This window comes from Streptomyces diacarni (assembly GCF_003323715.1).
GTDB lineage: Bacteria > Actinomycetota > Actinomycetes > Streptomycetales > Streptomycetaceae > Streptomyces > Streptomyces diacarni.
In genome coordinates, this window is sequence record NZ_QOIN01000048.1 from 171,207 (window position 1) to 284,748 (window position 113,542).

Sequence of the window (113,542 nt, forward strand, 5' to 3'; positions counted from 1 at the left end):
GCGGCGGCACGCCCGGATGACGCCCGCGTCCGGGCGGGCCCCGCGGCGGAGACGTACGGGAGTCGGCGGGAAGGATCCGCGGAGACGTACGGGAGCCGGCGGGAAGAGGCTCCGGGCCCCGGGAATGATCGGCGGGGCGGTGTGGTTGCACGCAGTGTCCACGAAGGAAGCCGATGTGCGGCGCTCGCCGCACAAGGGCCTCACCACGAGGCGAAAGGAAGCCGCCCAGATGGGTTCTGTCGCTTGCCCCCAACGTCCGCGGGCCGCCGACCTGGACTGGGCCACGCTGGCGCTGGCCTCAGGGACGGGTATTCGAGCGGCGGACGGTGCGGATCGTCGTCTATTCTCCGAATCGAGCGGGTCCTCGTTCGGGCTCGCCCCGACAGCGGAGGAGGTGGGTCCGGTCACCGGGACCGAAGACGGCTCGAACGCACAGCCCAGGGATCAGGAGTCGGAGACGGCACAGGAGCGCAGCGCGCGCTTCGAGCGCGACGCGCTCGCCTTCCTCGACCAGATGTACTCGGCCGCGCTGCGCATGACGCGCAATCCCGCCGACGCCGAGGACCTGGTGCAGGAGACCTACGCCAAGGCGTACGCGTCCTTCCACCAGTTCCGCGAGGGCACCAACCTCAAGGCGTGGCTGTACCGCATCCTGACCAACACGTTCATCAACTCCTACCGCAAGAAGCAGCGCGAGCCGCAGCGCAGCGCGGCGGAGGAGATCGAGGACTGGCAGCTCGCGCGGGCCGAGTCCCACATGTCCACCGGGCTGCGTTCGGCCGAGGCCCAGGCGCTCGACCACCTGCCGGACTCGGACGTCAAGGCGGCGCTCCAGGCGATTCCGGAGGAGTTCCGCATCGCCGTCTACCTCGCGGACGTCGAAGGCTTTGCCTACAAGGAGATCGCCGACATCATGGGGACACCCATCGGCACGGTGATGTCCCGTCTGCACCGCGGTCGGCGCCAGCTTCGGGACATGCTGGAGGGCTACGCGCAAGAGCGCGGACTGGTCCCGGCCGGTGCCGCGGCGGACGGGTCGCAAGACCGGAAAGGTTCGGGCTCATGAGTTGCGGAGAGCCGCACGAGACGGACTGCGCTGAGGTTCTCGACCACCTCTACGAGTACCTCGATCGCGAGATGCCGGACGGGGACTGCGAGAAGTTCAAGGAACACTTCGACGAGTGCTCCCCTTGCTTCGAGAAGTACGGCATCGAGCGCGAGGTCAAGAAGCTCGTCAAGCGCTGCTGCGGGCACGACGACGTTCCGTCGGACCTGCGGGCCAAGGTGATGGGCCGGATCGAGGTGATCCGGCAGGGGCAGCAGAGCTCCCCCGAGGCGGAGGCCGAGACCGAGACGGCCGGGCCGGCCACGGACACCGTCGAGGCGCAGCACCCGACGCGGGCGCAGGCCCCCACAGGGGCCGAGGGCACCAGCCCCGCCTGACGTTCCGGTCCGTACCGCGCCTGTGACGTTCCGCGTTCACACCGGGCGCGCTCACGTCGGCGCTTCCGCCCACTGTCCCCCCATCGGGTGAGCCCCTTCCATCTCGTACGGGGGAACCGCCCGCAGGGGCGGCAACGGGCCCACGCGGCGCTCCTATTCTCCCCGCCAGGACACGAGGCGGTCGGGAGGCCCGTGATGCGCGTGGGAGTGGGTACGCGGTGGCGTGCCGGAGCGGGTGGGGGAGCGGATCGGCGGCGGGACGGAACGTTCGCGCTGGCGTGCGTGCTCGCCGCGCCCGCGGCGCTCCTGCTGTGGCGCGGCCCCTACGGCCCCTTCGCCGCGCTGCTCGTTCTCGGACCCCTGCACCTGGCCTGGCGGGAGCTGCGCCGGTGCCGCCCGGAGAGCGCCGCCCGTCGCGCTGCGGTCCAGGCCCTCGCCCAGGCGGTGCACCTCAAGGATTGCTACACGCGCGGGCACGGTGAACGGGTCGGTCACGCGGCGGCCCTCATCGCCCGCGAACTCGGTCTGGACGAGGAGCGCACCGAGACCCTGCGCTGCGCCGGCGTCCTGCACGACGTCGGCAAACTCGGCGTGCCCGTGCGTCTGTTGCGCAAGGAGGGTCCGCTCACCCCCGCCGAGCGCCGCGTCGTGGAGCGGCACCCCGAACAGGGCGCGGAGATCGTGCGGGGCCTGGACTTCCTGGGTGAGGCGAGGGCCGCCGTACTGCACCACCACGAACGCGTGGACGGTCTGGGCTATCCGCACGGCCTGGCGGGCGACCGGATCCCCGAGGCGGCGCGCATCGTGTCCGTCGCCGACGCGTTCGACGCGATGACCTCCACGCGCAGCTACCGCAGGGGAAGGCCCGTCGCCGTGGCCGTGGCGGAGCTCGAACGCTGCGCGGGCACCCAGTTCGACCCCCGGGTGGTCGCCGCGCTCGCCCATGCGCTGCGCCGCCACGGCTGGCCGTACACCGAGCCCGCGACTGCGCGTGACGACGCGGCCGCTTCCCCCGCCCGTGACCCTTCGGCGGAAGGGGCGGCCCCTGCCGTGCCGGCGTGCGGCGTCGCGGCGCGCGCCGTGCCGGAGGCCACCGTGGAGGAGACCGGTCTGCGGCGCGGGCCTCTCGCGCCGGACGGGCGTGGTGTGGCGGTATGACGAGGCCTTCCGTTCCGCCGGCCGCTGGTGTGCGGGCCGCCGCGGACCGGCGCCTGGCCGCCGGGATCGTCGCCTGGGTGTACGCGGCGGCCGCGGCGCTGGCCGTCGCGGCGCTGTGCGTCACCCTGTGGCGCGGCGCGGCGCGGCCGGGGACCGCCGTGGCCTTCGGACTGGTTGTCGCCGTGGGGGAGTTGGCCCGGGTCCGGCTGCCGCAGGCGGAGGCCTGCGGGGGCGCGGGACGGAGCACCGGGCTGGTCTGCGGTGCGGGCGCCCTCGGTTACGCGCTGCTGGGCGCGGTGGAGGAGGCGCCGTTGTGGCAGTGGGCGGCGCAGGCGGTCACCGTGGCCCTGGTGGGCTCCCTCGTCGGATCGGTGCCGCACGTGGCGCTGGGGCAGGCCCCCTCGCCCTGGGCGGCCGGCCGCCTCACGCTCGGTGTGGCCTTCGCCGCGACCTGCGGCCAATCCCTCTCGCCCGGTGGCGTGTTCGCGCCCGCCGTCGGCCGTGGGGTGCTGTTCACGCTGTCCCTGCTGCTCCTCGCCCTGCTCGCCGGATGCGTCGACGCCTTCCTCGCCGCCGCAACGGCCGCCACCGCCGCGCCGCCGCCGACGGCCACCCCTGCCACCGGTCCGACGACCGCCCCCGGCACCGCCTCACCGACGGGCCCCTTGGCCGTCGCCCCCGCCACGCTGCCGCCCGCCGCTGCCGATCCCGCCACGGCCACGCGGACGGCCGTCCCGCCCGCCCAGGGCGGCGCCGTCGCGGAGGGCGCCACCCGGCCGTACGGGCCGCTGCTGCGCGCCCAGTTGCGCGCCCGGCTGGTGACCGTTCCCGCCGTCGCCGCGACGGCGGTGCTCCTCGCCCTGGCCTTCGCGTCGGCGGGGCTGTGGGCGCTGCCGGTCTGCTGTACGCCGCTGCTGCTCACCCAGGTCGTCCTGCGCCGCCGGGCCCCCGTACGGGCGACCCGGCGGCGCACACTCGCCTCCCTGGCGAAGACGCCGGAGGTCGCCGGGTGCACTCCGCGCGGCCGCGCGCGCCGGGTCGCCGATCTGAGCCGTGCCGTGGGACGCGAGCTGGGCCTGTCGGGAGGGGAACTCACCGCTGTGGAGTACGCGGCCCTCGTCCACGACGTGGGGCAGCTTTCCCTGACCGGTCCGGCACACCGCGGCGCCACGGCAGGGCAGGCTCTCGGCAGCCGGCGGGGCGTCGCCCTGTCCGGGGGCGCCGTGGTCCGCCAGACCGGGGTCGGCGGGCGGGTGGCCACCGCGGTGGAGGCCCAGGCGGACCCGTACCGCGAACAGTCCCTGACGGCACGCGTCGTACGGACCGTCAACGCCTACGAGGACCTCCTGACGGCGTACGGCGGCCACGGCCACGTCGCCGCCCCGGACGGAGGCGGGGCGGCGGAAGGACCGGCAGCGGCCGCGGGGCCGCGCGAACGGGCGCTGCGGGCGCTGCGCGGCGCCACCGCGCGTGACCACGAACCACGCGTCGTGGAGGCCCTGTCACGCGTCGTGTCCCGCTGCCCGGTCGTCTGACGCACGGGTAATGAGCGGGCACCCGAGCGGGCATGGTTGGATGCGAAGGGGGAACCGCGACAGGCGTGGAAGCGAGCGCCGGGCGTCCGGTGCCGAGGCCTTTGATGACAGGTGGCGGCAGGTGAGCGGCCGGGCGTCTGCCGGGCCGCGGGACAGGTGGGACGAGAACGGCGGGCAGCGGAAACGGCGGGAACGGCGGGAAACGGCGGGAAACGGCGGGAACACTGTGAGGATCTTCGGCAAGGTGCGGCACCGTCCCTCCGCCTCGTGGCGGCAGGCGACGGACCGCGCGTTCACGCTCATCGGCGACGGCCGGTACGAGGACGCGGGTGCCCTGCTCACCCGCGCCGCCGACCTGGAGCCGTGGCTCTCGGAGTCCTGGTTCAACCTGGCGCTGCTGCACAAGTTCCGGCACGACTGGGAGCAGGCCAGGACAGCGGGGCTGCGCGCCGTCGCGCTGCTCGACCGGGAGGCCGGTGCGCCCGACTGGTGGAACGTCGGCATCGCGGCCACCGCCCTGCAGGACTGGCCGCTGGCCCGCCGCGCCTGGCAGGCGTACGGGCTGGACGTGCCGGGCCAGGGGCCGACCGGTGCGGGCGCGATCGACGAGCCCTCCGGTATGCGGCTGGGCAGCGCGGCCGTGCGGCTCTCTCCCGAGGGCGAGGCCGAGGTCGTGTGGGGCCGCCGCATCGACCCGGCGAGGCTGGAGGTGCAGAGCATCCCGCTGCCGTCGTCCGGGCGCCGCTGGGGCGAGGTCGTCCTGCACGACGGAGTGCCGCACGGTGAGCGCTCCACCGCGGCAGGACCCTCCTACCCCGTCTTCGACGAGATCGAACTGTGGGCGCCCTCGCCGGTGCCCACCTGGGTGGTGCTGCTGGAGGCCGCCACGGAGAGCGACCGTGACGCGCTGGAGCGGCTGGCGGCCGACGCGGGGTTCGCCGCCGAGGACTGGTCGTCCTCGGTGCGGCTGCTGTGCCGCGCCTGCTCGGAGAGCGCGATGCCCGCCGACGAGGGTGACGGCACAGCGCACCTCGACCCGCACGACCACAGCTCCCCCGGGCATCCGGGGCCGTTGGGCCACATGACGCAGGGTGGCCCCGGCGAGCTGTGGGTGCCCGAGCGGGAGTGCGGGCTGGCCGCCCCCGCGGCCCTGGTGCGCGGCCTGCTGGACGGCTGGGTGGCGGACAGCCCCGACACCCGCGAATGGCGGGATCTGGAGGAGGTCTGCTGAGCACCTGCCGACCGCCCCGTACTCTGGGGGCGAGCAATTCGCGGTGCTCACCGGATCTCAGTCCCCGCAGGGTCGCAGGAAGGCGTACGACGGCATGGCGCAGCAGCAGGAAACCAGGGCCGGATCGGCCGATGTGGCCGAGGGCGGGTTCGTCGACGACGTGACGGACGCGGCCGCCCGTGAGGAGGCCCACACCGCGCGCGGCACCGCCCGTCCCCTGACGGTGGTGGGCAACCCCGTGCTGCACCGGGAGTGCGCGGAGGTGACCGAGTTCGGCGACGACCTCGCCGCGCTCGTCGACGACATGTTCGCCAGCCAGCGCGCTGCCGAGGGCGTGGGCATCGCCGCCAACCAGATCGGCGTCGACGCGAAGGTCTTCGTCTACGACTGCTACGACGACGAGGGTGTACGCCACGTCGGGGTGGTGTGCAATCCGGTGCTCGACGAGTTGCCGGCCGAGCGGCGCGTCCTGGACGACGGCAACGAGGGCTGCCTCTCCGTTCCCGGCGCCTACCACCCGCTCGCCCGCCCCGACTACGCCGTGGTGCGCGGTCAGGACGCACAGGGCGCACCGATCGCCGTGGAGGGTAGGGGATACTTCGCGCGCTGCCTCCAGCACGAGACCGATCACCTGCACGGGTACCTGTACATCGACCGGCTCTCCAAGCGTGAGCGCAAGGACGTGCTGCGGCAGATGGCCGAGAGCACCCCGCGCTACGAGACCGTTCCCCACGACGCGTAGCCGGGTACCGGGTGGGGCCTGGGCCACCTGGCCCCACCCGGCGACTGTGGGCGCGCTCCCGGCTTTTCCGGAAGCGGGCCGCTCAGAAGTCGTCGTCGAGGGAGACGGACCCCTCCACGGCGACCTGGTAGGCGGAGGCCCGCCGCTCGAAGAAGTTGGTGAGTTCCTGGACGTTCTGGAGCTCCATGAACGAGAACGGGTTGGTGGCTCCGTAGCGTTCGGCGAAGCCGAGGCGGCGCAGCCGCTGGTCGGCGACGGCCTGGAGGTAGGCGCGCATGGAGGCGGTGTTCATGCCGGGCAGCCCCTCCCCGCACAGGTCCCGCGCGAACTGGAGCTCCGCCTCGACGGCCTCGTCCAGCATGGCCGCCACCTGCTTCTCCAGCGCGTCGTCGAAGAGTTCGGGCTCCTCCTGTCGCACGGTGTCCACGACGTCGAAGGCGAAGGACATGTGCATCGACTCGTCGCGGAAGACCCAGTTGGTGCCGGTGGCCAGGCCGTGCAGCAGGCCGCGGGAGCGGAACCAGTACACGTAGGCGAACGCGCCGTAGAAGAAGAGCCCCTCGATGCAGGCGGCGAAGCAGATCAGGTTGAGCAGGAAGCGGCGCCGGTCGTCCTGCGAGGACAGCTGGTCGATGTTCTCGACGCTGTCCATCCACCGGAAGCAGAACTCGGCCTTCTCGCGGATGGAGGGGATGTTCTCCACGGCGGCGAACGCCTGGACGCGTTCGTCGTGGTCGGGCAGGTAGGTGTCGAGCAGCGTCAGGTAGAACTGGACGTGGACGGCCTCCTCGAACAGCTGCCGGGAGAGGTAGAGCCGCGCCTCGGGCGAGTTGATGTGCTTGTAGAGGGTGAGCACGAGGTTGTTGGCGACGATGGAGTCGCCGGTCGCGAAGAACGCCACCAGGCGGCTGATCATGTGCTGTTCGCCGGGCGAGAGCTTCGCCAGGTCGGCGACGTCGGAGTGCAGGTCGACCTCTTCGACGGTCCAGGTGTTCTTGATGGCGTCGCGGTACCGCTCGTAGAAGTGCGGGTAGCGCATGGGGCGCAGCGTCAGCTCGAAGCCCGGGTCGAGCAGGCGGGGCGTGGTGTCGGCGGCTGGTGTGGTCATTACTGGCAGGCCTCGCAGGACTCGGGGTTTTCCAGGGAGCAGGCGACGGCCTCGTCGGCCGCCGCGGGGGTGGGCGCGGGCACGGGGACGGCGCTGGTCCCGGCGGCCTGCGCGATGCGGGTCGCGGGGCGCGAGCGCAGGTAGTACGTGGTCTTGATGCCGCTCTTCCACGCGTACGCGTACATCGAGCTGAGTTTTCCGATGGTGGGGGAGGACAGGAACAGGTTCAGCGACTGGCTCTGGTCCAGGTAGGGCGTGCGGGCGGCGGCCATGTCGATGAGGGCGCGCTGCGGGATCTCCCACGCGGTGCGGTAGAGCGCGCGCACGGGCTCCGGCACCCAGTCCAGGTCCTGGACGGAGCCGTTCGCCTGGCGCAGTGCCTCGCGGGCGCGCGCGTCCCACAGCCCGTGCCGCTTGAGCTCCGCCACCAGGTAGGCGTTCACCTGGAGGAACTCTCCGCTGAGCGTCTCGCGTTTGAAGAGGTTGGAGACCTGCGGCTCGATGCACTCGTAGACGCCGGCGATGGAGGCGATGGTCGCGGTCGGTGCGATGGCCAGCAGCAGGGAGTTGCGCATGCCGGTGCGTGCGAGGCGTGCGCGCAGGGCGCTCCACCGCTCGGGCCAGGCGTGGCTCTGGCGCGCTTCGGGGTAGTGGTCGGGGTGGAGGGTGCCGCGCGCGGTGCGGGTCAGCTTCCAGTCGGGCAGCGGCCCGTGGCGCTCGGCCAGTTCGGCGGACGTCTCGTAGGCGGCGAGCATGATGCGTTCGGCGATCCTGGTGGACAGCTCGCGGGCCTCCCGCGAGTCGAACGGCAGCCCGAGCCGGAAGAAGACGTCCTGGAGCCCCATCACGCCCAGGCCCACGGGCCGCCAGCGGGAGTTGGACCCCGACGCCTGCTCGGTCGGGTAGTAGTTGATGTCCACCACGCGGTCGAGGAAGGTGACCGCAGTACGCACGGTGGCGTCCAGCCGCTCCCAGTCCATCAGCCCGTCCTCGCCCAGGTGCGCGGCGAGGTTGACGGAGCCCAGGTTGCACACGGCGGTCTGGTCGTCGTCGGTGACCTCCAGGATCTCCGTGCACAGGTTCGAGGAGTGCACGACGCGGCCCGGGGTGCCGGTCTGGTTGGCGGTGCGGTTGGAGGTGTCCTTGAAGGTCATCCAGCCGTTGCCGGTCTGCGCGAGGGTGCGCATCATCGCGCCGTACAACTGCCGTGCGGGCACCTGCTTCAGGGCGCGCCCGTCGGCCTCCGCCGCGCGGTAGGCGGCGTCGAACTCCTCGCCCCACAGGTCGGTCAGTTCGGGCACGTCGGAGGGGGAGAAGAGCGACCAGTCCTCGTCCGCCTCGACGCGGCGCATGAACGCGTCGGGGATCCAGTGCGCCAGGTTGAGGTTGTGGGTGCGGCGGGCGTCCTCACCGGTGTTGTCGCGCAACTCGAGGAACTCCTCGATGTCCGCGTGCCAGGTCTCCAGGTAGACGCAGGCGGCTCCCTTGCGCCGGCCGCCCTGGTTGACCGCGGCGACCGAGGCGTCGAGGGTCCGCAGGAACGGCACGATGCCGTTCGAGTGCCCGTTGGTGCCGCGGATCAGCGCGCCCCGCGAGCGGATGCGGGAGAAGGGCAGGCCGATGCCGCCGGCGTGCTTGGAGAGCCTGGCCACCTGGTGGTAGCGCTCGTAGAGCGAGTCCAGTTCGTCCTTGGGGGAGTCCAGCAGGTAGCAGGAGGACATCTGGGGGTGGCGGGTGCCGGAGTTGAAGAGCGTGGGGGAGGAGGGCAGGTAGTCCAGGGAGCACAGCAGCCGGTAGAAGGTGCCGACCTCGGCGAGCGCCGCGGCCGTCTCGTCCGCCGCGAGCCCGCAGGCCACGCGCAGGAAGAAGTGCTGCGGGGTCTCGATCGCGCGCCGGGTGGTGGGGTGGCGCAGCAGGTAGCGGGAGTGGACGGTGCGCAGCCCGAAGTAGCCGAACCTGTCGTCGGCGCCGTCCGCGACCGCCTCGTCGACCAGCGCGTCGAGGTGTGCGGCGTGCGCCGCGACAAAGGCGTGCGTCCGGTCCGCGATCAGGCCCTGGGCGTGGCCGAGCGCGACCGAGGCGGAGAAGGAGGTGGCGCCCTCGGCCGCGGTCTCGTCGCGGATGGCGCGTGTGAGCAGCCGGGCGGCCAGCCGCGAGTACGAGGGATCCTCGCCGATGGACCCCGCGGCGGCCTCGATGGCCAGGTCCCGCAGGTCGGCCGCGGTCGCGGAGGGGGCGCGTCCGCGCAGCGCCGCAGCGAGCACCGGGGCGGGGTCGGCGTCGGCCAGGTCCGCGGTCAGGGCGGTGAGGGTGTCGCCCAGTTCCGCGGCATGGCCGTCGTGCGCGCCGGGTACGGGAGCGGTTCCGTCCTGTCGGGTGGGCCCGCCGGTGGGCCGCTCCTGGCCGGGCGGCTGCTTCTGGCTGGGTGACGGGGCGGTGGGGGCGATGGTCACGCGGTGCTCTCCCTCGCTGCTCGTGCTCGTGGCAGGGCGGGGCGCAGGGAGCGCGCAGGCATTCGGGCATGCCGCACTCCGTCCGCCGGCCCAGTCCACGAGACCCGGACGTTCCTCGATGCCGCCGCCTGCAGGTGATCGGACTCGCGGGGCAGCGCTGAGCTGCTCCGCACACCGTTGCGGGACAGTCCCGGACTCGCACCGGGTTCCCCTGCGTCAGTGGCGACGGCCGTGAGGGAGCATACATGTTGTGGCCGCTGTGAAGTGAACCCCCATATCTTGTGTCGTGCTTACCGCGGGTGGGTCACAGCGCCAGGCCGTACGTCCACAGGCTCATTCCCTCGATCGGGTACCAGTCCCGCTCGGGTGTCCGGGCGAAGCCGAGCCGCTCGTAGAGCCGGTGCGCCGCGGCCATGCGCGGATGGGTGGACAGCACCAGCCCGCGCAGGCCCAGTGCGCGGGCCCGCTCCACGCACGCGGTCACCAGCGCCTCGCCCACCCCGCGGCCCCGCGCGCGCTCTGCCACGGCGAGCATCCGGAACTCGCCCTCACCCTCGCCCGCCCGCTCCGCGTAGGGGCCCAAAGCTCCGACGAAGGTGACCGAACCCACCAGCGTGCCCGCGCCGTCCTCGGCCACCAACAGGTCCGCGTGGGCGGCGCGGCCCGCGGCGTCGCGCAGGGTCGTCAGATACGGGTCGTCCTCGCCGAAGTCCAGCAGCCCACCGTCGAGGTAGGCGCGCGCGACCAACTCCCCGGCCGCCGCGTACTCCGCGGGCCGCGCCGCCCTGACCGTGATGCCCAACCGTCCCCTCGCGGTGCCGGTCGGGCCACTCGCCCCGGTCGTCCCGGGCGCGGCGCCGGCTGTGCTCGTCGTGAAGTCCATGGCCGCCATCATGCGCCGACGCGCCGACACCCGTCCCGGAAATTACCCGGGACGGGTGTCGGTCGATGTGTGCCGGTCGACGACGACGGGGCGGGTCGTCTGTGCGGGCCGGCGGTGTCGCTCGGCGGCGGCGTACGCCGGTGCGGTGGACCTCAGTTGGCCGCGCCGGCCTCCACCCTGGGGTCCTCGCCCTTCCCGTCGTCGGTGCGCCCCTGATCGGTGCGGCCCGCGCCGGAGTCGTGCGCCGCGCCGCCGGCGGCCTGCGCGGCGCGGTCACCGGCCTCGGGGGCGTCGGCCGTGTAGTCCTCGGGACGGGTCTCGTCGACGCCGTCCGGGGCCCGCAGCGCGCGCAGTACGACCGTTCCGACGACGGTCACGGCCACGTTCAGCACGAACGCCGTCACACCGATGTAGCCGGTCTCCCCGATGCCGGGGATGACGTCGTTGCTGCCGCCGAAGTGCCGCTGCGTCGGACTGGCCACGCCGTACGCCGCCAGCGTGCCGTACGCCATGCCGACGGCCCAGCCCGCCAGCAGCGCCCAGCGGTGGAACCAGCGGGTGAACAGGCCGCCGACCAGCGCGGGGAAGGTCTGCAGGATCCAGATGCCGCCCAGCAGCTGGAAGTTGATGGCCACGGTCTTGTCCATGCCGAGGACGAAGACGAGGGCACCGACCTTCACCAGCAGGGAGACCAGCTTGGAGACCTTGGTCTCCTGCTCGGCGGTCGCGTCCGGCTTGAGGAAGTCCTTGTAGATGTTGCGGGTGAACAGGTTGGCCGCCGCGATGGACATGATGGCGGCGGGCACCAGCGCCCCGATACCGATGGCGGCGAAGGCGACACCGGTGAACCAGTCGGGGAACATGTCCTCGAAAAGCTGCGGAATGGCCAGCTGCCCGTTGTCCACCTTGGTGCCCGCGGCGATCGCCATGAAGCCCAGCAGCGCGAGGAAGCCGAGCATCAGCGAGTACAGCGGCAGAATCGTGGTGTTGCGCCGGATCACGTTGCGGTTCTTGCCGGAAAGCGTCGCGGTGATCGAGTGCGGATACATGAACAGCGCGAGCGCGGAGCCGACGGCGAGCGTGGCGTACGCCCACTGGGCGTTCTCGCCGCTGGCCAGTTCCCCGCGCGGTTTTCCGGTCGCCGGATTCTCCTGTGCCAGCGCGTCGCCGGCCTTGGCGAAGATGGCGTCGAAGCCGCCGAGTTTGATGGGGATGTAGATGATGGCGACGGCGATGACGATATAGATGAGCGCGTCTTTGACGAACGCGATGAGCGCGGGGGCGCGCAGCCCCGAGGAGTAGGTGTAGGCGGCCAGTACGCCGAAGGCGATCAGCAGCGGCAGGTCCTTGATGAACCAGTTGGTCGATTCCGAACCGCCGACGCCCATCACGTCCAGTACCGCCTGGATGCCCACCAGTTGCAGCGCGATGTAGGGCATCGTCGCCAGGATGCCGGTCAGTGCGACGGCGAGCGAAAGCCCCTTGGACCCGAACCTGCCGCGTACGAAGTCGGAGGTCGTGACGTATCCGTGCCGGTGCGAGACGGACCACAGGCGGGGCAGGAAGGTGAAGATCAGCGGGTAGACGAGAATGGTGTACGGCACCGCGAAGAATCCGGAGGCGCCGGCCGCGTAGATCGCCGCGGGAACGGCGACGAACGTGTAGGCGGTGTAGAGGTCACCGCCCAGCAGGAACCAGGTGATCCAGGTGCCGAAACTGCGTCCGCCCAGGCCCCATTCGTCGAGGCTGTTCTCGTTCGCGGCCTTGCGCCAGCGGGCGGCGCGGAATCCCATCACCGTGACGAGCACGAAGAAGAAGATGAAGACGGCGAGTGCGACGCCGTTGACGTCCTTCATCGGGCCTCACCGCTTTCCGCGGCGGCCTCGGCGACGGTCTCGGAGGCGGCGGCCCGACGCGCACCGGTCTGTTCCCGCCGCACGATGCGGTAGGCGACCATCGTGAGCACGGCAGATATCAGCACCCACAGCATCTGGTACCAGTAGAAGAACGGAACACCGATGAGGGTCGGCTCGATACGGGCGTAGGAGTCGACCCACAGAATGCCGACGAAGGGCGCGAAAAGGCACAGGCCCGCCACGACGCGTGCGGGGGTGATGGCCGGGCGTCTCTTTCCGGCGTCCTGTGGTGGTGCGGACATGCGGCGGGCTCCGTCCTCGCTCAGAGATCATGCAATGTGCACGAAACCTAGGCGAGCCTTCGGCCCACGTCACGGCCCGTCCGTATAGCGGACATGACACCGTGCGCGTGACGCACCGGTCTCCGCGGCGGCGCAACCCCTCGGGCCTCAGCGCCAGCGGACCCCTTCGCGTCTCAGCAGCAGCGGAACCCCTCACGCGGGTCGCCCTCGCGCGCGTCCGTGCGCCGCCGCTCGAACTCCCTGCGGCTGGGCACGGGCGCCGCCGGGCCCTGGTGGTGCCGCACGTGCGCGACGTACCGCTCGTAGGCGCTCTCGTCGGTCAACTCCCGCACGTACCAGCGCACCCACGAGACGGCCCGCACCACGGTCCTCATCGCGCCTCCCCGCCGCTGCCGCCGCCCCGCGCACCCTCGGCGGGTCCTGCGGCGGCCAGTGCGGCCCGCTCGGCCTTCTCCTCCTTGGTGGGGAACAGCCCGGCGGGCTCGACCAGCCGCGACTTCTCGTACGGCGCCTCGTGCATCGTGGCGCTGCGCGGGTCGCGGACCGCCTTCACGCAGGTGCGGGCCGCGTCCACGAGCACGACGACGACGAGGAGCGCGAACAGCGCCGAGAGCACCCCGTCCACGGTGGAGTTGGTGACGACGGTGTGCATGTCGTCCATGTTCTTGGCGGGCGCGATGACCTTGCCCGCCTCGATCGCGTCCTGGTAGTCGGAGCGCTGCTGGAAGAAACCGACCTTCGGGTCGCTGGAGAAGACCTTCTGCCAGCTCGCCGTCAGCGTCACCACCGCGTCCCACACCAGCGGCACGGCCGTGACCCACGCCCACTTCAGCCGCCCCGACTTGACCAGCAGCGTCGTGCAGACCGCCAGCGCGACGGCGGCCAGCAGCTGGTTGGCGATACCGAAGAGCGGGAAGAGCTGGTTGATCCCGCCCAGCGGCTCGTGGACGCCGACCCACAGGAAGTAGCCCCACAGGCCGACGACGACCGCGCTGGAGATCAGCAGCCCGGGCCACCAGCTGATCCGGCGGAACGGCTTGTAGACGTTGCCGAGCATGTCCTGGAGCATGAACCGGCCCACGCGGGTGCCGGCGTCCAGCGCGGTGAGGATGAACAGCGCCTCGAACATGATCGCGAAGTGATACCAGAAGGCGCGCATTCCGGATCCGCCGACGACCTCGGAGAAGATGTTCGAGACGCCGATGGCCAGCGTGGGGGCCCCGCCCGTACGCGAGAGCAGTGAACTCTCCTCCACCGCCTTGGCGGCGGCGGCCAGTTGTTCGGGGCTGATGCTGTACCCGAACGAGCGAACCGCCTCCGAGGCGGACTGCACCGAGTCACCGATCACCCCGGCGGGCGCGTTCATCGCGAAGTAGAGACCCGGGTCGATGATGCAGGCGGCGACCATCGCCATGACCGCCACGAACGACTCCATCAGCATGGAGCCGTACCCGATCATCCTGACCTGGGTCTCCTTCTGGATCATCTTCGGCGTGGTGCCCGAGGAGATCAGCGCGTGGAATCCGGACAGCGCGCCGCAGGCGATCGTGATGAACGCGAAGGGGAACAGCGACCCGGCGAAGACGGGCCCGTCGCCCACACCGGCAAAGTCGGTGATGCCCTCCATCTTCAGCGTCGGCAGCGTCACCACGACACCGACGGCCAGCAGCCCGATGGTGCCGATCTTCATGAACGTCGACAGGTAGTCGCGTGGCGCCAGCAGCATCCACACCGGCAGGATGGAGGCGACGAAGCTGTAGACCAGGATCCAGACCACCAGCGTCGGCTTGTCCAGCGTGAAGGTGCCGGCCCACGACGACTCGGCGACCCACCGCCCCGACACCAGCGCGAACAGCAGCAGCGCGATGCCGATCAGCGAGACCTCGGTGATCCGGCCCGGCCGCAGCACCCGCAGGTAGAAGCCCATGAACAGCGCGATGGGGATCGTCATCCCGATCGAGAAGGTGCCCCAGGGCGACTCGGCCAGCGCGTTGACGACGACCAGCGCCAGCACCGCCAGCAGGATGATCATGATGGCGAGGACGGCGAGCAGCGCGGCCGCACCCCCGACGGGGCCGATCTCCTCCCGCGCCATCTGCCCCAGCGACTTGCCGTCCCGCCGCATCGAGAAGAACAGCGTCACCATGTCCTGTACGGCGCCCGCCAGGATGACGCCCGCGACGATCCAGATGGTGCCGGGCAGGTACCCCATCTGCGCCGCGAGCACGGGCCCGACCAGCGGCCCGGCCCCGGCGATCGCCGCGAAGTGGTGCCCCAGCAGCACCCGCCGGTCCGTGGGGTGGAAGTCGATGCCGTTGTTGAGGCGTTCGGCGGGCGTGGCCCGGCTCTTGTCGACGCGCAGCACCCGGGTGGCGATGAAGCGCGCGTAGAACCGGTAGCCGATGGCGTACGAGCCGAGCGCGGCGGCCACCATCCAGGCGGCGGACACCTCCTCGCCGCGCGCCAGCGCGAGCACCGCCCATCCCGCCGCGCCGACCAGCGCGACCACGGTCCAGATGACGACGGACCGCGGGTTGATCCGCCTCGCTTGCTGAGCAGTGCTGCGCACGCGCGTTCCTCCTCGACCCCACCCGCCGGCCCCCGGAGGCGGCGGGCACACCACGACGGCAGGGCGACCGTAGAACAGCGACGTGATCCGCGCCATACCCCCGTACGGGGGTTACCCGATCTCAACTGTTCGCGCGCGTCGCCGGGTGGGGGCGGGCGGCCCCTGCGGTGGGGCCGAAAGGCACGCGTGCTGCTCAGTCGGTGGGCCGCTGGAGGTTGGCGACGAACTTGTAGCGGTCGCCGCGGTAGACCGAGCGCACCCACTCCACGGGTTCGCCGTCGGTGTCGCGTGAGTGGCGCGAGAGCATCAGCATCGGCAGGCCGACGTCGGTGCCCAGCAGCCCGGCCTCGCGCGGGGTGGCCAGCGAGGTCTCGATCGTCTCCTCGGCCTGCGCGAGGTGGACGCCGTAGACCTCGGCCAACGCGGTGTAGAGGGAGGAGTACTTCACCAGGCTGCGCCGCAGCGCGGGGAAGCGCTTCTGCGACAGGTGTGTGGTCTCGATGGCCATCGGCTCGCCGCTGGCCAGCCGCAGCCGTTCGATGCGCAGTACGCGGCCGCTGGCGGTGATGTCGAGCAGGACGGCGAGCCGGTCGTCGGCCGTGACGTAGCCGATGTCCAGCAGCTGGGAGGTGGGTTCGAGGCCCTGGGCGCGCATGTCCTCGGTGTAGGAGGTCAGTTGCAGCGCCTGGGAGACCTTGGGCTTGGCGACGAAGGTGCCTTTGCCCTGGATGCGCTCCAGCCGCCCCTCGACGACCAGTTCCTGGAGGGCCTGGCGCACGGTGGTGCGTGAGGTGTCGAACTCGCTGGCCAGGGTGCGCTCGGGCGGCACGGGTGTGCCGGGCGGCAGCGTCTCGGTCATCTCCAGCAAGTGCCGCTTGAGCCGGTAGTACTTGGGCACGCGCGCGGTGCGGGCCGCCGATCCGTTGCCGCCTGCGGTCCCGGTCTCCGCGGCGGCCGGCGCGATGGCGCCGCCCCCGTCCGTGCTCATGGCCCGCCTTCCCGACTCGCCTCGTGCTGCCGTCACCGGCTTCCTCCGTGTGCTTGGCGGTTCACATCGTGGCATGGCGCGGCGTTGGGCGGGCGCCCCAGCTCAGATGTCGTTCCGATAACGGAACCGACTGGGAGCTTTATACACCGTTGACACCCCTAAAGGTCTAGGCCAAGCTCTGCGCATTGGTCTAAACCAACTGTCCGGATGGGCCCGGATGCGCTGTCCGGAGGGACGGACCGTCCGAATGCGCCGTGCGGAGCGTTCCAGTGTGCAGGGGAGAATGCTGTGAAACGTCATCAAAGGGGCCTTGTGGCCGCGGCCGGTGTCGCCGTACTGATGGTGAACGTCGCGGCCTGTGGGTCCGACGGCGACGAGAAGTCCGGGCCGGAGAGCTTCAAGGGCAAGACGCTCACCCTTTGGGCGATGGACGGGTCCACCCCCGAGAAGTGGACCAAGGACGTCAAGGCCGCCTTCGAGAAGAAGACCGGGGCCAAGCTCAAGCTCGAGGTCCAGCAGTGGAACGGGATCCAGCAGAAGATCACCACCGCGCTGTCCGAGAACGACCCGCCGGACGTCATCGAGATCGGCAACACCCAGACCCCCGCCTACGCCCGCACCGGCGGCCTCGCCGACCTCAGCGACCTGAAGACGGGGCTCGGCAAGGACTGGACCTCCTCCCTCAACAAGTCGGCGGTCTATGACGGAAAGCAGTACGCCGCCCCCTGGTTCGCCGTCAACCGCACGGTCATCTACAACAAGAAGATCTGGGCCGACGCCGGCGTCAAGGGCACGCCCAAGACCCGCGACGAGTTCTTCGACGCGCTCGAGAAGATCGAGCAGAAGACCGACGCCGAGCCGCTCTACATGCCGGGCCAGAACTGGTACTTCTTCGACGGCCTCCTCATCGGCAACAACGCCGACCTGGTCAAGAAGAAGGGCGGCAAGTGGGTCTCCAACCTGGCCGACCCCAAGGTCGGCGAGGCCATGAAGGTCTACAAGAAGTACGCCTCCTACTCCAAGGCGCCCAAGAACAAGGACGAGGCCACCCCGCAGCAGGCCGAGATCTTCGCCAAGGGCAAGACCGGCGCCTTCATCGGCCTGAGCTGGGAGGCGGCCACCGCGATCAAGGCCAACCCGAAGATCGAGAAGGACATCGGCTACTTCACCATTCCGGGTGAGACCGCCGCTGAGCCCGAGGGCGTCTTCCTCGGCGGGTCCAACCTGGCCATCGCCGCGGGCAGCGAGAAGCAGGAACTCGCCAAGGAGTTCCTCAAGATCGCCCTGTCCGACAAGCACGAGGGCGCGCTCGCCAAGGAGAGCGGCGTCATCCCGAACAAGAAGTCCCTGCAGACCAACCTGAAGGGCAACCCGGCGGCGGAGGCCGCGGCGCCGGCGGTCGAGGGCGGCGGCCTGACCCCGCTGATCCCGGAGTGGGGCGCGGTGGAGAACCCGCCGAACCCGATCAAGACGTACATGACCTCCGTGCTCAAGGGGAAGTCCCACGCGGCCGCGGCAAAGGGCGTGGAGGGCGAGATGAACAAGCGGCTCTCCCAGAAGCAGTAACCGCAGTAACCCACCTGAACGGGCGGGTTGCGGGGGGCGGCAGCCGCCCCCCGCAACCCCCTGCGTTGGAGTCCCGATGTCTGTGCAGACCCATGAGGCGCCGCCTCTCGACAAGGTGCCCGTGCGGCCCACGGGGGAGGGCGGACCGCCGGCCCGTGGCGGGAGGAAGGCGAAGGGCACGCTGCCCTACCTGCTCCTGCTGCCCGCGCTCGGACTGACCGCCGTCCTGCTCGGCTGGCCGCTGCTCACCAACGGCATGCTGTCGTTCCAGAACCTCAACATGACGCAGCTGATCCAGCACGTCACCGAGTGGAACGGCTTCACCAACTACACCGACACGCTCACCAGTGAGACCTTCTGGCGGGTCACACTGCGGTCGGTGATCTTCACGGTGGTCAACGTCGTGCTGATCATCGTCTCCGGCACCCTCATCGGGCTGCTCCTGGCGCGGCTCGGGTCGAAGATGCGGCTGCTGCTGTCGGTCGGGCTGGTCCTCGCCTGGGCGATGCCGATCATCGCGGCCACCACCGTCTACCAGTGGCTGTTCGCGCAGCGGTTCGGCGTCGTCAACTGGGTACTCGCCGAGGTCGGTTTCGACTCGATGGCGGACTACAACTGGACGGGCAGCCAGCTGTCCACGTTCTTCGTCATCTCGCTGCTGATCGTGTGGACGTCGGTTCCGTTCGTCGCGATCAACCTCTACGCGGCGACGACGACGATCGCCAAGGAGCTGTACGAGGCCGCGGCGCTGGACGGGGCCGGGCCGTGGCAGAGCTTCAAGTCCGTCACCTTCCCCTTCCTCAAGCCGTTCTTGATGGTCGCGACGTTCCTGGAGGTCATCTGGATCTTCAAGGCGTTCCCGCACGTCTTCGCCATCAACGAGGGCGGCCCCGACCGGCTGACCGAGACGCTGCCCGTCTACGCCTTCGTCGAGGGCGTCGGCAACCAGCACTACGGCGCCGGCGCGGCGATCTCCGTCCTGACCATCCTCATCCTGCTGGCGCTCATGTCGTACTACCTGCGGCTGGTGCTCAGGCAGGAAGGCGCCGACGAGACCGAGACCGGCGAGACCGGCGAGAACAAGGGGAAGAAGGCCTGATGCGACGGTCGCTCCTGAGCCGGATATGGCCGAACGCCACCGCGCTGCTGCTGTTCGTGGGGTTCGTCTTCCCTGTGTACTGGATGTTCAACACGGCGTTCAAGCCCAACGGGCAGATCATCAGCGAGAACCCCGTCTGGTTCCCCACCTCGCCCACCCTCGAACACTTCTCCACGGCGGTGCACGCGGAGAACTTCTGGACGCTGGTGCGCAACTCCGTCACGGTCACCGTGCTGGCCGTCGGCATCTCGCTGCTGGTGGCGCTCTTCGCCTCGTTCGCGCTGGCCCGCATGCGGTTCAAGGGGCGCAAGGGCATCATCCTCACGTTCATGATCGCGCAGATGGCCCCCTGGGAGGTCATGGTCATCGCGATCTACATGATCGTGCGGGACGCGGAGATGCTGAACAGCCTCATACCGCTCACCCTCTTCTACACGGTGATGGTGCTGCCGCTGACCATCATCACCCTGCGCGGCTACGTCGCGGCCGTCCCCAAGGACCTGGAGGAGTCGGCCATGGTGGACGGGTGCACCCGCCTCCAGGCGTTCCGCCGGGTCATCTTCCCGCTGCTGGCCCCCGGACTGATGGCCACCTCGCTCTTCGGGTTCATCACCGCGTGGAACGAGTTCCCCATGGTCCTGATTCTCAACAAGGACGCCGAAGCGCAGACGCTGCCGCTGTGGCTGTCGAAGTTCCAGACCGCGTTCGGTGACGACTGGGGTGCCACGATGGCGGCGGCCTCGCTCTTCGCCGTCCCGATCCTGCTCCTCTTCCTCTACCTCCAGCGCAAGGCAGTGGCCGGCCTCACCTCCGGCGCGGTGAAGGGGTAGTGGAGTGACGGGCCATCCAGTGAAGTGAAGGGACACCGCGCCGCATGACCACCTCTCTCCGAGCGTCCGACACCCTCACCCGCGACGCCCTCGCCGTCCTCCAGCCGGGCTTCGCCGGCACCTCGGCGCCGTCCTGGCTGCTGCGGCAGCTCGACGAAGGGCTCACGTCGGTCGGCCTCTTCGGCCGCAACATCGACTCACCCGAGCAGCTGGCCCTCCTGACCGAACAGCTGCGCGAGGTGCGCCCCGAGCTGCTGGTGGCCATCGATGAGGAAGGCGGCGACGTGACCCGGCTGGAGGCCCGCACGGGCTCCTCCTACCCGGGCAACCTCGCCCTCGGGCACGTCGACGACCCCGTCCTGACCAGGGCCGTCGCCCACGAACTCGGCGGCCGGCTCGCCGCGGCGGGCGTCAACCTCAACTGGGCGCCCTCCGCCGACGTCAACTCCAACCCCGACAACCCGGTCATCGGGGTGCGCTCCTTCGGCGGCGATCCCGAACTGGTGGCCCGGCACACCGTCGCCTACGTCGAGGGACTCCAGGCCGCGGGCGTCGCCGCCTGCGTCAAGCACTTCCCCGGACACGGCGACACCGCCGTCGACTCCCACCACGCCGTGCCCCGCATCGACGCCGACCTCGCCACGCTCAGGGGCCGCGAACTCGTGCCCTTCGCCGCCGCGGTCGACGCGGGCAGCAAGTGCGTGATGAGCGCCCACATCCTGCTGCCCGCACTGGACGCGGCCCACCCGGGAACGCTGAGCTCCGCCGCGCTGACGGGACTGCTGCGGGCACCCCGGAGCGAAGGCGGCCTGGGGCACGAGGGGCTGATCGTCACCGACGGCATGGAGATGCAGGCCATCTCCGCCACCTATGGGCTCGAACGCGGCAGTGTGCTGGCCCTCGCGGCCGGCGCGGACGCCATCTGCGTCGGCGGCGGACTGTCCGGCGAGGACACCGTGCTGCGGCTGCGCGACGCGCTCGTCGGCGCCGTACGGGACGGCGAGCTGACCGAGGAGCGGCTCGCCGACGCGGCCGCCCGGGTGCGGAGTCTGGCCGCGTGGGCGAAGGGCGCGCGCGGCCGGTCGGGCGCGGGGGGCCCGGCCGGCCACGCGCCCGCCCACGCGCAGGACGGCATCGGGCTGGAAGCCGCACGGCGCGCGCTCGTGGTCACCGGGCTCGACGGGTACCGGCGGCTGTCCGGGCCCGGTTACGTCGCCGCGCTGACGCCGCTGGCCAACATCGCCGTCGGCGACGAGACCCCCTGGGGGCCCGCGGCGGAACTGGAACGGATGATCCCCGGCACCCGCACCGGCACCTACGGCAGCACCGACGGCGACGTCGCCGCCACGGTGCTCGCCGACGCCGGGGACCGGCCCGTCGTCGCGGTCGTCCGCGACCTGCACCGGCACCCGTGGATGGCCCAGGCGGTCGAACAGCTGGTCGCCGCCAGGCCCTCGACGGTGGTGGTCGAGATGGGGGTACCCCAGGCCTCTCCCCAGGGCGCGCTCCACGTGGCGACGCGCGGGGCGGCCCGGGTGTGCGGGCGGGCTGCCGCCGAGGTCATCGCCCGAGGCTGACCGGCCCGGAGACCTGCCTCGGCACGCCCCGCGGCCTCGACGCGGCCCCTGGCCTCCGCTCCGGCCTCCGCCTCGGCGCGACAGCCTCTGGCCCCCGACGCCGGCCCCGACGCCGGCCCCGACGCCGGCCCCGGCCCGGACCCGACCCCGGTCGGGCCGGGGCCCGCCGTGACGGTGTGCGGCCCGAGGGGGGTGCGGCCCGGCGCGGGCCCTCGCGGCGGGCTCTCCCAGGCGCCGTCCGCGCAGCGGACGCCGCGGGCGCGGCAGGGGGAAAACCCGCGTGCGCTCCCACAACGTAGGATCGAAGCAACCCGCACCCTTGTACGGAACCCCACCGGGAGGCGACCCCCATGTCCTCGAACGTCCCGTCTGAGCCGGGCACCATCATGTCCGGCGAGATGGCCGAGCAGCCGTCCGTGCTGCGCCGCATCCTGGACGAGGGCGGGCCGGCCATCCGCGAGGTCGCCGAGCGCATCGCCGCGAAGAACCCGCGTTTCGTGCTGCTGACGGCGCGCGGCACCTCGGACAACGCCGCGCTGTACGCGAAGTACCTGCTGGAGATCCAGCTGGGCAAGCCGTGCGGGCTGACGTCGATGTCCACGACGACGGCGTACGGCGCACAGCAGGACCTCACCGACTGCCTGGTGATCACTATCAGCCAGTCGGGCGGCAGCCCCGACCTGGTGGCCTCCACGGAGGCGGCGCGCGAGGCGGGCGCGATCACGCTCGCCGTCACCAACAACGCGGACTCCCCGCTCGCGCAGGTGAGCGAGTTCCACATCGACGTCCTCGCGGGCCCGGAGAAGGCGCTGCCGGCCACCAAGACCTACACCGCCGAGCTGCTGGCGCTGTACCTGTTCGTGGACGGCCTGCGCGCGGGGCAGGGCGCCGAGGCGGCCAAGGCGCTGCCCGAGGTGGCCGACGCGATCCTGGCGCGCAAGGGCGAGGTCAAGGCGCTCGCCTCCCGGTACAGGTTCGCGGAGCGGATGGTGCTCACCTCGCGGGGCTACGGCTACCCGACGGCGAAGGAAGCCGCGCTCAAGCTGATGGAGACCAGCTACATCCCCGCGCTGTCCTACTCGGGCGCCGACCTGCTGCACGGCCCGCTGGCCATGGTGGACAACATCTCGCCGGTGATCGCGGTCGTCGCGGACGGCAAGGGCGGCGAGGCGCTCCAGCCGGTGCTGGAGCGACTGCGGGACCGGGGTGCGGACCTGGTGGTCATCGGCGGCCAGGAGGAGGTGGACCGCGCCTCGGCCGGGTTCGCGCTGCCGACCGACGGGCTGCCCGAGGAGCTCCAGCCGATCGTGCAGATCCTGCCCCTGCAGATGCTGGCCTACGAGGTCACCATGGCGCGCGGCCAGGACCCGGACGCGCCGCGCTCCCTCGCCAAGGTCACCGAGACCCGCTGAGGGGGCGCCGTATGGAGGGCCGCTCGCAGGGCCCCAAACCGCGGATGCGGCAGGCGCAGACCATCGACGGGCTGGTCGAACAGCTCATCGACGTCGGCGCCGACATCGTGCGCCGGGGCTACGCGCTGGCCAGCGGCGGCAATCTCTCGGCCCGGCTGCCGGGCGCGGCGGAGTTCGTCGTGACCGGCAAGGGCACCTGGCTGGACCGGCTGGAGCCCGCCGACTTCACAGTGATGAACCTGGCAGGCGAGGTCGTCGGCGGCAACGCGGTGCCCTCCAGCGAGTGGAAGCTGCACCAGCGCAGCTACCGGGTGCGCGAGGACGCGAACGCGCTCGTCCACATGCACCCCCAGCACGCCGTCCTGGTCGACGCGCTCGGCCACGAGATCCGGCTCCTGACGCTGGACCACGCGGTGTACGTACGGTCGCTCGGCCGGATCCCGTTCCATCCGAACGGGTCCGACGAGCTGGCCGACGCCGCCGCCGAGCAGGCCGAGCAGCACAACTGCGTGCTGCTGGCCCACCACGGCTGCTCGGCGCTGGGCGAGGACGTCGGCATGGCGCTCCGGCGCGCCATGAACATCGAGGAGGCCGCGACGGCCACCTACCGCGCCCTGCTGCTGGGGGATCGCACCACCCGCTTCCCGACAACCGCGGACGAGGCCATCCAGCACGCCTGATCCGTGCAAAGGGCCCGGCAAAAGGGTGCGGCAAGGATGCCGGAAACACTTCGGGCCGCGGCACCGGAGCGGGACCCTCAACCCGCCCGGCACCGCAGCCCGGAGCCACAAGACCCGGCCGCTGTCAGGGCAGAGAGCGTCACGGGCCTCGATCTGCCCTCCTGTGCGGGGAGAGCAGAAGTTCTTCACCCAGGATTGTGGACTAGACCACGGCCCGCTGTCTATGGATCGGACCGGCCAGGACAGCGGGACCGCACCGCCGCCCGGGCGGCGGCGGACCTGTCGTACCCTCGGCCCCGTGCCCTCCATGAACGACCTCGTACGCCAGCACACCGCGCTCTCGGACGCCGAGCTCGAGTGGCTGCACCTGCTGATCTCCGAATGGCAGCTGCTCGCCGACCTCTCCTTCGCCGACCTCGTGCTGTGGGTACCCACCCTGGACGGCACCCGCTACGTCTCGGTGGCCCAGATGCGGCCGAACACCGGGCCGACCTCCCACCAGGACGACATGGTCGGACACCTGGTGCCCCGCGGCAGGCGCCCCCTGTTGGACGCCGCGCTGGACGAGGGCAGGATCGTGCGCGAGGGAGACCCGGAGTGGCGCGAGGAGGTGCCCGTCCGCGTCGAATCGATCCCCGTACGGCGCGAGGGCCGGGTGCTCGGCGTCATCGCCCGCAACACCAACCTGCTGACCGTGCGCACCCCCAGCAGGCTGGAGCTGACCTATCTGCAGAGCGCCAGCGACCTCGCGCAGATGATCGCGGCCGGCAGCTTCCCCTTCCCCGGGCACGAGGTCGACATGGACCACGTGCCGCGCGTCGGCGACGGCCTCATCCGGCTGGACGCCGACGGGTACGTGCAGTACGCCAGCCCCAACGCGCTCTCCGCCTACCACCGGCTCGGCCTGGCCGCCGACCTGGTCGGCCTGCACCTGGGGGAGGCCACCGCCGAACTGGCGCCCTCCCGCGGCCCGGTGGACGAGGCGATGGTCAAGCTCGCCAGCGGCTGGGCCCCGCGCGGTGCCGAGGTCGAGGCCAACGACTGCATCGTTCAGCTGCGCGCCATCCCTCTCAAGCCCAAGGGCACCCGCATCGGCTCGCTCATCCTGCTGCGCGACATCACGGAAGTGCGCCGCCGCGAGCGCGAGTTGATCACCAAGGACGCCACCATCCGGGAGATCCACCACCGGGTAAAGAACAACCTTCAGACGGTGGCCGCGCTGCTGCGCCTCCAGGCCCGCAGAATGGATTCTCCGCAGGGCAGGGACGCGCTGAGCGAGGCGGTGCGCCGGGTCGGTTCCATCGCCATCGTGCACGAGACGCTCTCCCAGAACCTGGACGAGCGGGTGGACTTCGACGAGATCGCCGACCGGGTCCTCTCGATGGTCGCCGAGATCTCCCCGGGCCGGGTCACCGGCCGCCGCACGGGCCGCTTCGGCATCCTGGGAGCCGAGGTCGCCACACCGCTGTCCATGGTGCTGACCGAGGTCCTGCAGAACGCCATCGAGCACGGCTTCGGCTCCGGCGAGCAGGGCACCGTGGAGGTGCGCGCGGTCCGGGGCGCGGCCTCGGTCCGTGACGAGGCGCGGCTGCTGGTCACCGTGGAGGACGACGGGCGCGGCCTGCCCGACGGCTTCGACCCCCGCAGCGCGGGCAACCTGGGTCTGCAGATCGTACGGACCCTCGTGGAGGGCGAGTTGGGCGGCACCTTCGACATGCAGCCCGCGCCCGGCGGTGGCACCCGAGTGCTGTTCGACCTGCCGGTGGCGGCGGAGAAGCGCTAGGACTTTCCTGCGGCTCTTGCTCCGGGAAGGGGTGCCACTGGCCGCCGTGTGCGGTCCTCGGGTGGGGTGTGGTTGGTGGGGGCACCTCCCGGCCGGAGGCTGGGGGAGCCGTTCCCCGCGCCCCTCCGGGGTGCGGGTTGGGGGCACCACCCCTTCCCGCCGCGGCGGCGATCAGCCACGGCGCCGAGGGTCCGGCGGCCCTTCGGCGGCGGCAAGCAGACGTTCGGCCTCCCCGCCGGAGGCGAAATGCGCTGAGCCCCCGGTCCGTTGGTACGGACTCGGGGGCTCAGCGCTGTACGCTCTGCGTTTGTGCGGGCGCTCTGTCTGCCAGGCGCTCCGAGGGCACTGCGCGCTGCGTCTCGGGGGTGCAGCTGGTGCCGGGCTGGGCGTCAGGCGGTCGCGGCGTTGTTCCGCGCCCGGTTGCGGGCGGCGCGGCGCTTCATCGCGCGACGCTCATCCTCGCTGAGGCCACCCCAGACACCGGAGTCCTGACCGGACTCCAGAGCCCACTGCAGGCACTGCTCCATGACGGGGCAGCGGCGGCAGACGGCCTTGGCTTCCTCGATCTGCAGCAGCGCGGGACCAGTGTTGCCGATGGGGAAGAACAGCTCGGGGTCTTCCTCGCGGCAAACGGCGTGGTGACGCCAGTCCATGGCTGCTACCTCTCCTCGTGTGTGGCTTTGCTTGTGAATGTGAACGCTTTCACGAATCCCTCCGCGTGGGAAGTGGGGCCTCATCAACTGTGATGCGGGTCCCACTGGAGTTAGGGGAGGGGATTCCGGCTCTCAAGGGGGCCCTGTTGACGGGCCGTCCCGATCGCCATGAAGAGACTCGCAAACCTCGGCGACGGATACAACCCCTTCCGGAAACTTTTTTTTGAATCCTTGGTGTCGGCTAGCTCACAGCCGTCATTCCAGGGGGTGGATCCTGGTCTAAACGTTCGAGTGGAAGGACTTTAGGGCCTTCCACTTACACAATCACACGCAGTGCACGCCGTACGCCTGTGAAGCTCACGCTCGTACGCAGTCCCAGGTGGTCACCGTCCATCTGAAACGGCAATGGAGCCTGCGAATGCAAGGTGAAGGAGGTGAGGTCGTGGAGTGTCACCGCGTGCTTGCCGCGCGGCCCCCGCTCGGGGCTGGAAGTGAGCAACTGGGTCCCGTAACGGCTCACCGCCAGCGGCGTCAGCCGCTTGAGACCGAGCACGTCCAAGCCCGTGTCGAAGGACGCCTCCGGCGCCGCGTACAGCGGTTTGTTCCCCAGGTACGACCACGGAGCGGTGTTGCAGACCATCGACAGCGCCAGGTCGCCGACCGGCTCGGCGTCCTCGCGGCGCAGCGTGATCGTGCCGTGCCGGCGGTGTGGCTCGTGCAGGAACTGCCGTACGACCTGGCGTACATACAGCGGATGCGTCGAACGCTTGCCCCGCTCGCGCTGCTGCTCCACTCTGCCGACCACCCCGGCGTCGAACCCGAACCCCGCGGCGAAGGTGAACCAGCGCGCGGGCACCTCCGCGTCGTCACTGCCCGGCACGCCCTCGGCGCGCCCCAGTCCGACGGTTCTCTCCGTACGCGACGCCAGCGCGTCCAGCAGATGCCCTGTGGCTTCCACCACATCGTTGGGCATGCCCAGGGCGCGGGCGAAGACGTTGGTGGACCCGCCCGGCACCACGGCCAGCCGCGGCAGCCGCTCCGGAGCCGGACCCTCGTGCAGCAGACCGTTGACGACCTCGTTGATCGTGCCGTCTCCGCCGAGCGCGATGACCAGCTCCGTCGTGCCGCCCTGCGCCGCCTGGCGTGCCAGGTCGCGGGCGTGCCCGCGGTACTCGGTGGTGGCGATCTCCAGCTTGAGATCACTGGCCAGCGCGTGGGCCAGCACGTCGCGGGTGCGTGCGCTGGTGGTGGTTGCTGCCGGGTTGACCACGAGGAGTGCGCGCATGGGGTGAGCGTACCTACCCCGCGGTACGGGGGCCCAGCCCCGCCGGATCCGGAGGGCTACGCTTCGGGTGTGAGCGAGAGCGTGACCGAGACGGATACGGAAGAGCCCATGGACAGCGACGGCACGGGCGAGGCGGCCGAGGCGGAAACGAAGGCGCCGGGGCCGCGCAGGATCGTGGCGGCCGCCGTGGTGACCGGCGTCGAAGGCGTGATCGTCGCCGCGTTCGGCCTCTTCTCGCTCGTGCTGCTGGCCACCGGCAGCCCCGACGACATGGTCCAGGCCGCCACTCTCGCCGTGACGGTCCTGGCGCTGTCCGTGCTGCCCCTGGCCGCGGCGCGCGGACTGTGGCGCAGGCGCCGCTGGAGCCGCGGGCCCTCGATGATCGTCCAGCTGCTCGCCCTGCCCGTCGCCTGGCAGATGGCGCAGAACGGGGGCGGGCTGAGCGCCGCGGCCGCCGCGCTGGCGCTCGCCGCCGTCGCCGTGCTGGCGTGCCTCGTCAACCCGAAGGCGACGGAAGCGCTGGGCATCGGCCCGAGGTGAGTGGACCGCCGGGGAAAAGCACCTGGTCCTCAACCTCCGTCCGGGCTGATGTCAGCCTGTACGGCAGTTGAGGACCAGGTGTCCGGGGGCGGAGCCTCCGGTTCGGGGAGGGGAAGGGACGGGGGAAGGGGTCACTCCTCCACCAGCAGGCGGTCACGGAGCTGGGCCAGGGTCCGCGCGAGGAGTCTGGAGACGTGCATCTGCGAGATGCCGACCTCCTGTGCGATCTGCGACTGGGTCATGTTCCCGAAGAACCGCAGCAGCAGGATCTTCTTCTCCCGCGGCGGCAGCTCCTCCAGCAGGGGTTTGAGCGATTCGCGGTACTCGACGCCCTCCAGTGCGTCGTCCTCCGCGCCGAGGGTGTCGGCGACGGCCGGCGACTCGTCGTCGGTGTCGGGCACGTCGAGTGAGAGGGTGCTGTAGGCGTTGGCCGATTCCAGCCCTTCCAGCACTTCCTCCTCGGAGATCTTCAACCGCTGGGCCAACTCGTGGACCGTCGGGGCGCGCCCGTGCTGTTGGGAGAGCTCGGCGGTCGCGGACGTGAGCGACAGCCGCAGCTCCTGGAGGCGGCGGGGCACGCGCACGGCCCAGCCCTTGTCACGGAAGTGGCGTTTGATCTCGCCGACCACCGTGGGTGTCGCGTACGTCGAGAACTCGACGCCGCGCTCCGGGTCGAAACGGTCGACCGATTTGATCAGGCCGATCGTCGCGACCTGCGTCAGGTCGTCCAGCGGCTCGCCGCGGTTGCGGAACCGCCGGGCCAGGTGCTCGACCAGGGGCAGGTGCATGCGCACCAGCTGATTGCGCAGCTCGGCGCGCTCGGGCCCGTCCGGCAGCTTGCGCAGTTCGATGAACAGGGCGCGCGCGCCGTCGCGATCCTGCGGGTCGAGCCCGCGGGAGTCGCCGTGGGCCGCCCGCCCACGCCGCTCGTGCTGCTGCTGGTTCATAGCGTCCGCCCGCTTCGCCTGCCTGGGTCGCTGCATGCTGGGGTCGGCCGGGTGCGGGCGGGGCTGCTGTTCGGGAATGCCCCGGGAGACCGCCCCCGGGCGGCCTGACCACGTCTGACTTGCCTCGTGCTCGGTCACGACGCTCCGGGCCCCGCACCGCGCTTCTTGTGCAGGCTGATGCTCACCGTACGGTCATCCGACACTGCTGAACCCACCTCACCGGCCAGGGCCGAGAGCACCGTCCACGCGAAGGTGTCGCGTTCGGGTGCCCGGCCATCGGTCGTCGGCGCCGAGACGGTGACGTGCAGCGAGTCGCCGACGAGCTGGAAGACACAACTGAGCACGGAGCCGGGGACGGCCTGCTGGAGCAGGATCGCGCACGCCTCGTCCACAGCGATCCGCAGATCCTCGATCTCGTCGAGGGTGAAGTCCAAGCGGGCCGCGAGCCCGGCGGTGGCCGTCCGCAGCACCGACAGATAGGCACCCGCGGCCGGCAGCCGGACCTCGACGAAGTCCTGCGACGCGGGGTCGCCTGCGATCTGGGACACCCTCACCTCCAAGGTGACACGAGCCGGTTGGGCCTCGCGGCCGACGCGGCTGTTGGTTCGTTTCGTCAGCGACGCTATCGCGATCCGTGTCACGATGCCGCACGTACTGATCGTTGCCGCCTCAACCCGCGAGCGTCACCCATAGTAAACACATGGGTACTTTCTGTGGCTAGGGGTTGAGGACCCCAATTCCTCTGTGACTACGCTGTGTTGGCACCCGGGTCCGACGCGAACGACTGTCCCGGGCCAGGTCCTCACGCCCGGCGAACACCCTGGGTGCCCGAGGACGGGCCAGGAGGCGCCGATGAGAGGGCCTGCCAAGTCAATACCCGTCACCCGTTGCGTTCATAGCCCCTGGAAGCACACCCTCGGACAAGGGCCGAAACCCGCCCCTGTGGGTGACTCGGCGGTGCATCCAAGTGGCGAGAGGGGTGAGCGCGCCGACTACGAAGCGTGAAGGTGGCCGAGGAGGCGGTGAGTGATCGCACACGAAGAGTGATGATCATTCTCACTCATTGTCACTGTTTCGGGTTCCACGACGGCCCGGTCACGACCGCCGTCACGGTGCTCCCCGGGGCGAACGCACCCTCTTCCGTGAGCGTGGTGAGGGCGAGGAGCAGCTTGGCCACGTAGATCGTCTCCAGCGGGGGCAGCTCGTGCCGCGCGGAGAAGTCCTCCGCGAAGCCGACGAGCCGCGCGCTCACCTTCGCGTAGCCGCCCTCGTGGAAACGCTCTTCCAGCCGCCAGTCGCCACGCGGCCCGCCGAAGGCCTCCCGCTGGAGCGCGCGGACCTCGCCACCCAGGAACCCGCCCTTCAGTACAGGCACGCCGAGACTGCGCTGACCTGCACGAAGGCCGGCCGCCATGCCGGCGAGGGTGCCACCTGTGCCGCAGGCGACGGCCGCCACGTCGGTGCGCCCGCGCAGCTCCTCGCCCAGCAGGACGCAGCCGCGCACGGCCGCCGCGTTGCTGCCGCCCTCGGGTACGACGGCGCACTGTCCGAACCGCCCGCGCAGCTCCCGGTGGAACGCCGGCTCCGCGCGACGGCGGTAGACGGAGCGCGGGACGAAGTGCAGCAGCATGCCGTCCTCGGCGCAGCGGGCCAGCGACGGGTTGAGCGGCAGGTCGGCCAGTTCGTGGCCGCGCACCACCCCGACCGTGCGGAGCCCGAGCAGCCGGCCGGCGGCCGCGGTGGCCCGCAGGTGGTGGGAGTAGGCGCCCCCGAAGGTCAGCAGCGTGCGGTGACCGGTCTCGGCCACAGCACGCAGGTTGGGGGCGAGTTTGCGCCACTTGTTACCCGCGAGTGCGGGGTGGATGAGGTCGTCCCGTTTCAGAAGCAGCCGCACACCCCGCCGCGCGAACCGCTCGTCCTCGACCTCCTGGAGAGGGGAGGGGAGACGCGGAGCGAGCGCGTCGAGGGGATCAGCGCCGGAGGCGGATGCGGGTGCCACCCCTCCATTGTGGGCGCCACCCGCATCCGCCCCGCACGGCGGGGAAGCTCAGCCGAGCCGGGCGGCGATCCGCTCCCGCAGCTCGTCCATGGTGAAACCGCGCGGATCCACCTTCTGGTCCGTCCACTCCAGGTGGCCGATGACCGAGCGGGCACCCCAGCCGTGGTGGCGGCACAGCGCCGCCGCCGCACGCTCGATGGCGTCCAGCTGCTCGTCGGGCCAGGGGTCCTTGCCGTCACCGAGGTTCTCGCACTCGAAACCGTAGAAGTACCGGTTCCCGTCGGTGTTCTGCTGGTTCGGCGCGGGGGTGGCCCGCTCGGCGATGACGGCGCGGAGCACGTCGTCATCGCCCGAGCCCGCGTGGTTGGCCCGGCCGTGGCCGGTCAGATGGACGGTGCCGTCCTTGGTGACGCAGCCGTGCGCGAGGGGGCCAGGCAACTGCGACCGCCCGTCGTAGATCAGGTCGACCGTCTCCTTCGCACCGCTGGTGACGGTGTGGTGGATCATGATGCCGTGCACCGGCCCCCACGGGCCCTGCCCGTTGCGGTTGTGGTTGCGCCAGTCGCGTACCTCTTCGACCGTCACGCCCTCCTTTTCGAGGGCCCGGACGAAAGCGGCCGCGGTGATGGGTGTGGCCATCTCGCCCCCGTCTGCTGTGTCACGTCACGGGTGGTGCCGCCGTGCGCCGGTGAGGTCCGGTGCGGTGACGGACCCGCGGCGCCGACTGTGTCCCTTAGGCTCATACCCCGAATCGGGCCGCTTCTAGCCGGAGGACCCGGTACCGCTCGGTGGGTTCGCCTGTGCGAGGAGTGAGCGCACCCCGACGTCGCGCCCGTACGGACGCAGAAGCCCGGGAATGCGCGCACGCGCGGACCGCACCCGGCCCGAGCTGACCTGCGCCGACTCCGCCAGGAAGCTGCTCCAGGCGGCGCAGGCCTCCTCCAGGCGGCCCCGCGACAGCAGCAGTTCGGCCAGCTCGGCCCGGCACAGGGCGCGCGAGCGCAGCTCGTCCGCGGGGCGCGCGCCCAAGGAGGCGCGCAGGTCCCGGATCGCGCCGTCGCGGTCGCCCAGCGCGGTCCGCATCTGGCTGGACTGGTAGAGCAGCGCCGCGTGCCGGTACGTGCCCACCGGTTCGCCGCTGGGGCTTTCAGGGCCGGTCGTCAGATCGGCGGGGGCGCGGGCCAGCTGGCGTTCCGCCCGCGCCATCGCCTCCAGCGCCCGGCGCCGGTCGCCGCCGGCCGCGCCGGCGACGGCCAGCCCGGCGTACAGGAACGCACGGGTCGCCGGGTCGGCGTCGGCCGGCGCCGCCGCCAGGGCCGCCTCGGCGAGCGCGAGGCTCACCCGTGGGTGGCCCAACTGGTGCGCCTGGGAGCTGAGGGCGCGCCGGGCCAGCGCCACACCGTCCGGATCGGCGGCGTCCTCGGCGAGCTCGGCCGCGGTGAGGAAGGCACGCTGGGCCAGCCCGTGCCGCTGCTCGTCGGCGTAGACACGGGCCAGCAGAAAGCTCAGCCGTGCCGCGCCGGCCTGCATGCCCCGCTGGTGCACCCCTTCCTCGCCGGTGCGCAGGGTGCTCACCAACCCGGAGAGGAAGGCGGCCAGCGAGGTCCTGATGTGGCCGCCGCCGTGCCGGTCCGCCTGGAGGGCGAAGAACCTGGCGTGTTCGTGGACGGAGGCCACCTCGCCTGGCCCGGTGCGGCTCGTGGGACGGGAGCCGCGCGCGGTGCAGGTGTTGCGTGCGCCGAGCAGCGGCGCGGGCACGGGCGCGCCCGGCCCGCCCTCGGGCACCTCCCCGTGCCGGGGCGAGGGCGAACGCACCGTCTCCGTCAGCAGCCGCAGCGTGTACGGCGTCCAGGGAGGGCTGTCCGCGCGGGGCGGCGGCACCACGGGCGCCGTCAGCGCGGTGAGTTGGTCGGCGACGTGGGACGGCCTGGCGAGGCCGAAGAGGCGGACGTCCACGGGGCGCGCTCTGGCGTTCCGCGGAGGCCCGGCGTCACCGGCGTCCCCGGGCCCGAAGGTGTGTTCGCGCGCCGTGAGGTCCCCGGCTCCCCACGGTCGCGGGGCCGCCCCGGAGGGATCGGACGCCTCGTCGTCGCCGTCCGCGCCGCTGCCCGAGCGCGCTCCCGCGGCCGCGCGCCCGCCCCGCGCGCCGGCTCCACCGGGCCGCATGCCCAGTTCCGCGACGGTGACGCGGCGTCCCAGGCGGCGGGAGAGCGCCTCCGCCATCAGGTGCTGCACCCGTGGGTCGGGGCGGCTGCCGCGCAGCCAGTGGGCGACTGAAGTCCTGTCGTACCGAAGGTGGACACCGACCTCGGCACCGAGACGAGCCAGCGCACGCGCGAACGCCGCCTGCGTCCACTCGGTCTCCTCCAGCAGGGCGCGCAGCGCCCCGTTCGGAGTGCGGCCGCGGGGCCGGGGTCCCGGTTGTGCCGTGACACGGACGGGGTCAGAGGGACACATGGCCCCTCCCGAGGACGAGCCGGATGGGGTCGTTCATCGTTCTGCCTCATTTCCGGAATCCGACGATGCTTTTCCGTAGCTCTCCGTGTGCTGTCTGTGCTGTCATGCACCCGGACGTCTTCAGGAAAGCGCGCCGCCCGCGGCTTGGGGAGCATGTGCAGGACGCACGGCTGCGTGGTCCTTTCACACCCCGTGTGAAAGCAAGTCCGTTACTCTGCGAAACAACACGTTGGACGACGGAGGGCGGTAATGGAGCCCAACAGTCAACTGGACGCACTCCTTGACCAGTCAGGGATGTCGCGGGCCGGACTCGCGGCGAGAGTCAACCGATTAGGAACCCACGCAAATACCCTGCGTTACGATCACACGGCCGTCGCGCGCTGGCTCAAGGGGCAGCGGCCGCGCGGCAGGGTCCCTGAGATGATCTGCGAGGTCCTCGGCCGCCAACTCGGCAGAACCCTCACCCTCAGTGACATCGGTATGGATGTCGCAGCGGCAGGACGCACCCGCGGCACCCCGACGGGACCCGAAACGCCCGGACTCGGCCGGTTCGTGGAGCGCGCCGCCTCCCTGTGGCGCTCCGACCAGGTGCACGGCGACTGGCCAGGCCCCTCCCTGCTGACCGGAGCAGCCGCCGTCGCACCGGTGTGGGAATGGGAGAACCCGCCAGAGGACCTGGACGTCTCCCGCGCCACAGGCGGCCCCGAGGTCACCGGCGCGGACGTCACCGTGCTGCACGCCGCCCGCAGCCACTACGAGCACCTGTACCGCAACGCCGGCGGCGTCGCCACCAGGTCACGCGTCGTCGGCTTCCTCAACGGCGAGGTCGCCCCCCTCCTGCGCGGCAGCTACGATGACGCGACAGGGCGACGGCTCCACCGCGCCGCCGGATCGCTGGCCGCCATCAGCGGCATCTGCGCCTACGACGCCGACGCGCAGGGGCTGGCACAGCGCTACTTCCACCAGGCGCTACGCCTCGGCAAGGCCTCCGGCGACCGGCTCTTCGGCGGCTACGTCGTCGCCCTCCTGGTCAACCAGGCCCTCTTCCTCTCCGACACCCGGCACGCGCTCGCCTGCGCCGAGGCCGTCCTGCGTACTCTGGGTCCGCGCATCAGCCCCGCGCTCGCCACGGACCTGTACGCGATGCAGGCCGGCGCCTACGCACGGCTCGGCGACCGGCGCGGCGCCCACACCTGCATGCGCAGTGCCGAGACCTACTCCCAGCGCATCCGGCCCGCGGAGGAACCCGAGGAGACCGGCTACGTCCAACCTGGCCTGGTCGAGGTGCGGCTGGCCGAGGCGCTGCTCCTCCTCGGAGACCTGTCCGCCGCCGCTGGCTACGCCCAGGAGGCCGCGCGGGCACCCGCGCACGTCCGCGGCCGCGTCAACCGGCTCGCCACCCTCACCGACGTGGCCCTGCACGCCGGAGAGCCGGAGCGCGCGGCAGCCACCGCGGCCCAGATGGTGGACACCGCGCAGGGCATCGAGTCGCAGCGCCTGCGCGGGCGCATGCGCAGGGTCAAAACACGCCTGGCACAGCACCCCGGGACCTCGGCGGCCGAGGCCGCGAAGCTCATCGAGGACTCGCTGAGCGTGCCGTTCTAGGGTCTTTCGTTTGGATCTGGCTGGATTAGGGAGCGGGTTACGGTGCGTGCTCTCGCAAGGCGGAGGAGGGAGTCCCTGCGGAGCAGCGGCGAGTGACGACAACGCCGCGAGAGTGCGTGCCGGGGCCCGCGAGCCCAGCGAGATCCAAACGAGAGGCCCCAGGCACCGGGCGCGCCGAGCGCCCCTGTCAGTGGGAGCGCGCGCCATGCTGGGATGTGCCCAACCTCCGTCGGGAAGGGGGCACATCACGTGCGATGGAAGAACCTGGGTGAACACACTGTGTACGAGAACCAGTGGCTTCGGGTGAATCTGGCGGATGTCGAACTGCCCGACGGGCGCCACCTGGATCACTACCTGATCCGGCTGCGCCCCGTCGCCATGGCCACCGCCGTCAACGAACGCAACGAGGTGCTGCTGCTGTGGCGGCACCGCTTCATCACGGACAGCTGGGGGTGGGAACTGGCGGCCGGCGTCGTCGAGGACGGCGAGGACCTGCCGCAGGCCGCCGCCCGCGAGATGGTGGAGGAGACGGGATGGCGCCCCGGGCCGCTCCGCCACCTGATGACCGTCGAGCCGTCCAACGGGCTGACCGACGCACGGCACCACATCTACTGGTCGCCCAGCGCCGAATACCTCGGCCCGCCCGAGGACGACTTCGAGTCCGAGAAGCGGGAATGGGTCCCGCTCAAGGAGGTACCCGAGATGATCGCCGCGGGCGAGGTGCCCGCGGCGAACATGGCGGCCGCACTGCTGCTGCTCTACCGCGTGCGCTTCGGCTGAGCCGACGGGAGGGCCGTCCTCGCGCGGCCCTCCCGTGGGGCGTCAGCTGCTCTTGAGGAAACCGTCGCCGTTCTGCGCGATGTGCTCCTGGACGGCGGCGAGGGCCTGCTGGACCTCCTGGGCCGAGCCCGTGCCGCGCTGCTCCGCGTAGTAAGCGGCTCCCAGGCGGCGCAGCAGGTCGTTGCCCGTGCGCTGGGCCTGGACCTCCTCCATCTTCTCCTTGCCCTGCGCGAGCCCCCGCTGGGCCTGCTCCTTGGCGCGGTCGAGAAAGCCTGCCATGGTCCTGCCTCCGTGGTGTGCGGCGTGCCGGTCCGGTGCGTCCGGTATCCCGCTCAACGTATGCCGTGATCGGCGGGTTCCCCGAGGCGCCGGACGCGGCGCCTGGTACCGGGGCGGCATTTCACACGATCGCGTGACTGCCCGGCGGACCCCGCGGGCGTGACCGGCAGGGACGGCGCGGAGCCGGGGCCGTCGGCCGGCGCGACCGGGGTTGTCGGTGGGCGCGGCTAGGGTTGCCCGGTGAACGCACGAAGCGAGGCCGGAGCGGGAAGCCGGACGGAGCCCGTCGGCCAGGACGACGCCGCCGGCCGCCGCACCGATGCCGCCGGCCGAACCGACGCTCCCAAGCGAACCGACGCCGTGGGCGGAACCCACGCCGTGGTCGGAACCGACGCCGTCGGCCCGAGCGAGGAGGTCGGCTGGGACGAGGACGGGGCGTGGCGCACGGCCGCATGGCGCTCCGGGAGCGGGGCCCGGGCACCGCGCCGGGTGGCTGTCGCCGACGACCGGATGGCTGCCGACCTCGCCTACAGACTCGTCTGCGAGGGCACCGCGCTGCTGTGGCGCGGCGACTACCACGGCGCCCGCCAACTGCTGGCCGCGCTCGGCCGCCGTGTGGACCGCAAGCCGCCCAAGCAGGGGGCGACGCCCCGCGAGAGCTTCCACCTCTACCGCCAGGCGCGCACCCGCCGCGCCCGCGTCCTGGGCATGCTGCTGGTCCCGTTGGAGACGGCAGCCGACGGATCCTGGGCCGTGCCGCTGCGCCGGGCACCGCGGGTGGGGGAGGCGTGCGTCGAGGCGTACGGCCCTCCGCCCGGTCCCGTCGGGGCGCTGACGCTGGTGTCGCTGCGCGAACTCCAGGGCGTGCTCGGCGCGCACGAGTGGCGGCGCAAGGGCGTGCCGATCGAGGCGCTCGGCGGCGCGCGGATCCACCCGCGGCACGGCGTCTTCTCACCTGTCCGCGGCGAGTACGTCGACCTGGTCGCCCGAGCCCCGCTGCCCCGCGCCGCGGGCGCCAGGTCCGGGCCCGGGCCCGGGGAGGAAGCCGGGCCCGTGCCGGAGGCCGGCGCCGACGGCGGCGGGGCGCCGCGGGGCGAGGACCCGGGCCGCCTCACCGCGTTCGACGTCGGCACGGGGACGGGCGTCCTGGCCGCCGTGCTCGCCCGGCGCGGCGTCGGCCGGGTGACCGCCACGGACGTGGGCGAGCAGGCGCTGGCCTGCGCCCGGGAGAACGTGGCACGGCTGGACGTCGCCCAGGCGGTGGAGGTCGTCCGCGCCGACCTGTTCCCCTCCCGCGAGGCGGGCCGCGCCGACCTCATCGTGTGCAACCCGCCGTGGCTGCCCGCCAAACCCACCTCCGTGCTGGAGCAGGCGGTCTACGACCCCGACAGCCGCATGCTGCGCGGTTTCCTCACCGGTCTCGGCGAGCGGCTCGCCCCGGCGGGCGAGGGCTGGTTGATCCTCTCCGACCTGGCCGAACACCTCGGGCTGCGCCCTCGCGAGCAGCTGCTGGAGTGGATCTCGGCCGCCGGGCTCCGGGTCGCGGGCCGGCTGGACGCCCGGCCCGAGCACGCCCGGGCGACCGATCCCGCAGCACCGCTGCACGCGGCCCGTGCGGCGGAGACGACCTCGCTGTGGCGGCTGCGCCACGTGGAGGAGGCCGTGGTGTCCTAGCTGAGCTGTCCAGGGAGGTCGGTGACGCCGCAGAGCCGGTTTCCGAGTCCTGACCTGTTCCGAATTCTGAAGAGTTTGCCCGGCTCAGCAGTCCCCTGCCGCGTTGCCGGGCTCGCCGGCGGTCTTCGTGTTCGGGTGTGGTGATCGCGGTACCGCGTGGGCGGGCGATGACTTTTCCCGGCTGACGCAGTCTGTTCTTCGTCGCCGTGGTCACGGACGACTCCTCAGAAAAGGACCTCTCATGCCGGAAGACACGCTGCAGCCGCACGGGTTCACCGTGCACCGTACGTACCCCGCCACGACACAGGAGGTGTTCGACGCCTTCCTCGCGGTCTACGGACCACAGCCGGAGGAATGGGTCCTGGAGTCGCAGCTCGACCTGCGTCCCGGCGGCCGTTGGTGGCTGCGGTTCGCGCCGCCCGGTGTGGAACCGTTCACCGAGGACCGGCGGCTGACCGTCGTGGATCCGCCCGGCCTGCTGCGCTACACCGCGCGTATCGACGCTCCCGGGAACCCGGCGTACGAGACCGACGTGACGCTGGAGCTCACGGCCACCCCCGACGGCCAGACCCGGCTGGCACTGACCCAGACCGGCTTTCCCGACTCGGAACTGGCGCGGATCTTCGAGGAGAACTGGCCGGGGGTTCTGGAGCTGGCCGCCCAGCGCCTGGCCTGAACACCTGGCGGTGTCTGGCGAGGGGGCCGGCCCTTCCGCGCGCGTCGGCGCAACGGTGGCGACCGCACGCCGGCGCGTGCTGCCCGGGATCCCGCGGATCCCCTGACTTCCCTGGGCGCCCGCTGCTACGTTGAGTCTCGTGTTCCTCCTCTTGGCATAGGCACGCCTCAGGCTGCGGCACGCACACGGTGTTCGCGGCACTTCGGCGTCCCCGCTCCCGCCTCGACCGAGGAACCCTCCCATGTCTGCGCCTGCTCAAGGGCGGCCCTCGTACGCCGCCGTACTGCGCCTTCCATGCGCCCGACGCACCTTCGGTGCCGCCCTGCTCGGGCGGCTCTCGTACGGGATGCTCGCCCTCTCCCTGATGCTGGCGGTGACCCGGTCCACCGGCTCGTATGCCGTCGCGGGCACGATCACGGCGCTGTTCGGCGCCACCAGTGTCTTCCTGTCCCCGGTACGGGCGGCCCTCGTCGACCGCCACGGCCCCCGCGCCGCGCTCCTGCCGATGGCCCTGCTCTACGCGGTTCTCCTGGGCGCCCTCGCTGCGGCTTCCTGGCGGTTCGGTGCCCCCGCCTGGCTGCTGGGCGCTCTCGCCGCGGCCGCGGGTGCCGCCACGCCTCCGCTCGGCCCCTCGGCGCGGGCCGTCTGGCGTGAACTCACCGAGGATCCTTCGCTGTTGCAGCGCGCGTTCAGCCTGGACGGCGTCGCGGAGGAGGCGCTGCTGATCCTCGGCCCTGTGCTGGTCAGCGTGCTGGTGCAGAGCGCGCCCCCGGCGGCCGGGGTGGTGGTGAGCGCGCTGCTCGTGGGGGCCGGGACGTTGGCTTTCGTCCTGTCGCCGGTCGTGCGGAACCTGGGGCCGGCTGCCGTTGCCGAGGGGGCGGCACGCTCCGAGCCACGGTCGCGGGGGGCGCGGGCGCTGCTGACGCCGGTCGTGGTGGCGGCCGGGGTCGGGCTGTCCCTGGGCGCCATGGATCTGCTGGTCCTCGCGTTCGCGACGGAGCGGCAGCACGGTGACGACGTGGTCGCCTGGGTGCTCGCGGCTCACTCGGCGGGCAGCGCGGTCGGCGGGCTCGTCAACGGTGCCGTCAGGTGGCGTATCGGGGCCCGGGCACGACTGCCGCTGCTGGCTGTCGGCCTCGGTCTCGCCCTGGCCGCGGCGGGACTCGCGCCGGGCGTGGGGGCGTTGACCGCGGCGGTGGTGTGTGCGGGGTTCTTCGTGGCTCCGGCGTTCACCACGGCGTATCTGCTGGCCGACGAGGCGGCACCGCCGGAGCGCCGCACCCGGGCGGGTGCCTGGGTCAACACGGCGGTGAACGCGGGGCTTTCGGGCGGTACGGCGGCGGCCGGTCTGCTGGCGGCACGGCTGCCCCTCGGGGTGTGCTTCGCGCTGGCGGGCGGCGTGGCGCTGCTCGCGGCCCTGGCCTGCGCAGTGAGGACGCCGAAGACAGCCGGCCTGCACCGTGGGTCTCCCTCAGCCGAGAGTCTGCTCCCGCCTGAGAGCCTTCCCGTGGCGAAGAAGCGCCCGCGCCCTCCGTCCTCCCGCCCGGCTCGCTGAGTACCGGGCAGGAGTCCCGCGCTGCTCACGTTCCACGATCCGGTCCTCGGCCATGAACCCCGGAGGGCGGCCGACCGGACTGGGCCCCGGGCCGGGCGCCGCAGGTGCCGGGCTACAGCGTGTGACGCACCCACACGTTGGGTTCGACGTAGACCGCGTGGTCGTGGGTGAGGTCGCAGTGGACGGGCACCAGGGCGCCGGGGACCTCCACGTCGCCGTCCCGATCGAAGGGCAGCCCGGTCCACTCCCGCCAGCGGGCGAGTGGGGCGCTCACCGTCATGGACGCGGAAGCCACCGACTCCACGGTGCCGCCCGCCCGTACGTGGACGCGCAGCCACGGGTCGGTCGGCAGCCCGTCGTCGCGGCGCTCGCGGGCGTACGCGGCCATGGGCAGGCGCGGCCGCAGGTGCTTGGCGGTCGGCCGTACCGGAGCCAGCAGTACCCCGAGGCCCTGCTGTGCGGCGGTACGGCGGAGTGCGGCCAGCATGCGGTGGGAGAGCCCGCGGCCGAGGTGGCCGGTGTCGATGGTGATCTCCAGGGCGCTCGCCGCGGTCACCGTGCGTCCCGTCCACCGGTCGGTGAAGGCCCAGCGCAGCACGCGGCTCCAGCCGCCGTCGGGCGTCTCCCGCCTGCCGTCCACGTCGGCGGCGAAGGGCACGCTGAATCCGCGCGCGATGACGCGGTCGCCTTCGGTGGCCACCACGCAGGAGGCGGGGAAAAGCTCGGGGACCCAGGTCAGGAGTGTGCTCGCGGCCGGGTCGTGTCCGATGAACGCGGGCCAGTCCTCGTCGATCTCGTACAGCCGTCCGGTCAGTTCGGGGCGCTCCGCGAGCGTGCTGATGACGACTCGGTCGAGGGCGTCGGTGCCGGAGGGCGCGCCGGGGTGGCCGGGTGCCGCATCCGGGTCGGACACCGCGCCGGGGTGGCCGGGCGCCGCGTCGGAGTGGGGGCCGGTCGGCCGTGGGTCGAGGCTCATGGCCGTGCAGCCTGGCAGTCCCTCCCCGCGCGGACCAGCGGTTTTCCGGGAGTCTTGCCCAACTCGGGCCCGGTGGAGGACGGTTGCCCGGACAACTGCGCGATCATGACGGAGCGAGGGAGAGACCTGTGGAGTACCGACGGCTGGGGGACTCCGGGCTGCACGTGCCCGAACTGACGCTGGGCACCAGCTTCTTCGGGGCGAGCGGCCCCCTCTTCGGGCCCATGGGCACCACCGACACCGACGAGGCACGCCGCATGGTGGACATCTGCCTGGAGAACGGCGTCACCATGTTCGACACCGCCGACGCCTACTCCGCCGGAGCCAGCGAGGAGGTGCTCGGCGCCGCGGTGAAGGGCCGCAGGGACCGGGTACTCATCTCCACCAAGATCGGTGGCGCGCTGGGTGAGGGCCCCTGCGACATGGGCACCGGGCGCTCCAGGCTGCTGCGCGGGGTGGACGAAGCGCTGCGCCGGCTGGGCACCGACCACATCGACCTGCTCCAGCTGCACGCCTTCGACGCGGGCACGCCGGTGGCGGAGGTGCTCGCGACCCTGGACCAGCTGGTCCGCTCGGGGAAGGTCCGGTACGTGGGGGCGTCCAACTACCCAGGCTGGCAGCTGATGAAGTCCCTCGCCGTCGCCGACCTGCACGGCTATCCGCGCTACGTCTCCCACCAGGTCTACTACTCGTTGATCGGCCGCGACTACGAGCACGAGCTGATGCCGCTGGGCCTCGACCAGGGCGTGGCCGCGATGGCCTGGAGCCCGCTGGGCTGGGGCCGGCTGACGGGCAGGATCCGGCGGGGCGCGCCCCTGCCGGAGCGCAGCAGGCTGCACGAGACCGCACGGTTCGGACCGCCGGTCGAGGACGAGGCGCTCTTCCGCGTGGTGGACGCGCTCGACGAGGTCGCCGAGGAGACGGGACGCACGGTCGCCCAGGTCGCGCTCAACTGGCTGCTGCGCCGCCCCACGGTGGCCAGTGTCGTGCTCGGCGCCCGCGACGAGGAGCAACTGCGCCAGAACCTCGGCGCCGTGGGCTGGCGGCTCACCCCCGAGCAGGTCGCCAGGCTGGAGAGCGCGAGCGCGCGGCACGCCCCGTACCCGCACTGGCTGGCCCAGCGCCAGGCCCCCTTCGCCCGCCTCAACCCGCCCGCCGTGGACCTGACGCCGCCGCGGTGACGCCCCGGGCCCGCGCCCCTGCGCCCCCGCGCCCCCGCGCCGTGCGGCACGGGCCCGGGCGCTCAGGCGCGCAGCACCTCCTGCGGCGAGCGCCCGTAGGCCGCGCGGCACGCCGCGGCGAAGCGTCCTGGGTGCCCGAACCCCCACCTGCGGGCGACGGCCGTGACGGTCTCCCCGCGCGCGGGGTCGGCCGCGGCCAGCTCCTGATAGGCGCGCTCCAGCCGCAGGCGGCGCAGGTAGGTGCTCGGGCTGGTGTCCAGCTGGGCGCGGAAGGCGCGCTGGAGGGCGCGCGGTGTCGTGCGGGACTGGCGGGCCACCTCCGCGAGGTCGACGGGTTCGTGCGCGTGCGCCTCCAGATAGGTGACGGCGCGCCGCACGACCGCCTCGGCCCCCGTCGCTCCTGTGGCCGTGCCGGCCGTGCCCGGCGCGTCGTCGCGGGCCACCGCGGTGTTGGGGAACGTCGTCAGCAGCGCGGCGCCCAGGGACCGTGCCGCGCTGTCGAGCACCAGCGGCTCACAGGCGGCCCCGGCGTCGGGCACCACCTGTGTGGTCACCAGATCGAGCACGCCGGAGCAGTAGCGGGCCGCGTTCGAAGACAGCGGCCCGCATCCGGTGAAGCGCACGCCCGCGGCTCCGGGCGCGTCGGCCACCTCGGACCCGGCGGTGCCGCCCGCGACGCTCGCCAGGACGGCTTGGTCCAGGCTGACCAGTTGGAGGCTGACGTTCTCCCAGGCGACCGTGTACGGCGCCTCGGGCTGCGCCACGAGGAAGACGTCGCCCCGCGTGGCGCGCACCGTCTCGCCACCGGTGCGGCGCTCGATGTGCCCGTCCAGCACCCGCGCCAGCAGCAGCCGCCCCAGCGGTTGCGAGACGTGTTCGACAGCCATGCTGTGCTTCAGCACGGCCACCGACAGCGGGCCCGCCTCGTCGTAGGTGTGTCTCATCCGAAAGCCGTCCCGGCTGCCCTGGATCCTCATGACGTTCTCGACGTAGGCGCGCCGCAGGAAGGCGTGGGCGCGTTCCGGATCGGTGGTCGAGAACTCCCGCGCGGCGGTGCGGGCGTACTCGGACGGCATGACGTTCTCCTTCGCCCCGTCGCGGGGTGCGGCTCATGTACGCAGGGTGTGGCTGGGGGCGACCCCGTATCTGGCACGGTAGCGACCGGCGAACCGTCCCGCCTTGGCGAACCCCCAGCGGGTGGCCACTGCCGCGACCGTCACGCCCGAGGCGGGGTCGGCCGCCTTCAGCTCCCGGTGCGCGGCCTCCAGCCTGACCCCGCGCAGATAACCGGTCGGCGTCGTCTCGCAGTGCCGCGCGAAGGCGTGTTGCAGCGCGCGGGGGCTGGTGCCGGCCGCGTGCGCGATGTCGTGCACGCCGATGGGGCGCGCCGCGTTGGCGTCGATGTAGTCCATGGCGCGGCGCAGCGCGGCGGGGGCCGGACGGCCCGGGGCCGGCAGCCTGGACCGCTCGGCGGGGCTGCGCGGGAAGGTCGCCAGCGCGGCGGTCGCCAGCAGCCGCGTCGCCTCGGCCAGCACCAGCGGGCTGCCCACGGCCTCCGGGTTGGCCAGCACGTCGTGGTGGACGTGGCGGACGACCGCCTGCCAGTAGCGGGCCCGCTCGGGCGAGACGGGGCGCGCGAGGGCGAACCGGCTCGTCGCCGCTTCGGTGCCCTCGCTCTCCGCCGCGATCCGCTCCACCTCGCGCAGCCCGATGCGCACGATCCCCAGCCGCACGTTGTCCCACTTCACCCGCGTCGGCACGTACGGGTCGCACAGCTGCAGGTCACCGGGGCCCGAGCGCAGCTCGTTGCGCCCGGCCGCCATCTCGAACCTGCCGCCCAGCACCTGGACGACGTACACGCAGGCGTGCGGCTCGGTCTCCGCGTCCAGCACCATCGACTGCGCGATCCGCTCCACGCCGACCGCGCCGGCCTGGGTGAGCGAGGCGTTGAAGCGGAACCGCTCCCGGTCACCTGACAGCCGCGGCGTGTGGTCCACGTAGGCCTGGCGCAGGAAGTGCTCGGCCTCCTGCGGGTCGGCGGTCGTCAGCCTGACGCGGCGCACCGGGTCGTGCATGACACCCGTACCTCCTCGCTCGGGCCACGGGCCGGGCCTTCGATGCTAGGCCCGCACCGTCGGCCCCCGCAGCCCACATCGCGAAGTGGATAGCCACCAAGCGACATCGCGGCGCGGTGACGCTTGCGCCGCGCACGCGTGCGCGCTGTTCTGAGCCGTGCCGTGCCGCGCGCTGCCCCGACCCGACCGTGCGGAAGGCCGAGGAGCGCCGGAAACAAGCGCCGGGAGCAGACGGGCGCCAAGAAGCGGAACAGGACCGGAGTGAGGATGTCTGTGCCGAGGTCCAGCGCGGCGGCCGCGCACGAGGCGGTCCCGGACGCGCCGACACCCCCTCCGCGGCCGTCCGCCGACGACACCGCGCGCGAACGCGAGTCGGACGCCGTACGCGAAGGTGAGCCGGAGCGCGAGCCGGGCCGCGAGCGCGAGTTGGCGGCCGCGCTGCTGGAGCTGGCCGGCGCGCGCGTACCCGGTACCGCCCCCTCGCACGCCCCGGCCGGGGACACACCGGGCGCCGCGCACGAGGCCTCATCGGACGCCGCACCCGGGGCCTGCCCCGCAGGTGGGGCGGACGCCCCGGACGAGGCCGCCGCCCGCGAGGACGGGGCGCACGCCGCGCGCGAGAGCGCCCCCGGCGGCTGCCACCCGCTGTTGGTCGCACTGGCGGACCGCGTGGACCGCCGCCTCGCACGCGGCGGGCGGCGCGGTGAGACCACCGCGCTCCTCGCGCGTTCCGCGGCACGCGGCCCGGCACCCCACGGCCACAGCGGCACCCACGCCGCCCTGCTCCAGCAGGCGGAGCACGAACTGGGGGAGGGACCCGCCACCGACACCCTGCGCACGGGGACCCGCATCCCCTGGCTGCTGCTGGACGGCGCAGACACCGCACGGTGGCCGCGGTACGGCCCCGTGGCGCGCGAGGCGGGCATGCGCGCGGTGCTCACCGTCCCGCTGCACGGCGAGGGCGTCGCGGGTGGGACGGCCCACCGCAGTGCGACGGACCGGCCGCACGCGCCGACGGGCGTGCTGGTCGTGCACCTCCACGACGACGACCCGCTCGACGTGGCGACGCACGCGGCTCTCGGCTCACTCGCCGAGGCGTGCGCGCTCGGCCTGGCGCACCAGGCGGCGCTGCGCCGTGCCGAGGAACTGCAGCGGGCGCTGAGCAGCCGGATCGTCCTCGAACAGGCCAAGGGGATGCTCGCCGAGCGCCGGCACAGCACCCCGCAGGAGGCGTTCCGCACGCTGCGCGCCTACGCCCGCTCCCATCGGCGGGACCTCCATCAGGTGGCCCGCGACCTGGTCGAGGCCCGGCTCGACGGCCCGCCCTTCGCCCCCTTCGACTGCGACCCGAACCGCTGACCGCGGCGCCACCCCACCGGCGCGGCCCGGGGCGCGAGGGGGGATCGCGTAGTGCCCCGGGCCGCTCGGGCCCGCCGCCGATAGGCGCGGCGGCGGGCCCCCGCACCAGCGGGGAGTCGCCGTCCAAGTCCCCGTGGTGCGCCCGGCGGTCGCGCCGCCGGAAGTCCCATCATCCTCTCTGCGGACAGGGTTCCGAGCGACTTCGGCCAAATGGGCCGAAGTTGATTCCGTGACCAGCGAAGACCGTTCCCGGTCCGCCACGTTCCCGAGGAGGGGCGGCGGGCCGGGCGGGGCCGTGCGGCCGCGGCCTGTGGGCCGCACGGGCGGCCCCGCCTGAACCGCGCCCACCGCGCCCACCGCGCCCACCGCGCCCTGAAGAGCGTCACCGAGCAGGGCGGGGAGTGGTCCTACGACCTGCGTGAGCGCTCCGAGAACACGCCTCACCGGCTTTCCGGCCGGCGGATACGCAGGGGCGGCAGGCTGAAGGGCGGGGCACCCGCGTCTCATCCTCGGAGTGCGGCACTCGCCCACTCGAAGTTCAGCACTCGTCCACGTTGTTGGGCGACAGTTCACCGTCGTCGGTCAGGATCGACGTGTGCGTGTCGATATACCCCGTGCCGCCCTCAAATTCGATCTTGTACGCGTCGGCGTATCCCATGCCGTTCGCGTCCCTCTGGCCGCGCTCGATGCACTTGACGGTCACCTTCGACAGCGTGGTCAGCGTGCCGATCGGTTGGCGGCCCCGGCTGTCTGCGGACGGCCAGACACTCACGTCGTCGTAGTCCATGATCTTTCCCTCGGTTCCGCAACCGACCAGCGTCACGGCCGAGACCGCGGTGACCAGTGCTGACACCGCCAAGCGTTTGTTCGAGCCCATGGGTCGATCCCCCGTGTGAGTCGCGGCTTCACTGCGGGCATCGAACTCCCTTGACCGTCCCCCGACAAGATGCCGAACCGGCCACCGTCTGCGAGTCGTCCATGGGCCTGGGCCGCGATGACCGCCCACTGCGCCCCGGCACCTGCTCGTGGTGAATCGACTCAGCCGGACAGGGGCGGGTGACGTAGGCAGCGTGCAGCTGCGAGGGAAGGGTCGCCTGTGGCTCCCCCGTGGACTACTGGGCGGCGAGTCCTTCGATCTCGATGAGCATGCGCGGGTCGGACAGGGCTCTGACCTCGGCCAGCAAGCTGGCTGGACGGCAATCCGCCTCGGCCAGTACGTCCAGCACCGCGTCGTAATTGGCTGTCACCGCGCCGATGTCGACGGTGAAGATTCTGATCTGGACGAGATCGCTGAGGGCGAAACCGACCTTGTGCAGCGTGTCGCCCAAGCGCTGGAACGTCACCTGGATCTGGCCGCGGATGTCACCCACGGCGGCGATGCCTCCCGAGTCGTCCCGCGCTTCGTGACCGGCGACGGCGAGCCAACGCTGCGGCTGCTCGATCAACACGGCCCTGTTGTAGGCCAACCTGTCACCGAAGTGACGCGGGTCGATGTCCTCACGGTCCATGCGTCCACTGTGCCCCGGCGAACACCTCGATGCCGCCTTCCTGTGCGCAGGTCCCGCAGATGGTCGACACGATGCCCCGCCCCGCCTGTCTGCCGCGGTGGTGCTGCCGGCTAAAGCTGCGCACCGGAATGGTGAGCCGCTCGGCCCGTGCGCCCGCGTCCGCCGTCGTCACGCTGCGGGTCTGTGCGTACCTGTGACCAGGGGAAAACGACCGCACCCGGTCGGCTGGACTCCGTGACGGGAGCCAGCGGACCGGGTGCGGGCCTTCGGACACTGCGGAGAAAACCGCAGACCAGGCGGATGAGAAGGGGGTCAGCCCTTCTTGGTCTCCCAGAAGATCTTGTCGATCTGGGCGATGTAGTCCAGCGCCTTCTGCCCGGTGGCCGGGTCGGTGGAGCCCTTGGCCGTGCTGAGCGCCTTGAGGGTGTCGTTCACCAGCTGGTGGAGCTCCGGGTACTTCTCGAAGTGCGGGGGCTTGAAGTAGTCGCTCCACAGCACCGAGACGTGGTGCTTCGCCAGCTCCGCGCGCTCCTCCTTGATGACGGTGGCGCGGGCCCGGAAGTGGGGGTCGTCGTTGGCCTGGTACTTCTCCTGAATGGCCTTCACGGACTCGGCCTCGATCCGGGCCTGAGCGGGGTCGTAGACGCCGCACGGCAGGTCACAATGGGCGCTGACCCGCACCTTCGGTGCGAACAGTCGGGAGAGCATAAAAGCCATCCTTCCTCGTGATCGTCTTCTCACGTGCGAGATTACTCCGTGTGGGAAGCCTTTTCGCGTGTGCCCCCACGGGCTTAGGACAAAAGTCCAGTCGCGGACTGGATCTGCTGGAGTAATCGGGCCGGGCACGGTGGCGCGGCCGGGACGACCGGAGGCGGAGAAAATGCCGGAGGGTACGCCACAGCGCGGGCCGTTGAAGAGGATCGGTCTCGCGGAGGTCTACAACCCTTCGATGCGGCCGACGCTGCGGCCAGGTGACCACCTGGTGGTCACCTACGGCGCGGCCGTGCGCGCCGGGGACATCGTCGTGCTGCGCCACCCCTTCCAGCACGACCTGCTCATCGTCAAGCGCGCGGTCGAGCGGCGCCCGGGTGGCTGGTGGGTCAGGGGCGACAATCCGCTGGTGCTCAACGACAGCCGCGAGTTCGGCGCGGTGCCCGACGACCTCGTCATCGCGCGGGCCTGGCTGCGGCTGCGGCCTCCGCGCGGGGCGGGGCACTCGCCCGTGGCGGCGGCGCGCTGGGTCTTCTCCGCGGTGCGGCCGGTGACAGGACCCCTGCGGCCGCGTTCGCCCGCTGTACGGGCGGATGCACCGGCGGTGTCGGACTAGGTCGGACCAGCCGGCCCCGTCGGCCCGTCGGCACCCCTGCTCAGCCCGCCGCGGCGGTGGCACCTGCTGCACCTGTTGCACCGGCCGCACCCGTGGCGCCGGCCGCACCCGTGGCATTGGCCGCGCCCGTGGCACCCGCCACGCCTGTGGCTCCGGCCGCGCCCGCCCCACCCGTCGCATCCGTCGCATCCGTCGCATCCGTGGCACCCGCCGCACCCGTGTGACCCTCCGCACCCGTCGCGTTATCCGAGGTATCGGGGTTCTCGGTGCTGCTTTCGCGCCGCTTGCGTGCTCGGTAGGCGGCCACGTTGGCGCGGGTCGCGCAGCGGTCGGAGCAGTAGCGGCGGGAGCGGTTGGTGGAGGTGTCGAGGTAGGCGTTGCGGCAGGGCGTCGCCTGGCAGATGCCCAGCCGGTCCACGCCCAGGTCGGTGAGGTGGAAGGCCAGCCCCATGCAGGCTGTGGCCGCGTAGGCGGCGGTCGCGTTCGCGGGCTGTTCGGCCAGGTGCATGTGCCAGCGCGGGCGCCCGTCGCTGTCCAGGTCGCCGTGCCCGGAGATCTGCGGGCTCGTCGGGAACTCCATCAGCAGGGCGTTGAGGAGGTCGACGGCGCGCACCTCGTCGCCCTCGGAGGCGGCGGCGAAGACCGCGCGCAACCGGGTGCGGACGGCGCGCAGCCTGCCCACGTCCGCGTCGGTGGCGCGCCGCCACGTGGAGCTGTTCGCCCCGAACAGCTCGCGCACCGCGTCGACGGAGGTGAGGGTGTCCTCCCCGCGGTCAGGCTGCTCACTGTTGACCAGTCGCACGGCCAGATCAGAGTAATAGTTGAGTTCCACTTGTGATCCTTACGGCGGACATTCTATGGTCGGTAACAGCTGAATCCACTACGAGGGTATTACGACAGAGGGGGCGCCATGACGACCCACGCACTGCCCGAGGCGGACTGGCAGGCCTGGCAGAACAGTTGGGACCGGCAACAGGAGGAGTACCTGCCCGACCGCGAGGAGCGGTTCCGGGTGATGCTGGAGATGACCGAGGCCCTGGTCGGCCCCGCACCCAAGGTGCTCGACCTGGCTTGCGGTACGGGCAGTATCTCGGATCGGCTGCTCACGCGGATGCCGCAGGCCTCGACTGTCGGAGTCGACCGGGACCCCGCGCTGCTCACCATCGCCCGCGGCACCTTCGCCGCCGACCGGCGGGCCCGGTTCCTGACGGTCGACCTCGGCGACCCGGACTGGACCGGCGCGCTGAGCCAAGAGGGCCCCTTCGACGCCGTACTGACCGCGACGGCGCTCCACTGGATGCGCACCGAACCGCTGCGCACCCTCTACGGGCAGCTCGCGGGACTGGTGCGGGAGGGCGGCGTCTTCATGAACGCCGACCACATGCCGGACGAGTCGACGCCGCGGATCAACGCCGCCGTCCACACGTACGAAGAGGCGCGGCGGCGGCAGCGCACGGGCGAGGGACGGCTCGACTGGGGCGGCTGGTGGGCGGCGCTGGCCGAGGACCCGGCGCTGGGGAAGGTCGCCGCCGAGCGGTTCGCCCTGTTCGGGAACCCGGCCGAGGTGCGGCACGACCACAACGACGAGGAGTTCCAGGACGCGGGGTGGCATGCGGCCACGCTGCGGCAGGTCGGCTTCGCCGAGGCGCGGGCGGTGTGGGCCTCGCCCACTGACGCGTTGGTGCTCGGGCTGCGGTGAGGGGGTCCGGCCCTCCGGGGCCTGGGGACGACCCTCACTTCTCGCGCGTCGAGAGGACCCGGAAGCCGTCGAGCGCCGGACGGCCCTGCCGGGCCGTCCGGCGCTCGGGACGGGGTGAGCCCCATGAGCCCCATGAGACGGAGCCTGAGTCCCATGGGAGGGGTCAGCGGCGGGCGACGCCCTCCGCTCGGGCCGCGGCCGCCACCGCCGAGGTGACCGCCGGGGCGACGCGCTCGTCGAAGGGGGAGGGGATCACCCGCTCGGGGCTCAGCTCGTCGGCCACCACGGCGGCCAGCGCCTCGGCGGCGGCGAGCTTCATGCCTTCCGTGATGTCGGTCGCGCGCACCTGGAGCGCTCCGGCGAAGATGCCGGGGAAGGCCAGGACGTTGTTGATCTGGTTCGGGTAGTCGCTGCGCCCCGTGGCGACCACGGAGGCGTACTTGCGGGCGACGTCCGGGTGGACCTCCGGGTTGGGGTTGGCCATGGCGAAGACGAACGCGTCCTCGGCCATGGCGGCGACCGCCTCCTCGGGCACCGTGCCGCCGCTGACGCCGATGAACACGTCGGCGCCGGCCAGCGCGTTCTCCAGGGAACCGGTGAGGCCGGCCTTGTTGGTGAAGCCGGCCAGCTCGCGCTTGACCTCGGTGAGGTCCTCGCGGTCGCCGGAGACGACGCCCTTGCGGTCGCAGACCGCCACGTCGCCGATGCCCGCCTCGATGAGGATCTTGGCGATGGCGACGCCTGCGGCGCCCGCGCCGGAGATGACGGCGCGCAGCTGACCGAGGGCGCGGCCGCTCAGTTTGGCCGCGTTGCGCAGCGCCGCGAGGGTGACGATGGCCGTGCCGTGCTGGTCGTCGTGGAAGACGGGGATGTCCAGCTTCTCCTTGAGGCGGGCCTCGATCTCGAAGCAGCGCGGTGCCGCGATGTCCTCGAGGTTGACGCCGCCGAACGAGGGCGCGAGCCGGACGACCGTGTCCACGATCTCGTCGGCGTCCTGGGTGTCGAGAGCGAGCGGCACCGCTTCCACGCCGCCGAACTGCTTGAAGAGGATGGCTTTGCCCTCCATGACCGGGAGGGAGGCCTTCGGGCCGATGTCGCCCAGCCCGAGCACGGCGCTGCCGTCGGTGACCACCGCGACGACCTGCGACTTCCAGGTGTAGTCGTCGACGAGCTCGGGCTGTTCGGCGATGGCGCTGCAGACCTTCGCGACGCCCGGCGTGTAGGCGAGGGACAGGTCGTCCGCGTCGCGCACGGGCACCGTCGCCTGCACGGCCATCTTGCCGCCCCGGTGCAGGGCGAAGGCCGGGTCGATGACGTCCGGCTCCAGCCCGTCCTTCTGGTTGACGATCTCCGCTGCCACTGTGTTGAACCCCTTATTCGAATCTGGTGAGGGTGACCGCTCCCTGCGGTGAGGAACGGGCGGGCACCGCGTCCGCTTCCCGGGCGAGCGGATGGCCGCGGCCCGGAGGGAGGTACGGACGCCGGGCGCGCCGCACACGCGCCCTGGTCCCCGGGTGAGGGGTGTAATCGACCTTTCTACCCGACGACCGCCGCTGCGGACGACTCACTTCCAGCCGCACCGGTGGCCATCCCGCCCCGAGCCGGGGCAAAACTGCGGATTGCGGGCAAGCCGTCCACGAAGTGAGACGAGGAGAGGGGTGTGCGGCGGGGCGGGCGCTGTTCGAGGGCCTCTACGGCCTCCTGGTGCGCCCTGTAATCGGATTCGCTTCTCCGTTATCCGATTTTGACCTCGGCGGCGTCCTGCACCCGCATGTCCGGATGGCAAGATGCCCCCCATCCGTTCATCCGTTCACGCGTCGGACACGGTCGCGACATCCGAAGGTGTGTGCCCGACCCACGGCTGCTCCCTCACCGCCAGGAGGACCCGCCCATGACCGCAAGCAGGCCCGTCACCGCAGGCACGACCGTGCGCGGGGCCGCGCGGCGCGCCCGGATCGTGCCCGTCGCCCTCGCGGTCAGCGGTGCCCTGCTGCTCGCCGGCTGCGGGGACCAGACGGACGGCGCGCAAAGCGGCGGCTCCTCGGGCGGCAACGCCGAGTTGAGCGGCAAGCTGCCGGACAAGATCCGCAACGCCGGTGTCATCAAGGTCGGTACCGACGCCGCGTACAAGCCGATGGAGTACAAGGAGGGCGCCGACATCGTCGGGCTCGACGTGGACATCGCCGAGGCGATGGGCGAGAAGCTCGGCGTCCGCTTCCAGTTCACCAACGGCACCTTCGACGGGCTGATCACCTCCATGCAGACCGGCCGCTTCAACATGATCATGTCGGCGATGACGGACACCAAGGACCGCCAGGAGGGCCTCGACGACGACGGCAAGAAGGCGGGCAAGGGCGTCGACTTCGTCGACTACCTCTCCGCCGGCTCCTCCATCCTGGTCCGCAAGGGCAACCCCGAGAAGATCGACTCGGTGGACCAGATGTGCGGCAGGAAGGTGGCCACCCAGCGCGGCACCACCTCGCACGAGATCCTCAAGGCGCAGACCGAGAAGTGCGTCGAGGACGGTGAGAAGAAGATCGATGTCGAGGCCTACAACACCGACGACGAGGCCCGGGTACGGCTGAAGACCGGAGGCGTCGTCGCCGACATCTCCGACTTCCCCGTCGCCGCGAACGCCGCCAAGTCCAGCGGCGACTTCGAGGTCGTCGGCAAGCAGATGCAGTCGGCCCCCTACGGCATCGCCGTCAGCAAGGACAACCGGAAGCTGAGGGACGCGCTCCAGGCCGCTATGAAGGCGATCATCGAGGACGGCAGCTACCAGCGGGCGCTGGAGAAGTGGGGCGTCCAGGACGGCGGCGTGAAGAAGGTCACCGTCAACGCCGGTACCTGAGCCGGGCCACGACAGACGAGAACCGCACCAAGGGCCCCGTGCAAGACCGCCCAGGACGCTGAGAGGCAAGCCCCCGTGAAAACACCCACCGAAGCGACCGAGTCCGACGGGACACCCCCGTCCAGGGACGTCCCGGAGGCCATCAAGGCCATACCCGTACGGCACTGGGGGCGGTACGTCTCCGCCGTCGTGGTCCTCGTGCTGCTGGCGCTGCTGGTGCGCGCCTTCGCCACCGCGGAGGGGCTGCGCTGGGGGTCCGTGGGCGACTTCTTCTTCGACGACCAGATCCTCGAAGGCGTCAAGAACACACTGGTGGTCAGCGTGCTCGCGATGCTCATGGGTCTGGTGCTCGGCGTCATCCTCGCGGTGATGCGGATGTCGAAGAACCCGGTGACCTCCTCGGTCGCCTGGGGCTACATCTGGGTCTTCCGCGGTACGCCCATCTACGTGCAGCTGCTGCTGTGGTTCAACCTCGCGCTGATCTTCCCGATCCTCGACATCATGCCGATCTACAAGGACGAGATGACCGACGTCATGACTCCGTTCATGGCGGCGCTCCTCGGCCTCGGCCTCAACGAGGCCGCCTACATGGCGGAGATCTGCCGGGCCGGCATCCAGTCGGTGGACGAGGGCCAGACCGAGGCCTCCCAGGCGCTCGGCATGACGCAGGCGCAGAACATGCGCCGCGTGGTGCTCCCGCAGGCGATGCGGGTGATCGTGCCGCCGACCGGAAACGAGTTCATCAACCTGCTGAAGACCTCGTCCCTGTGCTCCGTGGTCATGTACGAGGAGCTGCTGCGCAAGGGGCAGAACATCGGCAACACCTCCAGCGCCGTCGTCGAGCTGCTGATGGTGGCCACGGTCTGGTACCTGGTCATCACCAGCGTCTTCAGCGTCGGCCAGTACTACCTCGAACGCCGCTTCGCTCGGGGCTCGTCGCGGCAGCTGCCGGACACGCCCTGGCAGCGGGCACGCAAGAACCTGTTCACATTCGGCCGCGGCACCGGTTCCGGCGCCCAGGGCGCGGGAGGGATCGGCGCATGAGCACGATGGTCAAGGCCGAGGCCGTCCACAAGTCCTTCGGGCCCGTCCACGTCCTCCAGGGCATCGACCTGGAGGTGCGGACCGGCGAGGTCTTCTGCATCGTGGGCCCCTCGGGATCGGGCAAGTCCACCTTCCTGCGGTGCATCAACCACCTGGAGAAGATCAACGCGGGCCGGCTGTACGTCGACGGCACGCTCGTCGGGTACCGCGAGAAGGGCGGCAAGCTCTACGAGCTGCGCGACCGCGAGGTCGCCGCGCAGCGGCGCGACATCGGGATGGTCTTCCAGCGCTTCAACCTCTTCCCGCACATGACGGCGGTGGAGAACGTGATGGAGGCGCCCGTCCAGGTCAAGCGCGTGCCCAAGGCCGAGGCGCGCAAGCGGGCCGAGGACCTGCTGGACCGGGTGGGTCTCGCCGACAAGCGGGAGAGCTATCCCGCCCAGCTGTCGGGCGGCCAGCAGCAGCGGGTCGCCATCGCGCGGGCCCTGGCGATGGACCCCAAGCTGATGCTCTTCGACGAGCCGACCTCCGCGCTCGACCCCGAACTGGTGGGCGAGGTTCTCGACGTGATGAAGGCACTGGCCAGGGACGGCATGACGATGGTCGTGGTCACCCACGAGATGGGCTTCGCCAGGGAGGTCGGCGACTCGCTCGTGTTCATGGACGGCGGCGTGGTCGTCGAGTCCGGCGACCCGCGCGAGGTGCTGGGCAACCCGCGGCACGAGCGCACCAAGTCGTTCCTGTCCAAGGTGCTGTGACCGCGGCTCGGCGCCGTTCGGCCGTGTTGTCGGCGTTGTCGGCGTTGTGGGTGTTGTCGGCGTTGCCGTCGTCGCAGTCGGTGGTGCCGTCGATCCTGGAATAGCGGGCGCCGATGTGATGCTGTGGGCGCCATGGCATACAACGCGCATCTGGGCAGGATCGGCATCTGGGCGAGCGCGCTGCGCACGGATGACGCCGCCCGCAGGCCGCAGGTGGAAGAGGCCGCCGCCGAGCTGGAAGAGCTGGGATACGGCACGCTCTGGCTCGGTGGCAGCCCCTCGCCCGACATGGCCTACCGGCTGCTGGCGGCCACCTCGCGGGCGACGGTGGGCACCAGCATCCTCAGCATCTGGCAGCACGCCGCGCCCGAGGTCGCCGCGCGCCACGCCCAGTTGACGGACGAGTTCGGGGGCCGTTTCCTGCTGGGCCTGGGCGTCAGCCACGACGAGGCCAAGAGCGGCGCCACGCTCGACCACCCGCTGGTCCACCGCCCCTACTCGGCGATGCGCTCCTACCTCGACGTGCTCGACAACGCGCCGCGTGGCGTGCCCGCGGCGCAGCGTGCGCTGGCGGCCCTCGGCCCGAAGATGCTGAAGCTGGCCGCCGACCGTTCGCTGGGCGCGCTGCCCTACCTCGTGACGGTCGAGCACACGTCCGAGGCCCGCTCCATCCTGGGCGCCGAACCGCTACTCGCGCCCGAGCTGAAGGTCGTCCTCCAGCCCGGCGGTGCCGACCGCGCCGAGGCCCGCGGCACCGCGCGCGACTACCTCTCCCACTACCTGGCCCTGGCCAACTACCGCAACAGCCTGCTGCGCCTGGGCTTCGCCGAGTCCGACTTCGACGGCGGCGGCAGCGACCGCCTGATCGACGCCGTCTTCGCCATCGGCGACGCGGAGGCGGTCCGCGCCCGCGTGGACGAGTTCTTCGCCGCCGGGGCCGACCACATGGCCCTTCAGGTGGTCACGGCGAACACCGGCACCGACCTCCCGCGCGCGGAGTGGCGGACCTTGGCCGAGTCCTTGCCGCTGCACGGCTGACGCCCCCGACGTCACCCGTGCGGGTGCACGTCGGGGTGATTCCGTACGACAAACCGCCCGCGTCGCCAAGGCTGTCTTCCCGAGGGAACACCGACGCGTTCAAGAACTACGTGCGCTGAGCGCGTGAGATGGATCGCTTGCACCCCGCGCGCGCTGTCCCGCGCGGGAGAGCGCGCGTAGCGTCGGCGGCATGTTTGCTGCTTACGCCGCGCGTATCGACAAGGAAGACCCGCTGGCCGGGCTGGAGCTGGGGGAGAGGCCTGAGCCGAAGGTGCCGCCCGGGTGGACGGCCGTGGCGGTGAAGGCGGCCTCCCTCAACCACCACGACCTGTGGTCCCTGCGCGGCGTGGGTCTCGGTGAGGAGGCGCTGCCGATGATCCTCGGCTGCGACGCGGCGGGGATCGACGACGACGGCAACGAGGTCGTGCTGCACTCCGTGATCGGGCAGACGGGGCACGGCGTCGGCCCGCGGGAGCCCCGCTCGATCCTCACGGAGCGCTACCAGGGCACGTTCGCCGAACGGGTGGCCGTGCCGCAGTGGAACGTGCTGCCGAAGCCGAAGGAGCTGTCCTTCGAGGAGGCCGCCTGCCTGCCGACCGCGTGGCTGACGGCGTACCGGATGCTGTTCACGAACGCCGGCGTGCGCCCCGGCGACTCCGTACTGGTGCAGGGTGCGGGCGGTGGTGTCGCCACCGCGGCGCTCGTGCTGGGCGCGGCCGCAGGGCTGCGGATGTTCGCCACGAGCAGGGACGAGGCCAAGCGGCAGCGCGCCCTCGACCTGGGCGCCGAGGCCGCTGTGGAGTCGGGTGCGCGGCTTCCGCACCGGGTGGACGCCGTGCTGGAGACGGTGGGCGCCGCCACCTGGTCGCATTCGGTCAAGTCGCTGCGCCCGGGCGGCACCCTGGTCATCTCCGGCGCCACCAGCGGGCCCAACCCGCCGGCCGCGGAACTGAACCGGATCTTCTTCCTGGAGCTGAAGGTGGTCGGCTCGACCATGGGCAGCAAGGAGGAGCTGGCCTCGCTGCTCAACTTCTGTGCGGCCAAGGGCATCCGTCCCGTCGTCGACACGTCCCTTCCGCTCGACCGCGCCCGTGAGGGTTTCGCGAAGATGGCGGGCGGCGAGCTGTTCGGCAAGGTCGTGCTGACGGTCTGATTCCGCTGACGGGCGGCCCGCCGTGCGGCATACTCGCCACTCGAACCGGTCTTTGGCGCAGGAGAGTTGTGGTGCGGGTGAGCGGGGTGGAGCCCGACGCGGTACGCGCGCGGACCGGCACGGGCGTCCGTGCGGTCGACGAGGCCGGCCTGGGCGCCGCCCGCGCCCTGCTGCACGCGGTCTTCCGTACGGACCCGGTCAGCCGGTGGATCTTTCCCGAGGAGGGGCACAGGGAGGAGCGGCACCCCGGCCTGTTCGGCACCTTCCTGGCCTGCGCCCACGCGTACGGGACCGCCGAGATGACGGACGACGGGGAGGCCCTCGCCCTGTGGTTCGACGTACGGGACGGTGCGCTGCGCGGCGGCGAGGAACTGGCCGCCGCGCTGGACCACGTCGACCCCGGCAACACCCGGCTGTCGGCCTTGGGTGAGGCCACCGACGAAGGACACCCCCACGAGGACCACGCCTATCTCCAGGCCATCGCCGTCACACCGGGCCGCCAGCGCCTGGGTATCGGCGGCGCGCTGCTGCGGCACCGGCTCGCCGTGTGCGACCGGCAGGGCCTGCCCGCCTACCTGGAGGCGTCCTCGCCGCGCAGCCGGGCCCTGTACGAGCGGCACGGATTCGCCGTGCGGGGCAGCGGCATCCAACTGCCCCAGGGCGGGCCCGTGATGTGGCCGATGTGGCGCGAGCCGGGCGGATGAGCGCGCGGCACCGTCCCGCGTCCCCTCTGCGCTACTTCGCCGGCAAGGCTTGGCTCCCCTACTTCTCCGGCGCGACTTGGCCCCGCTCTTTCTCCGGCAGGAACCGTGCCACGTACTCCGCGAACGGCGGGATGCCCACCTCGCTGCGGTAGGTGTCCATCCTCTCCGGGTCCTCCACCGGCCACAAGATCGGCTCCCCGGCGTCGGACATGCCCTGGATCTGGGTGCCGTAGCGCTGGGGCAGGCCCGCGTTGACGTGCAGCCGGTCGCGGAGGAAGGCCAGCCGGGCAGGTCCCTCCTGCCCCGCCGTACCGTCCTCGACCGCCTGTTCCAGCAGCCGCAGGGCCAGCCGCTGCACGTCGAGTTGGCGGTCGGCGTGCTGGGCCACCAGCCAGGCGCCGAGCACCCCCTCTTCTCCCACCTCCCGGGAGGTCGGCCAGTGGCCGTGCGCTTCCAGCAGGGCGCGCAGCCGGTCACCGTGCCGGGCGGTGAGCCGCCGCCAGGCGAGTTGCTCGGCCGGGTCCGGGCTGTTGGCCCGAGCCGAGGCGGCGTGGTCCGCCGCCTTCATCGCGGTGAGTTGGTCACCGAGTTCTTTCGCGAGTGCGGACGCGGGGGCGGGTTCGGCATGCATGTGCTCACCCTAGGAGCGGTATCCGCGCCGGATCTCGTCCTGTGAGACGGTGACGAAGCCCCCTCCCCGGGGCCATCATGGAACATACGGTGAGCCGCTGCGGCCGGCCGGGGCGCGGCCCCGGCGCCCCCCCCGCTCCCCCCGCTCGCCCCGTCTCCTTCCCGCCCGCGGCGTGGTCCGTCCCGCTCAACGGGAGCTTCGGCACCGGCCCGGTCCGCTCCTGCCTACGGTCCGAGAGCCGATCGGAGGCGACGGAGGGGACGGGAGAGCACATGCTGGACGAGGCCGAGCGCCGCAAGGCCGCCGACGCGCTGGGCGCGGCCGAGCGGGCGCGCACACCGGTGCCGCCCCTGCGCGTCACCTGGCCCGCTATCGACACCGACGACGCGTACGCCGTCCAGCTCCTGGGCATCCACGACCGGTGCGTGGCGGGCGCCCGCGTCGTCGGCCACAAGGTCGGGCTTTCCTCGCCCGTGATGCAGCGGATGATGGGCGTCGACGAGCCCGACTACGGACACCTGCTCGACGACATGGAGCTGAGCGAGGACACCCCCGTGGAGGTGGCACGCTACTGCGCGCCCCGCATCGAGGTGGAACTCGCGTTCGTGCTCGGCGCCGACCTGCCCGCCGGGGACTGCACAGTCGAGGACGTGCTGCGGGCCACCGAGGCGTTCGCACCGGCCATCGAGCTGATCGACAGCCGGATACGGGACTGGGACATCCGCATCGCCGACACCGTCGCCGACAACGCCTCCTCCGCCGGCTTCGTGCTGGGACGAGGGCGGGTACGGCCCGCCGACGTGGACCGGTGCGCCGTGTCCGCCGAGCTGTACGGGGCCGACGGCGCGCAACTCGCCGCGGGGCGGGCCGACGCGGTGCTGGGGGATCCGGCACGGGCGGTCGCCTGGCTCGCGCGGAAGGTCGCCGGGTTCGGGGTGCGGCTGCGCGCCGGGGACGTGGTGCTGCCCGGGTCCTGTACGCGGGCCGTCGACGTTCGGGGCGGGGCGGCCTACCGGGCCGCGTTCGGCGCGGGACTCGGCGAGGTGGCCCTCACCTTCGCCTGACGAGAGAGGCCCTGGTCGCCACCCCCGTCCTCGCCCCTCGGCGCTTTCGGTCTGCGGGGCGGCCGGGGCGGGCCGACGCAACCACCACAGACGGGAGAGCCACCCCTCATGTCAACGCAAGTGCCGCGCAAGGCGCGGGCCGCGATCGTCGGGCCCGGGAACATCGGTACGGACCTGCTGTACAAGCTGCTGCGATCCGCGCACGTGGAGCCCCGCTGGATGGTGGGCGTCGACCCGGCCAGCGAGGGACTGGAACGGGCCGCGCGACTGGGTCTTCAGACCAGCCACGAGGGGGTGGACTGGCTGCTGGAGCGGCCCGAGACGCCCGACCTGGTCTTCGAGGCGACCAGCGCGGCGGTGCACCGCGCCCACGCGCCCCGCTACGCCGAGCGCGGCATCCCCTGCGTCGACCTGACCCCGGCGAAGCTCGGTCCCGCCGTCGTCCCCGCGGTGAACCTGGACGCCCACCTGGACGCGCCGAACGTCAACCTGATCACCTGCGGTGGCCAGGCGACCATTCCCATGGTGGCCGCCGTCTCCCGCGTCGTGCCCGTCCCCTACGCGGAGATCGTCGCCTCCGTGGCGTCGCCGTCCGCGGGACCCGGCACGCGGGCCAACATCGACGAGTTCACCCGCACCACCCGCTGGGGCATCGAACACATCGGCGGTGCGGAGCGCGGCAAGGCCATCATCATCCTCAACCCGGCCGAGCCGCCGATGCTGATGCGCGACACGGTCTACTGCCGGCTTCCCGACCGGGTGGACGAGGACACCCGGCAGGCGATCACGGCCTCCGTCCAGGACATGGCCGCCTCCGTCGCCGCGTACGTGCCCGGCTACCAGCTGCGCGGCGAACCGCAGTTCGAGGAGGCGACGCCCACGGCACCCGCCCGGGTCGCGATCCTCCTGGAGGTCGCGGGGGCCGGCGACTTCCTCCCGCCGTACGCCGGGAACCTCGACATCATGACCGCCGCCGCGACCCGCGTGGGGGAGGGGTTCGCCGCGCGGATCACGGCACGGACGGGACCCGGCGCTTCCGAGCCGTCGTCGACCACCGCATGACCGCCCGAAGGGGAGCACCCACCTTGACCACGCCGACCACGCCGACCGCACTCGACATCCGGGTCACCGACTCCTCCCTGCGCGACGGCTCGCACGCCAAGCAGCACCGCTTCACCGCCGACCACGTCCGCTCCATCGTCGCCGCGCTGGACGACGCGGGCGTCCCCGTGATCGAGGTGACGCACGGGGACGGGCTGGGCGGATCCTCGTTCAACTACGGATTCAGCCACACCCCCGAACAGGAACTGATCGCCCAGGCGGTCAAGACGGCGACCAGGGCGCGCATCGCCTTCCTCATGCTGCCGGGGCTCGGCGTCAAGGACGACATCAGGGCGGCCTGCGACAACGGTGCCGAGATCTGCCGGATCGCCACGCACTGCACCGAGGCGGACATCGCCGACCAGCACTTCGGGCTCGCCCGCGAACTCGGCCTGGAGACCGTCGGCTTTTTGATGATGGCGCACAGCCGGCCCGCCGAGGTGCTGGCGGCCCAGGCCCGCCGGATGGCCGACGCGGGCTGCCAGTGCGTGTACGTCGTCGACTCGGCGGGCGCCCTCGTCCTGGAAGAGGTCACGGACCGGGTGGCCGCGATGGTCGCCGCACTCGGTGACGACGCCCAGGTCGGCTTCCACGGGCACGAGAACCTGGGCCTGGGCGTGGCCAACTCGGTGCTCGCCGTCCGCGCCGGAGCCCGGCAGATCGACGGCTCCACGCGGCGGTTCGGAGCGGGCGCGGGCAACACCCCGGTGGAGGCGTTCACCGCGGTCGCCGAACGCCTCGGCATCCGTACCGGCATCGACGTCCTCAAGATCGCCGACGCGGCCGAGGACGTGGTGCTGCCCGTCATGGACGAGGAGTGCAAGCTGGGCCGCCTGGAGCTGATGATGGGCCACGCGGGCGTCTACTCCAGCTTCCTCAAGCACGCCGACCGCTGGGCCCGCCGCTACGGTGTCTCCGGCGCGCGGATCCTGCTGCGCGCGGGGGAGCGCGAGCTCGTGGGCGGTCAGGAGGACCAGCTCATCGACATCGCCAGGGAACTGGCCGCCGAGGACGCCACGACCGCCCCGACAGGAGGCTGAGCCGCCCTCAGGCCTCCCGCCCTGGAAGCCTCTCCGCTACGGTCGGTGCCCGAGTTGCACGGGCCGGCCACGGCAGGCCGCCGCACGCGCGCCGCCGTGGCCGACGGCCGAGAGGACACCATGCGCACAACGCCCGGCTCACCAGACCAGGGCGCGCCTGGGCACGTGCTGGATGAGCGGAGTTGGTACGCCGCCAACGACGTTCTGGCGTTCCTGCTCGAACTGGCCGCTCTGGCGTGTCTGGGCTGGTGGGGAGCCGGTCCTGCGCGCGTGGGCCCCGGCTCTGGCTCCCGTGCGGTCAGCGGGCGCCGTCAGCAGGGGCGGTGTGTCGAGGGGTGGCCGGCTGAGGTGCGCCAGATATGCGCTGCTGCCTGGCGCACCAGGGAGGGGAGTCCCGAGGCGGACCGTACGCGCCCGGCGGGGCCGCAGACGGAGACGGCGGCCAGGGCGGGGGTGCTCTCGCCCGCGCCGACCACCGGGGCGGCGACGCACGCGACCCCGCGGATGGCCTCCTCGCGGTCGTGGGCCACGCCGCGTTCGCGGATCTGCGCCAGTTCCGCGTGCAGCCGCTCGGGGAGTCCGGCCGCCGTGGCGCGGGGTGCGTGGGCGAGCAGCGCCTTGCCCACGCCGGTGCGCGCGGCGGGCAGCCGGCCGCCGATCCGGGAGGGCAGCAGGGTGCCGAAGCGGTTGCCGACCTTGTCGAGGTAGACGACGTCGGCGGCGCCCTCGTCGAGGATCGCCAGGTGGGCCACCAGCCCGGTGGAGGTGTGCAGTTGGTGCAGGTGGGGTGCCGCGGCCTCGCGCACCCGGTCCTGGTGGATGACCAGGGCGCCCAGCTCCATGATCCGCATGCCGAGCCGGTAGGTGTGCGCGTCGCGGCGCAGGTACTTCACCTCGGCCAGGTGTTCCAGTATGCGGTGCGCGGAGGAACGGGGGAGTCCGGTTCGGCGGACGACCTGGGCGAGGGTCAGTCCGTCGGCGCTCTCGAAGGCGTCCAGGATCGTCACGACCCGGTCGATCATCGAGACCGGTGTGGACGCTGCGACGGCGTACTCCGTGGCGGTGACGCTCATGGGGCCTCCTAGCGGCGCTCGCGAGACACCTGTGTCTCGCTGCCGGGAGGCTACGCGCGGTCCGCGCCGGGCGGGAAGAGGGTTGCACTACCTAATCGAAATACCTCACGGGGTGTGGCGGGACGTACCCCGCACCCTCCCGGTCAGCGGGACCGGCCCCTGTGGGCGTCCTGCGGACCGGCCGAGACTCGGCCCATCGGCACCCAGGTGGAGGCGAGACGATGAGCGCGCGCAGCGGCACGGACCACGGACCACGGACCATCGAGGCGGGCGCACCACCCACCCGGTACGCGCGGGGCTGGCACTGCCTCGGCCTCGCCGCGGACTTCAAGGACGGCAGGCCCCACGAGATCGAGGCGTTCGGCACGAAACTCGTGGTCTTCCAGGCGGAGGGCACGGGTCGGCTGCACGTGCTCGACGCCTACTGCCCCCACATGGGCGGCAACCTCGCCGACGGCACTATCAAGGGCGACGCGCTCGCCTGCCCGTTCCACGACTGGCGGTGGGGCGGCGACGGCAGGTGCGCCGGCATCCCGTACGCGCACCGGGTTCCGCGCCGGGCCCGCACCCGCGCCTGGCGCACGCTGGAGGAGAACAAGCAGCTGTTCGTCTGGCACGACCCGCAGGGCGCGTCACCTCCTGAGGGGGTGACGATCCCACGCATCGAGGGGGCGTTCAGCGGCGAGTGGAGCGACTGGACCTGGCACACGCTGCGCATCGACGGCGCCAACTGCCGGGAGATCGTGGACAACGTCGTCGACATGGCCCACTTCTTCTACGTCCACCACTCCTTCCCCACCTACTTCAAGAACGTCTTCGAAGGGCACGTCGCCACCCAGTACATGACCAGCGACCCGCGCGAGGACATGACCGCGGCCGACACCCTCTCCGCGCAGGGCAGGCTGCGCTCCGAGGCCTCGTACCACGGTCCTTCGTACATGATCGACCACCTGTGGACGGAGGTCGGCGACGCGACCGTCGAGACGGTGCTGATCAACTGCCACTATCCGGTGGCGCCCGACGCGTTCGTGCTGCAGTACGGGGCCCTCGTCAAGAAGCTGCCCGGCATGAGCGACGAGGAGGCGGCGCAGGCCGCGGCCCAGGCGTCCGAAGGGCTGGCCGCCGGCTTCGAGGAGGACGTCGCCATCTGGCGGAACAAGACCCGCATCGACAACCCGCTGCTGTGCGACCAGGACGGTCCCGTCTACCAGCTCCGCCGCTGGTACGAGCAGTTCTACGTGGACGCGGAGGAGGTGGGCGCGGAGATGACCGACCGCTTCGAGTTCGAGATCGACACCGAGCGGGCCGTCACCGTCTGGCGCGCCGAGGTCGAGGCCAACCTGGCGAGCCGCCGGGACGCGGCCACCGCAGGGGAGGGGTGACCGGCCCGTGCTGGAGCCCGTGACCTGCACAACCTGCGGCACCCAGGTGCTGGTCGAGAAGCGCAGCCTCCCGCACACCACCGTGCAGTGGACTTCTCCGACCACCCGCTGCCCCGAACTGGCCGGGTGCGCGCCCGCGGGCGTCGCGGTCTGCACCCGGCTGCGGGCCTCGATCGAAGAGGCACTACGGGAGGGACGTTTGAGAGTGACCGGCGGCGACGGATGACCCGGCCCCCGGCACCTGCTCCGCGCTCACGCGGATCTTGGACTGGCCGTGGCCGCGCAGTTCCCAGTCGTCCATGAAGCGGGCGCGCAGACCGTGGCCGTTGGCCAGGGCGGTGAGGGTCTCGGTGCGGTAGTAGAAGTCCTCGCGCAGTACGTGGTGCTCGCTGCCCAGCGTGCGGTCGAAGGTGAAGTCGAAGAAACCGCCGGGCGCCAGCACGCGTCCGACGTGGGCCAGGCACTCGTCGATGATCGGAAGCGGGGAGTGCGAGAAGACGCTGTGCGCGTGGACGACGTCGAAGTGGGCGTCCGGGAGGAAGTCCAGGGTGAGGTCCTGGGTGAGGGTGAGGTGGGGCAGCTTGGACTGGAGGCCCTCGGCGGTGAGGGTGCGTTTCGCGGCGACGAGCACGTCGGGGGAGATGTCGATGCCGTAGTAGTGGCCGGAGTCGAGGTAGTCGATGAAGCGCCGGCCCGCGCGCAGGTTGCCGCAGCCGATGTCGAGCATCCGGTGCCCGGGTTCGAGCCCGTGGGCGCGCAGGTAGTCGAACTGGAGCTCGCCCAGCTGCAGCCATGCCTCGTGGGTGGGGCTGCCCACCGCGGCCTCCGGGCTGCGCCGGGTGTCGGAGGCCATGACGGCCCGGTAGTAACCGACGTGGTCACGGTGGGTGAAGGCCAGCCAGCGGTTCCGGCCGGCGCGCCTGAGGTGAGCCGGGACGCGGTGCGGGTGCGCCAGGGCGTAGCGGACCTTGTGGGCGAGCGCGGCGCGGTCGGCGTGGAGGTTCTTCCTGCTGGCCATGCGTACTCCGTCTCCGTCCCTGGGCCGCCCTGGACCGGGCCGCGGGGGCCCGCCGCGCGGGGTGGCGAGTGGCCGGCGCCGTACACACACGGTGCGGTCGTACGACGCACGTGACTACCGCCAGTCTCGGCAGCGGCGGACGGCGCCGGGTCAGCGGACTGGTCCGGTCGGCCCCTTCGGGTCACCCGCCGGGGCGACGCACGCGCCGTCGAGGTAGAGGCGCGTCACCGACTCGGCGGCCTCGTCGAGCGAGTCCCCGATCAGCTGCGGGTACAGCAGCGCGCCCTGGATGAGCACCCCGTGCAGCGCACCGAGGCGTTGCGCGCTCAGATCCGCGCGGAAGACGCCTTCCCGCTGCCCGCGCCGCGCCAGCTCGACCAGCGGCCCGGACACCGCCAACTCGCGCTCGCTCGGCCCCTCGGCAGGCCCTGAGGCCACCAGTGTCCAGTACGCGCGTCCCACCCCGAGCAGGGCGCGGGTGGTGCGCACCACCGTCGCGCGCAGCTCCCCGCCCTCGTGCAGTGCCGCGCTCACGGCGCGTACCCCCTCGTCGGCGGAGAACTGGGACAGCTCCGTCAGCAGCGCCTCGCGCGTGGCGAAGTGCCGGTAGACGGTGGCCCGGCCCACTCCGGCGGCCCGCGCGATGTCCGCCATGCCGGCGCCCGTTCCCCGCTCACGCAGCGCCGCCGCGGCTCCGCGCAGGATGACCCGCCGCTGGCGCACCGACTGGGAGGACTCTTCCGCACCGCTCACGCCAGGCACCCTACGCGGCAGCGGCCCAGCGAAAAGCGCCGGCTTCCACGACCGGCCTCACTCTCAGGGAACCCCCGGAGGCTCCGGCCCGGACGCGGCAGCCGGACCGGAGCCGACCCGCGAGGCCAGCGCCGTCAGCTGCCGGGCCGCCTGTGCGACCGTCGTCTCCACCACCTCGGCGACGCTCGGCAGGTCGTCGATCAGCCCGGCCACCTGCCCCGCCGCCATCACCCCCGCGTCGGTACGGCCCTCCACCATGGCGGCCTTCAGCAGCATCGGGGTGTTGGCGGCCAGCAGCGTCTGCGCCCACGTCAGGTCCTTGCCGAGGCGCAGCGCCCGGCCGTCGCGGAGCATCGCCGCCCACGACAGACCCGAGTCCTTCTTGAAGGCGGCGGCGTGGCGCAGCGCCCGCAGCAGGGAGGCCACCCGGCCCGACGACTCCAGCGCGGCGACCATCTCGCTGCGCAGCATCCGGTGCGGCAGCCCGTCGACCTTCGTGGTGACGGTGACGTCGGTGACCTTCGCCGCCAGGTACCGGGCCTTGACCGCGTCGGGCACCGTCGACTCGCGGGTCAGCAGGAACCGGGTGCCCATGGCGGCGCCGGCCGCGCCGTAACACAGCGCCGCGGCCAGCCCACGCCCGTCGCGGAAGCCGCCCGCGCCGATGACCGGCAGGTCCACGGCTTCGACCACCTGCGGCAGCAGCACCGAGGTGGCGACCTGCCCGGTGTGCCCACCGCCCTCGCCGCCCTGCACCAGCACCGCGTCCGCACCCCAGGCGGCGACCTTCTCCGCGTGCCGGACCGCGCCGACGGACGGGATGACGACCACCCCGGCGTCCTTGAGCGTTTCGATCAGCTCCCGCGAGGGGGCGAGCGCGAACGAGGCCACGCGCACCCCCTCCTCGATGAGGAGCCGCACCCGATCGGCCGCGTCCCCGGCGTCGGCGCGCAGGTTGACGCCGAACGGTGCGCAGGTGCGGGACCTGACCTCACGCACCGCCTCCCGGAGCCGCGGCAGCGTCATCGTGGCGGACGCCAGGATGCCCAGCGCCCCGGCCTCGGCCGTCGCCGCGACCAGCCGCGGCCCGGCCACCCAGCCCATGCCGGTCTGCACGAGCGGGTGGCGCACCCCCACGAGCGACGTCAGCGGCGTGCTGAGGGGGCCTGCGGGGGCCGGGCCGGCGGTCATGCGCGCACCTCACGGTCGCGGGCGCCGCCCGGATCCAGCACCTCGCGGATCAGCCGCAGTTCCTCCGCGCTCGGTTCCCGGGTGGTGGGCACCTCGTCCGGAACCTGGAGCGCGAACCCCGTGCGTTCGAGCACGAGCGCCACGTCGACGCCCGGGTGGACGCTCGCCAGCCGCATCCGGTGGTCCGCCGTGGCGAAGTCGAGCACCGCCAGGTCGGTGACGACGCGCCGCAGCCCGTGGAACCGGGCGGCCGCGGGCCCCGCCTCGGCCGCCCGGTCGAAGCCCACGCCGCTGACCATGTCCACGCGCTCGACGAACACCCGCGTCGAGTGCCGCGGCACCCAATAGGAGACCGGGTGGTTGACGGTGTTGGAGGGGGCGCCGCGCGCGCCGAGCAGTTGCCGCGCGGGCCGCTCCCACGGGCCGATGCAGGAGATGTTCTGGTTGCCGTACCCGTCGAGTTGGCTGGCGCCCATCATCATGTGGCGCCTGCCGCGCGCCGCGAGGGAGAGGTGCTTGCGGTAGGGCAGCCAGCCCTCGATGTGCGTGGGGTCCTCGGGGTCGGCCAGCAGCATGGCCTCCGAGTCGGTCAGCAGCAGTGCGGGGGAGAAGGTCAGCCGCGCCAGGCGGGCGCCGAGTGCCGGTACGGTGCCGGCCGTGGCGGCCAGCACCTCCCCGTCGCCGCGCCAGGCCTCGGCGCAGGCGACGACGCAGACTTCGGCGCGGGTGGCGGCGGTGGCAGTGGTGGTCACTGGCTGGTGTCCTTCCGCTGTGAACCGGTCTCTTCCGCGGAGCCGTCGACGGCCCTGCGGTAGTCGTCCTCGTCTCCGGCGAGGAAGCGCTCCTCGAACGCCCGCCACGCCTGGGGGTCCTGCGCCGCCCGCACGTACGCGCGCTGGAACGCCTCGTCGCGCCCGTAGTCGGGGGCGCAGCTGGTGAAGTGCGCGCCGCCCGGGGTGTGCAGCACGCCGGTGACGTTCTGCCGCTGCACCAGCAGCGACTGCGGCGGCCCCTCGAACCGCTCCACGAGCTGCTCGCAGGACAGGTACGTGCGCTCGGCGGCCTCGGTGAACAGGTCGTCGAAGTACGGGTCGGGGCCGCGGAACTGCCCGTTGCCGCGCACGTCGGCGCGGTTGACGTGGACGAGCGCCACGTCCATCCGCAGCGCGGGCGCCGCCAGCAGTTCCTCGCCGTCCTCGTACGGCGAGGTGACGGTGCGCAGCCGGGGGTTGTGGCGCGGCACGTCGGAGCCGAGGCCGCCACGCACCGGCATGAACGGCAGCCGGTGCGCGGCGGCCGTCAGCCCCCACAGGAACATCGACTCGTCCCACTCCTCGAAGGCGAAGGCCCCCGACTCGCGGGCCGCACGGAAGTGCGGCTCCAGCGGCACCGAGTCCAGTGTCACGAAGGGCGCCACCAGTCTGCCGATCCGACCGGCCGCCGCCAGCAGTCCCACGTCCGGCCCGCCGCAGGAGATGACGGTCAGGTCCTTCACGTCCGTGCGCAGCAGTGCCCGCACCAGCGCCATCGGCTTGCGGCGCGCACCCCAGCCGCCGATGCCGACGGTCATGCCGGACTCGATCCGGGCGGCGAACTCCTCGGTCGTCAGGCGTTTGTCGAGGTCACTCACGTCGTTCAGCCTCCCTGCGCGGCACGCGCGTCGACGAAGGAGTTCCGGTGCCGGTCGGCGACACCGCTCAGGTTGGCCTCGAAGGTGAAGCCCTGTTCGTAGCGGTAGCTGCGGCGCACGTCCACGGGGTCGATTCCGTTGAGGGCTTCCTTGGCCAGGCGCAGCAGATAACCGTCCTTGCCCGCGATCTCCTCAGCCAGCCCCAGCGCCGCGTCCAGCAGCGTGTCCGCGCTCTCGGCCAGCTCCCACACGGCACCGTGCCGGTGCAGTGCGCGGGCTGTGAGGGTGCGCCCCGTGTAGTACAGGGTGCGCATCAGGTGGGGCGGCAGCATGCGGGAGAGGTGGGTGGCCGCGCCGAGGGCTCCCCGGTCGAGTTCGGGGAGCCCGAAGGTGGCGTCCTCGCTCGCCACGATCGCGTCGGCGTTGCCCACCAGGCCGATGCCGCCGCCGAGGCAGTGGCCGTGGACGGCCGCGACGACGGGGACCTCGCACTCGTAGACCGCCGCGAACGCGGCGGCGCAGCCCCGGTTGGCCCCGATGAGGGCCTCGTGCCCCTCGGTGCGCTGCATCTCCTTGATGTCGACCCCGGCGTTGAACCCGCGGCCCCTGGCGGTCAGCACCACGGCGCGTACGGCCTGGTCGCGGCCCGCGGCGGTGACGGCTTCGGCCAGGTCGTACCAGCCGCGCACGGGGAGGGCGTTGACGGGTGGATGGTCGACGGTCACCACGGCGACGCCGTCGCGTGGTGTGGAGGTGGAGACAGTCATGGACGGATCAGCTACCTTTCCACCTAACGTTTGTTTGGTGAGAAGCTAGCAGTGCGCCGGTGCGCTGCGAAAGAGAGGAAGCCGTTTCACCGCGCCGGGCCGACCGGTCGGCACCGACCCGGCCCCGGCCCCGGCCCCGGCCCCGGCCCCGGCCCCGGCACCGACCCGGCCCCGGCCCCGCCGCAGGCGAGCCGCCACCAACCCGAGGGAACACCATGACCGTTGCCGTCGTCACCGGCGGAACCCGCGGAGTGGGCGCGGGCATCGCCCGCGCGTTCCTGAGCACCGGCGCCGAGGTCGTCGTCTGCGGCCGCCGCCCGCCCCGGACCCCACTCACCGCGGCGGGCCGCGAGGCCCGCTACCTCCCCCTCGACGTCCGCGACCCGCACGCCGCGCAGGAGTTCTGCGCCCAGGTGGCCCGCGAGCACGGAGCCCTCGACGTCCTGGTCAACAACGCGGGCGGCACCCCCTACCGCCCGCTGTCCGAGGGCTCGGCCGACCACCACGCGCGCGTGATCGAGCTCAACCTGCTGGCCCCGCTCCACCTCTCCCGCGCCGCCCACACCGTCATGCGCGAACAGACGGGCGGCGGAGCCATCGTGATGGTCGGCAGCGTCAGCGGCGAACGCCCGTCGCCGGGCACGGCCGCGTACGGGGCGGCCAAGGCGGGCCTGGAGAACCTGGCGCGGTCGATGGCGATGGAGTGGGCCGAGGAGGGGATCCGGGTCAACACGGTCGTTGTCGGTATGGCCCGCACCGAGCGGACCGCGCTGCACTACGGGGACGAGGCCGGGGTCGCGGCCGTCGCTGCCACGGTGCCGATGGGACGGCTCGCCGAACCCGAAGAGGTGGGGGACGCCTGCGTCTTCCTGGCCTCGGACGCCGCCCGCTACGTCTCCGGCGCCTCGCTCGCCGTCCACGGTGGCGGCGAACGCCCCGCCTTCCTGCACGCGGCGAACGTCAACCGACCCTGAGCCGCCACCCCACCACCCCCAGACACCACCCCTCAGGAGGTCACATGTCCGCACAGCACACGTCCGCTCCCCGTCCGGCCGAGGGCCGGGTCGTCGTCGTCACCGGAGCGGGGCGGGGCCTGGGCAGGGCACACGCGCTCGCGTTCGCCCGCGCCGGCGCACGGGTCGTCGTCAACGACCTCGGCGTCGCGCTGGACGGCGGAACCGGCGCGGAGACGCCCGCCGCACAGGTGGCGGCGGAAATCCGGGCGGAGGGCGGCGAAGCCGCCGTCAGCACGGACGACGTCGCCGACAGCGCGGGCGCCGCCGCACTCGTCCGCACGGCGCTGGACCACTTCGGACGCCTCGACACCCTCGTCAACAACGCCGGTTTCCTCCGCGACCGGATGCTGGTCAACCTCGACGAGGACGACTGGGACGCTGTCGTCCGCGTTCACCTCAAGGGCCACTTCCTGCCGATGAAGCACGCGGCGGCGCACTGGCGCGCCGAGACGAAGGCGGGCCGCACACCGCAGGCCCGCGTGGTCAACACCTCCTCCGGCGCGGGCCTGCTGGGCGCGGTGGGCCAGGGCAACTACACGGCGGCCAAAGCGGGGATCGCCGCGCTGACCCTCGTCGCGGCGGCGGAGTTCGGCCGCTACGGCGTCCAGGTCAACGCCGTCGCACCGGCCGCCCGCACCCGCATGACCGAGCAGGCGTTCGCCGAGGACATGGCGGCTCCCACCGACGGCGGTTTCGACGCGATGGCCCCGGAGAACGTCTCGCCCCTCGTCGTCTACCTGGGCTCGGCCGCGTCCGCCGGTGTCACAGGACGCGTCTTCGAGGCCGAGGGCGGCCGCATCACCGTCATGGACGGCTGGCGCCGCACCGCCCACACCGACAAGTCGGCCCGCTGGGACGCGGCGGAGCTGGATACTCCGATCCGCAAGCTCCTCCACGAGGCCCCCGCCCCCGAACCGGTCTACGGGGCGCGGTGAGGGCGCGGTGAGGGCGCACGAGCGGGCGTGACCCGTTCGGATGAACGGCTCCCGCGTTCATATGCGTAGTGGCTGGCTACGCTGGGCCTCCTCGTCGGAGAGGTCACCTCCCCGTCCACGGCTGCCAAGGACAGGGGGCCGAAGGCGCGCGGGTTCGAAACGCACAGACGGGGAGCGTAACCCCCGCCCCGCCCCGCTCACCCCCGGCTCGCACGTGACGACGATCTCCGTCCACCCCGCAACGAGCGGCAGAGTGGGCCGCCACGGCTGCGCCCCGAAGGGGCGCGGGGAACGGCGCGACAAGCCCCGACGAACCGTCAGGCGACCGGCGACTCCAGCCACCCACCCCCGTCGCGCCGACAGCGCGTCGCACACGACCACCAACCTGAGCCCCGTCAAGAAACCAACCGCACTACACCCGTTCGATGATCGTCACGTTCGCCTGCCCCCCGCCCTCACACATGGTCTGGAGCCCGAACCGCCCCCCGCTGCGTTCCAGTTCGTGCAGCAGTGTCGTCATCAGCCTGGTACCGGTGGCACCCAGCGGGTGCCCCAGCGCGATGGCGCCGCCGTTGACGTTGACCTTCTCGGGATCGCAGCCGGTGTCCTTGAGCCAGGCGAGCACGACGGAGGCGAACGCTTCGTTGATCTCGACGAGGTCGATGTCGTCGAGGGACATGCCGGCCCGCTTGAGGGCGTGCGCGGTCGCCGGGATGGGCGCCGAGAGCATGCGGATGGGGTCTTCGCCGCGTGCCGAGAGGTGGTGCACGCGGGCGCGCGGGGTGAGGCCGTGGGCGCGGACGGCCTCTTCGGAGGCGAGCAGCATGGCCGAGGAGGCGTCGGAGATCTGCGAGGAGACGGCCGCGGTGAGCCGCCCGTCTTCCACCAGCGGGTCGAGGGAGGCCATCTTCTCCAGGGTGGTGCCGCGCCGGGGCCCCTCGTCGGCGGTGTGGTCGCCCAGCGGCGCGGTTTCCCGCTCGAAGTGTCCCTCGTCGAGCGCGCGGATGGCGCGCTGGTGGGAGCGCAGGGCCCAGCGTTCCATCTCCTCACGGCTGATGTCCCACTGCTGGGCGATCAGTTCGGCGCCGTGGAACTGGTTGACGGGTGCGTCGCCGTAACGGGCCCGCCAGCCGGTGGAGCCGTGGTAAGGGCCTTCGGTGAGGCCGAGGGGGTCGCCGGCTTGGCGTGAGGCGTAGGCGATGGGGATTTGCGACATGTTCTGCACGCCGCCGGCCACCACCAGGTCCGCGGTGCCCGACATGACGGCTTGGGCGGCGAAGTGCAGGGCTTGCTGGGAGGATCCGCACTGCCGGTCGACGGTGACGCCGGGTACCGACTCGGGCAGGCCTGCGGCCAGCCAGGCGGTGCGGGCGATGTCCCCGGCCTGCGGTCCGACGGTGTCGAGGCAGCCGAGGACGACGTCCTCGACGGCTTCCGGGTCCACGTCCGCCCGCTCGACCAGCGCGCGCAGCGTGTGCGCGGCCAGGTCGGCCGGGTGGACGTCGGCGAGCGCGCCGCCGCGCTTGCCGACGGGGGTCCTGACCGCTTCGACTATGTAGGCCTCGCCGCGGGACATCCCGTTCACACTCCTCGTTTGGGTGGGCCCACCGGAGGCGTGCGCCTCAGGGGGCGATGACGTGCGTCTCAGGTGGCGATTCCGTCGAGCACCATCGACGTGTACTGTTCGGCGATCTCGGCCGCGCTCTTGCGTCCTTCGGGCCGGAACCAGACGGCGGCGACCCAGACGGTGTCGCGGACGAACCGGTAGGCGACGGGCACGTCGAGGCCGGCGCGGAAGCTGCCGTCGGCCACGCCGCGTTCCAGCGTGCGGGTCCACAGTTTCTGGAACCGTTCCTGGGAGTCGGCCAGGTAGCGGAACCGTTCCTGGGAGGCGAGCCGGCGTGCTTCCTTCTGGTAGATGACGACGGCGGGGCGGTGCCGCTCCATCTGCCGGAACGACTCGGTGACGAGGCCTTCGAAGGTGGCGCGTGGTGACGTGCCGGTCTCCTCGATCCGCTGGTAGCCCTCCCACAGGTCGGTGAGGAAGGCGCTGAGGATCTCGTCGGCCATCGATTCCTTGGAGTCGAAGTGGTAGTAGAGGCTGCCCGCGAGCATTCCGGCGCGGTCCGCGATGGTGCGGACGGTCGTGGCGTTGTAGCCCAGTTCCGCGAACACCTCGGCCGCGGTCGCGAGCAGTTCGGCCCGGCGCCCGGCGCCGTGGGGGGTTTTCTTCGGCGTCACCATGCGTCCATTGTCCGTCGGGCGGGGTGCGCGCCGGCCGCGCCCGTTGCCGGCCTCACGGTCTTCGCGGGCCTCTCGGGCAGCACAGGCCTCACGGGTGGCGGCTGCTGACGGCGACCGTCTCGCCCGTCATGTACGAGGAGTAGTCGCCGGCCAGGAAGACGATCACGTTGGCGACCTCCCACGGTTCCGCGTATCGGCCGAACGCCTCCTGGGAGGTCAGGTCGGCCAGGAGTTCGGGGGTGGTGACCTTCGCCAGGTTCTCGTGCATGGCGAGGGAGGGTGAGACGGCGTTGATCCGTACGCCGAGTTCGGCGGCCTCCAGCGCGGCGCAGCGGGTGAGCGCCATGACGCCTGCTTTGGCCGCCGCGTAGTGCGCCTGGCCGCGTTGGGCGCGCCAGCCGACGACCGAGGCGTTGTTGACGATGACTCCGCCGTCGGGCTGGTCGCGCATCGTCCGCAGGGCGGCGCGGGTGCAGCGGAAGGTGCCGTTCAGGGTGACGTCCAGGACGCGGGACCACTGCTCGTCGGTCATCTCCACCACCTCGGCGGTGCCGCCGAGCCCCGCGTTGTTGACGAGCACGTCGACGCGGCCGTGGTGGGTGGTGCAGGCGTCCAGGAGGGCGCGCACCTCGTCCTCGTCGGTGACGTCGCAGCGCTCGGCGTGTACCCGCTCGGGCCCGAACTCCGCTGCCAGGGCCCGTGCGCTCTCGTCGAGACGGCGGGCGTGGGCGTCGCCGATGACGACGCCTTCGGCGCCTTCTTCCAGGACGCGGCGGGCCGTCGCCCCGCCGATCCCGCTTCCGGCGGCGGCGGTGACGACGACGGAGCGGCCGGCCAGCAGTCCGTGGGGGGGTGGGCAGGCGGGCGGGGTGCTGCTCGCTCGGATCACGCGGAGCCCCTTCTGTGGTGGTCGCGGTCTTCCCGGTGGTGCGGTCTCCCCGGTGGTGCGGTCTTCCCCGGTGGTGCGGTGGTCGCGGTGTTTCTCGGTGCTGTGGCGGTCGCGGCCGGCTCCGCCGCCGGGTGGGTCTCGACGTGGCCGTCGGGGCCAAGCTAATCTACCAAACACTTGTTAGGGAAGCCCTCGCCGAGGAGAGCACGCGAGCACCGAGGAGAGCAGCCCATGCCCGACGACACCGAGAAGAACCCCGGCGCGGCCGATGTCGTGACCTACGAGCGCGTCGGCGCGGTCGCCCGCGTCACCCTCAACCGGCCCGACTACCGCAACGCGCAGAACTCCGCGATGACCTACGCCCTCGACGCGGCCTTCCGGCGCGTCGCCGACGACGACGAGGTCCACGCGCTCGTCCTCGCGGGCGCGGGCAAGCACTTCAGCGCGGGACACGACATCGGCACGCCCGAACGCGACGCCCACCTGAGCTTCCCCCGCAAGGCGGGCCTGTGGTGGGACCACGTCGGCAAGGAGGGCGCCGATGCGCGGTACGCCCGCGAGTCCGAGGTCTATCTGGGCATGTGCCGCCGCTGGCGCGAGCTGCCCAAGCCCGTCGTCTGCGCCGTGCAGGGCGCCTGCGTGGCCGGCGGACTGATGCTCGCCTGGGTGTGCGACCTGATCGTGGCCAGCGAGGACGCCTTCTTCGCCGACCCGGTCGTGCGCATGGGCATCCCCGGCGTCGAGTACTTCGCCCACCCCTGGGTGATGGGGCCGCGCATCGCCAAGGAGTTCCTGTACACGGGGGAGAGGATGAGCGCGCGGCGCGCGTACGAGATCGGGATGGTCAACCGCGTCGTCCCGCGCGCCGACCTCGCCGCCGAAGCGGACGCGCTGGCCGCCCGCATCGCCGGGATGCCGCGCTTCGGGCTCGCCCTGACCAAGCGCGCCGTCAACCAGGCCGAGGACCTGATGGGCCTGCACAACGGCCTCGACTCCGTCTTCGGACTGCACCACGTGGCGCACGCGCACAACGCCGAGACCGGTGCGGACTCGCTCGGCGGCATGGACGCGCGAGGGATGCGGGACGCGGCACGGCGCGCCGCGGGGCCCGCGGCCGAAGCACCCGAGGGAGCCTGACCATGGATGTGGACCTCACCCCGGCCGAGGAGGCGTTTCGGGCCGAGGCGCGGGCCTGGCTCACCGCGCACGTGCCCGCCGAGCCGCTGCCCTCTCTGGAGACGGCCGAGGGCTTCGCCGCCCACCGGGCCTGGGAACGCCTGCTGTACGACGGCGGCTGGTCGGTCGTCTCCTGGCCCCGCGCCTTCGGTGGCCGCGAGGCGAGCCTGACCGAGTGGCTGCTCTTCGAGGAGGAGTACTACGCGGCGGGCGCTCCGGGGCGCGTCAGCCAGAACGGCATCAACCTCCTGGCCCCCACTCTCTTCGCCCACGGCACAACGGAGCAACTGGCCCGCGTCCTGCCCGCGATGGCCTCGGGGGAGACGATCTGGGCCCAGGCCTGGTCGGAACCGGAAGCGGGGTCCGACCTGGCGTCGCTGCGCGCCCGTGCCGAGCACACCGACCGCGACGGCGGCGGCTGGCTGCTGAGCGGGCAGAAGACGTGGTCGTCGCGGGCCGCGTTCGCCGACCGCGCCTTCGGGCTCTTCCGCACGGACCCGGAGGCGGAGCGGCACCGGGGGCTGAGCTATCTGATGTTCCCGCTGGACGCGGAGGGCGTGACCGTGCGGCCCCTCGGACGGCTGGACGGGAAGCCCGCCTTCGCGGAGATCTTCCTCGACCGCGTGTTCGTGCCGGACGCGGACGTCATCGGCGAGGCCCAGGCGGGCTGGCGCGCCGCCATGTCGACCGCGGGCAACGAGCGCGGACTCACGCTGCGCTCACCCGGGCGGTTCACGGCCGCGGCCGCACGCCTGCGGGGCCTGTGGCGGGAGTACGCCGACCCGGCAGACACCGCGCGGGCCGGGCAGGTGGCCGACGTGTGGATCAAAGCCCGCGCCTACCAACTGGCGGGCTACGCGGCGGCGTCCGCCCCTGAGGACCCGAAGGCCGCCATCCCCTCTTCCCTCAACAAGCTCTTCTGGTCCGAACTGGACATCGAACTCCACGACGCCGCCCTCGACCTGCTCGGACCCGGCACCGCCGAGATCACCGAGGGGCTGGAGGAGTCCGCCTGGCTGGACGGCTGGACCTTCGCACAGGCGGGCCCCGTCTACGCCGGGACCAACGAGATCCAGCGCGACATCGTCGCCGAGCGCGTGCTCGGCCTGCCGAGGGGACGCTGAACAGCCATGCGCCTGCTGCCCGACCAGGACCAGACCGCCTACGCGCGCACCGTGCGCGGGATCCTCGCCGACGCCTCACCGCCGAAGGTCGCCCGCGCCTGGGCAGCGGGCGACCACGCGCCCGGGCGCGCCCTGTGGCGCTCCCTCGCCGCGACCGGCCTGCCCGCCCTCGCCGTGCCCGAGGAGCACGGCGGCGTCGGCTGGTACCCCGCCGAACTGGCCGCCGCCTTCGTCGAGATCGGCCACGCCGGGGCCCCGGGGCCGCTCGTCGAGACGGTCGCCGTGGCGGCTGCCCTGCCGGGCACCCCCGCCTGGAGCGAGGAGCTGCTGACGGGCGAGAGGCTGGCGACGGTCACCGACCCGGCGGCCCGCGGCTACGCGGTCGACGCCCACGCCGCGGACGCCGCGTACGTCCTGACGCACGAGACCGGCGCGGTACCCGCGCGCGGGGACGGCGCCCCGGGGCCGGGGAGCAGGGGTCCGGCCGCTGGAGCGGGCCCCTCGGCGCTCTTCACCGCCGCCTCGCGCGGCGCCCCGCTGCCGTCCGTCGACCCGACCCGGCACCTGATCCGGTGCGCCCCGGGCGAGGCGGTGCCGGGCGATACCGGACGCCTGCGGGCACTGGCGACCCTGTTGACGGCGGCGCAACTGCTGGGCGCGGGGCAGGCGCTGCTCGCGGGCAGCGTGGAGTACGCCGGGGCGCGGCACCAGTTCGGGAGGGCCATCGGCTCCTTCCAGGCCGTCAAGCACCAGCTGGCGGACGCCGCCGTCGCGCTGGAGTTCGCGGTGCCGCTGCTGCGCGGCGCGGCGCTGGCCGTACGCGGGGACGCGGCGGCGGACCCACGCGACCTGCCCGCCGCCAAGGCGGCCTGCGCGCGGGCAGCCCACCGCGCGGCCCGCACCGCGCTCCAGGTGCACGGCGCCCTCGGCTACACCGACGAGTACGACCTCACGCTGCTCCTCCGAAAGGCCCATGCCCTGCGGACGGCGTGGGGCACCGAGGCCGCCTGCCGGGCCGCCGTCCTCGCGGACAGGCTGCTGCCCGGCTGACGCCGCCGGGGACCCCGCGGCGGGACGTCCGCGTGCGGCGGCTCGTCCCGGTCACCGGGCGGGCGCCTGTCAGCACCGCGCCGGCCTTCCTACGTTCACGGCATGCGACTGATGACGAGAACCCCGAGAGCCCCGAGGGGCCGGAAACGTGCGCGGGTCGGTGCGGCCGTCGGCGTCGTCGTCCTGGTGGCGGCAGGGTGCGGCGACGGGTCTCGCCAGGGGCGCGCGGAAGTGGCCCCGGGGGTCATCCCGTTCACCTCGGCGGTGGTGACCGACCACACGGACGGCGCCTCGACGGTGCGGTGGTCGGCCCCGGGCGCGGGATCGGTCACCGTCTACGCCGAGGGCGAGGGCGAGGGCGAGGGCGAGGGCGAGGGCGAGGGCGGCGGGGAGGGCCGGAAGGAGGGCGAGGGCGGCCGCGTCGCCAAGGGGGAGGCGCGTGACGCGGTCACCCTGCGGTCTGCCGAGCAGGACGGGCGCCGGTGGTTCCGGCTGGTGCCCGACAAGGGCCGCTCCCTGCGGCTCGCGGACCGCTCCCTCGGCCTCGCCTCCGTGCCCAACTTCCGTGACGCGGGCGGATACCGCACGGCGGACGGGCGCTGGGTGGCGATGGGCAAGCTCTACCGTTCGGCGAGCCTCGACCGGCTCTCCGCCGCCGACCGCCGCACACTGCGCCGCCTGGGCATCGACCCCGTACTCGACCTGCGCACCACAGGGGAGGCGCGCAAGCAGCCCGACGCCCTCGGCGAGGGGCAGCGGCCGCGGCGTCTCGACGTGCTGGGCGGCGGTGAGTCCCTCGCCAACACCCAGCCCACCTCGGCGGACCACGCCCGCACCCTGCTGCGGGACTCCTACGAAGACTTCGTCGCCGCGAAGACCGGCCGCGCGGCCTACCGCGACCTGTTCGCTCAGGCCGCGGACCCGGACGGCGAGGCGGTCCTCTACCACTGCACCGCGGGCAAGGACCGCACCGGCTGGGCCTCGGCCGCCCTCCTCACCGCCCTGGGCGTGCCCCGCTCCACCGTCGTGCGCGACTACCTGGCCTCCAACCGCTACCTGACCGCCTACAACCGCCAGGCACGCGCCCAGCTGCCCGACGCGGTGGAGGACGCCTACGAGCCGCTGCTCGGTGTGCGGAAGACCTACCTCGACGCGTCCTTCGCGCGCGTCGACCGCGACTACGGCACCTTCGACCGCTACCTGTCCTCGGGCCTGCGCCTGGCCGACGACGACCTGGCGGCCCTGCGCGACGAACTCCTGGTGGGCGAATCGGAGCCTTGACGGCCGGACGGCCCGTTGGCCCGACATGCCCGTGTGCGGGAGGCGGCCGGGTTCAGCCTCCGATGAAGGCGAGCAGGTCCTGGTGGAAGCGCTCCTTGTCGCCGGGCACCAGGGCGAGACCGTGGGAGCCGCCCTCGTAGACCTTCAGCGTCGCGTCCGGGAGGAGGTCCGCCGCCCTGCGAGCCGTGGCCTGAAGGGGCACGATCCGGTCGTCGTCGCCGTGGACGATAAGGGTGGGCACGGTGAACCGCCGCAGATCCTCGGTGAAGTCCGTGTACTGGAAGGCCGTCACACAGTCGACGCCGGCCTTGATGCTCTGGTGCATGGCCATGTACCAGAAGGCGTCCCTGTTGCCCTGGGTGGCGCGGGAGCCGGGGGCGTCGGCGCTGAAGAACTGCCCGGCCAGCTCCTGCCAGTACTGCGAGCGCTCCCGCAGGATGCCGTTCCTGATGTCGTCGAACGCCTCACCCGGTACGCCCTCGGGGTTGCCGTCGGAGCGCAGCATGGCGGGCGTGATCGCCGACAGCAGCACCGCCTTGCTGACCCGCGCCGCACCGTGCAGCCCGATGTAGCGGGCCAGTTCGCCCCCGCCCATGGAGTGGCCGACCAGCACCACGTCCCGCAGGTCGAGGTGGGTGAGGAGGCAGTTGAGGTCCTCGGCGAAGGTGTCGAAGTCGTAGCCCTCCCAGGGCTGGGCCGAGCGGCCGTGGCCCCGGCGGTCGTGGGCGATGCCGTGGTAGCCGTTCTCGGCGACGAGCTTCAGCTGGTCGTCCCAGGCGTCGGCGTCGAGGGGCCAGCCGTGGATGAAGACGACCGCGGGGCCCTCACCCCAGCTCTTGTAGAAGATCTCCGTACCGTCGCGGGCCGTCACGGTGCTCATGGGCGCCTCCTCGCGCGGGTCACAGACCACGGGTCACGCGTCCCGTACGACGCTAGGCCAAAAGGAGGAGTCCCGCAAAAGGTGCAGGAGTGCTCAAAAGTGTCGGTGGGGCGCGGGTGACCTGGGCGTCACAGGGGCGTCACGTCCGGGAAGCCAGCCGCTCCCGCAGCCAGGCCGCCGCCTCGTCCAGGGCCTCGCGGGCCTCGGGGAGCAGGCCGAAGAAGGCGAGGAAGCCGTGGAAGACACCGGGCGCGGTGCGCTGCCGCGCGCACGGCAGCCGGTCCGCGTAGGCCAGGCCCTCGTCGCGCAGCGGGTCGCACCCGGCGGTCAGGACGTAGGCCGGCGGCATGGCACGCAGCTCCTCGTCCGTGGCCAGTGACGGCGCCGTACACGGGGTGGGGGCGGCGCCCGCGAGGTAGTGGCCCCAGTACCAGCGCATGTCCGAGGTGGTCAGGAAGTACCCGCCGGGGTCGCCGTAGGTCCGCATGGAACCCGTGGCCAGCCGCGGGTCCAGCGCCGGATACACCAGCAGCTGCGCCACCGGCAGGGTGCCGCCCCGCCGCGCGGCGAGCAGGCAGGCCGCGGTGGCCAGCGCGCCGCCCGCGCTGTCGCCCGCGACGGCGATCCTTCCCGGGTCGCCGCCCTCCTCGTCCCGTATCCGCTCGGCGGCCCAGCGCAGCGCCGCGTACGCGTCCTGGACGGCCGCGGGCGCCGGGTGTTCGGGGGCACGCCGGTAGTCGACGGAGACGACCAGCGCGCCGGTCAGGTGGGCGAGTTCGCGGCAGAGCCCGTCGTGGGTGTCCAGATCGCACAGCACCCAGCCGCCGCCGTGGAAGAACAGGAGGGTGGGCGCCCGGCTGCCGGGCGTGTCCGCCGACCGGTAGACGCGGACCCGCACGGTGGTGCCCGCGGCGGCGCCCGGTATCGCCCGGTCCGTGACCGAGGCGAGCGGACGCGGCACACCGGACGACCGCGCCGCCACGCGCCGCTGCTCGCGCACGTCGGTGCCGGGCCCCAGCTCGCCGAACGCCTCGCGCATCGCGTCCACGACCCTGCGCGCCGCCGGCGTCAGCGGATCGTCCACCCGCGCCGCGGACGCCGTCGTCCTCTCGGCCCGCGCCGCCGGCGCTGCCGCGCTCTCCGCCCGCGCCGCCGCTCTCGCGCTCTCCGCCCGCCGCTCGCTCGACGGATCGCCGGTCCTTCGCTCGCTCATCGGGCCGCCAGTCCGCCGTCGACGGCGAACTCCGCGCCGGTCACGTACGAGGAGGCGTCCGAGGCGAGGAAGAGCACCATGCGGGCCACGTCCTCGGGGGTCCCGATACGCCGCATCGGCACGTTGGGGTACGCGCGCTCGCGCGCCCGCTCCCCGCCGCCCGTCACGCCGGCGATCATCGGGGTGTCGATCATGCCGGGGTGGACGGTGTTGACGCGCACGCCGTCGGCGGCCACGTCCAGCGCCGCGGATCTGGTCATTCCGCGCAGCCCGAACTTGGTGGCCCCGTAGGCGGCGTGCCCCGGTATGCCGGCCAGGCCCGCCGTGGAGGAGATGTTGACGACGGAGCCGCCGCCCGCCTCGCGCATCGCGGGCAGCACGGCGCGGACCCCGAGGAAGGGGCCGAGCAGGTTGACGTCGAGGAGCGTGCGGAACCACTCCTCGCTCTCCTCGCCGACCGGCGCCGTGTGCCACAGTGCCGCGTTGTTGACCAGGACGTCGAGACGGCCGTAACGCTCTGTCGCGGTGGCCACGACGCGGTCCCAGTCGGCGGCGCGGGAGACGTCCTGGCGCACGAAGAGCGCCGCGTCCGTGCGGCGCGTCGCGGTGCCGATGGCCGCGGCCAACTCGGCGCCGTCCGCCTCCTGCACGTCGGTGAGTACGACACTGGCGCCCGCGGCGGCGAGAATCCGCGCGTGTGCGGCGCCCTGGCCGCGGGCCGCACCGGTGACGACCGCGACACGGCCATTGAGGTCGTAGGGCGAGTCCGCGCGATCCGCGCGATCCGCGCGATCCGCGGGGAGCTCCGGGGGTGCGGGCTCGTGCGGGGAGGGGCCGGGAGAGGACGCGGACCTCCGCCGGGCCGCCCCGCTCACGCTTCCGCGCCCGCGTCGTGCGTCCGGAACCGGGGGATCACGTGTTCGCCCCACTGCCGGATCGTCTCCATGCACGCCTCCTGCGGCACGGTGCCCATCTGGATCAGGCACATCACCTCGTCCACGCCGATGTCGGCGAGCTGCCGCACGTAGTCGACGGCGCGGGCCGCGTCGCCGTAGGCGTGCTCGGCGTTGAAGGTGCCGGTGTCCACCGGGCGGGCCGGGATGTCGGCCTCGTGCAGCTTGGCGACCAGTTCCTCGCGGTCCTTGGCCATGGCCGCCACGTGGTCGCTGTAGCCGAGGGACTCGGCGTAGGCCGTCGGCGCGGGCGCGTTGCCGTACCAGTGGGCGATCGATTCGGCGAAGAAGCGCTGGCCGCGGGCGCCGAGGCGGAGCGCCAGGTCGGCGTCGTCCAGCACGACCGTGGGGCAGAGCGCCGAGAGGTGGTCGTTGGCGCTGTCGGAGACGAAGCGCTCGCCGCTGCGTGCGGCGCGCGCGTCGTCGTAGACCTTGCGCATCGCGCGGACGTCGTCGGCCCCGGCGAACCCCATCACCAGGGCGCCGATGCCGAGTTCGGCCGCCAGCTTCAGCGTCTCGTGCTTGCTGCACGCCATGAACAGCGGCGGATGCGGGGCCTGTACGGGGCGGGGGAGGACGGCGCCGGGGCCGATGTCGAGCGAGCCGTGCCACTCGAACCGCTCCTCGCGCCAGGCGGCGGAGAAGATCCGCAGCGCCTCCTCCAGCTGCGGATACGTGTCCTCGGGCCGTACCCCGAACATCGACATCTCCTGCTTGGTGGCCCCGCGCCCCGCTCCGATGTCGACCCTGCCGCCGCTGAGGACGTCCAGCATCGCGGCCCGTTCGGCCACCCGCACCGGGTGCTGGTAGCCGAACGGCATGGTCACCACGCCGTGGCCGATCCGGATGCGCCGGGTCCGTGCCGCGACCCACGTCAGGAAGATCTCCGAGGCCGACATGTGTGCGTACTGGGCGAGCGAGTGGTGTTCGACCGCCCAGACGCGGTCGAACCCCATCTCCTCGGCGAAGACGGCCTGCTCGACACAGTCGTGCAGGACCTGCCGCTCTTGGGCGGGCGAGGGGTCCGCCAGCTGCGCTTCAAAGATCATCGAGAACTTCATGGAGTATTCCTAACAGGAATATCTCCCTCGCTGAGCGAGACGTGTCACTGACCGGGACGCGGCCTTACGGGGTCTTACGGGGCCTTGAGGGGGCCTTGAGGACGCGGTCTTACGAGGCGCCGCCTCACGCGGGCGCGGGTCCCCGGGTGCGGGTCCCGAGTTCGACGTCCGGCAGGGTGGGCAAGGCGTCCGCCTCGCGGCACGCCAGGGCCGGTTCGCGGTTCGCGGCCTGGAGTGCCGCGACGGCCGGCCCCGCCCGTACCGCCGCGTGCACACCGGCCAGGCCGTTGCGTTGCTCTCGAACGCCACCCGCCAGGGCTGACCGGCCCGTTCGAGGTTGCCAGTGCGGCGCTCCGGGAACGGCTTGCCCCTCGCGGAGCAGGAGATGGCGCAGGGTGCGGGTCTCGCGCTCGGCTCCCCGCTCGTCCCGGTGGCCGTCGACGTGTCCGTTCCGGTCGGCGGCCTCGCGGCGGCCGGGTCGGCGGGCCTCGCCGCCGCGTTGACCGGCTGCCCGCTGTCCCGCCACCGTCCGGCTCCTCGGTCGCCGGCTCCGGCTGGTCACCAGAGCGGGACGGGGGTGCGGGGGCCCGCCCACTGCCCCTGGCTCACGGAGCCCGACGGCGTAGAGTCGGCGGCCGGGACGGAATCCGGCGGGTGCCGGTACGGAAGGTGCGGTACGCGGCGGCGTACGGCGTACGAAAGGCGTGCGGGGCACGATGGCGGAGGAGAGCACGGGGACGGACGACGCGGCGCCGAAGGGCGGTCGAACCGCCGGGCGACGCCCGCTGCCGCCGACCAGCTGGGCGGTACTGGGGCTGCTCTCCTTCGAACAGGAGCTGTCGGGCTACGACCTGAAGAAGTGGGCCGACTGGTCGCTGAGCTTCTTCTACTGGTCGCCCTCCTTCAGTCAGATCTACAGCGAGCTCAAACGCCTGGAGGGGGCCGGCTACGTCACCTCGCGCAGCGTCCCGCAGGCGACGGGCAACCGCGACAAACGGGTCTATTCGATCACCGACGCGGGTCGGCGTGCCGTACGGGAGTGGGCCCGCGGCGCGGCCGTCGAACCGCCCGTGCTCAAGCACGGCGTGATGCTCCGCATCTGGCTCGGCCACCTCCTGGAGGAGGACCAGGCCCGCGACATTCTGCGTGAACACCAGGCCAACGCCGACAAGATGGTGCACCGTGCCAGGCTGGACGCCGAGGGGGCAGAGAAGGAACCTTCGTGGGCGTACCCGCGGCTGGTGCTGCGCTGGGCGGAGCGCTACTACGAGGCCGAGCGCCGGCTCGCCGAGGACATGCTGGCCGACCTCGACGAACTGGCGCGGGAACGGGACGCGCCAGGCCACGGGGAGCCCGGCACATAACGTCGGCTCACCGCTCCGGCTCGCCACCGCTCCACGCGCGCCACCCTTCCACGCGCGCCACCCTTCCACGCGCGTCACCCTTCCACGTGCGCCACCGCACTCGCGGTGCGTCACCGCACCCGCTCGTAGGTCGTCCTGCTGACCCCCGAGGGGTACTCGCGGGTGGTGACGGGGCGGAACGCCGTCGGGGAGAACGCCCCGTCGAAGAGGGGGATGCCGGCGCAGGCCACGATCGGGTTGCGCTTGATGATCAGCTCGTCGATCTCCCCCAGCAGCGCGGCCGCCAGCTTTCCGCCGCCGACCAGCCAGATGTCGCCCCCCTCCTGCTGCTTCAACTCCCGCACGACCTCGGCCGGGTCGCGGTCCGCCACGATCTCCACGGCCGGGTCCTGGCCGGTCAGGGTGCGGGAGAAGACGATCTGACGCAGGTGCGCGTAGGGGCTGGTGACCCCCTCGTTCAGGCCCGGCTCGTAGCTGCCGCGCCCCATCAGCGCCACCTCGAACCTTCGGTTGGGCCGGTCCGGGAGGCCCAGCGCCGAACGGGCCTGCGTGGGGACGGTCTCGGGCAGCTCCTCCCAGATCGCGGCGGCCAGGTCGTCGAATCCGTCGGGGATGGGGAAGAAGTCGAACTCTCCCTCGGGCCCCGCGATGAAGCCGTCGAGCGTGACGGCGGCGTAGTAGACGAGCTTGCGCATAGGTGCCCCCTGATGGTCAGTTCATCTGGACTACTGCGAGCGCACTGCTTCAGCTGTACTACTTCAATTGCACCACTTCGCTTGCAGTGGTGTGAACGTAGTACTGCAACTACAGTGGTGTCAAGGAGAATCACGTGCGTTCCCGGCGGAGGCAGGAGACCAGTCATGCGGCAGAACACCGAGCGGCGCGCGGCGCTGCTCGACGCGGCCATCGAGGTACTGGCCCGTGAGGGCTCACGCGGGCTGACGCTCCGTGCCGTCGACAAGGAGGCGGCCGTCCCCACCGGCACGGCGTCCAACTACTTCGCCCACCGCGGCGACATGCTCACCCAGGTCATGCGCCGCACCCGCGAACGCCTCACCCCGGACGAGGCGGCGGTGGCCGAACGGATGAGTGCCCCACGCACGCTCGCCCTCGAAGTCGAGTTGATGCACGACGTGGTGGGCCGGATGCGCGCCGACCGCAGCAGCTACCTGGCGATGATGGAACTGCGTCTGGAGGCCACCCGGCGGCCCGAGCTGTACGAGGAGCTGACGGGCTTCCTGCGCGACGAGTTCAACGGCCTGATCGCCTACCACAACGAGATCGGCATGCCGGGCGACGACATGGGCGTCGCCCTCCTCTACCTGGCGATGACAGGCCTGCTCGTGGACGAGATGACGCTCCCCGACATCCTGAGCGCTCCGTACGACGTGGACCGCCTCATCGCGGCGATGGTGCCCCGGGTGTTCGGTGACAGCGTGCCCGGCGCTCACGGGTAGCCCCGAGGCGCCCCGCGCGGCCGCGCGGACCGGACCTCGCCCGGTCGCCGGGGACCTGTACGACCTGTGCCCGCCTCACCGGACGCTCCTCCGCCACCGCAGCGGGCGTCACCCACTGAACTCGGTCAGCGGGGCCCGGGGCGGTGGCAGGCCGCCGTCAGTCCGTGCTGTCGTCGAACCAGGTGTCGAGCACGGAGTCGAGTTCGTCGGACCACGTCTTGACCTGCTTCCGGGAGGCCGCCTCGACTTCGGCGTCGAAGCGGCGGTGCCCTGTCGTGCAGACGCAGATCCGGAAGCGGCGGCCGAACCGGGGGGCGCCGATCTCCACGGCGCCGATCTCGCTCCACTCGAACCCGGCCTCCGCGTCGTCGAGACGAAGCGTCACGCCGCGGCCGTCCACGACGATGGCGGACCGGCGGTCCGCGACCTCGAACGAGGGCCCCTCGAAAGGCTCCTCCTTCTGTTCCTCCTCCTGCTCCTCGTCCTTGTCCGCGTCGCTGTCGGCCTCCGCGTCGGGGTCGGTGTCGGAGTCGGTGTCGGCATCGTCGTGGTCCGCCTCGGCCGGCTCGGCGGGCTCCGTCGTCCGCTCCTCGTCGTCGCTCCCGGTGTCGGGTTTCCGCGACGACGCCGCTCCTTGGCCGGATTCCTTGTCCGCGGCGGCGACGGCGAGGGTGTCGAGGCCGGGGACGTACGTCGGGTCCGTGCCTGCGCTGAGCACGGCGGGCTCGGCTGTGTCAGGTCGTTGCTCCACGAGGCCAGTATGGCGACACGACCTGTGCGTCGTTCAGCGCCCCCTGCCCGCGCTCACGCCGCGTGCGTCCCGTACACCCCGTACGTGCGCCGGAAGTAGAGCAGGGGGCCCGCTTCGCGGGGCTGGTGGAGGGCGGTGACGCGGCCCACGGCGATGGTGTGGTCGCCGCCGGGCAGCTCGGTTTCGACGGCACATTCGACGGAGGCGAGGGCGCCGTCGAGGAGGGGGGCGCCGTTGCGTCCCGGGTGCCAGGCGACGCCGGCGAACTTGTCGCCGCCGCTGACGGCGAACGAACGGGAGAGGGCGTGCTGGTCCTCGGCCAGGATGCTGACGGCGAAGTGGCCCGCTGCCCGGATGCGCGGCCAGCTCGTCGAGGTCCGGGCGGGGGCGAAGCAGACCAGCGGCGGGTCGAGGGAGAGGGAGGCGAAGGACTGTACGGCCATGCCGGCCGGTGCGCCGTCGTCGCCCGCCGCGGTGACGACCGCGACGCCCGTGCAGAAGCTGCTCATGACCTGACGCATCAGCTCGGGGCCGACGGCCACGGCCGCTGCGGCGGACCCGCTCTGGGCGGCCGTCGCGGGGGATGTCGCACTCATTGGGACGCTCGCTTCCGTGGAGACCGATACCTGTGAGAGAGGTATTCCTAATCGAAATACCTCTCCGGGCAATCCGGATTGAAAACCGCCCTCGCCGCCGCGTCAACCCCCGCATCCCGCACGGTGATTCGAAAGGCCCCAGCCATGACCGCACGCGCCGACCGGCCCGTCCGTCCAGCCCGGCCCGCTCACCCCACGCACCCTGTTCCCCCTGCTCACCCCGTCTCCGCCGGTCTTCCGGAGGCCGCCGCCCCGCAGGGACCCGCCCCGCAGGGACCCGGCGGGACGCGACCGCCGGCGACCCTCGCCGAGCTGACCGCCTTCGCCGCGGGCGCTTACCCCGAGCGGGAGGCGCTGGTCGAGTACCCGGACGACGAAGGGGCCGGGAGGGAGGGCGGGGAGGTCCGCTGGAGCTTCGCCACGCTGCGGGCCCACGTCGTACGCAGCGCGAAGGCGGCTCTCGCCCACGGGGTGCGCAAGGGCGACCGGGTCGCCGTGTGGGCCCCCAACTCGCGGCACTGGATCACCGCCGCGCTCGGTGCCGTCAGCGTGGGCGCCGTCCTCGTACCGCTGAACACGCGCTACAAGCCGGCCGAGGCCGCCGACATCCTGCGCCGCTCCCGCGCCCGCTTCCTGTTCACGGTCGGTTCTTTCCTCGGCACCGACTACGCCCGCTCCCTCACCGACTCGGGCGAGCCGCTGCCCGACCTGGAGTCGACGGTCACGCTGCCCACCTGCGAGTCCGCTCCGCCGGGCGGTGGCGCGGAGTGGCCCGCCCTCCCGTACGCCGCTTTCCTCGACCGCGCGGTCGGCGTCGGCGACCGGGAGTACGCCGCACGCGCCGCCGCCGTCACCCCCGACGACCTCTGCGACATCCTCTACACGTCGGGAACCACCGGGCGGCCCAAAGGGGTCGAGATCACGCACGGTCAGACGCTGGAGGCGTTCACCGAGTGGGCGCGGGCGGTCGGACTGCGCGCGGGCGACCGCTACCTGCTCCTCAACCCGTTCTTTCACACCTTCGGTTACAAGGCGGGCGTGCTGGCGTGCCTGCTGACCGGGACGACGATGGTGCCCGAGGCCGTCTACGACGCGGGCCGCGCCCTGCGCCGCGTCGCCGGGGAACGCGTCAGTGTGCTGATGGGGCCGCCGACCATCTTCCACACCCTCATCGACCACCCCGACCGCCTCACCAGCGACCTGTCCTCGCTGCGACTGGCGGGTACGGGAGCAGCCGGGGTACCCGTCGACCTGGTGGCGCGGATCAGGCGGGAGCTGGGCGCGGCGGAGGTGTTCACCGCGTACGGGCTCAGCGAGTCCGCCGGTGTCGCCACCGTCTGTCCCACCTCCGCCGACGCGGCCACCGTGGCGGGCACAGTGGGACTGCCGCTGCCCGGAACACAGGTGCGGATCGTCACCGCCGACGGCACCGAGGCGGCCCCCGGCGAACCGGGGGAGATCCGGCTGCGGGCGCGCCACGTGATGCGCGGCTACTGCGACGATCCCGAGGCGACGGCCGCCGCGCTCGACGCGGAAGGCTGGCTGCGCACCGGAGACGTCGGCCGCCTCGACGAGCGCGGCTACCTCACCCTCACCGACCGGCTCAAGGACATGTACATCGTGGGCGGCTTCAACACCTACCCCGCAGAGATCGAGCATGCGCTGCGCGGCCACCCCGATGTGGCCGACGCGGCGGTGATCGGCGTACCGGACGCGCGCCTGGGCGAGGTCGGCGCGGCCTACGTCGTGCCCCGCGCCGGTGCCGACGCCGCCGCACTGGAGGGGTGCCTCGCCGACTGGGCCCGCGCCCGGCTCGCCAACTACAAGCTGCCCCGTACCGTCACGGCCGTCACCGCGCTGCCCCGCAACGCCTCGGGCAAGGTCCTCAAGAACGTGCTGCGCGCCCGCCACGCGCCCACCGGAGCGGCCGGCCAGGAGCGGTGACGCGTCCGACGGCTGGTGCGGCCATCCGGCCGGCCCCTGCGGGGTCTCCCACCCACCGGGAAGAGCCGTGAGCGCGCACCGCGGCCCGCGCCTAACGTCCCCGCATGAGCCGTATGAACCGTGTGAGCAGCGGCGGCCCGGCGCGCGGCCGGACCGGCGAGGACACCCGAGGGGCCCACACCGACGAGAGCTTCCTGGACGGCACGTCCCGCACCGAAGAGTCGGGCAGGGAGGCGTCCCGTAGCGATGTGTCGCCTGCCGAGGCGCCCGCCACCGAGGCGCCCGCCACCGAGGTGTCCCGCGCCGAGGCGTCCCGTACCTACGACGTCGTCGTCATCGGCTCGGGCGCCGGCGGCCTGGCCGCAGGGGTGACGGCGCGGCTGCGCGGCCTCTCCGTCGTCGTCCTGGAGAAGACGCCGCTGTACGGCGGCACCACCGCGCTCTCCGGCGGCGCACTGTGGATACCCGACACCTTCCACCTCGCCGAGGCGGGACTCGGCGACAGCCGCGCCGCGGGGCGTGCCTACCTGGACGCCACCGTCGGCGACCGCGTGCCGGGCGCGCGCAAGGAGGCGTATCTGGACCAGGGGCCGCGCATGGTGCGCGAGTTCCACGACCGCACCGACGTCAGATTCGTCCACACCGACGGCTACAGCGACTACTACCCCGAGCGCCCCGGCGGCTTCGCACGCGGCCGCTCCATCGAGCCCGAGATCTTCGACCTGAACCGGCTGCCCGCCGCCGAGCGGGCCCTGATGCGCCGCGCCGCACTGCCCACCTACGGGCTCACCCTCACCTCCTACGACTTCCGCTACCTCAACATGGTCACCCGCACCTGGGCGGGCAAGCGCGCCTCCCTGCGCGTGGGGCTGCGCGCCGCCCGCGCCCTGGCCGACGGCAGCAAGCCCATCGCCCTGGGGGAAGCCCTCGTCGCCCGGCTCCGCCACTCCCTCGGCGTCCTGGGCGGCCACCTGTGGCTGGGCGCCCCCATGACGCGGCTGCTGACGAACGAGGCGGGCCGCGTGAACGGCGTACGCGCCCGGCACGACGGGCGGGACGTCACCTTCCGCGCCCGGCGCGGCGTCGTCCTGGCCTCCGGCAGCTTCGCCGGAAACCAGCGGCTGCGGGAGCGCTACCTGCCCTCGCCGACCCGCGCCGCCTGGAGCTCGGCACCCGAGGGCAACGACGGCGACGGCCTGCGGGAGGGCCTGCGGCTGGGCGCGGGTGTGGACCTGATGGAGAAGGTGTGGGGCGCCCCCTCGGTGGTGGTCCCCGGCAGGGAGGCGCCCTTCTTCCTCGTCGCCGACCGCGGCATCCCCGGCATGGCCGTCGTGGACGGGCGCGGCGAGCGGTACGTCAACGAGGCCGCCCCGTACCACGAGTTCGTCGACGCGATGTACGCGCACCGCGAGAAGACCGGTGCCGAGACCGCGCCCTCCTGGCTCGTCCTCGACGCCCGTTCCAAGGCCCGCTACCTGTTCATGGGGCTGTTCCCCGGCCGCCCTTTCCCCCGCGAACTGGTCGGGAGCGGCTTCGTCAAAAAGGCCGGCACGCTGGAGGAACTGGCCGCCGGGATGGGCGTCCCCGCCGACAGGTTCGCCCGTACGATCGCACGCTTCAACACCTTCGCCCGCCAGGGCAGCGACGAGGACTTCGGCCGCGGCGACAGCGCCTACGACCGCTACTACGGCGACCCCACCCTCCCCAACCCCAACCTCGCACCCCTCGCCAAACCGCCCTACTACGCCGTCCCCGTCGTCCCCGGCGACCTGGGCACCAAGGGAGGCCTCACCACCGACGAACACGCCCGGGTGCTCCGCGAGGACGGCAGCGTCCTCGGCGGCCTCTACGCGACGGGCAACGCCTCGGCCGCCGTCATGGGCGAGACCTATCCGGGCCCGGGAGCCACCATCGGGCCGGCGATGACCTTCGCCTACGCCGCGGTCGGCCACATGGCGGGCGGCGCGGCGGACACCGCGCGCGGGTGAGACACAGGCCGTCCCGAACCGTACTGGCTCGTCACGCGGTGGTGCCCTCCCTCTCGGCTTCGCCCGCGACCTTCCGTTCCGTGCGGTCCTGCGTGCCCGCCCTTCCGGCGCGTCCGTGCACCGGCGCCGCGGCGTCCCAGGGGAGCGTCGCACTGAGGCGGAAGTCCGCGCCGTCCCAGCCGTGTTCGAGGGTGCCGCCCGCCAGCTGGGCGCGTTCGGTCAGACCGATGAGGCCCAGACCGGCCCCGGGCACCTCTGCCTGCGGACCGTCGCGGCCCGCCGGATTGCGGACCTCGACGGTCAGGCCGCGCCCCGAGGCGCCGCGCACGGTCACCGAGACGGGCGTCCCGGGCCCCGCGCCGTGCTTGCGCGCGTTGGTCAGCCCCTCCTGGACGATGCGGTACGCGGTGCGGCCCGTCACGGGGGGCGCGTTCCCCAGCCCGCCCGCCACGTCGAGGTCGAGTCTGACGCGGGCACCGGCCCGCCGGGACTCGTCCGCGAGCCGCTCCACGTCGGCGAGCACCGGCTGCGGATGGTCCACCTGTTCGGGCGTCCGCAGCACGCCGATGACCTCCCGCAGGTCCTGCAGCGCCTGGTGCGCGCTCTCCCGGATCACACCCGCCGCCTGTTCCACCTGCGCGGGATCGCCGCGCGGATTGAACTCGAGCGCTCCGGCGTGGACGCTCAGCAGCGACAGCCGGTGGGCCAGGACGTCGTGCATCTCGCGTGCCACGTCCTCGCGGGCCTCGCGCCGCGCGTCGGCCGCCGCGTGCTCGGCCCGCTCCCGGAGCGAGGAGAGCAGCTCCCTCCGGGAGCGGGCATACAGCCCCCAGCCGAGCGCCCCGGCGAGCAGCACGAAGTAGGCGAGTGCGGACTCGGTCCTGGGGTCGCCTGCCGCAGGGCCGCTCGCGAGGATGAACGGCATCGGCGCGTAGGCGAACGCCGCCACCCACGCGGTCACCCGTGGCGGCCTGCTGACCGCGACAGTGAACAGCGCGACGAGGATCGGTCCCGTGACGAAGTGCGAGAACGGCTCGGCCACCAGCAGCACGAATGCGAGCTGCACCGGCCACCGGCGCCGCAGGAAGAGCGCCGCGCAGGCGAGCCCGCCCCGCAGCTGGTCGAGGAAGAGCGCCGTCGGTGAGGTACCCGGGTCGAGGGCGACCGCGTCGGTGCTCAGCACCAGGAAGCACCCGGCGAACAGGAACGCGCCGATGTCCACCGCCCAGTCGCGTGCGCTGCGTCGCCCCGTCCGCCGGACACCGGCGCCGCTGATGTGCTCAGACCCCATGCCGTGCAATCTACGGTCGCCGCCGGGCCACTGTCCCGGCCAGGGCGCAGGCGGAAACCTCGGTAGGGCCGGGTGGCGACTTCGGTAGAACCGGGGCGGAGACTTCGGGAGGACCGAGCGGCGACCTCGGCAGGACACGGGCGCTCCCTCTCGCGGACTTCCGCCGCCCTTTCCGCTCCCGAAGCCCGATCCCCTCAAGCCCCGGCCGCCGCCAGTCTGCGGGTATGAAGAATCTTCTCGGCTTCGTCGCCTTCCTCCTCATCGCGCAGGGAGCGGGCGGCATCGCCCACACGTTCATCGGCTGGTTCGACAAGTGGGCTCTCGTCGACCACCTCGCCTTCCTCGACGGCTACGAGATCTACGTCTGCGTGCTGCTCATCGCCCTTGGCCTCGCGGTCGGCGCCGCCTCGGACGCCGTCGGGCGGCACGAGTGACCCTCCGGGTCCGGCATACCCTGGGATGACGGCCGCAGGCCGCGCCCGTAGTCCCGTGACCGCCCCGCGGTCGCGCATCCGACCAGGAGCAGAACCGTGTACTTCACCGACCGTGGCATCGAAGAGCTGGAGAAGAGGCGCGGCGAGGAAGAGGTCAGCCTCGCGTGGCTGTCCGAGCAGCTGCGGACCTTCGTCGATCTGAACCCGGACTTCGAGGTTCCGGTGGAGCGGCTCGCCACCTGGCTGGCGCGGCTGGACGACGAGGACGACGACGAGGACTGAGGGCGCTGGCGTCGGCGGTCTGAGGGCGTCGGGCGCTCTGTGGACGCTGGTGGTCTGAGGGCGCCGGTGGTCCCAGGGGTGTCGCGGTCCGAGGATGCCCGAGCTTGAGGGCGGCCGGGCCCGCCCTCACTCGCGAGGGGGTTGCGCCTGTCGCGACACACGACATATCGTGTTCATCGAGAGACGCGATATGTCGTTGCCGTGTGCGGAGGCGCCGGCGGGGCGTCGCGCGCCACCGCGATGTGCCGTGGCCGCGCGCCGTGCCGCGTCGCGCGTACGGCAGCGCCGAGCCTGGGGAGGCCGCCGTGCCCGCATCCGACGACCGGTCGTGGCAGATCACCGAGCCGTGGCGGATCGACTTCGACGACCCCGTCACGGAGTTGGACGTGCGCGTGGTGGGCGGGACGGTCAACGTGGTCGGCACCCAGGAGACGGCCACCCGCGTCGAGGTGGGCAAGGTCGAGGGGCCGCCCCTGCTCGTGCGACGTGAGGGCGGCCGGCTGGTCGTCGCCTACGAGGACCTGCCCTGGGGCGGCTTCCTCAAGTGGCTCGACCGCAAGGGCCGACGCCGCAAGGTGGAGGTGTCGGTGCGGGTGCCGGCGGATGCCGCGCTGTCGGTCGGAGTGGTGGGGGCCACCGCCGTCGTCTCCGGCATCCACGGCAGCACGCAGGTGGCCGGTGTCTCGGGTGCGACGACACTCGTCGGACTGCGGGGTCCGGTGACGGCCGAGACCGTCTCGGGAGACATCGAGACCCAGCGGCTGTCGGGGCCGCTGCGCTTCTCCACGGTCTCCGGTGATCTGACGTGCGTCGACGGCGCCCTCGGCGCGATCACCGCCGACTCGGTCAGCGGCGCGATGATCCTCGATCTGAGCTCCTCCCGGGCGGACGCCCCCGCGGACATCCGGCTGAACAGCGTCTCGGGTGAGCTGGCCGTCAGACTGCCCGCCGACGCCGACCTGGCGGTGGAGGCGCAGAGCGCGGGCGGCGGCGCCGTCTCCAGCGCCTTCGACGAGCTGACGACCACTGGCTGGGGCTGCCGCAGGGTGACCGGTGCCCTGGGCGGCGGGCGCGGCACCCTGCGGGCCAACAACGTCTCCGGCGGTGTGGCGCTGCTCCGCCGCCCGCCCGAGGCGGACGGCCCGGGGGAGGGGCCGCATCCCGGCGACCGCGTCGCCGCCGCCCAGGGGGCCGGGGCGGCCGGTGGCGCCCGCTCGCCCGGACCTCCGGGTGGCTCCGCGACCCGTGGCAACCCCTCCTCGCCGAAGGACCTGTGACATGCCCCCCGTCTTCGCGCACGGCCGACTGCGCCTGTATCTGCTGATGCTCCTCGCCGAGGCGCCGCGCCACGGCTACGAGGTGATCCGTCTCCTCGAAGAGCGCTTCCAGGGCCTGTACGCGCCCTCGGCCGGCACCGTCTATCCGCGGCTGGCCAAGCTGGAGGCCGAGGGGCTCGTCAGCCACACGACCGAGGGCGGCCGCAAGGTATACGCCATCACCGAGGCAGGCCGGGCCGAACTCGACGGCCGGCAGGCGGAGCTGGCCGAGCTGGAGATCGAGATTCGTGACTCCGTGGCGGCGCTCGCCGGCGACATCCGCGAGGACGTCAGCGGGACGGCGGGCGACCTGCGCCGCGAGATGCGCGAGCAGGCACGGAGCACGCGCCACCGGTCGAAGCAGGCCCGCGCGGGGAAGGACGCCACCTCGGGATCTTCGCGGGGCGCCACCTCGGGGTGGGACAAGCCCGCCGGCTGGGACGACGGCTGGGGCGAGGGCTGGGAGGGGGTCTGGGGCGACAAGGAGGCGTGGCGGTACGCCAAGGAGGAGATGCGCCGGGCCAAGGACGAGTGGAAGGAGCAGGCCCGCAAGGCCAAGGAGGAGGCGCAGCGCGCCAAGCGCCAGGCGAGGAAGGAGCGGGAGGCCCACACCGAGGCGCTGGCCGAGGTGCAGCGGCTCGCCCACCATGTGCAGGATCAGGTGCAGTCCCGAGTGCAGGCGGGTGACTGGGCGGGGGCCGTTCGCGACGGCATGTCCGAATTCGCCCGCGGCATGGGCAGCCTGGGGCGGGTCACGGGAGCGGCCACACCCTGGCCGCCGTACGTACGCCCGCACCCGGCCGGTACCGACCCGGACGCCGAGGCCGAGGCCCCCATGGCCGACTCCACGGGTGACCCGGCGCGCGATCTCGAACGGCTCCTGGACCGCTTCCGGGACGACGTGCGTGACGCCGCCCGCGATCACGGCGTCAGCGAAGGGCAACTGCGCGAGGTGCACCGCCACCTGTCGACTGCCGCCGCCCATATCGGTGTTGTGCTGCGCGGTGCCGAGGCGGGAGCGGACGGCGCCACGGCCGACACGACCACCGCGTCCCATGCGGCGGACGGGGCCCATGGGGGGAGCGGGGCGGAGGGGAAGAGGGGCTCGCCGGGCGCGTGACGCCGCCGCCCACGCTCGCGCGAGCAGCCGCCGTGGATGTTCAATAGGAGGGCGGCGCAGGGCCGTTGGTGTGAACGCGGCGAGGGGGACGTATGAAGCGGGAGATCCGGGAGATCACGCTGCCGGGCGGTGAAACCCTGCTGGCACAGGTCCGGGTTCTGGACGAGGACGAGGTCCCGCCGGGGGCCGACGAGTTCCAGTACGACGATGTGGGCACGCGGGACCAGCTCATCGCGCGGGCCCAGCAGCTCAACGAAGTGATCAGCGGTGTCGGGTCGGCCGTGCTGAGGGCGGCCCGCCAGGCGAGCCCGGACGAGGTCAGCGCCACGTTCGGCGTCGAGCTGGCCGTCAAGTCGGGTAAGGCCCTCGCCGCCGTCCTCGCCGACGGGGAGGCCAAGGCCTCGGTTTCGGTCACCCTCACGTGGCACGCGGCGCACCAGCGGAACGGCGACGGCGACGGCGAGGACGATACGACGGGAGCCACGCGGACCGCGGACGGCACGGCCACACCCGGCACCGCCCCGCAGGGCGGGTGACGCGCGGGGCGCGGCTGAGCAGGGGTCGGCGCGCGCGGCGGTGGTAGGCGGTGAGCGGGTGCCGCGCGCGGGCGCGCGTGAGCACCGCCAAGCTCCGAGTCCTCCCGGCGGGTTGGGCCGCCGGGCCGGTTTGGGCCGGGCAGCCCAGCGTCAGGTCGGGTCGCCCGTCGTCCGGGCCCGGCCCGGCACCCGGCTTCGGCCCGGCTCGTCCTCGTCCTCGGCCTCGGCCCGGGTTCGGGTGCGCACCCGAACCCGCTTGCGCAGGCGGGGGAGTGGCCGTCCCCTGCCGTGAGTACGGGCTGTGCGGGGGATGTCGGGGCGCCGCCTCTCCCGTCTGTCGGACCCGGGGACTAGCCTGCTACCTCAGGCATCTCACAGAAGGAAGTGACGGGGGAACGGGGCGTAGAGGGGGGAGTGCTGTGACCGGAGTGCGAGCCGCGCGGTGCGGGAGGCCACGATTCGGCGTGCTGCTGTGCGCGCCCTGTGCCGCGTGAACGCCCCCACGGGCCTCGCCGACTCCGTTCGCGCTTCCGTCGTGCGCATCGGGGCACCGCCCGAGGGGTACGACGGAAGCAGCGGCGGCGGCGTCAGCGGCGGCCGCGGTGACGGAGTGAGCGGTGACGGAGTGCGCGGGATCGCCGCGCCCCTCGCGGGGCGGCGCTCGTTCTGGGGGAGCGGGTTCTTCGTCGCGCCTGGTTGGGTCCTCACGTGTGCCCATGTCGTCGGCAAGGGCGCCGCGAGCGTGTGGAGGGGGGATCGCGCCATCGGCATCACGGTCGGCGACGACGCGCAGAGCACGGTGCTCCTCGGCGAGCTCGCGTTCGGGCTGCCGCTGCCCGAGAACCCCGAAGAGCCGCCGGCGCCGTGGCCGTTCCCCGATCTGGCACTCGTACGGGTGCCGGACGCGACGGACGTGGACTGCCTGTGGCTGAGCGACCGCTCGGCCCTCACCCCGGCCGCCATCGGGCTGTACGGCTGGGTGCCGGGCCCGGAGCGCGGCGAGCAGATGTTCTTCACGGGGCTGGCGACGGCCACGGGCGTGCGGGGCCGCCCCCTGATGCTCAGCGGTGACGAGTTGACGGAAGGCTGCTCGGGCGGCCCGGTGCTGGACGAGCGGCGCGGTGCGGTGCTCGGCGTCAGCAAGGGCAAGGGCTCCCGTCCGCACACCGGGGTGGCCACGCGGGTCACCGCGCTGCGCAGGCTGTGTGACGCGGGGCCGCGAGGGGCGCGGGTGCTGCACGAGGTGCTGTCCGCGCACGACCGCTACCACCTGCGGCGCTACCACGGGTTCGGGCACAGCTGGTATCGCCAGCACGCGCGGCTGGGTCCCATGGGCGGGGAGCCGGCCTACGGGTTCACGGTGGACCGGCGGGCGGAGCTGTACGCGCTGTTCGCCGAGGTGGAGCCGCCGACGGGCGCCGGGCAGGTGCTGCAACTGGCCAACGAGGCGCGGGACATGGTGCTGCGCCTCCCCTACACCTTGAACGAGCACGATCCCCGTTCCTGGCGGGAGGGCGCGGGTCTGCTCTACGAGCCGCGGGACAGCGACGCGGCGGCGGAGGAGCCTTCTCCCGATCTGGCGCTGGAGGCCGTGGTGCTGTACGCCGCCAAGGTGGTCGCCGCACTCACCCGTTCGGGTGCGGCGGCGTCGCCGCGTTCGGTGCGCGCCCTGGCGGAGCTGCGCGGCTGGGTGGAGCGCACCGCGCACACGCTGCTCAACGACGTGATCAGGGCCCGTGTCCCCACCGTGCTGGAGAGTCACCGTCCCGCGTCGGCGGCCAGGGCCAATGTGCTGGTGGAGGTGGAGCCCGACATCTACGGTTCGGGACGGCACGCCTGGCGGGTGCTGCTGGTCCGCTCGGCTGACAAGGACGAGCTGCTGGCCGCTGACGACGGCGCGGACGAGGCCGAGGAGGACGGGGAGCGGGAGGAGTCCATCGTCGACCAGAGCCGCGAGGAGGTGCCGCGCCCCCGGCTGGAGGAGGCCGTGCGCGGTGCGCTGTCCCAGGCGCTCGACCAGTGCGACGTGGACGATCACCTGGCGGCGGTGGAGTTCCTGCTGCCGCGCGCGCTCTTCGACGAGCCGGTGGACGAGTGGCGGGTGCGCCCCTACGATCCGGACGATCCGTTCAATCCGCACGCTGTGCCGCTGGGGCAGCGTCGACTGGTCGTGGTGCGTGACAGGTCGCGCAGGGACCACGGGTTCACCCCGGAGGCCCGTACCAGGGCGGCCGCGGTGCTGGGCGGCCCGATGGAGGCTGTGCCGCTGCGGCGCGAGGTGCCCGTGTCCGGGCACGGCGCGTCGGTGCCCGAGGGCGGGCAGGCCGCCTACGGGCGGCTGCTGGCCGCGCCGCCCGGTGCCGTTCCCGTGTACTGCGCGCGGACGGGCAGCGGCCCGGGGGCCCGCGCCATGGCGGCGGCGCTCGGCGCGGGGCACGCGGTGGCGCTGTGGCGGCACTCGTGCGGCGACCAGCTCGACCACGACGACTGCGAGGAGTTCCACGAGCGGGCTGCCGCGCTGCTGCGCCAGGTCCACTCGGCGCGGCAGCTTCCGCAGGAGATCAGGGCGCTGCGGAACACCAACGCCGACCTGGGCGACGGGGGGAGCTGGGACACGGAGGGGTCAACTGGCGTGAACAGTGCGCCAATTGACCACCCAGCGGCCTGGGCACGGCATATCGTCCTGCTTTACGATCCGCCCCACAGGACCATTGGGGACGAACCGTTGCGCGAACCACCGCTCATGCCCAGGCAGTCGACAGCGTTGAGGAGCACATCGTGAGCGATTGGCGCATCTACCGCGGCGCGGGTGTGCCGCACGAGGGCGTGCGGGGACTGCCCGAGCCGCCTCCGTGGCGCGATTTCACCGGTGCCGGCACCGGACCCGACAGCCCGAACGGCGCGGAGGGCGACGACGCCGACGACACCGAGGGCGCCGACACCGCGCGGCGGCTGGGTGCGCGGCGGCGTCTGGTGGAGAGTCTGCATCCGCGTCCCGAGGAGGTGGAGGCGGTCAACGCGGCGCTGTATCTGCGCCGCCCCCTCCTGGTCACCGGCAACCCGGGTACCGGCAAGTCGACGCTCGCGCACGCGGTCGCGCACGAGCTGGGTCTCGGCCGGGTGCTCCGCTGGCCGATCGTCAGCCGTACGTCGCTGGCGGACGGGCTCTACCACTACGACGCGATCGGCAGGCTCCAGGACGTCCAGCTGGACCGTGCCGTGGCCGGCGAGAGCGACTCGGCGCCCGCCCGCCCCCCGATCGGGTCGTATCTGCGGCTTGGTCCGCTGGGCACGGCGCTGCTGCCCGCGCAGGAGGGCCCCGACGGAGTGCCGCTGCCCCGGGTGCTGCTGGTCGACGAGCTGGACAAGAGCGACATCGACCTGCCCAGCGACCTGCTCAACGTCCTGGAGGACGGCGAGTTCACCATTCCGGAGCTGGAGCGCATCGCCGACCGCGAGCCGGTCACCGAGGTGCTGACCGCGGACGGCGACAAGGTTCCCATCGAGGGCGGGCGGGTGCGGTGTACGGCGTTCCCGTTCATCGTGCTGACCTCCAACGGCGAGCGGGACTTCCCGGCCGCGCTGCTGCGCCGGTGCATCCAGCTCGACCTCAAACCGCCGGGCGACAAGCAGCTGGCCGCGATGGTATCCGCACATCTGGGTGAAGAGGCGCTTGAGGAGGGCGCCGAGCTGGTTCAGCGGTTCCTGCGCCGCGAGCCCGGGCAGGTCATCGCCACCGACCAGCTGCTCAACGCACTGTTCCTGACACAGCGCGCCTCGGGCGTCGAGAGGGTCACCCGCGACCGGCTCGCCGAGATGCTGCTGCGCCCCCTCGATCGCCCGAGGTGACCCGCTGATGAGCCCGGCGCCGCCCCCGCCGCGACGGCCGCGTGGCCGTGCGCGGTCCGAGGCGAGCCCGCCGCGCCCCTCCACGGCCGTCCAGGAAGCCCTGGCCGTCGGGGAGGTGGCTCAGCTGGTGGCGCGGCTGCGGGCCGCCGGCTGGGAGCCCTCGTCCGAGGAAGTGGCCGAGGCGCTGTGGCTCGCCCGGTTCACCGCCCCCGGGCAGGCGGACGCGGCCGCGGGCGCCACCGGCTCGCCCAGGACCGAGAGCGGAGCGCTCCCTTCGCAGCCGTCGGCACCGCCGGCGCACGAGGACGAGGAGACGGAGCCGGACGAGGCACCGGCGGCGGCCACGGAGCGGACGGCGCCGGTGTCGCTGTTCGCTCCGCGCCGGCACGGGGGCGCGCCGTCCCCCGGCTTCCCGGTGCGCGCCCCGGCGGCGGGGTCACTGTCCGGGCTGCTGGAGCTGCAGCACGCGCTGCGCCCGCTGCACGGCTACCGGCCGCCGCTCCCCCCGGCGACCGGGGGGCTGGACGAGGCCGCCACCGCGGATTTGAGCGCCCGTTCCGCCACGGTGCTGCCGGTGTTCGGCACCGCGATCCGCCGCTACAGCGAGATCCAGCTCATCATGGACGCCTCGCCGACCGCGTCCGTGTGGCAGCCCACGCTGGAGCGGCTGCGCCAGACGTTCGAACAGCTCGGCGTCTTCCGTGACGTGCAGGTCCGCTACCTCTACCGCGCCCGTGACGGTTCCCCGCTCATCGGCACGGGACCGGCCGACGGCAGCACGCGGCTGCGCCCCGCGGACCAGTACCGCGACACCACGGGCCGGCGGCTCACCCTGGTCGTCAGCGACTGCGTGGGGGCGCTGTGGCAGGACGGCCGCGCCCAGCGGCTGCTGCACCACTGGTCGGGGCGCTCTCCGCTGGCCGTCGTCCAGCCGCTGCCGCCCCGCCTGTGGCCGCGCACGGCGCTGCCGGCCGAGCCGGGGACGCTGCTGCGGGAGCGCGGCTCCGGCGGGCGTGTCACGTTCGAGCCCGAGGGGTACGGTCCGCTGCCGCCCGCCGACGCGGTGGCCGTGCCCGTGCTGCTGCCGACGCCCGAGGCGCTGGGCAACTGGGCGCGGTTGCTGGGCAGCGGTGGTGAGCGCGCGGTCCCGGGGGCCGCCGCCTGGGTGCTGCCGCGGCACCCGGCGATGCCGCCGCCGCGCACGGCGCCGGGTGGCGTTCCGCCGCGCACGCTGCTGAGGGAGTTCCGCAACACCGCCTCGCCCGGTGCGCTGGATCTGGCCCTGCACCTGTCCGTCGTCCCGCTGCTGCTGCCGGTCATCCACCTGGTCCAGGAGGCGATGCTGCCGGACACGGGGCCGATGGAGCTGGCCGAGGTCCTGCTCTCGGGGTTGCTGACGCGGCTGCCCGAGGAGGAGTGCGAGGGGGAGGTGGCGGCGTCCGCGTACGGGCCGCGGTACACGTTCGCGCCTGGCGTGCGGGAGTTGCTGCTCCAGTCGCTGGACCAGAGCGCGGCCGTTCTCACGCTCAAACACCTGTCCGACCATGTGGAGCAGCGGTTCGGCAAGGGCACCCGCAACTTCGCGGCCCTGGCCGTCGCCCAGCTCACCGGGGAGGACGAGGAAGGCCCGCTGGTCTCGCCGCGGGACGACGACGAGGTCGACGAGCTGTTCGCCACCATCCCCGCCGAGGTCGTCCGCTTCTACCTGCCCGACGCGCACGCGGCCGACCAGGTGGCCGAAACCGAGCGGCTGCTGGGCCAGTGGCGGGCCCAACGGGACATCCAACTGCTGTACCGGGCCCGTTCGGTGGGGGAGGCCGCACGCGCCGCCGACCGGGACAGCCCGCGCGCCCGGCTGGCCCTCGGCCGCGTCCTGCGCGCCCTCGCGGGAACGGCCGCCCAACGGCGCAGCCCGCAGGGCGCCGAACCGCTGCTGCGGGACGCCGCCGAACTGCTGACGGACGACGCCCCCGCGACCCTGCTGGAGCGGGCCGGTGTCGAGAACGACCTGTGGCAGGCGCGCGGAGGGGTGCGGCATCTGCTGCGCGCCGAGCGGCTGCTGCGCACGCTGGCCGGCCGCCTCACGGGGGACACGGCGGACCCGGCGCTGCCCCCGGACGCCGAGCTGACCCGTAAACTCCGACTGGGCCGGGTGCTGCTCGCGCTGGCCCACGCAGCACCCGAACACCGCCACAGGGCGGCCCTCGAGGCCGTCAGCGAACTCCGCGAAGTGAGCGACATGCTGGCTGACCGCGCGCCCGGGACCCCCGAGCACTCCAGCGCCCCCACCGACCCCGCAGGCCCGACCTCCGGCCGGTCGGCGGAGGACGGCCGTCGCAAGGACGGCGCGGGTACCGAGCAGGTCACCCCGCTGGAGGCGTCCACGCGGGTGCCTGAGCCCGCCGCGTCACCGCCCGGAGGGGACGCGGCCACGCAGCGGAACGCACCCTCCGTCCGGCAGGGCAGCCCGTCCGGCCGCCCTGCCACCGCCACGGAGCGCCGCGAGGAGGTGGCGGCCCAGCGCTGCGGTGTCCTGCTCGACCTGGCGTCCGCGCTGCGGTTGAGCGGCGCGCCGCCTCGAGAACGCCTGGAGGTGCTGACGCGGGCTGACGCGGTCGCGGGGGAGCGGACGGGCCTGCGGCTGCGCTGTGCCAGGGAACGCGCCCGCGTGCTGCGCGAGACCCACGACTGGGCGGCCGCCGCCCAGGCGTACACCGAAGCCGAACGGTTCACCTCGCCGGACAGCGTCCAGCGCGGCGAGTTGCTCACCGAGTGGGGGGAGATGCTGCTCACCGGCGCGGGCGACCTCTCCCGCGCCGAGGGCATCCTGCGCGAGGCGCTCACCCGCGCACCGACGGGCAGCCCCGCGGTGGCCCGTGCGGCACTGCTGCTGGGCCGTGTGCTGCTGCTGCGCTACGACGCGGAGGAGTTCAGGCCCGATCTGTACGAGGGCTGCCATCTGCTGGAGCAGGCGGCCCGGCAGGGCACGGACGCGGAGAGCCGGGCGCAGGCGTGGCTGCGGCTGGGCAGGGCCCGTGCCCTGTTCCCCGTGGGGACGCCGCAGTCCCAGCAGGCGGGTGCGGAGCTCACCAGCGCGCTGGAGGAGGTGGCGGGCGTTCACGAGCGCGGGTCCCTCACGGTGGCCAGGGCGCTGCACGCGCGCGGCGACTTCCACCGTGCGCAGGGCCGCGAGGTGGACGCGTTGGCCGACTACCGCGCGGCGGACGCCGAATGGCAGTTGCTGGCAGGCCACCTGGCTGATGTTCCGTGGGACGAGGTGCGTGACACCAGGGCCCGGGTGGCCGAATCGGGGCGTGCGTCGGGGGGGTGATCCGGGGGTCCGACGAGGTGCGTCGCACGGGTGCCGTGGCGTGAGGAGCGGCCGAATGCGACGGTCGTGTACTGCGAACGTGTTTCCGGATACCTGCTACGGGAAAGGAAAACCATCCGTGGCTACCGCCCCCTGGGCGGGGTTCTAGGGGAGGAGAAGAGCGTGGCCGTGCGGACCGATGGCACGTCCCGTGGCCCGGGCCCTCAGACCGAAGCGGCACCGCCGCCTCTGCCCGACCTGACGGGCGTGACTCTACGCGCGCTGAGGACCTGCGACGATCCCGCCGTCACGGCCGTGGTGGAGAACACCCTTCGCGACGGGGAGGAACTGTCGCGGATGTGGAGATCCGGCACGAACGGCGGGAACGGCAAGCACACGGAGGACGCCGCCCCGTCGGGCGCGTCCCGGGCGGGGGAACGGAAGAGCGTGTTTCGGACAATCTCCGGCTCTGCGCAGGGCGCCCATGGCCGGGCGGGTACCGCGGGAGGGCGCGGAGCGGGTCGCCAGAACCCGCTGTGACCCGCCGCGATGACGCCATTCGACATACCGGACCTCCAACTGCGCCGGATGGGAGAGACCAGACCGCTGCCCGGGGAGGCGGCGGCGCTGGGCGCCTGGCTGCATTCGCGGCGCCTCGTCCTGCTCAAGGCGCTGTTGACGCGCGTCGAGCGCGCCCGTACGCCCGAGCGGACCGCCCGCGTGCTGGACGCGCACTGGGCGCTGCTGGAGCAGGCCGAGTCCCACGACCCGGCCGCCGCGCGCTCGGCGCTCGGCTATCCAGCCGTCGGCAACTGGCTCGCGCGCACCCTGGAGGCCGGCCCTGAGGGACTGCCCGCGGCGCTCGCCGGCTCAGGACCGCTCGCCGCCGCCGTCGCCGCGACCGCCGGAACCGCCTTCGGGCTCGACCTGCCGGCCCCCGGGGGGCGGCTGACGCTGCCGGGCCTTGGCACGTATCTCACGGACGCCCCGTGCGTCCGTCTCGAAGCGGCGGGCGACGGCGTGTCCTTCACGCCGCGGGGCGGCCGCACGGTCCGCCTGCCGCGTGCCGCCGTCCTCGGCCACGGATACGACGCGGAGCAGGCCCCCTGGCGCCCGCTGCGGGGCCTGGAGGGCGGTTTCGCGGTCCTGGACGACCGCGACCCCCATCTGGGCGACGGGACGCGCCACGCGGGCCTCGGCGGGCTGCGGCCCGTCACCCTCGGCGTGCCGGGCGAGGCGGACGCGTGGCACCGGATGTGGAAGCGAGCTCTCCGGCTGCTGCGGGAGGCCGACCGGGAGCGCGCGGCAGAGGTCACCGGACTGGTGCGCTCCCTCGTCCCCGTGCTGTGGAAGCCCCAAGGACGCGCCAGCGCGACCCGGATGGCCGCCCCCTGGGCGGTGCTGGCGACGCGCCCGCACACGCCGGAGGAGCTGGCCGAGGTCCTCGTCCACGAGGTGCAGCACAGCAAACTCGCCGTTCTCGAAGGCGTGGTGCGGCTCAGCAGGCCGGGCACGGAAGCGGTCTTCCAGGTCGGCTGGCGCAGCGACCCCCGGCCGCTGGACGCCGTGCTGCAAGGCACCTACGCGCACCTCGCCCTGGCCGACCTGTGGGACCGGCTCGCCCGCCGTGCCGCGGCGACCCCCGCCGAGCGGGCGGCCGCGCGGGGCCGCCGCGCGGACTACCTCACCCAGGTCGACCATGCTCTTTTCCTCCTTCTGGGCTCTGGCCAACTGACCCGCCAGGGCACAGAGTTCGTGGAGGGGATGCGCCGCCGCAACGCGCGGCTCACCGCCTCAGGCGGCCGGGACGCCCACGGCGTCGCCGTCGCTGCCGACAAGCTCACAAACGGTCACTTTGGGTAGTCTTGCCGTACAGGTCGCCCCCGGGGTGACGACGGCTGCTGGACGAGGGAGAACGCAGGCATGGTCGCTCAGCGGGAACCGGCTCGGGGCGCCCCGCCCGGAGGGGAGTCCGAGCACTTCGTGGTGGTCTTTCCCGGCTACCACCGCGCTTGGGGCCACTGGATCGCGCACCGGCTGGAGAGTCACGGCCACCGCACCACGCTCCAGCGCTGGGACCCGGACCGCGAGCAGCCGCTGCAGGAAGCGCTGGGCGACCTCCAGCTGGCCTCGGGGCGCGTGCTGCTGGTCATCAGCGACGTGTTCCTCCAACTCGGCCCGCGCACCGAGGCCGACTGGAACACGGTGCTGCGCGGCTACGTGGCCGAGCACGCCGACCGGTTCGCCGCCGTCAACCTGACCAACCGCGAGCTGCTGCCGGCCACCGCGGTGCTGGAGCCGGTCAACCTGTGGGGCGTCGGCGAGGAGGAGGCCGAGCGCAGGCTGCTGAACCGGCTGGGGCTCAGCCCGCGCCGCGCGCCCGCGGCGCAGACCGGCTACACCAGCCGTTACCCCAACGACCCGCCGGACGTGTGGGGGGAGGTGCCGCGCCGCAACGGGCGCTTCACGGGCCGCGACGTGATCCTCAACGAGCTCCAGGAGCGGCTGATGGACGCGGAGCAGGGCGCGGCCGTGTGCGCGCTCGTCGGCATGGCGGGCATCGGCAAGACGCACATCGCGGCCGAGTACGCGCACCGTTTCGGCCCTGACTACGACGTCGTCTGGTGGGTCAACTGCGACCAGCGCAACACCCAGCGCGAGACGTTCGGACAGCTCGCCGTCGAACTCGGGCTCGACCGCGCGGGCGATGTCGGCGAGCGGCTGCGCACCGTGCGGGAGGCGCTGCGCAAGAACACGCCCTCGGGGCGGTGGCTGCTCATCTTCGACGGCTGGGAGGACCCGGAGGAAGCCGCCACCTTCCTGCCGCACGGCGGCAGCGGCCACGTCCTGATCACCTCGCGCAACAAGAGCTGGCGCGCCGCCACCGACATCAAGCAGATCGCCGCCTTCCGCCGCGCCGAGTCCACCGGCTACCTGATGCGCCGCGCCCCGCACATCACCGCCGCGCAGGCCGACGAGGTGGCCGGCGAGTTCCAGGACCTGCCCCTCCAGCTCGCCCAGGCGGCGGCCTGGCTGGGCGAGGAGGGCATGGAGGTCCCCGAGTACCTGCGCATGGTGCGCGGTGTGGGCCTGACCCGGCTGGAGTCGGGCACCATGCCGGACGACTACCCGTACTCGTCGCTGACCTCCTGGTCGATGCTGTTGAACAAGCTGCGCAAGTCCGAGCCGCGCGCCGTCGACCTGCTCTCCCTGTGCGCGGTCTTCGCCCCCGGACGCATTCCGCTGGGCCTGGCGCGCGGCATCCCCACCGCCGAACTGCCCGACAACCTGCGGTGGATCGCCAGCGACCGTTCCAGCTGGGCGCGTGCCCTCGACTCGCTGGTCAACTACTCGGTGATCACCCGCGAGTCGCGCGTCCAGGCCGGCGAGAGCGAGCAGAACGACTCGGTGCTGATGCACCAGGTCGTCCACAGCGTCATCAGCGAGCTGACCCAGGGGCGCAACAACGACGCCGTCCGCGGCACCGTGCACCGGCTGTTGGTCGAGGCGGACCCGGGCGCGCCGAACGACAGCCGCCAGTGGGGCCGCTACGCCGAGCTGCTGCCGCACCTGCTGCCGTCCGTCGCACCTTCCAGCAAGGAGCGCCGCGTTCAGGAGATGCTGCTGAACTGCCTGCGCTACTGCTACAACTCGGGCGAGTTCACGCTCGGAGCCGAGCTGGCAGCCAGCATCCGCACGGAGTGGGGGAGGTTCCTCGACTCCGACGCGCAGCAGATGCTCTCTCTGGCCACCCTCCAGGGGAACGTGCTGCGCGCGGCCGGACGCTTCCGCGAGGCGCAGATCCTCGACGCCGACCGGCTGGAGCGCCTCGCGGAGGTGCCCCGCTCCGAGGGGCCTTACGAGGAGGCCCTCATGGAGGCCACCAGCTGCCTGGCCGCCGACCTGCGGCTGCTCGGACAGTACGACGAGGCGCTGCAACGCCAGGAGAGAGTCGTCGAGGTCGCCCGCAGGCTCTACGGCCCCGACGAGGGCGCCAGCCTGCTGGCGCAGCACAACCTCGCCGTCGGGCTCAGGCTGCTCGGCCGCTACGAGGAGGCTTACGACACCGACCTGGACACCCTGCGCGCCCGCGAACAGGTGCTGCGCGCCCGCCACCCCTTCACGCTCGGCAGCGGCAACTCCTGCGCCCGCGACCTGCGCCTGCTGGGCCGCTACCAGGAGGCGCTGGCCCGCCAGGAGCTCGCCATGCGGCTTCAGCTCCAGGTGCTCGGCGCCCAGCACCCGCAGACGCTGATGGCCCGGCACAACCTGATGCTGTGCCAGCGCCGCGCGGGCACGCCCCGGCAGGACATCGCCACCGCGATGGCGCTCCTGCTCGACCAGCAGGAGCAGGTGCACAGCCGCGGTCACTACACGACGCTGTCCCTGATGACGGACTACGGCAACTTCCTTCGCGAGCACGGCGATCTGACGCTCGCACGGGAGCTGCTGACGGAGGCCGAGGACGGCTTCCGCGCCCTGCTCGGGCCCGCGCACCCGGTGCCGACCGCCATGCAGTCCAACGCGGGCCTCGTCCTGCAGATCGAGGGCGAACGCGACGGCGCCCTGAACATGTTCGAGCAGGCCCTCGCCGGTGTCACCTCGCTGCTGGGCCCCGACCACCCCGTCACCCTCGGGTGTGCGTTGAACACCAGCGGCGGCCGCCACCTCGCCGAGGCGCTGGAGGACGCCCACGAGCTCAGCCGTGACACGTTGGAGCGCTCCCGGCGCGTGCTGGGCGAGGACCACCCTCTCACTCTTTCGTGCATGGTGGCCCAGGCCATCGACCTGCGCTCGCTGCGCCGCCGCGACGAGGCCCGCGCGGTGGAGAGCGACGCGCTGGAGCGCCTGACCCGCTCCCTGGGCGCCCAGCACCAGCAGACCCTCTCCGCCCGGCAGCGCACCCGTCCTTACTGGGACTACGAGCCCTACCTGGGCTGAGCACGCCCGGTCCGGTCCGGTCCGGTCCGGTCCGGTCCGGTCCGGATCAGTCTGGGAGGCACGCGGCTCGGGCGGCGCGCCTCCCGGGACGCCCGAGCTCCGGGGACGCCCGAGGGCCCCCACCGCGGTCGCGGTGGGGGCCCTCGGTTGCTTCTGCGTCAGGCGCCAGGCGGCAGGCGTCTCAGATGTCGAAGACGTCCTTGACGAGCTTGGCCTGCTCCTCCGCGTGCCGCTTGCCCGAGCCCACGGCGGGCGAGGACGAGGACGGCCGGGAGACGCGGCGCAGCCGGTCCGCGTTCGGCACGGGCTCCGAACCGATGACCAGGTCCAGGTGGTCGACCAGGTTGAGCGCGATGAACGGCCACGCGCCCTGGTTGGCCGGCTCCTCCTGGGCCCAGACGTACTTCTCGGCGTTGGTGAAGCGCGCCATCTCGGTCTGGATCTCCTTGCCGGGCAGCGGGTAGAGCCGCTCCAGCCGGATGATGGCGGTGTCCGTGAGGCCCCGCTTGGTCCGCTCGGCGTCCAGGTCGTAGTAGACCTTGCCGGAGCAGAAGATGACCTTGCGGACGTTCGCCGGGTCCAGCTCGCCGCTGTCGACGAGCGTGTCGCCGATGACCGGACGGAAACCGCCGGTGGTGAACTCCTCCGCCTTGGAGGCCGCCGCCTTCATCCGCAGCATCGACTTCGGGGTGAAGACGACCAGCGGCTTGTGGTGCGGGTTGTGCACCTGCCAGCGCAGCAGGTGGAAGTAGTTCGACGGCAGCGTCGGCATGGCCACGGTCATGCTGTTCTGCGCGCACAGCTGGAGGAACCGCTCGATGCGGGCCGAGGAGTGGTCAGGGCCCTGACCCTCGTAGCCGTGCGGCAGGAGCAGGGTGACCCCGGAGGTCTGGGCCCACTTCTGCTCGGCCGAGGAGATGAACTCGTCGATGACCGTCTGAGCGCCGTTCATGAAGTCACCGAACTGCGCCTCCCACATCACCAGCGCGTCCGGGCGGGCCAGCGAGTAGCCGTACTCGAAGCCCATCGCCGCGTACTCGCTCAGCAGCGAGTCGTAGACGTTGTAGCGCGCCTGGTCCTCTGCCAGGTACAGCAGCGGGGTGTAGTCCTCGCCGGAGTTCTGGTCGAGGAGCACCGCATGCCGCTGCCCGAACGTGCCGCGACGCGAGTCCTGGCCCGACAGCCTGACCGGCGTGCCCTCCATCAGCAGCGAGCCGATGGCCAGGGTCTCGCCCATCGCCCAGTCGATCGTGCCGTCCTCGACCATCTGCGCGCGGCGCTGGAGCTGCGGCATCAGACGCGGGTGGACGGTGATCCGCTCGGGGATGTTGACCTGCGACTCGGCGATCCGCTTGACGACCTCCTGGGAGATCGCGGTGTCGAGACCGACGGGGAACTCCGCCTGCGGGACCGGCACCTCGGCGGCCGCCGGCTGCGACGTCGCGTCGCGGACCTCGGTGAAGACCTTCTCCAGCTGCCCCTGGAAGTCCTGGAGCGCCTGCTCGGCCTCCTCCAGGCTGATGTCGCCGCGCCCGATCAGCGACTCGGTGTAGAGCTTGCGCACCGAGCGCTTCTTGTCGATCAGGTGGTACATCAGCGGCTGGGTGAACGAGGGGTTGTCCGTCTCGTTGTGCCCGCGCCTGCGGTAGCAGATCAGGTCGATGACGACGTCCTTGTTGAACGCCTGCCGGTACTCGAAGGCCAGCCGGGCCGCGCGCACCACGGCCTCCGGGTCGTCGCCGTTGACGTGCAGGACCGGGGCCTCGATCATGCGGGCCACGTCCGTGGAGTACATCGACGAGCGCGCCGACTCGGGCGGCGCCGTGTACCCGACCTGGTTGTTGATGACGATGTGGATCGTGCCGCCGGTGCGGTAGCCCCGCAGCTGCGACATGTTCAGCGTCTCGGCCACCACGCCCTGGCCCGCGAAGGCAGCGTCGCCGTGCAGCGCGATCGGCAGCACCGTGAAGTCCGTGCCGCCCTTGCCGATGATGTCCTGCTTGGCGCGGGACACGCCCTCCACGACCGGGTCGACGGCCTCCAGGTGCGAGGGGTTGGCGGTCAGCGAGACCTTGATCTGCTCGCCGTCCAGTCCGGTGAAGACGCCCTCGGCGCCCAGGTGGTACTTCACGTCGCCGGAGCCGTGCATCGACTTCGGGTCGAGGTTGCCCTCGAACTCCCGGAAGATCTGCGCGTACGGCTTGCCCACGATGTTCGCCAGCACGTTGAGCCGGCCGCGGTGCGCCATGCCGATGACGGTCTCGTCCAGCCGCGACTCGGCGGCCGCGTCGATGACCGCGTCCAGCAGCGGGATGACGGACTCGCCGCCCTCCAGCGAGAACCGCTTCTGACCCACGTACTTGGTCTGCAGGAACGTCTCGAACGCCTCGGCCGCGTTCAGCCTGCGCAGAATGCGCAGCTGCTCGTCGCGCTCCGGCTTGGAGTGCTGCCGCTCGATGCGGTCCTGGATCCACTTGCGCTGCTTGGGGTCCTGGATGTGCATGTACTCGATGCCGGTGGTGCGGCAGTACGAGTCGCGCAGCACGCCCAGGATGTCGCGCAGCTTCATCATGGACTTGCCGGCGAAACCGCCGACCGCGAACTCCCGCTCCAGGTCCCACAGGGTCAGACCGTGCTCGGTGATGTCCAGGTCGGGGTGCTTGCGCTGCTTGTACTCCAGCGGGTCGGTGTCGGCCATGATGTGGCCGCGGACCCGGTAGGAGTGGATCAGGTCGAAGACCCGCGCGGCCTTGGTGACGTCGTCGTCGTGCGAGGCGTCGATGTCCTGCATCCAGCGCACCGGCTCGTACGGGATGCGCAGCGCGCGGAAGATCTCGTCGTAGAAGTTGTCCTCGCCCAGCAGCAGCTGCGAGACCTTGCGCAGGAACTCGCCGGAGGCCGCACCCTGGATGACCCGGTGGTCGTAGGTGCTGGTGAGGGTCATCACCTTCGAGACGCCGAGCCGGTTGAGGGTGTCCTGCGAGGTGCCCTGGAACTCGGCCGGGTACTCCATCGCGCCGACGCCCATGATCAGGCCCTGGCCCGGCATCAGCCGCGGCACCGAGTGCACGGTGCCGATGCCGCCCGGGTTGGTCAGCGAGCAGGTGACGCCGGAGAAGTCCTCCATCGTCAGCTTGTTGTTCCTGGCCCGGCGGACGATGTCCTCGTAGGCCTGCCAGAACTCGAAGAAGGTCAGCGTCTCGGCCTTCTTGATGCCCGCCACGACCAGCTGGCGGTCGCCGTTCGGCTTCACCAGGTCGATGGCCAGACCCAGGTTCACGTGGTCCGGCTTGACCAGGGTGGGCTTGCCGTCCTTCTCGGTGAACGCGTGGTTCATCGAGGGCATCGCCTTGAGCGCCTGCACCATGGCGTAGCCGATCAGGTGCGTGAACGACACCTTGCCGCCGCGGGCGCGCTTGAGGTGGTTGTTGATGACGATGCGGTTGTCGAACAGCAGCTTCACCGGCACCGCCCGCACGGACGTGGCCGTGGGCAGCTCCAGGGAGGCGTTCATGTTCTTGGCCACGGCCGCGGACGGGCCGCGCAGCGCCACGTACTCCGGACCCTCTGCCTGGCCCTCCGCCGCGGCCTTGTCGCCGCCCGCGGCCTTCGCCGCGCCCGCGGGCCGGGCCGCCGGCTTGGCGGCCGGCTTCGGCTCGGCCGCCTTCTGCGGCTCGGCCTTGCGCTGGGGCGCGGCCGGCGCGGCGGCCTGCTGCGGCTGCGCAGGCGCCTGCTGCGCCGGTGCGGCCTGCGCGGGGGCGCTCGCGGGCTGGGCGGCCTGCTGAGCCCGCGCCTGCGGTGCCGCGGAGGACGCCGGGGCAGGCGCGGCCTTCGGGGAGGCGTCCCGTGGGGTGCCCGCGCCATCCGGCGCCGCGGCCCCCTCGGAGGACTCCGGCTGATAGTCAGCGAAGAAGTCCCACCAGGCTCGGTCTACCGAGTTCGGGTCCTGGAGGTACTGCTGGTAGATCTCGTCGACGAGCCACTCGTTCGGCCCGAACGCCGGACCAGGGTCTTTACCCTGTCCGTCCTTCCGTTCCGTAGAGGTGCTCGATGAGCTGTTGGGGGACTGTGACGACACGGCGGCAACCGCCCTCTTCCGCTTCCTTAGGTGGTGGACAGCGGAAATAAAGGCTACGCCTCTCCTGGCGAGAGGCGTAGTCCGGGCGGCCCCTTGGTCACGTACGTCACATTAAGCAGCCGGTTTCGGGCCAGGACTTGGCGGGAATCACTCACGGTTTTACCTCGCGGGTGGAACCGGTCACCCCACCGGGTGCGTCTCCGGGCGTCCTGGCCACGGGTCGTGGCGGGTCGGTGGCGGGTCGGCGGGGGGAAAACGTCAACCGGGCTGTCCGATCGTTCCCGGAAGAGTGAGCTGGATCCGGCAGCCGCGGGGCGATTCGGCCACTCGGATCGACCCGCCGTGCAACTCCACCGCCCAGCGCGCGATGGCCAGCCCCAGACCCGTGCCGCCTCCCGGGCTGATGCCCTGGGCACCCCGTGTGGACTCGGTGCTGTGCGTACCGTTGAACCGGTCGAAGACCCGCTGCCGCTCGGCCTCGGGTATGCCGGGCCCCTCGTCCAGCACCTCGACCTCCAGGCTGTCGGCCGACCCGCCCGCTGCCGCCTCGCCCGGCCTGGCCCGTACCGTGACCCGGCCGTGCTGCGGGCTGTGCTTGACGGCGTTGTCGATCAGATTCGCCACCACCTGATGCAGCCGTTCGGGGTCGGCGTAAGCCGTCAGCTCGGGCGGCGAGACGTCCAGATGCAGGTGGACATCCTTACGGGAGTGCCCCGAGCCCTTGCTCATGTTGGCCTCCTTCAGCACGCCCGCCAGGTACGGCCACACCTCGAAACGCCGCGAATGCAACGGGACGACACCGCTGTCCAGCCGGGAGAGGTCCAGCAGGTGAGCCACCAGGCGGCCCAGCCGCTCGGTCTGCGACAGGGCGGTGCGCATCGTCTCCGGATCGGCCTCCGAGACGCCGTCGACGACGTTCTCCAGGACGGCCCGCAGCGCCGCGATCGGGGTGCGCAGCTCGTGCGACACGTTCGCGACCAGCTCCTTGCGGTGCTGGTCGACGGCCTCCAGGTCGGCCGCCATCCGGTTGAAGTTCTCCGCCAGTTCTCCGAACTCGTCCCGCCTCCCGCCGCGCACCCGGCGGGAGTAGTCGCCGTCCGCCATCGCCTTGGCCGCGTCCGTCATCTCATCCAGCGGCGCCGTCACCGACTGCGCCACGAACTGGGTGATCAGCAGCGAGGCCACGATCGAGATAATGGTGATGACCCGCAGCTCGGTCGCCGACTGCACCGCGAAGAGCGCCAGCAGTGTGGTGATCACCACGGAGACGATCACCAGCGCGCCGAGCGCCGCCTTGACCGATCTGTACGGGTCCAGGGGGCGCAGACCCTCCCACAGCCGGTCCCACCAGTGGGAACCGAGGCGGGCCGCCGCAGAGCGCTTCCAGCGGCTCAGGGAACGGGCCAGCAGCGTCGGCGGCCCGGGAGGGTCGGGAGGACCGGGAGGGCGGGGAGGCCCCGAAGGACCGGAGCCCG

General features: G+C 72.6%; 100 protein-coding genes, 2 pseudogenes and 1 riboswitch (1 of these 103 running past the window's edge). Of the genes and pseudogenes, 55 read left to right on the top strand and 47 right to left on the bottom strand.

The genetic code is table 11. The features are described 5' to 3' along the window. From DTL70_RS22595 to def, 7 genes and pseudogenes are all read left to right on the top strand, one after another. Nucleotides 1-20 carry the end of an alpha/beta hydrolase family protein gene (locus DTL70_RS22595; RefSeq protein WP_245979550.1) on the top strand. Its footprint begins 706 nt before the window's first position, so only the last 20 of its 726 coding nucleotides appear in the window; its start codon lies beyond the left edge, outside the window; the stop codon is at nt 18-20. Nucleotides 21-394: 374 nt separating this feature from the next. Further along, complete coding sequence (locus DTL70_RS22600) at nt 395-1,066, top strand: sigma-70 family RNA polymerase sigma factor (RefSeq protein ID WP_181861069.1); 672 nt, start codon at nt 395-397, stop codon at nt 1,064-1,066. Beyond that, nucleotides 1,063-1,443, top strand: coding sequence for a mycothiol system anti-sigma-R factor (rsrA, locus tag DTL70_RS22605; protein ID WP_245979551.1), 381 nt, complete (start codon nt 1,063-1,065; stop codon nt 1,441-1,443). The genes DTL70_RS22600 and rsrA overlap by 4 nt, the downstream gene beginning before the upstream one ends. Before the next feature lie 285 nt (nt 1,444-1,728). After that, a pseudogene (locus DTL70_RS22610) lies at nt 1,729-2,601 on the top strand (HD-GYP domain-containing protein); the annotation flags it as partial. After that, nucleotides 2,598-4,136 carry an HD-GYP domain-containing protein gene (locus DTL70_RS22615; protein ID WP_147266803.1) on the top strand — a complete coding sequence of 513 codons (1,539 nt, stop codon included), beginning with the start codon at nt 2,598-2,600 and terminating at the stop codon, nt 4,134-4,136. The pseudogene DTL70_RS22610 and the gene DTL70_RS22615, both read left to right, overlap by 4 nt. 226 nt (nt 4,137-4,362) lie before the next feature. Next, complete coding sequence (locus DTL70_RS22620; RefSeq protein WP_114023819.1) at nt 4,363-5,367, top strand: tetratricopeptide repeat protein; 1,005 nt, start codon at nt 4,363-4,365, stop codon at nt 5,365-5,367. Between the two features lie 94 nt (nt 5,368-5,461). Beyond that, nucleotides 5,462-6,109 carry a peptide deformylase gene (def, locus tag DTL70_RS22625; protein WP_114023820.1) on the top strand — a complete coding sequence of 216 codons (648 nt, stop codon included), beginning with the start codon at nt 5,462-5,464 and terminating at the stop codon, nt 6,107-6,109. An 82-nt stretch (nt 6,110-6,191) separates the two neighbouring features. Here the strand turns inward: def and DTL70_RS22630 are convergent, their stop codons facing one another. The 8 genes from DTL70_RS22630 to DTL70_RS22665 all read right to left on the bottom strand — a co-directional run bounded on the left by DTL70_RS22630 (nt 6,192) and on the right by DTL70_RS22665 (nt 16,268). After that, nucleotides 6,192-7,217, bottom strand: coding sequence for a ribonucleotide-diphosphate reductase subunit beta (locus tag DTL70_RS22630; protein ID WP_114023821.1), 1,026 nt, complete (start codon nt 7,215-7,217; stop codon nt 6,192-6,194). Beyond that, nucleotides 7,217-9,670 carry a ribonucleoside-diphosphate reductase subunit alpha gene (locus tag DTL70_RS22635; protein WP_181861040.1) on the bottom strand — a complete coding sequence of 818 codons (2,454 nt, stop codon included), beginning with the start codon at nt 9,668-9,670 and terminating at the stop codon, nt 7,217-7,219. Before DTL70_RS22635 ends, DTL70_RS22630 begins: the two co-directional genes overlap by 1 nt. Before the next feature lie 112 nt (nt 9,671-9,782). Further along, a riboswitch (cobalamin riboswitch) is annotated at nt 9,783-9,920 on the bottom strand. A 54-nt stretch (nt 9,921-9,974) separates the two neighbouring features. Beyond that, nucleotides 9,975-10,472 carry a GNAT family N-acetyltransferase gene (locus tag DTL70_RS22640; protein WP_114024244.1) on the bottom strand — a complete coding sequence of 166 codons (498 nt, stop codon included), beginning with the start codon at nt 10,470-10,472 and terminating at the stop codon, nt 9,975-9,977. 233 nt (nt 10,473-10,705) lie between these two features. Beyond that, on the bottom strand, nt 10,706-12,409 hold the full coding sequence (gene mctP, locus DTL70_RS22645) for a monocarboxylate uptake permease MctP (protein ID WP_245979552.1): 1,704 nt from the start codon (nt 12,407-12,409) through the stop codon (nt 10,706-10,708). After that, nucleotides 12,406-12,711 carry a DUF3311 domain-containing protein gene (locus DTL70_RS22650; RefSeq protein ID WP_114023822.1) on the bottom strand — a complete coding sequence of 102 codons (306 nt, stop codon included), beginning with the start codon at nt 12,709-12,711 and terminating at the stop codon, nt 12,406-12,408. The genes mctP and DTL70_RS22650 overlap by 4 nt, the downstream gene beginning before the upstream one ends. A 173-nt stretch (nt 12,712-12,884) precedes the next feature. Next, nucleotides 12,885-13,085: a YbdD/YjiX family protein gene (locus tag DTL70_RS22655; RefSeq protein ID WP_114023823.1), complete on the bottom strand. Its 201-nt coding sequence runs from the start codon at nt 13,083-13,085 to the stop codon at nt 12,885-12,887. Beyond that, a complete protein-coding gene (locus tag DTL70_RS22660; RefSeq protein ID WP_181861041.1) occupies nt 13,082-15,280 on the bottom strand; it encodes a carbon starvation CstA family protein in 2,199 nt (732 codons plus the stop codon). Before DTL70_RS22660 ends, DTL70_RS22655 begins: the two co-directional genes overlap by 4 nt. Nucleotides 15,281-15,473: 193 nt before the next feature. Continuing rightward, complete coding sequence (locus tag DTL70_RS22665; protein WP_181861070.1) at nt 15,474-16,268, bottom strand: GntR family transcriptional regulator; 795 nt, start codon at nt 16,266-16,268, stop codon at nt 15,474-15,476. 339 nt (nt 16,269-16,607) lie between these two features. Here DTL70_RS22665 and DTL70_RS22670 point away from each other — a divergent pair, with 339 nt between their 5' ends. The 7 genes from DTL70_RS22670 (at nt 16,608) to DTL70_RS22700 (ending at nt 25,215) form a co-directional block, all read left to right on the top strand. After that, a complete protein-coding gene (locus DTL70_RS22670) occupies nt 16,608-17,834 on the top strand; it encodes an extracellular solute-binding protein (protein WP_114024246.1) in 1,227 nt (408 codons plus the stop codon). A gap of 76 nt (nt 17,835-17,910) precedes the next feature. Continuing rightward, nucleotides 17,911-18,933 (top strand): carbohydrate ABC transporter permease, encoded by a 1,023-nt coding sequence (locus tag DTL70_RS22675; protein WP_114023825.1) that lies wholly within the window; start codon nt 17,911-17,913, stop codon nt 18,931-18,933. Beyond that, entirely contained in the window at nt 18,933-19,763 is an 831-nt protein-coding gene (locus tag DTL70_RS22680; RefSeq protein ID WP_114023826.1) for a carbohydrate ABC transporter permease, read from the top strand. The genes DTL70_RS22675 and DTL70_RS22680 overlap by 1 nt, the downstream gene beginning before the upstream one ends. 44 nt (nt 19,764-19,807) lie before the next feature. Then, nucleotides 19,808-21,340 carry a glycoside hydrolase family 3 protein gene (locus DTL70_RS22685; protein WP_114023827.1) on the top strand — a complete coding sequence of 511 codons (1,533 nt, stop codon included), beginning with the start codon at nt 19,808-19,810 and terminating at the stop codon, nt 21,338-21,340. Between the two features lie 350 nt (nt 21,341-21,690). Beyond that, the gene (locus tag DTL70_RS22690) at nt 21,691-22,752 is read left to right on the top strand and encodes an SIS domain-containing protein (protein ID WP_114023828.1); all 1,062 of its coding nucleotides are present in this window, start codon (nt 21,691-21,693) and stop codon (nt 22,750-22,752) included. Between the two features lie 11 nt (nt 22,753-22,763). After that, complete coding sequence (locus DTL70_RS22695) at nt 22,764-23,432, top strand: class II aldolase/adducin family protein (RefSeq protein ID WP_220183644.1); 669 nt, start codon at nt 22,764-22,766, stop codon at nt 23,430-23,432. Between the two features lie 307 nt (nt 23,433-23,739). Beyond that, nucleotides 23,740-25,215, top strand: a complete 1,476-nt coding sequence (locus tag DTL70_RS22700) for a sensor histidine kinase (protein ID WP_114023830.1) — start codon at nt 23,740-23,742, stop codon at nt 25,213-25,215. Between the two features lie 389 nt (nt 25,216-25,604). On the opposite strand, the gene DTL70_RS22705 is transcribed toward DTL70_RS22700, so the two are convergent. Together DTL70_RS22705 and DTL70_RS22710 are read right to left on the bottom strand one after the other, a co-directional pair. Continuing rightward, nucleotides 25,605-25,868 carry a WhiB family transcriptional regulator gene (locus DTL70_RS22705; RefSeq protein WP_016469673.1) on the bottom strand — a complete coding sequence of 88 codons (264 nt, stop codon included), beginning with the start codon at nt 25,866-25,868 and terminating at the stop codon, nt 25,605-25,607. A 316-nt stretch (nt 25,869-26,184) separates the two neighbouring features. Continuing rightward, entirely contained in the window at nt 26,185-27,153 is a 969-nt protein-coding gene (locus DTL70_RS22710) for a diacylglycerol/lipid kinase family protein (RefSeq protein WP_114023831.1), read from the bottom strand. A gap of 108 nt (nt 27,154-27,261) precedes the next feature. Between DTL70_RS22710 and DTL70_RS22715 the strand changes: the two genes are divergently transcribed. Then, nucleotides 27,262-27,693, top strand: coding sequence for a hypothetical protein (locus DTL70_RS22715; protein ID WP_114023832.1), 432 nt, complete (start codon nt 27,262-27,264; stop codon nt 27,691-27,693). Nucleotides 27,694-27,824: 131 nt separating this feature from the next. Here DTL70_RS22715 and DTL70_RS22720 read toward each other — a convergent pair whose 3' ends face one another. From DTL70_RS22720 to DTL70_RS22740, 5 genes are all read right to left on the bottom strand, one after another. Next, complete coding sequence (locus DTL70_RS22720) at nt 27,825-28,778, bottom strand: RNA polymerase sigma factor SigF (RefSeq protein ID WP_114014376.1); 954 nt, start codon at nt 28,776-28,778, stop codon at nt 27,825-27,827. Next, nucleotides 28,775-29,188, bottom strand: coding sequence for an ATP-binding protein (locus tag DTL70_RS22725; RefSeq protein WP_027735701.1), 414 nt, complete (start codon nt 29,186-29,188; stop codon nt 28,775-28,777). Before DTL70_RS22725 ends, DTL70_RS22720 begins: the two co-directional genes overlap by 4 nt. A gap of 518 nt (nt 29,189-29,706) precedes the next feature. Continuing rightward, the gene (locus DTL70_RS22730; RefSeq protein WP_114023833.1) at nt 29,707-30,639 is read right to left on the bottom strand and encodes a 1-aminocyclopropane-1-carboxylate deaminase/D-cysteine desulfhydrase; all 933 of its coding nucleotides are present in this window, start codon (nt 30,637-30,639) and stop codon (nt 29,707-29,709) included. 48 nt (nt 30,640-30,687) lie between these two features. Further along, nucleotides 30,688-31,278 (bottom strand): N-acetylmuramoyl-L-alanine amidase, encoded by a 591-nt coding sequence (locus tag DTL70_RS22735; protein WP_114023834.1) that lies wholly within the window; start codon nt 31,276-31,278, stop codon nt 30,688-30,690. Between the two features lie 123 nt (nt 31,279-31,401). Continuing rightward, entirely contained in the window at nt 31,402-33,096 is a 1,695-nt protein-coding gene (locus DTL70_RS22740; protein ID WP_114023835.1) for a tetratricopeptide repeat protein, read from the bottom strand. 249 nt (nt 33,097-33,345) lie between these two features. On the opposite strand from DTL70_RS22740, the gene DTL70_RS22745 reads away from it, so the two are divergent. Further along, entirely contained in the window at nt 33,346-34,701 is a 1,356-nt protein-coding gene (locus DTL70_RS22745) for an NsdA family TPR-like regulatory protein (protein WP_114023836.1), read from the top strand. 249 nt (nt 34,702-34,950) lie between these two features. Beyond that, nucleotides 34,951-35,481: an NUDIX hydrolase gene (locus DTL70_RS22750; RefSeq protein WP_114023837.1), complete on the top strand. Its 531-nt coding sequence runs from the start codon at nt 34,951-34,953 to the stop codon at nt 35,479-35,481. Nucleotides 35,482-35,523: 42 nt separating this feature from the next. On the opposite strand, the gene DTL70_RS22755 is transcribed toward DTL70_RS22750, so the two are convergent. Next, entirely contained in the window at nt 35,524-35,760 is a 237-nt protein-coding gene (locus DTL70_RS22755; protein WP_114023838.1) for a hypothetical protein, read from the bottom strand. Between the two features lie 378 nt (nt 35,761-36,138). Between DTL70_RS22755 and DTL70_RS22760 the strand changes: the two genes are divergently transcribed. The 3 genes from DTL70_RS22760 to DTL70_RS22770 all read left to right on the top strand — a co-directional run bounded on the left by DTL70_RS22760 (nt 36,139) and on the right by DTL70_RS22770 (nt 39,665). Beyond that, nucleotides 36,139-37,434, top strand: a complete 1,296-nt coding sequence (locus DTL70_RS22760; protein ID WP_114024247.1) for a methyltransferase — start codon at nt 36,139-36,141, stop codon at nt 37,432-37,434. Nucleotides 37,435-37,675: 241 nt separating this feature from the next. After that, nucleotides 37,676-38,110 carry an SRPBCC family protein gene (locus DTL70_RS22765; protein WP_114023839.1) on the top strand — a complete coding sequence of 145 codons (435 nt, stop codon included), beginning with the start codon at nt 37,676-37,678 and terminating at the stop codon, nt 38,108-38,110. Nucleotides 38,111-38,351: 241 nt separating this feature from the next. Next, nucleotides 38,352-39,665: an MFS transporter gene (locus tag DTL70_RS22770; protein WP_114023840.1), complete on the top strand. Its 1,314-nt coding sequence runs from the start codon at nt 38,352-38,354 to the stop codon at nt 39,663-39,665. 112 nt (nt 39,666-39,777) lie between these two features. Here the strand turns inward: DTL70_RS22770 and DTL70_RS22775 are convergent, their stop codons facing one another. After that, complete coding sequence (locus DTL70_RS22775; RefSeq protein WP_245979554.1) at nt 39,778-40,641, bottom strand: N-acetyltransferase; 864 nt, start codon at nt 40,639-40,641, stop codon at nt 39,778-39,780. 128 nt (nt 40,642-40,769) lie between these two features. Here DTL70_RS22775 and DTL70_RS22780 point away from each other — a divergent pair, with 128 nt between their 5' ends. After that, the gene (locus DTL70_RS22780; protein WP_114023841.1) at nt 40,770-41,822 is read left to right on the top strand and encodes an aldo/keto reductase; all 1,053 of its coding nucleotides are present in this window, start codon (nt 40,770-40,772) and stop codon (nt 41,820-41,822) included. 62 nt (nt 41,823-41,884) lie between these two features. On the opposite strand, the gene DTL70_RS22785 is transcribed toward DTL70_RS22780, so the two are convergent. Together DTL70_RS22785 and DTL70_RS22790 are read right to left on the bottom strand one after the other, a co-directional pair. Continuing rightward, complete coding sequence (locus tag DTL70_RS22785; RefSeq protein ID WP_114023842.1) at nt 41,885-42,898, bottom strand: AraC family transcriptional regulator; 1,014 nt, start codon at nt 42,896-42,898, stop codon at nt 41,885-41,887. A 33-nt stretch (nt 42,899-42,931) separates the two neighbouring features. Next, entirely contained in the window at nt 42,932-43,897 is a 966-nt protein-coding gene (locus DTL70_RS22790; RefSeq protein WP_114023843.1) for an AraC family transcriptional regulator, read from the bottom strand. Between the two features lie 267 nt (nt 43,898-44,164). Here DTL70_RS22790 and DTL70_RS22795 point away from each other — a divergent pair, with 267 nt between their 5' ends. Further along, nucleotides 44,165-45,256 carry an ANTAR domain-containing protein gene (locus DTL70_RS22795; protein WP_114023844.1) on the top strand — a complete coding sequence of 364 codons (1,092 nt, stop codon included), beginning with the start codon at nt 44,165-44,167 and terminating at the stop codon, nt 45,254-45,256. A gap of 538 nt (nt 45,257-45,794) precedes the next feature. Here the strand turns inward: DTL70_RS22795 and DTL70_RS22800 are convergent. The 4 genes from DTL70_RS22800 to sodN all read right to left on the bottom strand — a co-directional run bounded on the left by DTL70_RS22800 (nt 45,795) and on the right by sodN (nt 47,472). Then, on the bottom strand, nt 45,795-46,133 hold the full coding sequence (locus tag DTL70_RS22800; protein WP_114023845.1) for a hypothetical protein: 339 nt from the start codon (nt 46,131-46,133) through the stop codon (nt 45,795-45,797). A gap of 235 nt (nt 46,134-46,368) precedes the next feature. Continuing rightward, nucleotides 46,369-46,764: a Rid family hydrolase gene (locus DTL70_RS22805; protein WP_114023846.1), complete on the bottom strand. Its 396-nt coding sequence runs from the start codon at nt 46,762-46,764 to the stop codon at nt 46,369-46,371. Further along, entirely contained in the window at nt 46,754-46,936 is a 183-nt protein-coding gene (locus tag DTL70_RS33275; RefSeq protein ID WP_147266804.1) for a hypothetical protein, read from the bottom strand. The genes DTL70_RS22805 and DTL70_RS33275 overlap by 11 nt, the downstream gene beginning before the upstream one ends. 140 nt (nt 46,937-47,076) lie before the next feature. Further along, the gene (gene sodN, locus DTL70_RS22810) at nt 47,077-47,472 is read right to left on the bottom strand and encodes a superoxide dismutase, Ni (protein WP_114023847.1); all 396 of its coding nucleotides are present in this window, start codon (nt 47,470-47,472) and stop codon (nt 47,077-47,079) included. A 172-nt stretch (nt 47,473-47,644) separates the two neighbouring features. On the opposite strand from sodN, the gene sodX reads away from it, so the two are divergent. Continuing rightward, complete coding sequence (gene sodX, locus DTL70_RS22815) at nt 47,645-48,091, top strand: nickel-type superoxide dismutase maturation protease (RefSeq protein WP_114023848.1); 447 nt, start codon at nt 47,645-47,647, stop codon at nt 48,089-48,091. A gap of 247 nt (nt 48,092-48,338) precedes the next feature. On the opposite strand, the pseudogene DTL70_RS22820 reads toward sodX, so the two are convergent. Then, a pseudogene (locus DTL70_RS22820) lies at nt 48,339-48,923 on the bottom strand (CGNR zinc finger domain-containing protein); the annotation flags it as partial. A gap of 78 nt (nt 48,924-49,001) precedes the next feature. On the opposite strand from DTL70_RS22820, the gene DTL70_RS22825 reads away from it, so the two are divergent. Continuing rightward, nucleotides 49,002-49,790: a class I SAM-dependent methyltransferase gene (locus DTL70_RS22825; RefSeq protein WP_114023849.1), complete on the top strand. Its 789-nt coding sequence runs from the start codon at nt 49,002-49,004 to the stop codon at nt 49,788-49,790. Between the two features lie 163 nt (nt 49,791-49,953). Here the strand turns inward: DTL70_RS22825 and DTL70_RS22830 are convergent, their stop codons facing one another. Continuing rightward, a complete protein-coding gene (locus DTL70_RS22830; RefSeq protein WP_114023850.1) occupies nt 49,954-51,150 on the bottom strand; it encodes an NAD(P)-dependent malic enzyme in 1,197 nt (398 codons plus the stop codon). Between the two features lie 531 nt (nt 51,151-51,681). Here DTL70_RS22830 and DTL70_RS22835 point away from each other — a divergent pair. The 6 genes from DTL70_RS22835 (at nt 51,682) to DTL70_RS22860 (ending at nt 57,338) form a co-directional block, all read left to right on the top strand. Further along, nucleotides 51,682-52,641 carry an ABC transporter substrate-binding protein gene (locus tag DTL70_RS22835; RefSeq protein WP_114023851.1) on the top strand — a complete coding sequence of 320 codons (960 nt, stop codon included), beginning with the start codon at nt 51,682-51,684 and terminating at the stop codon, nt 52,639-52,641. A 75-nt stretch (nt 52,642-52,716) separates the two neighbouring features. Then, nucleotides 52,717-53,685 carry an amino acid ABC transporter permease gene (locus tag DTL70_RS22840; RefSeq protein WP_114023852.1) on the top strand — a complete coding sequence of 323 codons (969 nt, stop codon included), beginning with the start codon at nt 52,717-52,719 and terminating at the stop codon, nt 53,683-53,685. Next, on the top strand, nt 53,682-54,443 hold the full coding sequence (locus DTL70_RS22845; RefSeq protein ID WP_114023853.1) for an amino acid ABC transporter ATP-binding protein: 762 nt from the start codon (nt 53,682-53,684) through the stop codon (nt 54,441-54,443). The genes DTL70_RS22840 and DTL70_RS22845 overlap by 4 nt, the downstream gene beginning before the upstream one ends. 132 nt (nt 54,444-54,575) lie before the next feature. After that, entirely contained in the window at nt 54,576-55,481 is a 906-nt protein-coding gene (locus DTL70_RS22850) for a TIGR03620 family F420-dependent LLM class oxidoreductase (protein ID WP_114023854.1), read from the top strand. A gap of 190 nt (nt 55,482-55,671) precedes the next feature. Next, on the top strand, nt 55,672-56,634 hold the full coding sequence (locus DTL70_RS22855; RefSeq protein ID WP_114023855.1) for a zinc-binding dehydrogenase: 963 nt from the start codon (nt 55,672-55,674) through the stop codon (nt 56,632-56,634). Nucleotides 56,635-56,711: 77 nt separating this feature from the next. Beyond that, on the top strand, nt 56,712-57,338 hold the full coding sequence (locus tag DTL70_RS22860; protein WP_245979556.1) for a GNAT family N-acetyltransferase: 627 nt from the start codon (nt 56,712-56,714) through the stop codon (nt 57,336-57,338). Nucleotides 57,339-57,396: 58 nt separating this feature from the next. Here the strand turns inward: DTL70_RS22860 and DTL70_RS22865 are convergent, their stop codons facing one another. After that, nucleotides 57,397-57,969 (bottom strand): DUF6624 domain-containing protein, encoded by a 573-nt coding sequence (locus DTL70_RS22865; RefSeq protein ID WP_342776507.1) that lies wholly within the window; start codon nt 57,967-57,969, stop codon nt 57,397-57,399. A 272-nt stretch (nt 57,970-58,241) separates the two neighbouring features. On the opposite strand from DTL70_RS22865, the gene DTL70_RS22870 reads away from it, so the two are divergent. The 3 genes from DTL70_RS22870 to dmpG all read left to right on the top strand — a co-directional run bounded on the left by DTL70_RS22870 (nt 58,242) and on the right by dmpG (nt 61,174). Next, a complete protein-coding gene (locus DTL70_RS22870) occupies nt 58,242-59,033 on the top strand; it encodes a 2-keto-4-pentenoate hydratase (RefSeq protein ID WP_114023856.1) in 792 nt (263 codons plus the stop codon). A 108-nt stretch (nt 59,034-59,141) separates the two neighbouring features. Further along, a complete protein-coding gene (locus DTL70_RS22875; RefSeq protein ID WP_114023857.1) occupies nt 59,142-60,095 on the top strand; it encodes an acetaldehyde dehydrogenase (acetylating) in 954 nt (317 codons plus the stop codon). Beyond that, on the top strand, nt 60,092-61,174 hold the full coding sequence (gene dmpG, locus DTL70_RS22880) for a 4-hydroxy-2-oxovalerate aldolase (RefSeq protein ID WP_114023858.1): 1,083 nt from the start codon (nt 60,092-60,094) through the stop codon (nt 61,172-61,174). The genes DTL70_RS22875 and dmpG overlap by 4 nt, the downstream gene beginning before the upstream one ends. A 311-nt stretch (nt 61,175-61,485) precedes the next feature. Here the strand turns inward: dmpG and DTL70_RS22885 are convergent, their stop codons facing one another. Next, nucleotides 61,486-62,247 (bottom strand): IclR family transcriptional regulator, encoded by a 762-nt coding sequence (locus tag DTL70_RS22885; protein ID WP_114023859.1) that lies wholly within the window; start codon nt 62,245-62,247, stop codon nt 61,486-61,488. A gap of 221 nt (nt 62,248-62,468) precedes the next feature. Between DTL70_RS22885 and DTL70_RS22890 the strand changes: the two genes are divergently transcribed. Both DTL70_RS22890 and DTL70_RS22895 read left to right on the top strand, forming a co-directional pair. Further along, nucleotides 62,469-63,629: a 3-ketosteroid-9-alpha-monooxygenase, oxygenase component gene (locus DTL70_RS22890; protein ID WP_114023860.1), complete on the top strand. Its 1,161-nt coding sequence runs from the start codon at nt 62,469-62,471 to the stop codon at nt 63,627-63,629. Between the two features lie 19 nt (nt 63,630-63,648). Next, nucleotides 63,649-63,855: a hypothetical protein gene (locus tag DTL70_RS22895; RefSeq protein ID WP_220183645.1), complete on the top strand. Its 207-nt coding sequence runs from the start codon at nt 63,649-63,651 to the stop codon at nt 63,853-63,855. Here the strand turns inward: DTL70_RS22895 and DTL70_RS22900 are convergent. The 6 genes from DTL70_RS22900 to DTL70_RS22925 all read right to left on the bottom strand — a co-directional run bounded on the left by DTL70_RS22900 (nt 63,814) and on the right by DTL70_RS22925 (nt 68,988). Continuing rightward, on the bottom strand, nt 63,814-64,647 hold the full coding sequence (locus DTL70_RS22900; RefSeq protein WP_114023861.1) for a class I SAM-dependent methyltransferase: 834 nt from the start codon (nt 64,645-64,647) through the stop codon (nt 63,814-63,816). The two genes, DTL70_RS22895 and DTL70_RS22900, sit on opposite strands and share 42 nt — an antisense overlap. Nucleotides 64,648-64,797: 150 nt before the next feature. Further along, nucleotides 64,798-65,400, bottom strand: coding sequence for a TetR/AcrR family transcriptional regulator (locus tag DTL70_RS33890; RefSeq protein ID WP_245979562.1), 603 nt, complete (start codon nt 65,398-65,400; stop codon nt 64,798-64,800). 63 nt (nt 65,401-65,463) lie between these two features. Then, nucleotides 65,464-66,591 (bottom strand): NAD(P)H-dependent flavin oxidoreductase, encoded by a 1,128-nt coding sequence (locus DTL70_RS22910; RefSeq protein WP_114023862.1) that lies wholly within the window; start codon nt 66,589-66,591, stop codon nt 65,464-65,466. Continuing rightward, nucleotides 66,588-67,343, bottom strand: a complete 756-nt coding sequence (locus DTL70_RS22915) for a CoA-transferase subunit beta (protein WP_114023863.1) — start codon at nt 67,341-67,343, stop codon at nt 66,588-66,590. Before DTL70_RS22915 ends, DTL70_RS22910 begins: the two co-directional genes overlap by 4 nt. Then, nucleotides 67,340-68,221, bottom strand: a complete 882-nt coding sequence (locus tag DTL70_RS22920) for a CoA transferase subunit A (protein WP_281278718.1) — start codon at nt 68,219-68,221, stop codon at nt 67,340-67,342. Before DTL70_RS22920 ends, DTL70_RS22915 begins: the two co-directional genes overlap by 4 nt. A gap of 5 nt (nt 68,222-68,226) precedes the next feature. Then, complete coding sequence (locus tag DTL70_RS22925) at nt 68,227-68,988, bottom strand: enoyl-CoA hydratase family protein (RefSeq protein ID WP_114023864.1); 762 nt, start codon at nt 68,986-68,988, stop codon at nt 68,227-68,229. 215 nt (nt 68,989-69,203) lie between these two features. Between DTL70_RS22925 and DTL70_RS22935 the strand changes: the two genes are divergently transcribed. Further along, a complete protein-coding gene (locus tag DTL70_RS22935; protein ID WP_114023865.1) occupies nt 69,204-69,962 on the top strand; it encodes an SDR family oxidoreductase in 759 nt (252 codons plus the stop codon). A 44-nt stretch (nt 69,963-70,006) separates the two neighbouring features. After that, nucleotides 70,007-70,939 carry an SDR family oxidoreductase gene (locus DTL70_RS22940; RefSeq protein ID WP_114023866.1) on the top strand — a complete coding sequence of 311 codons (933 nt, stop codon included), beginning with the start codon at nt 70,007-70,009 and terminating at the stop codon, nt 70,937-70,939. Between the two features lie 412 nt (nt 70,940-71,351). On the opposite strand, the gene DTL70_RS22945 is transcribed toward DTL70_RS22940, so the two are convergent. The 3 genes from DTL70_RS22945 to DTL70_RS22955 all read right to left on the bottom strand — a co-directional run bounded on the left by DTL70_RS22945 (nt 71,352) and on the right by DTL70_RS22955 (nt 74,072). Next, the gene (locus DTL70_RS22945) at nt 71,352-72,515 is read right to left on the bottom strand and encodes an acetyl-CoA C-acetyltransferase (RefSeq protein WP_114023867.1); all 1,164 of its coding nucleotides are present in this window, start codon (nt 72,513-72,515) and stop codon (nt 71,352-71,354) included. 68 nt (nt 72,516-72,583) lie between these two features. Then, nucleotides 72,584-73,183, bottom strand: a complete 600-nt coding sequence (locus tag DTL70_RS22950) for a TetR/AcrR family transcriptional regulator (protein WP_114023868.1) — start codon at nt 73,181-73,183, stop codon at nt 72,584-72,586. 88 nt (nt 73,184-73,271) lie between these two features. Continuing rightward, the gene (locus DTL70_RS22955) at nt 73,272-74,072 is read right to left on the bottom strand and encodes an SDR family oxidoreductase (RefSeq protein ID WP_114023869.1); all 801 of its coding nucleotides are present in this window, start codon (nt 74,070-74,072) and stop codon (nt 73,272-73,274) included. Nucleotides 74,073-74,303: 231 nt separating this feature from the next. Between DTL70_RS22955 and DTL70_RS22960 the strand changes: the two genes are divergently transcribed. From DTL70_RS22960 to DTL70_RS22975, 4 genes are all read left to right on the top strand, one after another. Next, complete coding sequence (locus tag DTL70_RS22960; protein ID WP_114023870.1) at nt 74,304-75,209, top strand: enoyl-CoA hydratase; 906 nt, start codon at nt 74,304-74,306, stop codon at nt 75,207-75,209. A gap of 2 nt (nt 75,210-75,211) precedes the next feature. Beyond that, nucleotides 75,212-76,372 (top strand): acyl-CoA dehydrogenase family protein, encoded by a 1,161-nt coding sequence (locus tag DTL70_RS22965; RefSeq protein ID WP_114023871.1) that lies wholly within the window; start codon nt 75,212-75,214, stop codon nt 76,370-76,372. Nucleotides 76,373-76,378: 6 nt separating this feature from the next. After that, a complete protein-coding gene (locus tag DTL70_RS22970; RefSeq protein ID WP_114023872.1) occupies nt 76,379-77,422 on the top strand; it encodes an acyl-CoA dehydrogenase family protein in 1,044 nt (347 codons plus the stop codon). Nucleotides 77,423-77,524: 102 nt separating this feature from the next. Further along, a complete protein-coding gene (locus tag DTL70_RS22975) occupies nt 77,525-78,703 on the top strand; it encodes a tyrosine-protein phosphatase (RefSeq protein WP_147266805.1) in 1,179 nt (392 codons plus the stop codon). Between the two features lie 52 nt (nt 78,704-78,755). Here DTL70_RS22975 and DTL70_RS22980 read toward each other — a convergent pair whose 3' ends face one another. From DTL70_RS22980 to DTL70_RS33660, 5 genes are all read right to left on the bottom strand, one after another. Then, the gene (locus DTL70_RS22980; protein WP_114023874.1) at nt 78,756-79,583 is read right to left on the bottom strand and encodes an alpha/beta fold hydrolase; all 828 of its coding nucleotides are present in this window, start codon (nt 79,581-79,583) and stop codon (nt 78,756-78,758) included. A 139-nt stretch (nt 79,584-79,722) separates the two neighbouring features. Beyond that, a complete protein-coding gene (locus tag DTL70_RS22985; protein ID WP_245979563.1) occupies nt 79,723-80,796 on the bottom strand; it encodes an alpha/beta hydrolase in 1,074 nt (357 codons plus the stop codon). Continuing rightward, nucleotides 80,793-81,671 carry a glucose 1-dehydrogenase gene (locus tag DTL70_RS22995; protein ID WP_114023875.1) on the bottom strand — a complete coding sequence of 293 codons (879 nt, stop codon included), beginning with the start codon at nt 81,669-81,671 and terminating at the stop codon, nt 80,793-80,795. Before DTL70_RS22995 ends, DTL70_RS22985 begins: the two co-directional genes overlap by 4 nt. Further along, nucleotides 81,668-82,810 (bottom strand): LLM class flavin-dependent oxidoreductase, encoded by a 1,143-nt coding sequence (locus DTL70_RS23000; RefSeq protein ID WP_114023876.1) that lies wholly within the window; start codon nt 82,808-82,810, stop codon nt 81,668-81,670. Before DTL70_RS23000 ends, DTL70_RS22995 begins: the two co-directional genes overlap by 4 nt. Nucleotides 82,811-82,934: 124 nt before the next feature. Continuing rightward, on the bottom strand, nt 82,935-83,336 hold the full coding sequence (locus tag DTL70_RS33660; protein ID WP_181861042.1) for a hypothetical protein: 402 nt from the start codon (nt 83,334-83,336) through the stop codon (nt 82,935-82,937). A 190-nt stretch (nt 83,337-83,526) separates the two neighbouring features. Here DTL70_RS33660 and DTL70_RS23010 point away from each other — a divergent pair, with 190 nt between their 5' ends. Beyond that, on the top strand, nt 83,527-84,174 hold the full coding sequence (locus DTL70_RS23010) for a PadR family transcriptional regulator (RefSeq protein ID WP_114024254.1): 648 nt from the start codon (nt 83,527-83,529) through the stop codon (nt 84,172-84,174). A 110-nt stretch (nt 84,175-84,284) separates the two neighbouring features. Here the strand turns inward: DTL70_RS23010 and DTL70_RS23015 are convergent, their stop codons facing one another. Beyond that, nucleotides 84,285-84,869 (bottom strand): dihydrofolate reductase family protein, encoded by a 585-nt coding sequence (locus DTL70_RS23015; RefSeq protein WP_114023877.1) that lies wholly within the window; start codon nt 84,867-84,869, stop codon nt 84,285-84,287. Nucleotides 84,870-85,034: 165 nt separating this feature from the next. Here DTL70_RS23015 and DTL70_RS23020 point away from each other — a divergent pair, with 165 nt between their 5' ends. Further along, nucleotides 85,035-85,631, top strand: coding sequence for a TetR/AcrR family transcriptional regulator (locus tag DTL70_RS23020; RefSeq protein WP_114023878.1), 597 nt, complete (start codon nt 85,035-85,037; stop codon nt 85,629-85,631). Between the two features lie 157 nt (nt 85,632-85,788). Here DTL70_RS23020 and DTL70_RS23025 read toward each other — a convergent pair whose 3' ends face one another. Further along, nucleotides 85,789-86,382 carry a hypothetical protein gene (locus DTL70_RS23025; RefSeq protein ID WP_114023879.1) on the bottom strand — a complete coding sequence of 198 codons (594 nt, stop codon included), beginning with the start codon at nt 86,380-86,382 and terminating at the stop codon, nt 85,789-85,791. A 53-nt stretch (nt 86,383-86,435) separates the two neighbouring features. Next, nucleotides 86,436-86,978: a flavin reductase family protein gene (locus DTL70_RS23030; RefSeq protein ID WP_114023880.1), complete on the bottom strand. Its 543-nt coding sequence runs from the start codon at nt 86,976-86,978 to the stop codon at nt 86,436-86,438. 144 nt (nt 86,979-87,122) lie between these two features. On the opposite strand from DTL70_RS23030, the gene DTL70_RS23035 reads away from it, so the two are divergent. Beyond that, entirely contained in the window at nt 87,123-88,922 is a 1,800-nt protein-coding gene (locus tag DTL70_RS23035) for an AMP-binding protein (RefSeq protein ID WP_114023881.1), read from the top strand. Nucleotides 88,923-89,026: 104 nt separating this feature from the next. Continuing rightward, entirely contained in the window at nt 89,027-90,910 is a 1,884-nt protein-coding gene (locus DTL70_RS23040) for an FAD-dependent oxidoreductase (RefSeq protein WP_245979566.1), read from the top strand. 31 nt (nt 90,911-90,941) lie between these two features. On the opposite strand, the gene DTL70_RS23045 is transcribed toward DTL70_RS23040, so the two are convergent. Further along, complete coding sequence (locus DTL70_RS23045) at nt 90,942-92,201, bottom strand: sensor histidine kinase (protein WP_114023882.1); 1,260 nt, start codon at nt 92,199-92,201, stop codon at nt 90,942-90,944. Nucleotides 92,202-92,425: 224 nt separating this feature from the next. On the opposite strand from DTL70_RS23045, the gene DTL70_RS23050 reads away from it, so the two are divergent. The 10 genes from DTL70_RS23050 to fxsT all read left to right on the top strand — a co-directional run bounded on the left by DTL70_RS23050 (nt 92,426) and on the right by fxsT (nt 107,989). Further along, nucleotides 92,426-92,635 carry a hypothetical protein gene (locus DTL70_RS23050; protein ID WP_114023883.1) on the top strand — a complete coding sequence of 70 codons (210 nt, stop codon included), beginning with the start codon at nt 92,426-92,428 and terminating at the stop codon, nt 92,633-92,635. A gap of 96 nt (nt 92,636-92,731) precedes the next feature. Next, nucleotides 92,732-92,917 (top strand): DUF6104 family protein, encoded by a 186-nt coding sequence (locus DTL70_RS23055; protein ID WP_114023884.1) that lies wholly within the window; start codon nt 92,732-92,734, stop codon nt 92,915-92,917. Between the two features lie 305 nt (nt 92,918-93,222). Beyond that, nucleotides 93,223-94,194 carry a DUF4097 family beta strand repeat-containing protein gene (locus tag DTL70_RS23060; protein WP_114024256.1) on the top strand — a complete coding sequence of 324 codons (972 nt, stop codon included), beginning with the start codon at nt 93,223-93,225 and terminating at the stop codon, nt 94,192-94,194. Nucleotide 94,195: 1 nt separating this feature from the next. After that, entirely contained in the window at nt 94,196-95,353 is a 1,158-nt protein-coding gene (locus DTL70_RS23065; RefSeq protein ID WP_114023885.1) for a PadR family transcriptional regulator, read from the top strand. A gap of 92 nt (nt 95,354-95,445) precedes the next feature. Then, on the top strand, nt 95,446-95,889 hold the full coding sequence (locus DTL70_RS23070; RefSeq protein WP_245979568.1) for a CU044_2847 family protein: 444 nt from the start codon (nt 95,446-95,448) through the stop codon (nt 95,887-95,889). Nucleotides 95,890-96,379: 490 nt separating this feature from the next. Next, nucleotides 96,380-98,671, top strand: a complete 2,292-nt coding sequence (locus DTL70_RS23075) for a VMAP-C domain-containing protein (RefSeq protein ID WP_114024257.1) — start codon at nt 96,380-96,382, stop codon at nt 98,669-98,671. Further along, nucleotides 98,668-99,738: an AAA family ATPase gene (locus DTL70_RS23080; protein ID WP_114023886.1), complete on the top strand. Its 1,071-nt coding sequence runs from the start codon at nt 98,668-98,670 to the stop codon at nt 99,736-99,738. The genes DTL70_RS23075 and DTL70_RS23080 overlap by 4 nt, the downstream gene beginning before the upstream one ends. Before the next feature lie 7 nt (nt 99,739-99,745). Then, on the top strand, nt 99,746-103,069 hold the full coding sequence (locus DTL70_RS23085; RefSeq protein WP_245979706.1) for an SAV_2336 N-terminal domain-related protein: 3,324 nt from the start codon (nt 99,746-99,748) through the stop codon (nt 103,067-103,069). A 567-nt stretch (nt 103,070-103,636) separates the two neighbouring features. After that, nucleotides 103,637-104,911 (top strand): aKG-HExxH-type peptide beta-hydroxylase, encoded by a 1,275-nt coding sequence (locus DTL70_RS23090; protein ID WP_114024258.1) that lies wholly within the window; start codon nt 103,637-103,639, stop codon nt 104,909-104,911. A gap of 60 nt (nt 104,912-104,971) precedes the next feature. After that, nucleotides 104,972-107,989, top strand: coding sequence for an FxSxx-COOH system tetratricopeptide repeat protein (gene fxsT, locus DTL70_RS23095; protein ID WP_114023887.1), 3,018 nt, complete (start codon nt 104,972-104,974; stop codon nt 107,987-107,989). Between the two features lie 181 nt (nt 107,990-108,170). Here the strand turns inward: fxsT and DTL70_RS23100 are convergent, their stop codons facing one another. Together DTL70_RS23100 and DTL70_RS23105 are read right to left on the bottom strand one after the other, a co-directional pair. After that, on the bottom strand, nt 108,171-112,067 hold the full coding sequence (locus DTL70_RS23100) for a multifunctional oxoglutarate decarboxylase/oxoglutarate dehydrogenase thiamine pyrophosphate-binding subunit/dihydrolipoyllysine-residue succinyltransferase subunit (protein WP_114023888.1): 3,897 nt from the start codon (nt 112,065-112,067) through the stop codon (nt 108,171-108,173). A gap of 258 nt (nt 112,068-112,325) precedes the next feature. Then, entirely contained in the window at nt 112,326-113,462 is a 1,137-nt protein-coding gene (locus DTL70_RS23105) for a sensor histidine kinase (RefSeq protein ID WP_114024259.1), read from the bottom strand. Between the last annotated feature and the right edge of the window lie 80 nt (nt 113,463-113,542).

Excerpts from the sequence above, each read along its gene's own strand:
- rsrA (WP_245979551.1), top strand. The coding sequence starts at position 1,063 with ATGAGTTGCGGAGAGCCGCACGAGACGGACTGCGCTGAGGTTCTCGAC.
- DTL70_RS22615 (WP_147266803.1), top strand. The coding sequence starts at position 2,598 with ATGACGAGGCCTTCCGTTCCGCCGGCCGCTGGTGTGCGGGCCGCCGCG.
- def (WP_114023820.1), top strand. The coding sequence starts at position 5,462 with ATGGCGCAGCAGCAGGAAACCAGGGCCGGATCGGCCGATGTGGCCGAG.
- DTL70_RS22630 (WP_114023821.1), bottom strand. The coding sequence starts at position 7,217 with ATGACCACACCAGCCGCCGACACCACGCCCCGCCTGCTCGACCCGGGC.
- mctP (WP_245979552.1), bottom strand. The coding sequence starts at position 12,409 with ATGAAGGACGTCAACGGCGTCGCACTCGCCGTCTTCATCTTCTTCTTC.
- DTL70_RS22650 (WP_114023822.1), bottom strand. The coding sequence starts at position 12,711 with ATGTCCGCACCACCACAGGACGCCGGAAAGAGACGCCCGGCCATCACC.
- DTL70_RS22655 (WP_114023823.1), bottom strand. The coding sequence starts at position 13,085 with ATGAGGACCGTGGTGCGGGCCGTCTCGTGGGTGCGCTGGTACGTGCGG.
- DTL70_RS22665 (WP_181861070.1), bottom strand. The coding sequence starts at position 16,268 with ATGAGCACGGACGGGGGCGGCGCCATCGCGCCGGCCGCCGCGGAGACC.
- DTL70_RS22670 (WP_114024246.1), top strand. The coding sequence starts at position 16,608 with ATGGTGAACGTCGCGGCCTGTGGGTCCGACGGCGACGAGAAGTCCGGG.
- DTL70_RS22675 (WP_114023825.1), top strand. The coding sequence starts at position 17,911 with ATGTCTGTGCAGACCCATGAGGCGCCGCCTCTCGACAAGGTGCCCGTG.
- DTL70_RS22680 (WP_114023826.1), top strand. The coding sequence starts at position 18,933 with ATGCGACGGTCGCTCCTGAGCCGGATATGGCCGAACGCCACCGCGCTG.
- DTL70_RS22685 (WP_114023827.1), top strand. The coding sequence starts at position 19,808 with ATGACCACCTCTCTCCGAGCGTCCGACACCCTCACCCGCGACGCCCTC.
- DTL70_RS22690 (WP_114023828.1), top strand. The coding sequence starts at position 21,691 with ATGTCCTCGAACGTCCCGTCTGAGCCGGGCACCATCATGTCCGGCGAG.
- DTL70_RS22695 (WP_220183644.1), top strand. The coding sequence starts at position 22,764 with ATGGAGGGCCGCTCGCAGGGCCCCAAACCGCGGATGCGGCAGGCGCAG.
- DTL70_RS22700 (WP_114023830.1), top strand. The coding sequence starts at position 23,740 with ATGAACGACCTCGTACGCCAGCACACCGCGCTCTCGGACGCCGAGCTC.
- DTL70_RS22705 (WP_016469673.1), bottom strand. The coding sequence starts at position 25,868 with ATGGACTGGCGTCACCACGCCGTTTGCCGCGAGGAAGACCCCGAGCTG.
- DTL70_RS22710 (WP_114023831.1), bottom strand. The coding sequence starts at position 27,153 with ATGCGCGCACTCCTCGTGGTCAACCCGGCAGCAACCACCACCAGCGCA.
- DTL70_RS22715 (WP_114023832.1), top strand. The coding sequence starts at position 27,262 with ATGGACAGCGACGGCACGGGCGAGGCGGCCGAGGCGGAAACGAAGGCG.
- DTL70_RS22735 (WP_114023834.1), bottom strand. The coding sequence starts at position 31,278 with ATGGCCACACCCATCACCGCGGCCGCTTTCGTCCGGGCCCTCGAAAAG.
- DTL70_RS22740 (WP_114023835.1), bottom strand. The coding sequence starts at position 33,096 with ATGTGTCCCTCTGACCCCGTCCGTGTCACGGCACAACCGGGACCCCGG.
- DTL70_RS22745 (WP_114023836.1), top strand. The coding sequence starts at position 33,346 with ATGGAGCCCAACAGTCAACTGGACGCACTCCTTGACCAGTCAGGGATG.
- DTL70_RS22755 (WP_114023838.1), bottom strand. The coding sequence starts at position 35,760 with ATGGCAGGCTTTCTCGACCGCGCCAAGGAGCAGGCCCAGCGGGGGCTC.
- DTL70_RS22765 (WP_114023839.1), top strand. The coding sequence starts at position 37,676 with ATGCCGGAAGACACGCTGCAGCCGCACGGGTTCACCGTGCACCGTACG.
- DTL70_RS22770 (WP_114023840.1), top strand. The coding sequence starts at position 38,352 with ATGTCTGCGCCTGCTCAAGGGCGGCCCTCGTACGCCGCCGTACTGCGC.
- DTL70_RS22775 (WP_245979554.1), bottom strand. The coding sequence starts at position 40,641 with ATGAGCCTCGACCCACGGCCGACCGGCCCCCACTCCGACGCGGCGCCC.
- DTL70_RS22785 (WP_114023842.1), bottom strand. The coding sequence starts at position 42,898 with ATGCCGTCCGAGTACGCCCGCACCGCCGCGCGGGAGTTCTCGACCACC.
- DTL70_RS22790 (WP_114023843.1), bottom strand. The coding sequence starts at position 43,897 with ATGCACGACCCGGTGCGCCGCGTCAGGCTGACGACCGCCGACCCGCAG.
- DTL70_RS22795 (WP_114023844.1), top strand. The coding sequence starts at position 44,165 with ATGTCTGTGCCGAGGTCCAGCGCGGCGGCCGCGCACGAGGCGGTCCCG.
- DTL70_RS22800 (WP_114023845.1), bottom strand. The coding sequence starts at position 46,133 with ATGGGCTCGAACAAACGCTTGGCGGTGTCAGCACTGGTCACCGCGGTC.
- DTL70_RS22805 (WP_114023846.1), bottom strand. The coding sequence starts at position 46,764 with ATGGACCGTGAGGACATCGACCCGCGTCACTTCGGTGACAGGTTGGCC.
- sodN (WP_114023847.1), bottom strand. The coding sequence starts at position 47,472 with ATGCTCTCCCGACTGTTCGCACCGAAGGTGCGGGTCAGCGCCCATTGT.
- sodX (WP_114023848.1), top strand. The coding sequence starts at position 47,645 with ATGCCGGAGGGTACGCCACAGCGCGGGCCGTTGAAGAGGATCGGTCTC.
- DTL70_RS22825 (WP_114023849.1), top strand. The coding sequence starts at position 49,002 with ATGACGACCCACGCACTGCCCGAGGCGGACTGGCAGGCCTGGCAGAAC.
- DTL70_RS22835 (WP_114023851.1), top strand. The coding sequence starts at position 51,682 with ATGACCGCAAGCAGGCCCGTCACCGCAGGCACGACCGTGCGCGGGGCC.
- DTL70_RS22845 (WP_114023853.1), top strand. The coding sequence starts at position 53,682 with ATGAGCACGATGGTCAAGGCCGAGGCCGTCCACAAGTCCTTCGGGCCC.
- DTL70_RS22850 (WP_114023854.1), top strand. The coding sequence starts at position 54,576 with ATGGCATACAACGCGCATCTGGGCAGGATCGGCATCTGGGCGAGCGCG.
- DTL70_RS22855 (WP_114023855.1), top strand. The coding sequence starts at position 55,672 with ATGTTTGCTGCTTACGCCGCGCGTATCGACAAGGAAGACCCGCTGGCC.
- DTL70_RS22865 (WP_342776507.1), bottom strand. The coding sequence starts at position 57,969 with ATGCATGCCGAACCCGCCCCCGCGTCCGCACTCGCGAAAGAACTCGGT.
- DTL70_RS22870 (WP_114023856.1), top strand. The coding sequence starts at position 58,242 with ATGCTGGACGAGGCCGAGCGCCGCAAGGCCGCCGACGCGCTGGGCGCG.
- DTL70_RS22875 (WP_114023857.1), top strand. The coding sequence starts at position 59,142 with ATGTCAACGCAAGTGCCGCGCAAGGCGCGGGCCGCGATCGTCGGGCCC.
- dmpG (WP_114023858.1), top strand. The coding sequence starts at position 60,092 with ATGACCGCCCGAAGGGGAGCACCCACCTTGACCACGCCGACCACGCCG.
- DTL70_RS22885 (WP_114023859.1), bottom strand. The coding sequence starts at position 62,247 with ATGAGCGTCACCGCCACGGAGTACGCCGTCGCAGCGTCCACACCGGTC.
- DTL70_RS22890 (WP_114023860.1), top strand. The coding sequence starts at position 62,469 with ATGAGCGCGCGCAGCGGCACGGACCACGGACCACGGACCATCGAGGCG.
- DTL70_RS22900 (WP_114023861.1), bottom strand. The coding sequence starts at position 64,647 with ATGGCCAGCAGGAAGAACCTCCACGCCGACCGCGCCGCGCTCGCCCAC.
- DTL70_RS22910 (WP_114023862.1), bottom strand. The coding sequence starts at position 66,591 with ATGACCGCCGGCCCGGCCCCCGCAGGCCCCCTCAGCACGCCGCTGACG.
- DTL70_RS22925 (WP_114023864.1), bottom strand. The coding sequence starts at position 68,988 with ATGACTGTCTCCACCTCCACACCACGCGACGGCGTCGCCGTGGTGACC.
- DTL70_RS22935 (WP_114023865.1), top strand. The coding sequence starts at position 69,204 with ATGACCGTTGCCGTCGTCACCGGCGGAACCCGCGGAGTGGGCGCGGGC.
- DTL70_RS22940 (WP_114023866.1), top strand. The coding sequence starts at position 70,007 with ATGTCCGCACAGCACACGTCCGCTCCCCGTCCGGCCGAGGGCCGGGTC.
- DTL70_RS22945 (WP_114023867.1), bottom strand. The coding sequence starts at position 72,515 with ATGTCCCGCGGCGAGGCCTACATAGTCGAAGCGGTCAGGACCCCCGTC.
- DTL70_RS22950 (WP_114023868.1), bottom strand. The coding sequence starts at position 73,183 with ATGGTGACGCCGAAGAAAACCCCCCACGGCGCCGGGCGCCGGGCCGAA.
- DTL70_RS22960 (WP_114023870.1), top strand. The coding sequence starts at position 74,304 with ATGCCCGACGACACCGAGAAGAACCCCGGCGCGGCCGATGTCGTGACC.
- DTL70_RS22965 (WP_114023871.1), top strand. The coding sequence starts at position 75,212 with ATGGATGTGGACCTCACCCCGGCCGAGGAGGCGTTTCGGGCCGAGGCG.
- DTL70_RS22970 (WP_114023872.1), top strand. The coding sequence starts at position 76,379 with ATGCGCCTGCTGCCCGACCAGGACCAGACCGCCTACGCGCGCACCGTG.
- DTL70_RS22975 (WP_147266805.1), top strand. The coding sequence starts at position 77,525 with ATGCGACTGATGACGAGAACCCCGAGAGCCCCGAGGGGCCGGAAACGT.
- DTL70_RS22980 (WP_114023874.1), bottom strand. The coding sequence starts at position 79,583 with ATGAGCACCGTGACGGCCCGCGACGGTACGGAGATCTTCTACAAGAGC.
- DTL70_RS22985 (WP_245979563.1), bottom strand. The coding sequence starts at position 80,796 with ATGAGCGAGCGAAGGACCGGCGATCCGTCGAGCGAGCGGCGGGCGGAG.
- DTL70_RS23000 (WP_114023876.1), bottom strand. The coding sequence starts at position 82,810 with ATGAAGTTCTCGATGATCTTTGAAGCGCAGCTGGCGGACCCCTCGCCC.
- DTL70_RS23010 (WP_114024254.1), top strand. The coding sequence starts at position 83,527 with ATGGCGGAGGAGAGCACGGGGACGGACGACGCGGCGCCGAAGGGCGGT.
- DTL70_RS23015 (WP_114023877.1), bottom strand. The coding sequence starts at position 84,869 with ATGCGCAAGCTCGTCTACTACGCCGCCGTCACGCTCGACGGCTTCATC.
- DTL70_RS23020 (WP_114023878.1), top strand. The coding sequence starts at position 85,035 with ATGCGGCAGAACACCGAGCGGCGCGCGGCGCTGCTCGACGCGGCCATC.
- DTL70_RS23030 (WP_114023880.1), bottom strand. The coding sequence starts at position 86,978 with ATGAGTGCGACATCCCCCGCGACGGCCGCCCAGAGCGGGTCCGCCGCA.
- DTL70_RS23035 (WP_114023881.1), top strand. The coding sequence starts at position 87,123 with ATGACCGCACGCGCCGACCGGCCCGTCCGTCCAGCCCGGCCCGCTCAC.
- DTL70_RS23040 (WP_245979566.1), top strand. The coding sequence starts at position 89,027 with ATGAGCCGTATGAACCGTGTGAGCAGCGGCGGCCCGGCGCGCGGCCGG.
- DTL70_RS23045 (WP_114023882.1), bottom strand. The coding sequence starts at position 92,201 with ATGGGGTCTGAGCACATCAGCGGCGCCGGTGTCCGGCGGACGGGGCGA.
- DTL70_RS23050 (WP_114023883.1), top strand. The coding sequence starts at position 92,426 with ATGAAGAATCTTCTCGGCTTCGTCGCCTTCCTCCTCATCGCGCAGGGA.
- DTL70_RS23065 (WP_114023885.1), top strand. The coding sequence starts at position 94,196 with ATGCCCCCCGTCTTCGCGCACGGCCGACTGCGCCTGTATCTGCTGATG.
- DTL70_RS23070 (WP_245979568.1), top strand. The coding sequence starts at position 95,446 with ATGAAGCGGGAGATCCGGGAGATCACGCTGCCGGGCGGTGAAACCCTG.
- DTL70_RS23085 (WP_245979706.1), top strand. The coding sequence starts at position 99,746 with ATGAGCCCGGCGCCGCCCCCGCCGCGACGGCCGCGTGGCCGTGCGCGG.
- DTL70_RS23090 (WP_114024258.1), top strand. The coding sequence starts at position 103,637 with ATGGGAGAGACCAGACCGCTGCCCGGGGAGGCGGCGGCGCTGGGCGCC.
- fxsT (WP_114023887.1), top strand. The coding sequence starts at position 104,972 with ATGGTCGCTCAGCGGGAACCGGCTCGGGGCGCCCCGCCCGGAGGGGAG.